Origin of the sequence: Sphingomonas sp. UBA978 (assembly GCF_002292295.1) — a bacterium.
Classification (GTDB): Bacteria; Pseudomonadota; Alphaproteobacteria; order Sphingomonadales; family Sphingomonadaceae; genus Sphingomonas.
The window spans coordinates 55,177-164,121 of the sequence record NZ_DBBS01000015.1 but is presented as its reverse complement, the minus strand read 5'-3'; the positions used below and the strand labels follow the sequence as shown (position 1 = coordinate 164,121).

At 65.8% G+C, this 108,945-nt stretch carries 132 protein-coding genes (1 of these 132 only partly in view); 55 read left to right on the top strand and 77 right to left on the bottom strand.

Translation table 11 applies throughout. The features are described from left to right. Positions 1-1,635: a CTP synthase gene (locus B2515_RS08505; RefSeq protein WP_293875743.1), complete on the top strand. Its 1,635-nt coding sequence runs from the start codon at positions 1-3 to the stop codon at positions 1,633-1,635. Positions 1,636-1,681: 46 nt separating this feature from the next. Here B2515_RS08505 and B2515_RS08500 read toward each other — a convergent pair whose 3' ends face one another. Further along, a complete protein-coding gene (locus B2515_RS08500) occupies positions 1,682-2,149 on the bottom strand; it encodes an Hsp20 family protein (RefSeq protein WP_293875741.1) in 468 nt (155 codons plus the stop codon). A gap of 240 nt (positions 2,150-2,389) precedes the next feature. Here B2515_RS08500 and B2515_RS08495 point away from each other — a divergent pair, with 240 nt between their 5' ends. The 5 genes from B2515_RS08495 (at position 2,390) to B2515_RS08475 (ending at position 8,353) form a co-directional block, all read left to right on the top strand. Next, positions 2,390-4,900, top strand: coding sequence for a TonB-dependent receptor (locus B2515_RS08495; RefSeq protein ID WP_293875739.1), 2,511 nt, complete (start codon positions 2,390-2,392; stop codon positions 4,898-4,900). Positions 4,901-5,366: 466 nt separating this feature from the next. Further along, positions 5,367-6,611 (top strand): lipoprotein-releasing ABC transporter permease subunit, encoded by a 1,245-nt coding sequence (locus B2515_RS08490; protein WP_293875737.1) that lies wholly within the window; start codon positions 5,367-5,369, stop codon positions 6,609-6,611. Then, entirely contained in the window at positions 6,604-7,296 is a 693-nt protein-coding gene (locus B2515_RS08485; RefSeq protein WP_293875735.1) for an ABC transporter ATP-binding protein, read from the top strand. Before B2515_RS08490 ends, B2515_RS08485 begins: the two co-directional genes overlap by 8 nt. Continuing rightward, the gene (locus B2515_RS08480; protein WP_293875733.1) at positions 7,293-7,883 is read left to right on the top strand and encodes a GNAT family N-acetyltransferase; all 591 of its coding nucleotides are present in this window, start codon (positions 7,293-7,295) and stop codon (positions 7,881-7,883) included. Before B2515_RS08485 ends, B2515_RS08480 begins: the two co-directional genes overlap by 4 nt. Then, positions 7,880-8,353: a glutathione peroxidase gene (locus B2515_RS08475; RefSeq protein WP_293875731.1), complete on the top strand. Its 474-nt coding sequence runs from the start codon at positions 7,880-7,882 to the stop codon at positions 8,351-8,353. The genes B2515_RS08480 and B2515_RS08475 overlap by 4 nt, the downstream gene beginning before the upstream one ends. Positions 8,354-8,362: 9 nt before the next feature. Here the strand turns inward: B2515_RS08475 and B2515_RS08470 are convergent, their stop codons facing one another. Further along, positions 8,363-8,941 carry an HdeD family acid-resistance protein gene (locus B2515_RS08470; RefSeq protein ID WP_293875729.1) on the bottom strand — a complete coding sequence of 193 codons (579 nt, stop codon included), beginning with the start codon at positions 8,939-8,941 and terminating at the stop codon, positions 8,363-8,365. 98 nt (positions 8,942-9,039) lie between these two features. On the opposite strand from B2515_RS08470, the gene dnaE reads away from it, so the two are divergent. Beyond that, the gene (gene dnaE / locus B2515_RS08465; protein ID WP_293875727.1) at positions 9,040-12,540 is read left to right on the top strand and encodes a DNA polymerase III subunit alpha; all 3,501 of its coding nucleotides are present in this window, start codon (positions 9,040-9,042) and stop codon (positions 12,538-12,540) included. 4 nt (positions 12,541-12,544) lie between these two features. Continuing rightward, positions 12,545-13,072, top strand: coding sequence for a molybdenum cofactor biosynthesis protein B (moaB, locus tag B2515_RS08460; RefSeq protein ID WP_293875725.1), 528 nt, complete (start codon positions 12,545-12,547; stop codon positions 13,070-13,072). A 15-nt stretch (positions 13,073-13,087) separates the two neighbouring features. On the opposite strand, the gene B2515_RS08455 is transcribed toward moaB, so the two are convergent. From B2515_RS08455 to B2515_RS08430, 6 genes are all read right to left on the bottom strand, one after another. Then, positions 13,088-13,840, bottom strand: a complete 753-nt coding sequence (locus B2515_RS08455) for a phosphoadenylyl-sulfate reductase (RefSeq protein WP_293875723.1) — start codon at positions 13,838-13,840, stop codon at positions 13,088-13,090. Continuing rightward, the gene (locus B2515_RS08450) at positions 13,833-14,261 is read right to left on the bottom strand and encodes a DUF934 domain-containing protein (RefSeq protein ID WP_293875721.1); all 429 of its coding nucleotides are present in this window, start codon (positions 14,259-14,261) and stop codon (positions 13,833-13,835) included. Before B2515_RS08450 ends, B2515_RS08455 begins: the two co-directional genes overlap by 8 nt. Beyond that, positions 14,254-15,885: a nitrite/sulfite reductase gene (locus tag B2515_RS08445; protein WP_293875719.1), complete on the bottom strand. Its 1,632-nt coding sequence runs from the start codon at positions 15,883-15,885 to the stop codon at positions 14,254-14,256. The genes B2515_RS08450 and B2515_RS08445 overlap by 8 nt, the downstream gene beginning before the upstream one ends. Positions 15,886-16,002: 117 nt before the next feature. Then, positions 16,003-16,299, bottom strand: coding sequence for a DUF2849 domain-containing protein (locus B2515_RS08440; RefSeq protein WP_293875717.1), 297 nt, complete (start codon positions 16,297-16,299; stop codon positions 16,003-16,005). After that, entirely contained in the window at positions 16,296-17,087 is a 792-nt protein-coding gene (gene cobA, locus B2515_RS08435; protein ID WP_293875715.1) for a uroporphyrinogen-III C-methyltransferase, read from the bottom strand. Before cobA ends, B2515_RS08440 begins: the two co-directional genes overlap by 4 nt. 79 nt (positions 17,088-17,166) lie before the next feature. After that, positions 17,167-17,577, bottom strand: a complete 411-nt coding sequence (locus B2515_RS08430; RefSeq protein ID WP_293875713.1) for a winged helix-turn-helix transcriptional regulator — start codon at positions 17,575-17,577, stop codon at positions 17,167-17,169. A 54-nt stretch (positions 17,578-17,631) separates the two neighbouring features. Here B2515_RS08430 and B2515_RS08425 point away from each other — a divergent pair, with 54 nt between their 5' ends. Then, on the top strand, positions 17,632-18,240 hold the full coding sequence (locus tag B2515_RS08425) for an NAD(P)-dependent oxidoreductase (RefSeq protein WP_293875711.1): 609 nt from the start codon (positions 17,632-17,634) through the stop codon (positions 18,238-18,240). A gap of 25 nt (positions 18,241-18,265) precedes the next feature. On the opposite strand, the gene astD is transcribed toward B2515_RS08425, so the two are convergent. Together astD and B2515_RS08415 are read right to left on the bottom strand one after the other, a co-directional pair. Then, positions 18,266-19,678 carry a succinylglutamate-semialdehyde dehydrogenase gene (gene astD, locus B2515_RS08420; RefSeq protein WP_293875709.1) on the bottom strand — a complete coding sequence of 471 codons (1,413 nt, stop codon included), beginning with the start codon at positions 19,676-19,678 and terminating at the stop codon, positions 18,266-18,268. A gap of 79 nt (positions 19,679-19,757) precedes the next feature. Further along, positions 19,758-21,116: a protein adenylyltransferase SelO family protein gene (locus B2515_RS08415; RefSeq protein ID WP_293875707.1), complete on the bottom strand. Its 1,359-nt coding sequence runs from the start codon at positions 21,114-21,116 to the stop codon at positions 19,758-19,760. A 52-nt stretch (positions 21,117-21,168) separates the two neighbouring features. Here B2515_RS08415 and B2515_RS08410 point away from each other — a divergent pair, with 52 nt between their 5' ends. From B2515_RS08410 to B2515_RS08400, 3 genes are read left to right on the top strand one after another with little or no spacing between them, the layout of a single operon-like run. Then, positions 21,169-22,026: an alpha/beta fold hydrolase gene (locus B2515_RS08410; protein WP_293875705.1), complete on the top strand. Its 858-nt coding sequence runs from the start codon at positions 21,169-21,171 to the stop codon at positions 22,024-22,026. Further along, complete coding sequence (locus B2515_RS08405) at positions 22,023-23,222, top strand: DUF418 domain-containing protein (RefSeq protein ID WP_293875703.1); 1,200 nt, start codon at positions 22,023-22,025, stop codon at positions 23,220-23,222. The genes B2515_RS08410 and B2515_RS08405 overlap by 4 nt, the downstream gene beginning before the upstream one ends. A gap of 43 nt (positions 23,223-23,265) precedes the next feature. After that, complete coding sequence (locus B2515_RS08400) at positions 23,266-24,399, top strand: glycosyltransferase (protein WP_293875701.1); 1,134 nt, start codon at positions 23,266-23,268, stop codon at positions 24,397-24,399. Between the two features lie 18 nt (positions 24,400-24,417). Here B2515_RS08400 and B2515_RS08395 read toward each other — a convergent pair whose 3' ends face one another. Continuing rightward, on the bottom strand, positions 24,418-24,750 hold the full coding sequence (locus tag B2515_RS08395) for a VOC family protein (RefSeq protein WP_293875699.1): 333 nt from the start codon (positions 24,748-24,750) through the stop codon (positions 24,418-24,420). Between the two features lie 56 nt (positions 24,751-24,806). Between B2515_RS08395 and B2515_RS08390 the strand changes: the two genes are divergently transcribed. From B2515_RS08390 to B2515_RS08380, 3 genes are all read left to right on the top strand, one after another. Beyond that, positions 24,807-25,886: a PA0069 family radical SAM protein gene (locus tag B2515_RS08390; RefSeq protein ID WP_293875697.1), complete on the top strand. Its 1,080-nt coding sequence runs from the start codon at positions 24,807-24,809 to the stop codon at positions 25,884-25,886. 58 nt (positions 25,887-25,944) lie between these two features. Next, positions 25,945-27,330 (top strand): ArnT family glycosyltransferase, encoded by a 1,386-nt coding sequence (locus B2515_RS08385; protein ID WP_293875695.1) that lies wholly within the window; start codon positions 25,945-25,947, stop codon positions 27,328-27,330. A 74-nt stretch (positions 27,331-27,404) separates the two neighbouring features. Continuing rightward, positions 27,405-27,701 (top strand): hypothetical protein, encoded by a 297-nt coding sequence (locus B2515_RS08380; RefSeq protein ID WP_293875693.1) that lies wholly within the window; start codon positions 27,405-27,407, stop codon positions 27,699-27,701. A gap of 77 nt (positions 27,702-27,778) precedes the next feature. Here the strand turns inward: B2515_RS08380 and rutA are convergent, their stop codons facing one another. The 5 genes from rutA to B2515_RS08355 form a co-directional block, all read right to left on the bottom strand. After that, positions 27,779-28,837, bottom strand: a complete 1,059-nt coding sequence (gene rutA, locus B2515_RS08375; RefSeq protein WP_293875691.1) for a pyrimidine utilization protein A — start codon at positions 28,835-28,837, stop codon at positions 27,779-27,781. 27 nt (positions 28,838-28,864) lie between these two features. Next, positions 28,865-29,650 carry a pyrimidine utilization protein D gene (gene rutD / locus B2515_RS08370; RefSeq protein WP_293875689.1) on the bottom strand — a complete coding sequence of 262 codons (786 nt, stop codon included), beginning with the start codon at positions 29,648-29,650 and terminating at the stop codon, positions 28,865-28,867. Continuing rightward, on the bottom strand, positions 29,650-30,033 hold the full coding sequence (locus tag B2515_RS08365; RefSeq protein WP_293875687.1) for a Rid family hydrolase: 384 nt from the start codon (positions 30,031-30,033) through the stop codon (positions 29,650-29,652). Before B2515_RS08365 ends, rutD begins: the two co-directional genes overlap by 1 nt. Positions 30,034-30,036: 3 nt before the next feature. Then, positions 30,037-30,768, bottom strand: a complete 732-nt coding sequence (rutB, locus tag B2515_RS08360) for a pyrimidine utilization protein B (protein WP_293875833.1) — start codon at positions 30,766-30,768, stop codon at positions 30,037-30,039. A gap of 159 nt (positions 30,769-30,927) precedes the next feature. Next, positions 30,928-32,148, bottom strand: coding sequence for an NADP-dependent isocitrate dehydrogenase (locus B2515_RS08355; protein ID WP_293875685.1), 1,221 nt, complete (start codon positions 32,146-32,148; stop codon positions 30,928-30,930). A 129-nt stretch (positions 32,149-32,277) separates the two neighbouring features. Between B2515_RS08355 and B2515_RS08350 the strand changes: the two genes are divergently transcribed. The 16 genes from B2515_RS08350 (at position 32,278) to B2515_RS08275 (ending at position 46,761) form a co-directional block, all read left to right on the top strand. Further along, positions 32,278-33,009 carry a phosphatidylserine decarboxylase gene (locus B2515_RS08350; protein WP_293875832.1) on the top strand — a complete coding sequence of 244 codons (732 nt, stop codon included), beginning with the start codon at positions 32,278-32,280 and terminating at the stop codon, positions 33,007-33,009. Next, positions 33,009-33,833 carry a CDP-alcohol phosphatidyltransferase family protein gene (locus tag B2515_RS08345; protein ID WP_293875683.1) on the top strand — a complete coding sequence of 275 codons (825 nt, stop codon included), beginning with the start codon at positions 33,009-33,011 and terminating at the stop codon, positions 33,831-33,833. The genes B2515_RS08350 and B2515_RS08345 overlap by 1 nt, the downstream gene beginning before the upstream one ends. A gap of 509 nt (positions 33,834-34,342) precedes the next feature. Further along, positions 34,343-35,182 carry a 30S ribosomal protein S2 gene (gene rpsB / locus B2515_RS08340; protein ID WP_293875681.1) on the top strand — a complete coding sequence of 280 codons (840 nt, stop codon included), beginning with the start codon at positions 34,343-34,345 and terminating at the stop codon, positions 35,180-35,182. An 88-nt stretch (positions 35,183-35,270) separates the two neighbouring features. Then, positions 35,271-36,203: a translation elongation factor Ts gene (gene tsf, locus B2515_RS08335; RefSeq protein WP_293875679.1), complete on the top strand. Its 933-nt coding sequence runs from the start codon at positions 35,271-35,273 to the stop codon at positions 36,201-36,203. A 185-nt stretch (positions 36,204-36,388) separates the two neighbouring features. After that, on the top strand, positions 36,389-37,117 hold the full coding sequence (gene pyrH, locus B2515_RS08330) for a UMP kinase (protein WP_293875677.1): 729 nt from the start codon (positions 36,389-36,391) through the stop codon (positions 37,115-37,117). A 3-nt stretch (positions 37,118-37,120) separates the two neighbouring features. Next, complete coding sequence (gene frr / locus B2515_RS08325; protein ID WP_293875675.1) at positions 37,121-37,678, top strand: ribosome recycling factor; 558 nt, start codon at positions 37,121-37,123, stop codon at positions 37,676-37,678. 73 nt (positions 37,679-37,751) lie between these two features. After that, the gene (locus B2515_RS08320) at positions 37,752-38,489 is read left to right on the top strand and encodes an isoprenyl transferase (RefSeq protein ID WP_293875673.1); all 738 of its coding nucleotides are present in this window, start codon (positions 37,752-37,754) and stop codon (positions 38,487-38,489) included. Further along, on the top strand, positions 38,486-39,277 hold the full coding sequence (locus tag B2515_RS08315; RefSeq protein WP_293875671.1) for a phosphatidate cytidylyltransferase: 792 nt from the start codon (positions 38,486-38,488) through the stop codon (positions 39,275-39,277). Before B2515_RS08320 ends, B2515_RS08315 begins: the two co-directional genes overlap by 4 nt. A gap of 1 nt (position 39,278) precedes the next feature. Then, complete coding sequence (dxr, locus tag B2515_RS08310) at positions 39,279-40,454, top strand: 1-deoxy-D-xylulose-5-phosphate reductoisomerase (RefSeq protein WP_293875669.1); 1,176 nt, start codon at positions 39,279-39,281, stop codon at positions 40,452-40,454. Positions 40,455-40,467: 13 nt separating this feature from the next. Continuing rightward, complete coding sequence (rseP, locus tag B2515_RS08305; protein ID WP_293875667.1) at positions 40,468-41,601, top strand: RIP metalloprotease RseP; 1,134 nt, start codon at positions 40,468-40,470, stop codon at positions 41,599-41,601. Positions 41,602-41,684: 83 nt separating this feature from the next. Continuing rightward, the gene (gene bamA, locus B2515_RS08300) at positions 41,685-44,408 is read left to right on the top strand and encodes an outer membrane protein assembly factor BamA (RefSeq protein WP_293875665.1); all 2,724 of its coding nucleotides are present in this window, start codon (positions 41,685-41,687) and stop codon (positions 44,406-44,408) included. Continuing rightward, positions 44,408-45,154 (top strand): OmpH family outer membrane protein, encoded by a 747-nt coding sequence (locus tag B2515_RS08295; protein ID WP_293875663.1) that lies wholly within the window; start codon positions 44,408-44,410, stop codon positions 45,152-45,154. The genes bamA and B2515_RS08295 overlap by 1 nt, the downstream gene beginning before the upstream one ends. 12 nt (positions 45,155-45,166) lie before the next feature. Next, positions 45,167-45,640, top strand: coding sequence for a 3-hydroxyacyl-ACP dehydratase FabZ (gene fabZ / locus B2515_RS08290; protein ID WP_293875661.1), 474 nt, complete (start codon positions 45,167-45,169; stop codon positions 45,638-45,640). A 94-nt stretch (positions 45,641-45,734) separates the two neighbouring features. Beyond that, positions 45,735-45,968 carry a 50S ribosomal protein L31 gene (rpmE, locus tag B2515_RS08285; protein WP_293875659.1) on the top strand — a complete coding sequence of 78 codons (234 nt, stop codon included), beginning with the start codon at positions 45,735-45,737 and terminating at the stop codon, positions 45,966-45,968. A 73-nt stretch (positions 45,969-46,041) separates the two neighbouring features. Beyond that, positions 46,042-46,353: a PilZ domain-containing protein gene (locus tag B2515_RS08280; RefSeq protein WP_293875657.1), complete on the top strand. Its 312-nt coding sequence runs from the start codon at positions 46,042-46,044 to the stop codon at positions 46,351-46,353. Between the two features lie 69 nt (positions 46,354-46,422). Next, positions 46,423-46,761 (top strand): hypothetical protein, encoded by a 339-nt coding sequence (locus B2515_RS08275; protein ID WP_293875655.1) that lies wholly within the window; start codon positions 46,423-46,425, stop codon positions 46,759-46,761. 21 nt (positions 46,762-46,782) lie between these two features. Here B2515_RS08275 and B2515_RS08270 read toward each other — a convergent pair whose 3' ends face one another. Then, a complete protein-coding gene (locus tag B2515_RS08270) occupies positions 46,783-47,328 on the bottom strand; it encodes a glycine zipper 2TM domain-containing protein (protein ID WP_293875653.1) in 546 nt (181 codons plus the stop codon). 241 nt (positions 47,329-47,569) lie between these two features. Here B2515_RS08270 and B2515_RS08265 point away from each other — a divergent pair, with 241 nt between their 5' ends. Then, complete coding sequence (locus tag B2515_RS08265; RefSeq protein WP_293875651.1) at positions 47,570-47,767, top strand: hypothetical protein; 198 nt, start codon at positions 47,570-47,572, stop codon at positions 47,765-47,767. A gap of 24 nt (positions 47,768-47,791) precedes the next feature. Here the strand turns inward: B2515_RS08265 and B2515_RS08260 are convergent, their stop codons facing one another. Then, positions 47,792-50,095 (bottom strand): ATP-dependent helicase, encoded by a 2,304-nt coding sequence (locus tag B2515_RS08260; RefSeq protein ID WP_293875649.1) that lies wholly within the window; start codon positions 50,093-50,095, stop codon positions 47,792-47,794. Between the two features lie 187 nt (positions 50,096-50,282). On the opposite strand from B2515_RS08260, the gene B2515_RS08255 reads away from it, so the two are divergent. Continuing rightward, the gene (locus tag B2515_RS08255) at positions 50,283-50,603 is read left to right on the top strand and encodes a UrcA family protein (RefSeq protein ID WP_293875647.1); all 321 of its coding nucleotides are present in this window, start codon (positions 50,283-50,285) and stop codon (positions 50,601-50,603) included. A gap of 260 nt (positions 50,604-50,863) precedes the next feature. Continuing rightward, positions 50,864-52,123 carry an MFS transporter gene (locus tag B2515_RS08250; RefSeq protein ID WP_293875645.1) on the top strand — a complete coding sequence of 420 codons (1,260 nt, stop codon included), beginning with the start codon at positions 50,864-50,866 and terminating at the stop codon, positions 52,121-52,123. On the opposite strand, the gene rsmD is transcribed toward B2515_RS08250, so the two are convergent. After that, complete coding sequence (gene rsmD, locus B2515_RS08245; protein ID WP_293875643.1) at positions 52,114-52,650, bottom strand: 16S rRNA (guanine(966)-N(2))-methyltransferase RsmD; 537 nt, start codon at positions 52,648-52,650, stop codon at positions 52,114-52,116. The genes B2515_RS08250 and rsmD overlap by 10 nt on opposite strands. After that, the gene (locus B2515_RS08240; RefSeq protein ID WP_293875641.1) at positions 52,647-53,999 is read right to left on the bottom strand and encodes a pseudouridine synthase; all 1,353 of its coding nucleotides are present in this window, start codon (positions 53,997-53,999) and stop codon (positions 52,647-52,649) included. Before B2515_RS08240 ends, rsmD begins: the two co-directional genes overlap by 4 nt. Before the next feature lie 115 nt (positions 54,000-54,114). On the opposite strand from B2515_RS08240, the gene B2515_RS08235 reads away from it, so the two are divergent. Then, the gene (locus B2515_RS08235) at positions 54,115-54,549 is read left to right on the top strand and encodes a response regulator (RefSeq protein ID WP_293875639.1); all 435 of its coding nucleotides are present in this window, start codon (positions 54,115-54,117) and stop codon (positions 54,547-54,549) included. Between the two features lie 116 nt (positions 54,550-54,665). Beyond that, a complete protein-coding gene (locus B2515_RS08230) occupies positions 54,666-56,009 on the top strand; it encodes an AmpG family muropeptide MFS transporter (RefSeq protein WP_293875831.1) in 1,344 nt (447 codons plus the stop codon). A 4-nt stretch (positions 56,010-56,013) separates the two neighbouring features. On the opposite strand, the gene B2515_RS08225 is transcribed toward B2515_RS08230, so the two are convergent. The 11 genes from B2515_RS08225 to B2515_RS08175 form a co-directional block, all read right to left on the bottom strand. Beyond that, complete coding sequence (locus tag B2515_RS08225; RefSeq protein ID WP_293875637.1) at positions 56,014-56,442, bottom strand: DUF6628 family protein; 429 nt, start codon at positions 56,440-56,442, stop codon at positions 56,014-56,016. A gap of 69 nt (positions 56,443-56,511) precedes the next feature. Then, a complete protein-coding gene (locus tag B2515_RS08220; RefSeq protein WP_293875635.1) occupies positions 56,512-57,825 on the bottom strand; it encodes a bifunctional folylpolyglutamate synthase/dihydrofolate synthase in 1,314 nt (437 codons plus the stop codon). A gap of 27 nt (positions 57,826-57,852) precedes the next feature. Continuing rightward, positions 57,853-58,707, bottom strand: coding sequence for an acetyl-CoA carboxylase, carboxyltransferase subunit beta (gene accD / locus B2515_RS08215; RefSeq protein ID WP_293875633.1), 855 nt, complete (start codon positions 58,705-58,707; stop codon positions 57,853-57,855). Next, positions 58,704-59,507, bottom strand: a complete 804-nt coding sequence (trpA, locus tag B2515_RS08210) for a tryptophan synthase subunit alpha (protein ID WP_293875631.1) — start codon at positions 59,505-59,507, stop codon at positions 58,704-58,706. The genes accD and trpA overlap by 4 nt, the downstream gene beginning before the upstream one ends. Further along, the gene (gene trpB / locus B2515_RS08205) at positions 59,504-60,736 is read right to left on the bottom strand and encodes a tryptophan synthase subunit beta (RefSeq protein WP_293875629.1); all 1,233 of its coding nucleotides are present in this window, start codon (positions 60,734-60,736) and stop codon (positions 59,504-59,506) included. The genes trpA and trpB overlap by 4 nt, the downstream gene beginning before the upstream one ends. Next, positions 60,733-61,368, bottom strand: coding sequence for a phosphoribosylanthranilate isomerase (locus B2515_RS08200; RefSeq protein WP_293875627.1), 636 nt, complete (start codon positions 61,366-61,368; stop codon positions 60,733-60,735). The genes trpB and B2515_RS08200 overlap by 4 nt, the downstream gene beginning before the upstream one ends. Positions 61,369-61,400: 32 nt before the next feature. Next, positions 61,401-61,757 carry a glyoxalase gene (locus B2515_RS08195; protein WP_293875625.1) on the bottom strand — a complete coding sequence of 119 codons (357 nt, stop codon included), beginning with the start codon at positions 61,755-61,757 and terminating at the stop codon, positions 61,401-61,403. 1 nt (position 61,758) lies between these two features. Then, positions 61,759-62,430 carry an orotidine-5'-phosphate decarboxylase gene (gene pyrF / locus B2515_RS08190; protein ID WP_293875624.1) on the bottom strand — a complete coding sequence of 224 codons (672 nt, stop codon included), beginning with the start codon at positions 62,428-62,430 and terminating at the stop codon, positions 61,759-61,761. Then, the gene (locus B2515_RS08185; RefSeq protein WP_293875623.1) at positions 62,427-62,762 is read right to left on the bottom strand and encodes a lipopolysaccharide assembly protein LapA domain-containing protein; all 336 of its coding nucleotides are present in this window, start codon (positions 62,760-62,762) and stop codon (positions 62,427-62,429) included. The genes pyrF and B2515_RS08185 overlap by 4 nt, the downstream gene beginning before the upstream one ends. Positions 62,763-62,826: 64 nt before the next feature. After that, the gene (locus B2515_RS08180) at positions 62,827-65,109 is read right to left on the bottom strand and encodes a patatin-like protein (protein WP_293875622.1); all 2,283 of its coding nucleotides are present in this window, start codon (positions 65,107-65,109) and stop codon (positions 62,827-62,829) included. Beyond that, positions 65,109-65,816, bottom strand: a complete 708-nt coding sequence (locus tag B2515_RS08175; RefSeq protein ID WP_293875621.1) for an endonuclease/exonuclease/phosphatase family protein — start codon at positions 65,814-65,816, stop codon at positions 65,109-65,111. Before B2515_RS08175 ends, B2515_RS08180 begins: the two co-directional genes overlap by 1 nt. A gap of 187 nt (positions 65,817-66,003) precedes the next feature. Here B2515_RS08175 and B2515_RS08170 point away from each other — a divergent pair, with 187 nt between their 5' ends. From B2515_RS08170 to B2515_RS08160, 3 genes are read left to right on the top strand one after another with little or no spacing between them, the layout of a single operon-like run. Then, positions 66,004-66,756 (top strand): hypothetical protein, encoded by a 753-nt coding sequence (locus B2515_RS08170; protein WP_293875620.1) that lies wholly within the window; start codon positions 66,004-66,006, stop codon positions 66,754-66,756. 1 nt (position 66,757) lies between these two features. After that, positions 66,758-67,918, top strand: coding sequence for a M48 family metallopeptidase (locus B2515_RS08165; protein WP_293875619.1), 1,161 nt, complete (start codon positions 66,758-66,760; stop codon positions 67,916-67,918). Positions 67,919-67,926: 8 nt separating this feature from the next. Beyond that, complete coding sequence (locus B2515_RS08160; protein WP_293875618.1) at positions 67,927-68,520, top strand: hypothetical protein; 594 nt, start codon at positions 67,927-67,929, stop codon at positions 68,518-68,520. A 57-nt stretch (positions 68,521-68,577) separates the two neighbouring features. Here the strand turns inward: B2515_RS08160 and B2515_RS08155 are convergent, their stop codons facing one another. Further along, positions 68,578-68,730 carry a hypothetical protein gene (locus B2515_RS08155; RefSeq protein WP_293875616.1) on the bottom strand — a complete coding sequence of 51 codons (153 nt, stop codon included), beginning with the start codon at positions 68,728-68,730 and terminating at the stop codon, positions 68,578-68,580. A gap of 571 nt (positions 68,731-69,301) precedes the next feature. Between B2515_RS08155 and B2515_RS08150 the strand changes: the two genes are divergently transcribed. The 6 genes from B2515_RS08150 (at position 69,302) to B2515_RS08125 (ending at position 71,794) form a co-directional block, all read left to right on the top strand. After that, entirely contained in the window at positions 69,302-69,448 is a 147-nt protein-coding gene (locus tag B2515_RS08150) for a hypothetical protein (RefSeq protein ID WP_293875614.1), read from the top strand. Beyond that, a complete protein-coding gene (locus tag B2515_RS08145) occupies positions 69,436-70,167 on the top strand; it encodes a hypothetical protein (RefSeq protein WP_293875612.1) in 732 nt (243 codons plus the stop codon). The genes B2515_RS08150 and B2515_RS08145 overlap by 13 nt, the downstream gene beginning before the upstream one ends. Beyond that, positions 70,164-70,424 carry a hypothetical protein gene (locus B2515_RS08140; RefSeq protein ID WP_293875611.1) on the top strand — a complete coding sequence of 87 codons (261 nt, stop codon included), beginning with the start codon at positions 70,164-70,166 and terminating at the stop codon, positions 70,422-70,424. Before B2515_RS08145 ends, B2515_RS08140 begins: the two co-directional genes overlap by 4 nt. Positions 70,425-70,685: 261 nt before the next feature. Next, positions 70,686-71,150, top strand: coding sequence for a hypothetical protein (locus B2515_RS08135; protein WP_293875609.1), 465 nt, complete (start codon positions 70,686-70,688; stop codon positions 71,148-71,150). A 134-nt stretch (positions 71,151-71,284) separates the two neighbouring features. Beyond that, a complete protein-coding gene (locus B2515_RS08130; RefSeq protein WP_293875607.1) occupies positions 71,285-71,506 on the top strand; it encodes a hypothetical protein in 222 nt (73 codons plus the stop codon). Between the two features lie 57 nt (positions 71,507-71,563). Then, the gene (locus B2515_RS08125; RefSeq protein WP_293875605.1) at positions 71,564-71,794 is read left to right on the top strand and encodes a hypothetical protein; all 231 of its coding nucleotides are present in this window, start codon (positions 71,564-71,566) and stop codon (positions 71,792-71,794) included. Between the two features lie 423 nt (positions 71,795-72,217). Here the strand turns inward: B2515_RS08125 and B2515_RS08120 are convergent, their stop codons facing one another. The 4 genes from B2515_RS08120 to B2515_RS08105 are packed head-to-tail and all read right to left on the bottom strand — an operon-like array spanning position 72,218 to position 73,462. Next, entirely contained in the window at positions 72,218-72,439 is a 222-nt protein-coding gene (locus B2515_RS08120; RefSeq protein WP_293875603.1) for a hypothetical protein, read from the bottom strand. Beyond that, a complete protein-coding gene (locus tag B2515_RS08115; protein WP_293875601.1) occupies positions 72,436-72,798 on the bottom strand; it encodes a hypothetical protein in 363 nt (120 codons plus the stop codon). The genes B2515_RS08120 and B2515_RS08115 overlap by 4 nt, the downstream gene beginning before the upstream one ends. Continuing rightward, positions 72,795-73,031, bottom strand: a complete 237-nt coding sequence (locus tag B2515_RS08110; protein WP_293875599.1) for a hypothetical protein — start codon at positions 73,029-73,031, stop codon at positions 72,795-72,797. Before B2515_RS08110 ends, B2515_RS08115 begins: the two co-directional genes overlap by 4 nt. After that, the gene (locus tag B2515_RS08105) at positions 73,028-73,462 is read right to left on the bottom strand and encodes a hypothetical protein (RefSeq protein WP_293875597.1); all 435 of its coding nucleotides are present in this window, start codon (positions 73,460-73,462) and stop codon (positions 73,028-73,030) included. Before B2515_RS08105 ends, B2515_RS08110 begins: the two co-directional genes overlap by 4 nt. Positions 73,463-73,752: 290 nt before the next feature. On the opposite strand from B2515_RS08105, the gene B2515_RS08100 reads away from it, so the two are divergent. Beyond that, positions 73,753-74,169 carry a hypothetical protein gene (locus B2515_RS08100; protein ID WP_293875595.1) on the top strand — a complete coding sequence of 139 codons (417 nt, stop codon included), beginning with the start codon at positions 73,753-73,755 and terminating at the stop codon, positions 74,167-74,169. Positions 74,170-74,185: 16 nt separating this feature from the next. On the opposite strand, the gene B2515_RS08095 is transcribed toward B2515_RS08100, so the two are convergent. The 41 genes from B2515_RS08095 to B2515_RS07895 all read right to left on the bottom strand — a co-directional run bounded on the left by B2515_RS08095 (position 74,186) and on the right by B2515_RS07895 (position 104,665). Then, the gene (locus tag B2515_RS08095) at positions 74,186-74,608 is read right to left on the bottom strand and encodes a hypothetical protein (RefSeq protein ID WP_293875593.1); all 423 of its coding nucleotides are present in this window, start codon (positions 74,606-74,608) and stop codon (positions 74,186-74,188) included. Further along, positions 74,598-74,918 (bottom strand): hypothetical protein, encoded by a 321-nt coding sequence (locus B2515_RS08090; protein ID WP_293875591.1) that lies wholly within the window; start codon positions 74,916-74,918, stop codon positions 74,598-74,600. Before B2515_RS08090 ends, B2515_RS08095 begins: the two co-directional genes overlap by 11 nt. A 40-nt stretch (positions 74,919-74,958) precedes the next feature. Next, a complete protein-coding gene (locus B2515_RS08085) occupies positions 74,959-76,740 on the bottom strand; it encodes a hypothetical protein (protein ID WP_293875589.1) in 1,782 nt (593 codons plus the stop codon). Positions 76,741-76,997: 257 nt separating this feature from the next. After that, positions 76,998-79,151, bottom strand: a complete 2,154-nt coding sequence (locus tag B2515_RS08080) for a hypothetical protein (RefSeq protein ID WP_414711376.1) — start codon at positions 79,149-79,151, stop codon at positions 76,998-77,000. A gap of 8 nt (positions 79,152-79,159) precedes the next feature. Next, on the bottom strand, positions 79,160-79,825 hold the full coding sequence (locus B2515_RS08075) for a hypothetical protein (protein ID WP_293875585.1): 666 nt from the start codon (positions 79,823-79,825) through the stop codon (positions 79,160-79,162). Positions 79,826-79,881: 56 nt separating this feature from the next. Then, positions 79,882-80,268 carry a hypothetical protein gene (locus B2515_RS08070; protein ID WP_293875583.1) on the bottom strand — a complete coding sequence of 129 codons (387 nt, stop codon included), beginning with the start codon at positions 80,266-80,268 and terminating at the stop codon, positions 79,882-79,884. Beyond that, positions 80,265-80,915 carry a hypothetical protein gene (locus B2515_RS08065; RefSeq protein ID WP_293875581.1) on the bottom strand — a complete coding sequence of 217 codons (651 nt, stop codon included), beginning with the start codon at positions 80,913-80,915 and terminating at the stop codon, positions 80,265-80,267. Before B2515_RS08065 ends, B2515_RS08070 begins: the two co-directional genes overlap by 4 nt. Positions 80,916-80,935: 20 nt before the next feature. Then, positions 80,936-81,595 (bottom strand): hypothetical protein, encoded by a 660-nt coding sequence (locus B2515_RS08060; RefSeq protein ID WP_293875579.1) that lies wholly within the window; start codon positions 81,593-81,595, stop codon positions 80,936-80,938. After that, positions 81,592-84,285, bottom strand: coding sequence for a phage tail length tape measure family protein (locus tag B2515_RS08055; RefSeq protein WP_293875577.1), 2,694 nt, complete (start codon positions 84,283-84,285; stop codon positions 81,592-81,594). The genes B2515_RS08060 and B2515_RS08055 overlap by 4 nt, the downstream gene beginning before the upstream one ends. Further along, positions 84,285-84,728 (bottom strand): phage tail assembly chaperone, encoded by a 444-nt coding sequence (locus B2515_RS08050; RefSeq protein WP_293875575.1) that lies wholly within the window; start codon positions 84,726-84,728, stop codon positions 84,285-84,287. Before B2515_RS08050 ends, B2515_RS08055 begins: the two co-directional genes overlap by 1 nt. After that, the gene (locus B2515_RS08045; protein ID WP_293875573.1) at positions 84,665-85,102 is read right to left on the bottom strand and encodes a hypothetical protein; all 438 of its coding nucleotides are present in this window, start codon (positions 85,100-85,102) and stop codon (positions 84,665-84,667) included. The genes B2515_RS08050 and B2515_RS08045 overlap by 64 nt, the downstream gene beginning before the upstream one ends. Before the next feature lie 69 nt (positions 85,103-85,171). After that, positions 85,172-85,903, bottom strand: a complete 732-nt coding sequence (locus tag B2515_RS08040) for a hypothetical protein (protein ID WP_293875571.1) — start codon at positions 85,901-85,903, stop codon at positions 85,172-85,174. A gap of 108 nt (positions 85,904-86,011) precedes the next feature. Beyond that, positions 86,012-86,425: a phage tail terminator-like protein gene (locus tag B2515_RS08035; protein WP_293875569.1), complete on the bottom strand. Its 414-nt coding sequence runs from the start codon at positions 86,423-86,425 to the stop codon at positions 86,012-86,014. After that, positions 86,425-86,856 (bottom strand): hypothetical protein, encoded by a 432-nt coding sequence (locus B2515_RS08030; RefSeq protein WP_293875567.1) that lies wholly within the window; start codon positions 86,854-86,856, stop codon positions 86,425-86,427. The genes B2515_RS08035 and B2515_RS08030 overlap by 1 nt, the downstream gene beginning before the upstream one ends. Then, on the bottom strand, positions 86,856-87,158 hold the full coding sequence (locus B2515_RS08025) for a hypothetical protein (protein WP_293875565.1): 303 nt from the start codon (positions 87,156-87,158) through the stop codon (positions 86,856-86,858). The genes B2515_RS08030 and B2515_RS08025 overlap by 1 nt, the downstream gene beginning before the upstream one ends. 7 nt (positions 87,159-87,165) lie before the next feature. After that, a complete protein-coding gene (locus tag B2515_RS08020) occupies positions 87,166-88,347 on the bottom strand; it encodes a hypothetical protein (RefSeq protein WP_293875563.1) in 1,182 nt (393 codons plus the stop codon). Further along, entirely contained in the window at positions 88,344-88,739 is a 396-nt protein-coding gene (locus tag B2515_RS08015) for a hypothetical protein (RefSeq protein WP_293875561.1), read from the bottom strand. Before B2515_RS08015 ends, B2515_RS08020 begins: the two co-directional genes overlap by 4 nt. After that, positions 88,739-89,512, bottom strand: a complete 774-nt coding sequence (locus B2515_RS08010; protein WP_293875559.1) for a DnaT-like ssDNA-binding protein — start codon at positions 89,510-89,512, stop codon at positions 88,739-88,741. Before B2515_RS08010 ends, B2515_RS08015 begins: the two co-directional genes overlap by 1 nt. Position 89,513: 1 nt before the next feature. Further along, a complete protein-coding gene (locus B2515_RS08005; protein WP_293875557.1) occupies positions 89,514-90,464 on the bottom strand; it encodes a hypothetical protein in 951 nt (316 codons plus the stop codon). 3 nt (positions 90,465-90,467) lie between these two features. After that, complete coding sequence (locus B2515_RS08000) at positions 90,468-91,166, bottom strand: hypothetical protein (protein WP_293875555.1); 699 nt, start codon at positions 91,164-91,166, stop codon at positions 90,468-90,470. A 115-nt stretch (positions 91,167-91,281) separates the two neighbouring features. Further along, entirely contained in the window at positions 91,282-91,653 is a 372-nt protein-coding gene (locus tag B2515_RS07995) for a hypothetical protein (protein ID WP_293875553.1), read from the bottom strand. 1 nt (position 91,654) lies between these two features. After that, positions 91,655-91,888 (bottom strand): hypothetical protein, encoded by a 234-nt coding sequence (locus tag B2515_RS07990; protein WP_293875551.1) that lies wholly within the window; start codon positions 91,886-91,888, stop codon positions 91,655-91,657. A 12-nt stretch (positions 91,889-91,900) separates the two neighbouring features. Further along, positions 91,901-92,398, bottom strand: a complete 498-nt coding sequence (locus B2515_RS07985) for a hypothetical protein (RefSeq protein ID WP_293875549.1) — start codon at positions 92,396-92,398, stop codon at positions 91,901-91,903. After that, entirely contained in the window at positions 92,395-92,844 is a 450-nt protein-coding gene (locus B2515_RS07980) for a hypothetical protein (RefSeq protein WP_293875547.1), read from the bottom strand. Before B2515_RS07980 ends, B2515_RS07985 begins: the two co-directional genes overlap by 4 nt. A gap of 1 nt (position 92,845) precedes the next feature. After that, on the bottom strand, positions 92,846-93,103 hold the full coding sequence (locus B2515_RS07975; RefSeq protein WP_293875545.1) for a hypothetical protein: 258 nt from the start codon (positions 93,101-93,103) through the stop codon (positions 92,846-92,848). A 73-nt stretch (positions 93,104-93,176) separates the two neighbouring features. Then, complete coding sequence (locus tag B2515_RS07970) at positions 93,177-94,214, bottom strand: major capsid protein (protein WP_293875543.1); 1,038 nt, start codon at positions 94,212-94,214, stop codon at positions 93,177-93,179. Positions 94,215-94,229: 15 nt separating this feature from the next. Then, a complete protein-coding gene (locus B2515_RS07965; protein ID WP_293875541.1) occupies positions 94,230-94,679 on the bottom strand; it encodes a hypothetical protein in 450 nt (149 codons plus the stop codon). Positions 94,680-94,685: 6 nt separating this feature from the next. Then, positions 94,686-96,002, bottom strand: a complete 1,317-nt coding sequence (locus B2515_RS07960) for a hypothetical protein (protein WP_293875539.1) — start codon at positions 96,000-96,002, stop codon at positions 94,686-94,688. Further along, a complete protein-coding gene (locus B2515_RS07955; protein WP_293875537.1) occupies positions 95,999-97,390 on the bottom strand; it encodes an anti-CBASS protein Acb1 family protein in 1,392 nt (463 codons plus the stop codon). Before B2515_RS07955 ends, B2515_RS07960 begins: the two co-directional genes overlap by 4 nt. A 111-nt stretch (positions 97,391-97,501) precedes the next feature. Next, positions 97,502-98,902 carry a phage terminase large subunit gene (gene terL / locus B2515_RS07950; RefSeq protein ID WP_293875536.1) on the bottom strand — a complete coding sequence of 467 codons (1,401 nt, stop codon included), beginning with the start codon at positions 98,900-98,902 and terminating at the stop codon, positions 97,502-97,504. Next, complete coding sequence (locus B2515_RS07945; RefSeq protein ID WP_293875535.1) at positions 98,889-99,359, bottom strand: DUF2280 domain-containing protein; 471 nt, start codon at positions 99,357-99,359, stop codon at positions 98,889-98,891. Before B2515_RS07945 ends, terL begins: the two co-directional genes overlap by 14 nt. A 14-nt stretch (positions 99,360-99,373) precedes the next feature. Beyond that, complete coding sequence (locus B2515_RS07940) at positions 99,374-99,985, bottom strand: putative metallopeptidase (RefSeq protein ID WP_293875534.1); 612 nt, start codon at positions 99,983-99,985, stop codon at positions 99,374-99,376. Then, positions 99,982-100,209, bottom strand: a complete 228-nt coding sequence (locus B2515_RS07935; RefSeq protein ID WP_293875533.1) for a hypothetical protein — start codon at positions 100,207-100,209, stop codon at positions 99,982-99,984. The genes B2515_RS07940 and B2515_RS07935 overlap by 4 nt, the downstream gene beginning before the upstream one ends. Next, positions 100,206-100,400: a hypothetical protein gene (locus B2515_RS07930; RefSeq protein WP_293875532.1), complete on the bottom strand. Its 195-nt coding sequence runs from the start codon at positions 100,398-100,400 to the stop codon at positions 100,206-100,208. The genes B2515_RS07935 and B2515_RS07930 overlap by 4 nt, the downstream gene beginning before the upstream one ends. Further along, positions 100,397-100,663, bottom strand: a complete 267-nt coding sequence (locus B2515_RS07925; protein ID WP_293875531.1) for a hypothetical protein — start codon at positions 100,661-100,663, stop codon at positions 100,397-100,399. Before B2515_RS07925 ends, B2515_RS07930 begins: the two co-directional genes overlap by 4 nt. 91 nt (positions 100,664-100,754) lie before the next feature. Continuing rightward, positions 100,755-101,312, bottom strand: coding sequence for a hypothetical protein (locus B2515_RS07920; RefSeq protein ID WP_293875530.1), 558 nt, complete (start codon positions 101,310-101,312; stop codon positions 100,755-100,757). Then, positions 101,309-101,530, bottom strand: coding sequence for a hypothetical protein (locus tag B2515_RS07915; protein WP_293875529.1), 222 nt, complete (start codon positions 101,528-101,530; stop codon positions 101,309-101,311). The genes B2515_RS07920 and B2515_RS07915 overlap by 4 nt, the downstream gene beginning before the upstream one ends. After that, the gene (locus B2515_RS07910; RefSeq protein ID WP_293875528.1) at positions 101,527-101,676 is read right to left on the bottom strand and encodes a hypothetical protein; all 150 of its coding nucleotides are present in this window, start codon (positions 101,674-101,676) and stop codon (positions 101,527-101,529) included. Before B2515_RS07910 ends, B2515_RS07915 begins: the two co-directional genes overlap by 4 nt. A gap of 127 nt (positions 101,677-101,803) precedes the next feature. Next, complete coding sequence (locus B2515_RS07905) at positions 101,804-104,074, bottom strand: AAA family ATPase (RefSeq protein WP_293875527.1); 2,271 nt, start codon at positions 104,072-104,074, stop codon at positions 101,804-101,806. Then, positions 104,071-104,370: a hypothetical protein gene (locus B2515_RS07900; RefSeq protein ID WP_293875526.1), complete on the bottom strand. Its 300-nt coding sequence runs from the start codon at positions 104,368-104,370 to the stop codon at positions 104,071-104,073. Before B2515_RS07900 ends, B2515_RS07905 begins: the two co-directional genes overlap by 4 nt. Positions 104,371-104,386: 16 nt before the next feature. Further along, complete coding sequence (locus B2515_RS07895; RefSeq protein ID WP_293875525.1) at positions 104,387-104,665, bottom strand: hypothetical protein; 279 nt, start codon at positions 104,663-104,665, stop codon at positions 104,387-104,389. Positions 104,666-104,962: 297 nt separating this feature from the next. Here B2515_RS07895 and B2515_RS07890 point away from each other — a divergent pair, with 297 nt between their 5' ends. From B2515_RS07890 to B2515_RS07850, 9 genes are all read left to right on the top strand, one after another. Further along, complete coding sequence (locus B2515_RS07890; protein ID WP_293875524.1) at positions 104,963-105,232, top strand: hypothetical protein; 270 nt, start codon at positions 104,963-104,965, stop codon at positions 105,230-105,232. Beyond that, the gene (locus tag B2515_RS07885; RefSeq protein ID WP_293875523.1) at positions 105,229-105,510 is read left to right on the top strand and encodes a hypothetical protein; all 282 of its coding nucleotides are present in this window, start codon (positions 105,229-105,231) and stop codon (positions 105,508-105,510) included. Before B2515_RS07890 ends, B2515_RS07885 begins: the two co-directional genes overlap by 4 nt. After that, positions 105,507-105,761, top strand: coding sequence for a hypothetical protein (locus B2515_RS07880; protein WP_293875522.1), 255 nt, complete (start codon positions 105,507-105,509; stop codon positions 105,759-105,761). Before B2515_RS07885 ends, B2515_RS07880 begins: the two co-directional genes overlap by 4 nt. Beyond that, positions 105,758-106,225, top strand: a complete 468-nt coding sequence (locus B2515_RS07875; protein WP_293875521.1) for a hypothetical protein — start codon at positions 105,758-105,760, stop codon at positions 106,223-106,225. The genes B2515_RS07880 and B2515_RS07875 overlap by 4 nt, the downstream gene beginning before the upstream one ends. Positions 106,226-106,747: 522 nt before the next feature. Further along, complete coding sequence (locus B2515_RS07870) at positions 106,748-107,260, top strand: hypothetical protein (protein ID WP_293875520.1); 513 nt, start codon at positions 106,748-106,750, stop codon at positions 107,258-107,260. Positions 107,261-107,424: 164 nt separating this feature from the next. Continuing rightward, positions 107,425-108,051, top strand: coding sequence for a hypothetical protein (locus B2515_RS07865; protein WP_293875519.1), 627 nt, complete (start codon positions 107,425-107,427; stop codon positions 108,049-108,051). Beyond that, positions 108,051-108,362 (top strand): hypothetical protein, encoded by a 312-nt coding sequence (locus B2515_RS07860; RefSeq protein WP_293875518.1) that lies wholly within the window; start codon positions 108,051-108,053, stop codon positions 108,360-108,362. Before B2515_RS07865 ends, B2515_RS07860 begins: the two co-directional genes overlap by 1 nt. A 142-nt stretch (positions 108,363-108,504) precedes the next feature. Beyond that, positions 108,505-108,726, top strand: coding sequence for a hypothetical protein (locus tag B2515_RS07855; RefSeq protein ID WP_293875517.1), 222 nt, complete (start codon positions 108,505-108,507; stop codon positions 108,724-108,726). Continuing rightward, positions 108,723-108,945, top strand: partial view of a hypothetical protein gene (locus B2515_RS07850; protein WP_293875516.1) — the 5' portion only. 110 nt of this gene lie beyond the right edge of the window; only the first 223 of its 333 coding nucleotides appear in the window; it begins with the start codon at positions 108,723-108,725; the stop codon falls past the right edge of the window. Before B2515_RS07855 ends, B2515_RS07850 begins: the two co-directional genes overlap by 4 nt.

Genomic DNA, 108,945 nt, shown 5'->3' with positions numbered 1-108,945 from the left:
ATGGCGCGGTACATCTTCATCACCGGCGGCGTGGTCTCGTCGCTCGGCAAAGGCCTCATGGCGGCCTCTCTCGCAGCTTTGCTTCAGGCACGCGGTTACCGCGTCCGGATTCGCAAGTTCGATCCCTATCTCAACGTCGATCCCGGCACGATGAGCCCGTATCAGCACGGCGAGGTCTACGTCACCGACGATGGCGCGGAGACGGACCTCGACCTCGGCCATTACGAGCGGTTCACCGGCGTCGCCTCGCGCCAGTCGGACAACGTCACCTCGGGCCGCATCTACAAGACGATCATCGAGCGCGAACGCCGCGGCGACTATCTCGGCGCGACGGTGCAGGTGATCCCGCACGTCACCGACGCGATCAAGGCCTTCGCCCGCGCCGAAACCGACGACCTCGATTTCGTGCTGTGCGAGATCGGCGGCACCGTCGGCGACATCGAATCGCTGCCGTTCATCGAGGCGATCCGCCAGCTCAAGAACGAGGTCGGTCGCGGCAATGCGATCAGCATCCACGTCACCCTGGTCCCCTATATCGCCGCCGCCGGCGAGCTGAAGACCAAGCCGACGCAGCATTCGGTGCGCGAACTCGCCGCATTGGGCGTGCAGCCCGACGTGCTCGTCTGCCGCTGCGAACATCCGCTGCCGCCGTCGGAGCGCGCCAAGATCGCCCTGTTCTGCAACGTGCCGGAAAGCGCGGTCATCCCGGCGCTCGATGCGAAGAGCATCTATGCGGTGCCGCTGCAATATCACGGCGAGGGCCTCGATTCGGAGGTGCTGCGCGCCTTCGGCATCACCCCGTCGTCGGCGCCAGACCTGTCGCGCTGGACCGACATCATGGACCGCCTGACCAATCCGGAGGGTGAGGTGACCGTCGGCGTCGTCGGCAAGTACGTCGGCCTGCAGGACGCCTACAAGTCGCTCAACGAGGCGCTGGTCCATGGCGGCATCGCCAACCGCGTGAAGGTCAACGTCCGCTGGATCGACGCCGAAATCTTCGAGAACGACGATTCGGAGATCGTCAGCCAGCTCGAACCCTGCGACGCGATCCTCGTCCCGGGCGCGTTCGGCGAGCGCGGCGCGGAGGGCAAGATCAAGTCGGTGAAATTCGCCCGCGAGCGCGAGATCCCCTATTTCGGCATCTGCTTCGGCATGCAGATGGCCTGCGTCGAGGGCGCACGCGACCTCGCCGGCATCGCCAACGCCTCCTCCACCGAATTCGGCCCGACCGATGAGCCGGTCGTCGGCCTCATCACCGAATGGATGGGCCGCGACGGGCTGGAGAAGCGCGAGGAACAGGGCGACATGGGCGGTACGATGCGCCTCGGTGCCTATGAAGCCGCGCTCGATGGCAACAGCGTCGTCGCCTCGATCTACGGCGGCACGACGATCCACGAGCGTCACCGCCACCGCTACGAGGTCAACACCGGCTATAAGGACGCGCTGGAACAGGGCGGTCTGGTGTTCAGCGGCATGTCGCCCGACGGCACCCTGCCCGAAATCGTCGAACGGCCCGATCACCCCTGGTTCGTGGGGGTGCAGTTCCATCCGGAACTCAAGAGCAAGCCTTTCGACCCGCACCCGCTGTTCGCCAGCTTCATTCAGGCCGCGCTGACGAAGAGCCGGCTGGTCTGACGATAAAAGCCCTCTCCCGGTGGGGGAGAGGGCTTCGGAAAAGGGGTTACGCGGCTTCGGCCACGTCCGCCTTGTCCTCGACCGCGGCCAGCGGCGCGCCGGTCTTAATCGCGATGCTCTTGGGCTTCATCGCCTCGGGCACCTCGCGGACCAAGTCGATCACCAGCAGGCCGTCGTTCATCCGTGCGTCCTGCACGAACACGAAATCGGCGAGCTCGAACCGGCGTTCGAAGCTGCGGTTGGCGATGCCGACGTGCAGGAACTGCGCGCCGGTCGCCTTGTCGTCCTTCCGCCCGGCGACGAGCAGCAAATTCTGCTGCGCGGTGATCTCGATCTCGTCGCGCGCGAAGCCGGCCACCGCCAGCGTGATGCGATAGCGATCCTCGGCGAGGCGTTCGAGGTTGAAGGGCGGGTAATTCTCCGCCGTCGCGGCGCGTGCGTTGCTTTCCAGCATGTCGAACAGACGGTCGAAACCGATGGTCGAGCGGCGATAGGGGGTCAGGTCGAGTCGCATGTCAAATCCTCCAAAGGAAGCGAGTTGAACGACGGCATCCACGTCTGTGCGATGCCGGTGCACGGCCCGTCATCGGCGCCGCGCTTTACCTATCTGGTTGGTGCCGATCCGGCTTCAAGAGGCATGGGCGCGGAATTTTACGGTGCCGAAGCCCCGCTTTGCCACGCCCAAGCTTGGGCCGCATTGAACATCCCCCGGAACAGTAGAGTTTAGCGGCAAAAGAACCTCAGGGAGCATTGCATGTCGTGGACTCTAGCCTTTCTACTCGCCGGTCAGGCATCGGCCGCCCAGTCCACGCCGCCGCCCTTGCCGTCGTCACCGGCCCAGGCCGTTCCCGCACAGGCGATCGAGGTGCAGGCCGACGAACCGGCACCCCTGCCGCCTGAAGCGGCGATCCAGCGCAGTTCGGTTGCCGGCGACATCGTCGTCACCGCTCGCCGCCGCGCAGAGTCGGTGCAGAACGTACCCATCCCGATCTCGGTCGTGGGGGTGAAGGAGCTCGACAGCACCGGCAGCTTCAACGTCGCGCGGCTCCAGCAATTGCAGCCGACGCTGCAATTCTATTCGACCAATCCGCGCAATTCCTCGGTCAACATCCGCGGCTTGGGCGCGCCGCTGGGCCTGACCAACGACGGGATCGACCAGGGTGTAGGCGTCTATATCGACCAGGTCTATCTCAGCCGGGTCGCGGTCGCGACGCTCGATTTCCTCGACGTCCAGCAGATCGAGACGCTGCGCGGGCCGCAGGGGACGCTGTACGGCAAAAACACGGTCGCCGGAGCGATCAACATCACCAGCAAGCCGCCCAGCTTCACCTTCGACGGCCGCGCCGAGGTCAGCCTCGGCAATCTCGAATTCAAGCAGGCGAAGGCGTCGGTGTCCGGTCCGCTGACCGACGATATTGCGATCCGGCTGGGGCTCACCACCACCGGCCGCCGCGGCACCGTCCGCAATGTCGCGACCAGCCAGTATGTCAACAGTCAGGACAATATCGGTCTGCGCACCGCGATCCTGTGGAATGCCTCGCCCGATCTCAGCTTCACGCTGTCGGGCGACTACAGCCGCCAGAACCCCGTGTGCTGCGCGCAGATCTTCGTCCGCGTCGGCGCGACGCAGCGGCCGCTCAACCGCCAGTTCGACGCGCTCGCGCGCGCGCTCAATTACGAACCGCCCAGCCGCGACGCCTTCGACCGGCTGACCGACCTCGACGCCTCGCTCAACGCGCGCAACATCCTCGGCGGGCTGTCGCTGCGCGGCGAATACAAGCTCGGCTCGGGCACGCTGACCTCGGTCAGCGCCTTCCGCTTCTGGGACTGGCTGCCCGCCAACGATCGCGACTTCACCGGCCTGCCGATCACGACGCTGTCGCAGAATCCGACGCACCAGAGCCAGTATACGCAGGAATTCCGCTATGCCGGCGGCGGGACCAAGCTCGACTATGTCATCGGCCTGTTCGGCTTCTATCAGGACATCCATACCACCGGCACGCAGCGGCAGGGCAGGGCGGCGAGCCGCTGGCTCATCAACCCGTCGACCCGCGACACGAGCGTTCCGGGATCGCCCCTGCTGGCGAACGATCCCTCGGTCCTCGACGGGCTGACCGCGGCGAACGACATCCGCCTCAAGAACTTTTCGGGCGCGGTGTTCGGCAAGCTCAACTGGAAGATCGACGACCGCTTCACCCTGTCGCCGGGCGTGCGGCTCAACTATGACGACAAGGTCGGCAGCTACGTCAGCATCGTCCGCGACGCGCAGGGCAATCTCGTCCCCTATAGCGGCGGCACCGCGCGGCAGGCGGCGCAGCGCGACGCGATCCAGCCGCAGGCGTTCAACGACGAGGCGTATCGCGCGTGGAACGTTACCTACGACATCACCGGTTCGTACAAGCCGGCCCGCGACGTGCTGGTCTACGCCACCTACGCGCACACGTTCAAATCGGGCGGTCTGAACCTCAACGGCGTGCCGGTCGTCAACGGCGTCGTGCAGACGCAGCTGGCGCAGATCGCGCCCGAAAAGGTCGACCATTTCGAACTCGGCGCCAAGTCGCAATTCTGGGATCGCAAGGCGACGCTCAACGTCACCGCCTATTGGACCGAGATCCGCGACTATCAGGCGGTGGTGAACAACAGCTCGACCTCGACGCTGCGCGGCTATCTCGCCAATGCGGGCAAGGTGCGGGTGCGGGGGATCGAGGCCGACTTCTCGATCCGGCCGAGCGAGCGGTTCACGCTCTACACCAACGGTGCGTTCAGCGACGCGCGCTACCTCGACTTCAAGAACGCGCCGTGCCCGCCGGAACTGTCGGGCGGCGGCACGCCGATCGCGGCCAATCCGACGATCGGCGCGCCGGGCCAGCCGGGCACCAACAGCCCGATCGTCTGCGACATCTCGGGCCAGTGGATGCCGGGCATCTCGAAATTCGCCTTCTCCTATGGCGGCGAATACAATCTGCCGACGAAGGTGTTCGGGCAGGATGGCGAGGTCTATCTCGGCATCGATGCCAGCTCGCGGACTAAGTTCTCGTCCAATGCCTCGCGCTCCATCTATACCGATATCGGCGGCTATACGCTGACCAACGCGCGGTTCGGGTTCCGCACCGACGCAGGGTTCAACGCCTTCGGCTGGGTCCGCAACGTCTTCGACACCGAATATTACGAAGTGCTGGCGACGACCCCCGGCAACACCGGCCTGATCGCCGGCAACGTCGGCGATCCGCGCACCTATGGCATCACGCTGTCGAAGAGCTTCTGACGCCGCGCCGCCGCCCCGTCATCCCTGCCGGTTGGGCAGGATGACCGGGAGGGGGCAACACGATCGCCACGTTATCGTGCCGTTCAGGATTGATCTGCGATAGACGGAATTGCCGGACAGCGGGCGCGAAATGGAAGCTCCCTCCCTCTGCCCGGCGCTTTTTGCGGGCAGTCTGCGGGCCGCCAGAACGGCAAACGCCCGGACCGTTTCCGATCCGGGCGCCTGCGTGACGAGAAACCCGTCAGCCCCCTTAGGTCGCATCCCGACACGCGCGTATTTCGCTGCATTGTCGTTCCGCTCTTCCCCGAACCACGGCCGTTGCCTGTGTCTCAGATGAGTGTTTGCTAGGCAGCCGCACCGGCTTTGTCACCGTCAATATGGGGTGCGGTTTTCGATTGGCGGAACCCTGTGTCGAATCCGCAACATTTGTTGCGTGTCGCCCCGGCCTCTCCTAGAGCCTCGGCCCATGATCCTCTCACGCTACGAACGGATGATCGCCCGGCGCTACCTGCTCCCGGGCAAGGGAGAGGCGTTCATCTTCCTGGTCGCGTCCATCAGCCTCGTCGCGGTGATGCTCGGCGTCGCCGCGCTCGTCATCGTGATGAGCGTGATGAACGGCTTCCGCGCCGAACTGTTCGACAAGATCGTCGGGCTGAACGGCCATGCCGTCATCCAGAGCGCGGGCGGCCGCCTGCCCGACTGGCGCGAGATCGTCGCGGAGGCGCGGCGCACGCCCGGCGTCACCTCGGCGGTGCCGATGGTGGAACAGCCGCTCGCCGCCACCTACAACGGCCGGGCCGAGGCGGTGCTGGTCCGCGGCCTCGCCGATGCCGACGTCCGCCGGATGATCGGCGGCAAGCTCATCATGGGATCGCTCTCCGGCATCCGCGCCGGCAACGGCCAGATCGCGCTCGGCTCGCGGCTGGCGGAGGCGCTCGGCGCGCAGGTCGGCAGCGACGTCTCGCTGTTCAGTCCGCAGGGGCAGACGACGCCGTTCGGCACCGTGCCGCGCATCGTCAGCTACAAGGTCGGCGCGATCTTCGAGATCGGGCTCTACGATTACGACAAGGCCTATGTGCTGATGCCGTTGCAGGACGCGCAGACGCTGCTGCTGCTCGGCGACAGCGTCGGCATGATCGAATTGCAGACGACCGATGCCGACCGGGTCGGGCCGATACTCGCGCCGCTCGCCGACACGCTCGGCGGCAATGCCGTGATCGCCGACTGGCGCAGCATGAACGCGCAGCTGTTCCAGGCGCTGGAGGTAGAGCGCGTCGCGATGTTCACCGTGCTGTCGATCATCATCCTCGTCGCGGTGTTCAACATCCTCTCCTCGCTCATCATGCTGGTCCGCGCCAAGACGCGCGACATCGCGATCCTGCGGACGATGGGCGCTACGCGCGGCGGGCTGATGCGCATCTTCATGGTCGTCGGCACGACGATCGGCGCACTTGGCACGCTCGCCGGCCTCGTGCTCGGCTTCATCTTCCTCTTCTACCGGCAGGCGGTCGTGAACCTCGTCCAGCTCATCACCGGGCAGAATCTGTGGGACCCGTCGATCCGCTATCTCACCGAATTGCCGTCGAAGACCGACCCGGTCGAGATCGTCATCATCGCGCTGATGGCGCTGGTGTTCAGCTTCCTCGCCACGCTCTACCCGGCGTGGAAGGCGGCGAGCACCGATCCGGTGCAGGTGCTGCGTTATGAATGACATCGCCGCCGCCCCGGTCGCGGTCCTCCAGACCACCAGCCTCACCCGCAGCTTCACCCAGGGCGGGGAGACGATCCACGTCCTGCGCGGCGTCGACCTCGCGGTCGCACCGGGCGAGATCGTCGCACTGGTCGGCCCGTCCGGGTCGGGCAAGTCGACGCTGCTCCAGGCGGTCGGCCTGCTCGAGGGCGGCTTTCAGGGCTCGATCCGCATCGCCGGCACCGAAGCGGCGAAGCTCGACGCGCATGGACGCACGATCATGCGCCGCGACCATCTCGGCTTCGTCTACCAGTTCCACCATCTGCTGCCGGACTTCAACGCGACCGAGAATGTCGTGCTGCCGCAGCTCGTCCATGGCGCCGAGCGCAAGCCCGCCGACGATCGCGCGGTGGCGCTGCTGACCGCGCTCGGCCTCGGCCATCGCCTGACCCACCGGCCGAGCCAGCTGTCGGGCGGCGAGCAGCAGCGCGTCGCCGTCGCCCGCGCGCTCGCCAACCGGCCCGCGCTGGTGCTGGCGGACGAACCGACCGGCAATCTCGACGAACATACCGCCGACATCGTGCTCGCCGAATTCCTCCGCCTCGTCCGCGGCGAGGGCTCGGCGGCGCTGATCGCCACCCATAACGAACGGCTGGCGCAGAAGATGGACCGCGTCATGCGCCTCCACGAAGGCGTGCTGTCGTGAGCGCCTGGGGCGAGACGCCGACCCTCACCGGTCGCCACGTCACGCTCCGCCCGCTGGCGCGCACCGACCGGGATGCGCTCGTCGCGGTCGCGTCGGCGGGCGACCTGTGGGACACCTTCTATGCCAACGTCTCTCAGCTGAAGGACGCGGACCACTGGTTCGACGCCGCCTTCCAGCAACAGGACTATGGCCGTGCCCGCCTGTTCGCGGTCTGCGATCCCGCCGGGCAGGTCGTCGGCACCACCCGCTACATGCGGATGAGCGAGGGCCATCGCCGGCTCGAACTGGGCGGCACCTTCTATGCGAAGGCGGTCCAGCGCACCGGGGTCAATACCGAAGCCAAGCTGCTGCTGCTCACCCATGCGTTCAACGTGCTCGGCTGCCAGTGCGTCCAGATCCGCACCGATGCGCTCAACCGGCGCAGCCAGGCCGCGATCGAACGCCTCGGCGCGAAGCGGGACGGCGTGCTGCGCGGCCATCAGATCGTCGACGGCCGGTTGCGCGACAGCGTCGTCTATTCGATCCTCGACCGCGAATGGCCGGGCGTCCGCCAGAATCTGCACTTCCTGCTCGCGAGGCACACATGATCGCCGATTTCACCGTCAGGGGCGCCGACGGCACCGCCGTGCCGCTCGATCGCTACGCGGGGCAGGTGGTGCTGATCGTCAACACCGCCTCGAAATGCGGCTTTACCCCGCAATATGAGGGGCTGGAGGGGCTGCACCGCCGCTATGCCGATCGTGGCTTCGCGGTGCTGGCCTTCCCCTGCAACCAGTTCGGCGCGCAGGAACCCGGCGACGCGGCGGAGATCGCGAATTTCTGTTCGCTGACCTATGACGTGACCTTCCCCGTCTTCGCCAAGGTCGACGTCAACGGGGCAGGGGCCGATCCGCTCTTCGAACGCCTGAAGAGCGACGCGCCGGGCGTGCTGGGGTCGAAGGCGATCAAGTGGAACTTTACCAAGTTCCTCGTCAACCGCGCCGGCAAGGTGGTCCACCGCTACGCCCCGACGACCAGACCCGAGCAATTGTCAGCGGACATCGAGGCGCTGCTATAGGCGAGCTGCCTACAGGGCCGGCGCGGCAAAGGCCGCTGCGCCCTTCCGGTGGTTCAGCGCCGCCGCCACCGACGTCACCCCGCCGAAGACGAAGCTGATCCCCAGAATGAACCCGGGCAGTGTCAGTGCCGACCCCGGCAGCGTCGCGAACACGTAGATCGCCAGCAGCAGGTTCACCACGCCCAGCGCGATCATCAGGCCGCGTCCGCGCTTGAAGCGCATGCCCAGTCCGATCTCCAGCGCGCCGCGCACACCCAGCCACACCGCGACCATCAGCGTTAGCGACAGCGCGCCCGATACCGGGTTGAACGCCATCAGCAGTCCGACCACCAGCGACAGCAGGCCGAAGCCGATCGCATAGCTGCGTCCCTCATGGCCCTTGCCCGCGAAACCGGCGGCGATCGACACCAGCCCCGCGGCGATGAAGAAGGCGCCGATCACCAGCGTCGCCGCATAGGTCGCCGCGAAGGGATTGAGGAAGGCGAGCACGCCCAGCACGACGGACAACACGCCATAGCCCAATATCCAGCCCCATCCGGCGCCCGCCGCCGGCGCGGCGCGGGGATCGATCGATGCGCGGTCGTCCATGAACATGCTCCTCCGTTGAGCGACCGTAACGGAGTTATCCACGACCGGTTCCTGCCCCCGCCCTGTTCGAATCATTGCATGTGCGGTAACACGCACGGATGGCTCATTCCGGTTTCGTGCCGCTCCGCATTTTCTCGTCCTACACGATGCTCGACGGGGCGATCGAGCCCAAGGCGATCGCCAAACAGGCCAGGGCGATGCGCTTTCCCGCCGCCGGGCTGACCGATCGCAACGGCCTCTATGCGGCGATGGCCTTCTCGGACGCGGCGAAGAAGGACGGCGTGCAGCCGGTGATCGGCACGATGCTCTGCGTCGCGCGGCCGGGGATGCCCGACGGCGTCGCCGCCCCGCTCGACTGGATCGCGCTCTATGCGCAGGATGCGACCGGCTACGACAATCTGTGCGCGCTGGTCAGCCGCGCGCATCTCGATCGCCCGATCGAGCTGGCCGCGCATGTCGATTTCGCTGCGCTCGAGGGTCGCACCGACGGCCTGATCGCCCTCACCGCAGGGGGGGAGGGCGCACTCGCGCGGCTGATTCACGAGGACCAGCCTGATCGTGCCGCGCACTATCTGGATCGGTTGCAGGCGCTCTTCCCCGACCGTCTCTACATCGAGCTCGCCCGGCGCAGCGACGCGATCGAGGAGGCCGCCGAACAGGCGCTGATCGACTTCGCCTATGCCCGCGATCTGCCGCTGGTCGCGACCAATCCCTGCTGCTTCTCCGACAGCGCCTTCCTCGACGCGCATGACGCCATGCTGTGCATCGCGCATTCGACCTATGTCGAAAGCGTCGATCGTATCCGCTCCTGCCCCGATGCGTGGCTCAAGCCCGCCGAGACGATGCGCGCGCTGTTCGCCGACCTGCCCGAAGCGATCGAGAATACGCTCGTCGTCGCGCAGCGCTGTGCGGTGATGGCGCCCTATCGCAAACCGATCCTGCCCAGCCTCGCCGGCGACCGCGAGGGCGAGGCGGCGATGCTGCGCGCCGAGGCGGCGGCCGGGCTGGAGGCACGGCTCGACCGGATCGAACAGCTCGGCACGCAGCCGGCGGACGATCCGGACTGGCGCGAGGTCTATCGCAAGCGCCTTGCGTTCGAGGTCGACGTCATCGTCCAGATGGGCTTCCCCGGCTATTTCCTGATCGTCGGCGACTTCATCAAATGGGCGAAGGATCACGACATTCCGGTGGGCCCGGGCCGCGGTTCGGGCGCCGGCTCGGTCGTCGCCTGGGCGCTCACGATCACCGATCTCGATCCGATCAAGCTCGGCCTGCTGTTCGAACGCTTCCTCAACCCGGAACGCGTGTCGATGCCCGACTTCGACATCGATTTCTGCGAAACCCGGCGTGGCGAGGTCATTCGCTACGTGCAGGAGAAATACGGCCGCGATCAGGTCGCGCAGATCATCACCTTCGGTAAGCTCAAGGCGCGCGCGGTGCTCAAGGACACCGGCCGCGTGCTGCAGATGAGCTACGGCCAGGTCGATCGCCTTGCGAAGCTGGTGCCCAATCACCCGACCGATCCCTGGGACCTCAAGCGCGCGCTGAACGGCGTGCCGGAGCTCGCCAAGGAATATTCCAACGACAATCAGGTCCGCCGCCTGCTCGACCTCGCGACCAAGCTCGAAGGGCTGCCGCGCCATTCGTCCACCCACGCTGCGGGCGTGGTGATCGGCGACCGCCCGCTCGCGCAGCTGGTGCCGCTCTATCGCGACCCGCGCTCGGACATGCCCGTCACCCAGTTCGACATGAAATATGTCGAGGGCGCCGGGCTGGTAAAGTTCGACTTCCTCGGCCTGAAGACGCTGTCCGTTCTCAAGAAGGCCGTGCAACTGCTTGCGAAGCGGGGGATTTCCGTCGACCTCGATGCGCTGCTGTGGGACGATGAGGCGGTCTACAAACTGCTCCAGAAGGGCGACACCGTCGGCGTCTTCCAGCTGGAATCGGAGGGGATGAGGCGCACGCTCAGCGCCGTCCGTCCGACCAATTTCGGCGACATCATCGCGCTCGTCTCGCTCTATCGCCCCGGCCCGATGGACAATATTCCGAGCTTCGGCCGCCGCAAGCAGGGGACGGAGCCGATCGTCTACCCGCATGCGGCGCTCGAACCGATCCTCGCCGAAACCTACGGCATCTTCGTTTACCAGGAACAGGTGATGCAGGCCGCGCAGATCCTGGCGGGCTTCTCGCTCGGCGGCGCCGACCTGCTGCGCCGCGCGATGGGCAAGAAGATCAAGGCGGAGATGGACGCGCAACGCGCGATCTTCGTCGAGGGCTGCGCGAAGGTGAACCAGATCCCCAAGGCGAAGGCCAACGAGCTGTTCGACTTGATCGACAAGTTCGCCGGCTACGGCTTCAACAAGAGCCACGCCGCCGCCTATGCGCTGCTGGCGTACCAGACTGCCTGGCTGAAGGCGCATCATCCGGAGGAATTCTACGCCGCGTCGATGTGCTACGATATGGCGCAGACCGACAAGCTCTGCATCTTCGTCGACGACATGCGGCGGCTGGGCGTCACCATCTGCGGCCCCGACATCAACAAGAGCGACGCCGAGTTCGACGTCGAGGAAACGCCGGACGGGCTCGCGGTCCGCTACGCGCTCGCGGCGCTGAAATCGGTCGGCGAGGGGGCGATGGAACGCCTCGTCGTCGAACGCAGCGCCAACGGTCCGTTCAAAAATATCGACGACCTCGCCACCCGCGTCGATCCGCGGCTCATCAACAAGCGCCAGCTCGAAACGCTTGCCGCCAGCGGCACCTTCGACTGTTTCGACGCCAACCGCGCCGGCATCCACGCCGTCGCCGAGACGATCCTCGCGGTCGCCGCCCGTACGCATGAGGGCAAGACCAGCGGCCAGCACGGCCTGTTCGGTGCCGAGGACGTCGCCGGCGACGCGATCAAGCTGCCGGCGTCGGCGCGCTGGTCGATGGCCGACGCGATGGAGCAGGAGAAGGAGGCGTTCGGCTTCTACTTCTCCGCGCACCCGGTCGATCGGCATGCCCATCTCGCCAAGATGCACGGCGCGCGGCAGTTCACCGCGCTGACCGAACTGCGCATCCCTGAGGACGGCACGCGCGCCGGTGCGACGATGGCGGTGCTGGTCGAGGATGCGCGCTGGCGCACCTCCGCGCGCGGCAAGCGCTACATGATGGCGACCGTCTCCGACGCCAGCGGCCAGTTCATCGCCACCTGCTTCGACGATTCGGTCGCGGCCGAGCTGGAGGATGCCGCGCGCTGCGGCGGCTGCGGTCTCATCACCGTCGAACTCGATCGCCGGCCGGGCGAGGAAACCCCGCGCGTCTCGATCAAGCGCATCCAGCCGTTCGAATCATTGGCCTCGATCGCCCGCTTCACGATCGAGGCGAAGGTCGCGCATGCCGCCGGCTTCGAGGCGCTGTCCGCGCTGCTCGCCCATCACCGCGGCGCCCGTGGCGAGGTGCGCGCGCGCATTCCCGTCGGCAACGACGGCGAGGCGACGGTATTGCTCGGCCGCGACTTCCTGCTCGACATGGAGCTGGTCGAGACGATCCAGGCGATCCCCGGCATCAGCGACGTCGCGCTCGACCGCGTCGCCTCGCAACTGCGCTCGGTGGGCTGACCCTATGCCGATCGACACCAATCTGTCGTTCCGCCCCGTCAACATCGCCGTTTTAACGGTGAGTGACACCCGCGGGTTTGCGGAGGACCGTTCCGGCGACACGCTGATCGCACGCCTGACCGAAGCGGGACACATGCTCGCTGATCGCGTCATCCTGCGCGACGACACCGACGCGATCGTCGCGCAGCTCCACCGCTGGATCGACGACGAGACGGTGGATTGCATCATCACCACCGGCGGCACCGGCGTCACCGGCCGCGACGTCACCCCCGAAGCGGTCGAGCGCGTCGCGACCAAGATGATCCCCGGCTTCGGCGAGCTGTTCCGCTATCTCAGCTATGCCAAGATCGGCACCTCGACCGTCCAGTCCCGCGCCTGCGCCTGCGTCGCGCGCGGCACCTATATCTTCGCGCTGCCCGGCTCGACCGGGGCGGTGAAGGACGGCTGGGACGGTATCCTCAAGGACCAGCTCGACAGCCGGCACCGTCCCTGCAACTTCGTCGAACTGATGCCGCGCCTGACCGAGCGCTAGGACAGCCGGTTGGCGTCAGAAGACCGGATCGTCCCCGGGCAGGGCCGAGACGTGGATGCCGCATTCCACCTTGTCCCAGCCGCGCCAGCGACCGGCGCGGGGGTCTTCCCCCGGTTTGACCTTGCTGGTGCAGGGCGCGCAGCCGATCGAGAGATAGCCCTGCGCCTCCAGCGGATGACGCGGCAGGTCGTGTTCCTCGAAATAGCCGTCGAGCTGCGTCTTCGACCAGTCCGCGAGCGGATTGATCTTCAGCCGGCCTTCGTCCTCCTCGAACCGCGGCAGCGCGGTGCGGGTGCCGGCCTGGAAGCCCTTGCGCCCCGAAATCCACGCGTCGAACGGCGCCAGCGCGCGGCGGAGCGGTTCGACCTTGCGCATCTCGCAGCAGCCGTCGGGATCGTAGGACCAGCGCATGCCGGTCGCATCCTTCATCGCCAGCAGGCGCGGGTCGGGGCGAAAGACGCGCAGGTCGGTCAGCCCCAGCCGCTCGGACAGCTCGTCCCGATAGGCAAGTGTTTCGCCGAACATCTTCTGGGTATTGGTGAAGATGACCGGAATATCCTTGTCGATCTGCGCCACCATGTGCAGCAGCACAGCCGATTCGGCGCCATAGGACGACACCGAGGCAATGCGTCCGGCGAGTTCGCCGGTGAGCAATTCGCGCAGCATGTCCGCCGCGGCGACGCCGGCGAAGCGGATCTGCATCGCCGCCGCATCGGCGGTGGTGAACGGAGGGGTGATGTCGATCGTGTCGAGCGCGCGGCTAGCCATGGCGTAATTTCCAGACGGGTACGGTCGCGTCCGCAGCGGCCTGATAACGATAATCGTAGCGATCGAGGCTGCGTTGCAGCGCCGCGCCGTCGATCGGGGCTTCGGGTGCGAAACTGTCGAAGCCGCAGCGGCGCATCAGCGGTAACTGGTCGACCAGCACATCGCCCGCCGCGCGCAATTCGCCGCTATAGCCCGCCTCGCGCAGCACGCGCGCGGCGCTGTAGCCGCGACCGTCGCGGAACGTCGGGAAACTGACCTCGACCAGCGCCAGCTGGCCGAGCTGCGGCAGCAGCGCACGCGCATCCTCTCCCGCCTCCAGACGGACGGCGGTGGCATTGCTCTGGCCCAGGAAGGCGTCGAGCGTCACCGCCGGTTCGTCATGCGGCTCGTCGTCGCGGAAGCGCAGCAGGGCATCAACCATAGATCGCCTCCTTGAACGGTTCGAAGCCGACCCGGCGATAGGTGTCGAGGAAGCGCTCGCCCTTGGTACGGACCGCGACATAGGTGTCGGTCACCCGCTCGATCGCGTCGACGACGCCGTCCTCGGAAAAGCCGGGGCCGGTGATCTTGGCGAGGCTGACGTCCTCCGCCCCCGAACCGCCGAGCGACAGCTGGTAGTTTTCGGTGCCCTTCTTGTCGACGCCGAGGATGCCGATGTGCCCGGCATGATGATGGCCGCAGGCGTTGATGCAGCCGCTGATCTTGAGCTTCAGCTCGCCGAGATCGCGCTGGCGGTCGCGATCGGCGAAGCGCGCCGCGATCTTCTGCGCCAGCGGGATCGAGCGGGCGTTGGCGAGGCTGCAATAATCGAGGCCGGGGCAGGCGATGATGTCGGTGATGAGGTCGAGGTTCGCCTCCGCCAGCCCCGCCTCCGCCAGCGCGCTCCACACCGCCTTGAGGTCGCGGATCGCGACGTGCGGCAGCACGATGTTCTGCGCGTGGGTGACGCGCAGTTCGTCGAACGAATAGCGTGCCCCGAGATCGGCCATCAGGTCGATCTGGTCGGCGCTCGCGTCGCCGGGGATGCCGCCCGCGGGTTTCAGGCTGATGTTGACGATCGCATAGCCGGCCTGCTTGTGCGCGACGACATTCTGGTCGAGCCAGACCGCGAAGTCGGGATCGCTGCGGTCGAGCTCGGCCGCCGCGTCCGGCGCGAAGGCCGGGGGCGCGAACATCGCGGTGATCCGCTCCAGCTCGGCGCGCGGCGGATCGAGCCCGAGCTGCTTCACCGCGAGGAATTCCTCCTCGACCTGCCGGCGATATTCGTCGGGGCCGATCTCGTGCAGCAGGATCTTGATCCGCGCCTTGTAGATGTTGTCGCGGCGGCCGTAGCGATTGTAGACGCGCAACGCGGCCTCGAGATAGCTCATCAGGTCGTCCGCAGTGACGAAGTCGCGGATCAGATGGCTTATCATCGGGGTGCGGCCCATGCCGCCGCCGACGTAGATCGCCCCGCCCAGCTCGCCGTCCCGCTCGAGCAGCTGGATGCCGATGTCGTGCAGGCGCATCGCGGCGCGGTCCTCGTCCGCGGCGATGACCGCGATCTTGAACTTGCGTGGCAGATAGCTGAATTCGGGGTGGAAGGTGCTCCACTGGCGGATCAGCTCGGCCCAGGGGCGCGGATCGGCGACCTCGTCCGCGGCGGCCCCGGCATATTGATCGGCGCTAATGTTGCGGATGCAATTGCCGCTGGTCTGGATCGCATGCATCTCGACCGTCGCCAGCTTGGCGAGGATGTCGGGCGTGTCGGCGAGCTTGATCCAGTTGAACTGCAGGTTCTGCCGCGTGGTGAAATGGCCGTAGCCGCGATCGTAGTCGCGCGCGATGCTGCCCAGCATCCGCATCTGCCGGCTGTCGAGCGTGCCGTATGGAATGGCGACGCGCAGCATATAGGCGTGTAGCTGGAGATACAGGCCGTTCATCAGGCGCAGCGGCTTGAACTGGTCCTCGGTCAGCTGCCCGGAGAGGCGGCGTTCGACCTGATCGCGGAATTCGTCGACGCGGGCATCGACGATCGCCTGGTCGTACTGGTCGTATTTATACATTCTGGCAGGCCTTGAGTGCGTGTCCACGAAGCCGCGACGACGCGAAGAAAAAAGCTCGGAAAGCATCCGCTGCGGCAGAGGTCGTAGGCGGCTTCGCCATATGCGCCTCCGCGCGCATCATATCACCCAGCTTCCCGCGGACGGGTCCGCCGGTTTCAGGGTCAGATCGGGCCGTACCGTCGGACCCAGCGCGCGGATCCGGTCCTTGATATGCGCCGGTCGTGGACCGTCCGCCGTCGGCACCGCATCGATCAGATAGGGCACGTTGACGCGGCGGGCGCCTTCCTCGCTGCGCAGGATGCCTTCGCCCTCGCTGCCGACGTCCACCGCATCCTCGACGTGGCGCGACCAGCTGGAACCGGTCCACCAGACGACGTCCCCGGTGGGGAGGTCGTTACCCGTCAACAGCCTCATGCCGCCGTCTCCTCGGCGATCCGCGCCCAGCGGGCGAGCTTGTCCTCCGCATCGGACAGTTCGACGACCTCGCCGACGACGATGATCGCCGGGCTCTGCACCGCCTCGCGCGTCACCATCGGGCCGAGGTCGGCGAGCAGCGTGCGGATCGCGCGGCTGCCCTGCAACGTGCCGCGCTCGAGCACGGCGACCGGCATGTCGGGGGCGACCCCGTCGGCCATCAATTTGTCGGCGATGTCGGTGGCGGTGGCGACGCCCATGTAGATGACCAGCGTGCGGCCCTGGCCAGCGAGCCCGGACCAGTCCTGCTCGCTCAGCCCCTTGCACTGGCCGGCGACGAAGCTGACCGCGCTCGAATGGTCGCGGTGCGTCAGCGGCAGCATCGCCTCCGCCGCACAGCCCAGGGCCGCGGACACGCCGGGGATCACCTCGACCGGCAGGCCGGCGGCGCGGACCGCCTCGACCTCCTCGCCGCCGCGCCCGAAGATGAACGGATCGCCGCCCTTCAGCCGCACGACGATCGCGCCTGTCTTCACATGCGCGACGATCAGCGCGTTGATCGCCTCCTGCGGCAGCGTGTGGCGAGCGCGCTGCTTGGCGACCGAAATGCGCTGCGCCGTCGCGGGCGCAATATCGAGCACGCGCGGATCGATCAGCCCGTCGTGGACGACGACGTCGGCGCTTTCCAGCGCGGCGACGGCGCGGACGGTGAGCAGGCCCGGGTCGCCGGGACCCGCCCCGACCAGGATGACGCGCCCGCGGGCGCTTGGATCGAGAAGCGTAGCCATGATCCGGGAGATGGCCCCCGGCTGGTCGCGGGACAAGCCAGCGATGCTTTGCCGCGGGTTAGACGAGCTTTTCCGGCGGTCAGGCGGCCTCGCGCATGTCGAACGCCTGCTGGCATTCCGCCACGCGCGCCATGCGCGTTTCCGCCCAGTCGATCATCGCGCGCAGCGAGGCGAGCAGCTCGTTACCCAGCGGCGTGATCGCATAGGTGACGGTTACCGGCATCGTCGCCTCCACCGTGCGGCTGACGAGGCCGTCGCGCTCCAGCGAGCGCAGCGTCTGGCTGAGCATCTTTTGCGAGATGCCGCCGATCCGTCGCCGCAACGCGTTGAAGCGCGTGTCGCCGTCCCCCAGCAGCAAGAGGATCAGCACGCTCCATTTGTCGGCGATGCGATCGAGCAGCTGCCGGGTCGGACAGTCCGTCGCGAAGGCGTCGCCGCGCAGGTCGGTTACGCATGAGTGACCAGGTGCCGTGAAAGTGCCGTCTTGCATGTCGGGTAGCCATAGACGACCTGGTCACCATTGGAAACCACCGGAGAATTGCAGATGCACGTCACCGTTCTGGGCGCCAGTGGCCGCGCCGGGTCAGAGATCACGCGCGAACTGGCGGCGCGCGGTCATCGCGTCCGCGGCGTCGCCCGCAAGCCCGAAGCGATACCGGTCGCCGACGGGGTCGAGTCGATCGCCGGCGATGCGTCCGATGCCGCGACGCTCGCGGATCTGGTCCGCGGCACCGAAGCGGTCGTCAGCGCGCTGCATTTCGACGTCACGGCGGACACGATCCTGACCGCCCTGCGGCAGGCGGGCGTCGGCCGGTTGCTGGTGACCGGCGGTGCGGGCAGTCTCGAGGTCGCACCGGGGCAGCGGGTGATCGATGCCCCCGATTTTCCGGCCGAGTGGAAAGGGTTCGCACAGGGCGGCATCACGTTCCTCGACGCCTTGCGCGACGAGCGCGAGATCGACTGGACGTTCTTCTCGCCGCCCGCGCTGATCGTCGAGGGGCCGCGGCTGGGACAGTATCGCCTCGGCAAGGACGCGCTGGTGACCGATGTGGCGGGGCAAAGCACGATCAGCTTCGCCGATTATGCCATCGCGATGGTCGACGAACTGGAGCAGCATCGCCACAGCCGCTCCCGCTTCACCGCGGCCTATTGACCGGGTGCCAGCCGCGCGTGCGCCGTCAGGCGTCGCGCAGGCCGATGCCGATATTGGCGCGCGCCGCCTCGGCTTCGTTGCTGACCACCGGATAGGCGCAATAATCCGCCGCATAATAGGCGCTGGGGCGGTGGTTGCCGCTCCAGCCGATGCCGCCGAACGGTGCGGAGGACGATGCGCCGTTGGTCGGCCGGTTCCAATTGACGATGCCGGCGCGGATGCCAGCCCAGAACCGGTCGTAGAGCGAGGGGGTCTGGCTGATGAGCGCCGCCGACAGACCGTAGCGGGTGTCGTTCGCGGTGGCGATCGCCGCGTCGAATTCCTGTTCGCGATAGACCTGCAGGATCGGGCCGAACAGTTCGATGTCCGGGCGCTCGGTCGCATTGGTCATGTCGATGATCGCGGGCATCAGGAACGGGCGGTCGTCCTGCAGCCGCTCGAGATGCCGGATCGGCCGGCCGCCACGCATCAGCAGCGCGAGGAAGCTTTCCGTCAGCTGGTCGGCGACCTGATTGTCGATCACCGGCCCCATGAACGGCTGCGGATCGTCGTGCGGACTGCCGACGATCAGTCGGCCGACCATCGTGTTGATCGTCTCGATCAACGGATCGTAGAGCCGGTCCTCGACGATCAGGCGGCGCGCGGCGGTGCAGCGCTGGCCGGCGGTGGTGAAGGCGGACTGAATCACCAGCACCGCCGCGGAATGCAGGTCGGGCGTGTCCCAGACGATGATCGGGTTGTTGCCGCCCATCTCGAGCGCAAGGATCTTCTCGGGCTTGCCGGCGAAGGCGCGGTTGAGCGCCAGCCCGGTACGCGCCGAGCCGGTGAACAGCAGGCCGTCGATCCCGGGATGCTCGGCGAGCGCCTTGCCCTCGGCCGGGCCGCCGATCAGTACGCGGATGCACGCCTCCGGCACGCCCGCGGCGCGGTAGCAATCGACCAGGAACGCACCCGTCGCGGGCGTCTTCTCGGACGGCTTGAACACCACGGCGTTGCCGGCCAGCAATGCGGGGACGATATGCCCGTTGGGCAGGTGCGCGGGAAAATTGTACGGCCCCAATACCGCCAGCACGCCATGCGGCTTGTGGCGCAGCGCCATCCGGCTGCCCATCGGCGCGTCGAGCCGGCGTTGCGCGGTGCGTTCCGCATAGGCGGTGATCGAGATGTCGACCTTGGCGATCACCGTATCGATCTCGGTCCGCGCTTCCCACAGTGGCTTGCCGGTTTCCCGCGCGAGCAGGTCGGCGAAGGGCTCGTGGCGCTGACGGACGACATTGCCGAAGCGGCGCATCGTCTCGATCCGCACGGTCAGCGGCAACGCTGCCCAGGCGGCCCAGCCCGACCGTGCGGCCGCCACCTCGGCATCGGCATCGCCCGCCTCGGCACGCCACAGTTCCGCACCCGTCGCGGGTTCGTAGGAGATGATCGCGTCCGTCATGCTTGCCCTGTCTGCCTCCGGGCGCGAGGGTTAGGGGAATGGCGCCATGGCGGCAAGACGGGGCGGCGGGGCAGGCGAACTACGCCAGCGCCTCGCCCATCGCGCGGATCGCATCGACCTTGGCGTGCAGCATCGACCAGTCGTCCGTCGCGGCGATCGGCGCCCAGATCTCCTCGACCTCGTCGATCAGCATGCTGCACGGCGCACCCTGCCAATAGGCGTCGCTGCGGTCCTTGCGGGGCGCATAGGGCGCCAGCGCGGCACGGAAAGCGTCCCATTCCGGGGCATAATCGGCCGGCAAATCGCCGCCGAACACGTCGAAGAAGAAATGGTCCATCGGCGCTTCGGTGGTCCGCAACGCGCGCTCCATCGTCTGGACGAGCGCCCGATCCTCCTCCGGCGCGCGCGGCAGCACGCCGATCCGCCAGAGCAACGCGTCGGTGATCCGCGGCTGATACCGCGGCCCGAACTGTTCGATCAGCGCCACCAGCGGGTCGCTGTCCGCGATCAGCCGCAGCGATGCCGCCAGCTGCATCACGTCCCAGTGGATCGCCTCGGGCTGGCGGCCGAATGCGTAGAGGCCGGCGTGATCGAAATAGGCGGCGGTGAAGGCGGGGTCCCAGGTCGGCGCGAACCGCCACGGCCCATAGTCGAAGCTTTCGCCGGTCACGTTGATATTGTCGCTGTTGAGCACGCCATGGACGAACCCCGCCGCCATATAGCGTGCCGCCAGCGTCGCGGTGCGGGTGACGACATGGTCGAGCAGCCGCACCGGATCGTCCGATTCCTCGCCGTAGAGGTTGTGGAGGACGTAGCGCACCGCGGCACGCATCCCCTCCTCGTCCTGCAGATAGGCGAGCCGCTGGAATGTGCCGATGCGGATATGGCCGTGGCTCAGCCGGACCATCACCGCCGACCGGGTGGGGGAGGGTTCGTCGCCGCGGGTCAGCGCCTCGCCCGTCTCGATCAGCGACAGGGTGCGGCTGGTGGGGACGTTGAGCGCCTCCAGCATCTCGGTCGCGAGGATCTCGCGCACGCCACCCTTCAGCGTCAGCCGGCCGTCGCCGAAGCGGCTGTACGGCGTCTGTCCCGACCCCTTGGTGCCGAGGTCCATCAGCCGGTCGCTGTCGTCGCGCATCTGCGCGAAGGTGAAGCCGCGGCCGTCGCCGATGTCGGGATTGTACTGGCGGAACTGGTGGCCGTGATAGCGCAGCGCCAGCGGTTGGGGCAGGGTGCCGGGCAGGGGCGCGAACCGGCCGAACGCCTGCGTCCATTCGGCATCGGTCAGCGCGTCGAGCCCGACCCCGGTCGCCGCCCGGTCGTTGCGGAAGCGCAGGATCGTCTGCGGAAAATCCGCCGCCGCGACCGGGTCCCAAAGGGTCGGGCCGAGATCGAGCAGGGCGGTGGCGGGGCGGTATGCTTGCGGGGCGATGGGCATGTGTGGATATGGAGGTCGCCCGCCACCGGGCGCAACCCCGAGGATCTGACCGATGGCCGCCTATGAGAATTGCTATTGGATGTCGGCCGACGGGCTGAAGCTGCATTATCGGCTGTACCCGGGCGACCCATCGCTGCCGCCGGTGCTGTGCTTGCCGGGACTGACCCGCAATGCGCGCGACTATGACGCGCTCGCCGCCCGGCTGGCGGGGCGGCGGCAGGTGATCGCGGTCGATTTCCGCGGCCGCGGCCGCAGCGAATATGCCAAGGACCCGATGACCTATGTGCCCGCGACCTACGTCGCCGACGTGCAGGCGTTGCTCGGCGAGCGCGCTATTACCCGGTTCGTCGCGATCGGCACCTCGCTGGGCGGGATCGTGACGATGCTGCTGGCGCAGGCCGGCGCGGGGATCGCGGCGGCGCTGCTCAACGACGTCGGGCCGGAGATCGACCCCGCCGGGATCAGCCGGATCAGGGGCTATGTCGGCAAGGGCAGCAGCTGCCCGACCTGGATGCACGCCGCGCGCAACCTCGCCGACGCGCATGGCGACGTCTATCCCGACTGGCAGATCGAGGAATGGCTGGCGATGGCCAAGCGGGTCTATCGCCTCAACAGCGGCGGCCGGATCGTGCTCGACTATGATCTCAAGATCGCCGAACCGTTCCGCACGCCCGGGAACGAGACGGGGCCCGACATGTGGGCCGCCCTGTCCGCCCTGCGCAGCACGCCGGTGCTGGTCGTGCGCGGCGGGCGATCGGATGTGCTGGCGCAGCCGGTCGCGGAGCGAATGGTGGCGGCGCTGGACGAGGCGGAGCTGATGACGCTGCCGGGCGTCGGCCATGCGCCGACGCTGGCGGAGCATGCGCTGCACGGGCCCATCGATCGCCTGCTGGAGCGCGCGCAGGCGTGAGCGGCACGGCGGCGGCCGAGCCCGACGGCGCGCCGCGGATCGCCTTGCTCGACATCCTGCGCGGGGTCGCGATCCTCGCCATCCTGCTGATGAACGTCAGCGAGATGGGCGCGTCGATGACCGCCAACTGGTCCGACATCCGCCACATCGGCTGGAGCGGCGCGGACCGGGTCGCGTGGTGGCTGCGGACCCTGCTGGTCGAGGGTACGGCAAGGGCACTGCTCGAGATGCTGTTCGGCGCGGGGATGGTGATCCTGACCGAACGGATCGCGGCGGCCTCCGACGCCGTGATCGCGGTGCCGCTTCGCTACGGCTGGCGCAACATCGTGCTATGGGCGTTCGGCATCGCGCATATGGTCCTGCTGCTGTGGCCCGGGGATATCCTCCACACCTATGCGCTTTCAGCATTGCTCGCCTGCGCGTTCCGCACGCTGCCGGCGCGGGCCTTGCTGGCGGTGGGCCTGTCCTATGCCGCCTTCACGTTGGTCACCGGCATGGTCGCGATCCACGCCCCGGCCCGGCCGCAAACCGCGCGCATTGCCGCCGATGCCGCCGCCGTCGCTCGCGAGGATGCGTTCGGCCATGGCGACCGCGCGGCGTGGGTCGCGGGGCAGCGGCGGGTCGGGCTGGAGCGGCTGGCGACCGACGAAATCGTCTTTGTCTGGGAGGCGGCGGCGACGATGCTGGTCGGCGCGGCGCTGTTCCGCTGGGGCGCGTTGCAGGGCGGCTGGTCGCGGCGGTGCTATCGCTGGCTGCTGGCGGGCGGATACGGCATCGGCCTGCCGCTCCGCATCTATGGCGCATGGGAGGCGACGCGGTTCGACGGCCGTGTCGAGGTCGCCTGGATCTGGGAGGATATCGCACGGCTGGCGATGACCTGCGGCCATGTCGCCGCCATCGCGCTGGCGGTGACGACGGTCGTCGGCGCGCGGCTGCTCGCCCCGTTCGTCGCGGCGGGGCGCACCGCGCTGACGCTCTATGTCGCGCAGACGCTCATCGTCTCGTGGCTGATCTTCTCGCCCTTCGGGCTCGGGCTGTACGGCGCGTTCGGCTGGGCGTGGCTGATGGCGCTGGCGCTGGCGGTCGACGCCTTGCTGCTATGGGGGGCGAACCTGTGGCTGCGTCACTACCGGATCGCGCCGGTCGAATGGGCGTGGCGTTCGCTGGTCGAGGTGCGCCGGCTGCCGTTCCGCTGATGCGTTCTTCCTTGCCCGCCGCGACGCCGCTAGACCCGCGCGCATGCCGCAACCGATCCACATCCTCCACCTCCATTCGAGCTTCAGCCTGGGCGGCAAGGAGGCGCGCGCCGTCCGGCTGATGAATGCCTTCGGCGATGCGGCGCGGCACACGATCGTCAGCGGCGTCGCCGACCAGCTCGGCGCCCGCGCATCGATCGCCAAGGGGATCCGGTACGAGATCGCACAGGACGCCCCGTCGCTGACCGGCCGCCCATCCGTCGCCCGCTATGAGGCCCTGGCGACGTTCATGCGCCGCTTCGATCTGGTGCTCACCTACAATTGGGGCGCGATTGACGGCGTGATGGCGCGGCGGGTGTTCCCCAGGGGCGCCCCCCCGCTGGTCCACCACGAGGACGGCTTCAACGCTGACGAGGCCGGGGGGCTGAAGGTCGAACGCAACGTCTATCGCCGCATCGCGCTGGGCGCGGCGCATGCGCTGGTCGTCCCGTCCGAGGTGCTGGAGGGGATCGCGCGCAAGACCTGGAAACAGCCGCCCGCCCGCGTCCATCGCATCGCCAACGGCATCGACACCGCGCTCTATGCGCAAAAGCCCGATCCGCGTGCGATCCCCGGCCTCGCCCGCGATCCGAAGGAGGTGGTGATCGGCGCGCTCGCCGGCCTGCGCGCGGTCAAGGACCTGCCGCTGCTCGTGCGCGCCTGTGGTGGCCTGTCGGGCAGGTTCCGGCTGGTGATCGTCGGCGAAGGGTCGGAGCGCGACGCGATCCTCGCCGCGGCCCGGGCGATGGGGATCGCCGACCGGCTGGTGCTGCCCGGCTTCCTCGACCGGCCGTATCGCTTCGTCGGCGCCTTCGACATCATCGCGCTGTCGTCGAAGAGCGAGCAATTCCCGATCAGCGTCGTCGAGGGCATGGCCGCGGGCCTGCCGGTCGTCAGCACCCCGGTCGGCGACGTCCCCCGGATGGTCGCCGCGGAGAACGCCCCGTTCGTCACCGGCGGCGACGAGGTGCTGCTTCGCGACGCCTTGCAGGCGCTGGTGCTCGACCCGGACCTGCGCGCCCGGGTCGGCGCGGCGAACCGGGGGAAGGCCCTCGCCGAATATGACGAGCGCGTGATGATCGCCCGCTATCGCGCCCTCTATGCGGAGGCGCTGCACCGCGCGGGCGCCTTGGGGTAGCCGGCCCCCCGAAGCGCGTCACCCCGCCTGCATCACCGCCAGCTCATGCCCGTCCGGATCGGCGAAGTGAAACCGCCGCCCGCCCGGAAAGGCGAAGATCGGCACCGTCACCCGGCCATCGGCCGCCTCGATCGCTGCCAGCGCCACCTCGAGGTCGTCGACCTGGATCACCGGCAGGGGCTTGGCGACCCGGTCCGGCGCGGCATCGAGGCCGATGTCGGTGTCTCCGGTCATCGTCGCCGCATAGTCGGGCCCGAAGTCGCTGAACGCCCAGCCGAACGCCGCCGCGTAGAACGCCTTCGCCCGGCCCGCGTCCGTCACCGGCAATTCGAGATAGTTCAACCGCGCCATCGTATCCATACCCCTTGGTTCTTGCTATGTTCTACATCGCGCCATAGCATGAGGCAATGGCCCAGCCTCACGCCAAACGCCCGGCCCGCGGCGCCACCGTCAACGCGGAGAGCCGTCGTTTCAACCTGCCCCAAACCGAGGCGGACGGCGACTGGCTGGACGCGCGCGACGCGATCGATGGCGCGCCATCGCCGCTGCGCACCAGCGTCACCGTCGAACAGCCACGCACGATCATCAGCCGCAACGCTTCGCCCGACATCGGCTTCGACCGCTCGATAAACCCGTATCGCGGCTGCGAACATGGCTGCATCTATTGCTTCGCCCGGCCGACCCATGCCTATCACGATTTGTCGCCCGGGCTCGATTTCGAATCGCGCCTGTTCGCCAAGCCCGATGCCGCGGCGCTGCTGCGCGCCGAATTGCGCAAGTCCGGCTATGCCGTCGCGCCGATCGCGCTCGGCACCAACACCGATCCCTATCAGCCTATCGAAAGCGACTGGCGGATCACCCGCAGCATCATCGAGGTGCTCGGCGAGACGCGCCACCCGCTTACCATCACCACCAAGTCCGACCGCGTGCTGCGCGACCTCGACCTGCTCGCGCCGATGGCGGCGCAGGGCCTCGCCGGGGTCGCATTGTCGATCACCTCGCTCGACCCGAAGATCGCCGCGACGCTCGAACCGCGCGCGCCGCATCCCGAACGCCGGCTGAAGGCGGTGCGCGCGCTCGCCGATGCGGGCGTGCCGGTCTATGTCTCGATCGCGCCGGTGATCCCCGCGATCACCGATCACGAGCTCGAACATCTCGTCGAGCGCGCTGCCGAAGCGGGTGCGCGTGCCTGTTTCTTCATCCCCGTCCGCCTGCCGCACGAGGTCGCGCCGCTGTTCCGCGCCTGGCTCGACACGCATTTTCCCGATCGTGCGGCCAAGGTGATGGCGACGATCCATTCGCTGCGCGGCGGCAGGGACAATGATCCGAATTTCTTCACCCGCATGCAGGGTGCCGGTCCCTGGGCCGATCTGATGCGCACCCGCTTCCGCATCGCCGTCCGCAAACACGGCCTCGAGCAGCGCAGTGCGCCGCTGCGCACCGACCTGTTCCGTCCACCCGCCGGGCCGCAGGGCGAATTGTTCTGATCGTATCGCCACGCTAACCAGATTGCGGCATGTACGGCGGCGAATGACCCGGCCCCCTATGACCCGGTACCACATCTGGCTGATCCTGCTGCTCGCCGCGGTGGCGTTGCGCCTGCCCGATATCGGCAACCCGCTCGTCGACCTCGACGAACAGATGTATCTGCTCGTCGGCCGGCGGATGTGGGACGGCGCGATCCCCTATGTCGATATCTGGGATCGCAAGCCGGTCGGCCTGTTCCTGATCTATGCGGCGACGCAGGCGCTGCCGGTCGATCCGGTCGTCGCCTATCACCTCGTCGCCGGGGCCGCGGCGGTCGCCACCGCCGGGCTGATCGCGGGGCTGGTCCGCCGCCTCGGCCCCCCCGCCGGCGCGCTGCCCGCCGGGCTGCTCTATCTCGTCTGGCTGGAGCTGATCGGCGGACGGGGCGGGCAGTCGCCGGTCTTCTACAATCTGCTGATCGTCGCTGCCGCCACGCTGGTCTGGCGTGCGATCGCGGAGCGGCGGCGCACCGGCGCCGTGGCGATGCTGCTCGTCGGGATCGCGTTGCAGATCAAGCCGACCGTTATGTTCGAGGGCGCCTTCCTCGGCGTTGCGCTGCTGCTGGCCCATTGGCGCCACACGCGCGCGCCGGTCCGGGTCGTTGCCGCCGCCGCGCTCTATGGCATTGCCGCGCTTATCCCCACGCTCCTCGCCTGGGCCATCTATGTCGCGATCGGCCATGGCGATGCATGGTGGTTCGCCAACGTGGATTCGATCTTCCTCCGGCAAGTGACGCCGCATGATCCGATCATAGGCCGCCTCGCCGGAGCATTGCTGGTGTTGGCGATCCCGCTCGCCGTCGCCATCCGCGGGCTGCTGGCGGCGCAGGGGCCGGCGCGCGGGTTCGTCGCGGCATGGCTGGGTTCGGCGCTGCTCGGCTGGGTGCTGGTCCCGCCCTATTTCAACCATTACGCCCTCCCGCTGCTCGTGCCGATCGCCGTCGCGGCGGGTCTCGCCTGCGATCGCGGCCCGATGCGCCTGCTGGCCGGAATCGGTGGAGCCGGGCTATTGCTCATGAGCGGCTATCCGCACCGCGGCGACACCGCCGCCGCGCGCCGCGACCTCGCCGCGCTGGCCGGCGTCATCGCCCGGCACGCCGGCACCCGTTGCCCCTTCGTCTTCGCAGGCCCGCCAGCGCTCTACACGACCGGCAATTTTTGCCTGCCGACCCGCTATCCCTTCCCCTCGCACCTTATCCAGTCGAGCGAAAACGGCGCGATCGGCGTCGATCCGGCACGTGAGGTCGCCCGTATCCTCACCGCCAGGCCGCCGGTGATCGTGACCGGTCATCCCGTGCGCGATGGCAACGACCGCACGATCCCGCTCGTCCGGCGCGCCATCGCCGATCACTACCGCCCCGTGGCAAGACGGCTCGGCGTCACGGTCTACGCGCGGCAAGATTGATCCGGGTCAATCACGCAAGTCATTGATTCCAGGAATTTCCGTGCCGGGCGAGGATATTCGACCGCGGTTCCGCGTTGATCCTGTACCTCGCGGACGACGGGGCTTCGGCAGAACGACAGGAGACGATGATGGCAGAGCAGGACACGCAAGACGGCATGGATCGGGACGGCGACCTGAATCGTCAGGATCAGGATCGCGATCAGGGCATCGATCGCCAGCAGAATCAGCAGAACCGCGACCAGGGCGCGGGACAGGATCCCAATCGCAGCCGCGACGGCGGCGAATCGGGGGCTGGCTACGGCAACCATGGCGAGGGCGGTCAGGACGCCGTCAACGATCGGGACGACACCAGCAATAGCGATCGCCGCTGACGCCCCCTCAGATCACTACGGACAGACGAAACGGGAGCCCTTGCGGCTCCCGTTTTGCGTCCGGCGGCGCGGCGCGATCACCGCCGGCTGGTCATCAGCGGCTGGATGCGCGTCCCGAAATCCTCCACCCCTTGCAGAAAATCGTCGAAGGTCAGCAGCACGCCGCCCGTGTTCGGCACCGCCGCCATCTCGTCGAGCATCCGGGCGACGCTCGCATAGCTGCCGACCAGCGTCCCCATGTTGATGTTGACCGCCCCCTCGGGCGCGGCGAGCTGGCGGACGTTGGTGCTGGCGTTGACCGTATCCTTCGCTCCCTGTTCGGCGAGCCAGGCGATCGCATCCAGATCGACGCCGTCATTGTAGAGCCGCCACTTCGCCATGGCTTCCTCGTCGGTTTCGGCGGCGATAATCATCACCAGCACGAACACCGACACGTCCCGCCCGGTCTTGGCGGTCGCCGCCGCAAGCCGGTCGTTGTTGCCCGCAAAGGCGGTCGGCGTGTTCACCCCCTTGCCGAGGCAGAAGGCATAATCCGCCCATTTCGCCGAGAAGGCGAGGCCCTCGTCCGACGATCCGGCACAGATGATCTTCATATCGCCGGTCGGCTGCGGCCGTACCCGGCAATCCTCCATCCGGTAGTAATCGCCCTTGAAGTCGGAGACGCCGTCCGCCCACAGTTCGCGCAGGATGTGCGCATATTCGTCCAGCATCTTGTAACGATTACGGAAATGCTCGTCGCCGGGCCACATTCCCATCTGCGTATATTCGGGCGGTTGCCAGCCGGTGATGAGGTTCAGGCCGAACCGCCCATGGCTGATCGAATCGATCGTGTTGCACATCCGCGCCGCGAAGGCTGGCGGGATGACCAGCGTCGGACAGGTCGCATAGATCTTGATCCGCTCGGTCACCGCGGCGAGGCCCGCCATCAGCGTGAAGCTCTCGAGGCCATATTCCCAGAATTCGGTCTTTCCGCCGAACCCGCGCAGCTTGATCATCGACAGTAGGAAATCGAGTCCGTGCTCCTCCGCCTTCAGCGCGATCGCCTTGTTGAGGTCGAAGCTCGGTTTGTATTGCGGCGCGGTGTCGCTGATGAGCCAGCCGTTGTTGTTGATGGGTACGAAAACGCCGACCTGCATGCCCCTGCTCCCCCGCGATACCGTTCGTCAGCTGTCGAGCCAGTCGAGCAGCCACATGTTGAAATGATCCGCCCGCGTGACGTTGCAGGCGTGGCCGCCGGTCGCCATCCGCGCGAGCTGCGCATCCGCGATCCCCGCCGCCAGCCGTTCGGATTGCGCGGGCGGCACCAGCATATCGTCCTCGCTGACGACGACCAGCGTCGGCACGCGGACCTCGCCCAGCCGTCCGGCGATATCGAACCGCCGCGCCGCCGCGATGCGCCGCTGCACCATTTCCGCCCCCGGGAAATGGGCGAGCAACCGCTCTTCCTCCTCCTGCAGCGCCTCATGGTGATCCGAAATCCACTGCGCCGGATAGAGGAACAGCGGCTGCGCATGCAGGAACGCGCGCGGCCCGCTGTCGCGCAGCAGGGCGAGGCGCGTGTCGAAACAGCGCGCGCTATGGGCATCGAGCTTCGCCCAGCCGTTGATGACGACCAGTCGCGCCAGCCGCTCGGGCTGCGCCAGCGCGAGCGCCAGCCCGGCCATCCCGCCGATCGCATGGCCGATCAGCGTCACCTGATCGATCCCCAGCGCGTCGAGCAGCACGACCATGTCCCGTGCGAGTCCCTCCAGCGTCAGGTCGCCCGGTACCTCGCGTGCCGATCGCCCGGTGCCGCGATGGTCGTAGGCGATGACCCGATGCCGCCTGGCGAGCGCGGCGAGGTTCGGCGCCCAGTAATGCCCCGATCCGCCCAGCCCCGGCGACAGCAACACCGGCGGCGCATCCTCCGGCCCGTGCAGTTCGTAATGAAGCCCCCCAGCCTCGGGCATCAGCCGATATGCGCCACGCTGGCGATTTCGACGAGGCAATCGGGTTTCACCAGATCCGCCCGGATGCAATAGCGCGCCGGCTTCGCACCCGGGAAATACTCGGCATAGACCGCGTTGAACGCGGCATAGTCGGCGAAGTCCTTGAGGAAGATGTGGTTCATCGCGACGTCGGTCAGTCGCGCGCCCGCCGCGGCAAGCGTCGTCGCGATCGTGTCGAGCACGACCCGCGTCTGCGCCGCCGCATCGCCGGGGTGCAGCACCACGCCGCCTTCACCGAGCGCGAGCACGCCCGACACATAGACGGTGTTGCCCGCCTTCGCTCCCGCCGAATAGGGCGCGATCGGCGTCGGAAACTCGGGCGGATTGATCGCGTCGAACGGCATTTGCTACTCCCGGGGCGTCTGGCCGAAGCTGCCGCAGAATGCCGCGACGTCGCTTACCCAGCCGAAGAACTTCTCGATATTGTAGACGCTGGCCTCCTGCATCATCGGCGGGCCGAGGTGATGCGTCGCATCCTCGAGCATGATGCCGAAATATTCGAGGTGGAAGCCGTCGCGCAGTGTGGATTCGACGCAGACGTTGGTGGCGATCCCGACGAAGACGATGTTGCGGATGCCGCGGGCGCGCAGGACGCTGTCGAGCTGCGAATTGAAGAAGGCGGAATAGCGGGTCTTGTGCACCCGGATGTCCCCGGGTTTCGGCGTCAGCGCGTCGACCAGTTCGTAATCCCAGCCGCCGCGCGCCAGCAATTGCCCGTGCAGTTCGGGCTGCGCGCGCATCGTCTTGAGCGCGTTGGATTTGTGCCAGTTGGGCGATCCCGGGCCGCCCGCCTCGACATAATCGGGGTCCCAGCCGTTCTGCAGGAACACGACCGGCATGCCCGCCCCGCGCGCGGTATCGAGCACCGTCGCGATTCGTCCGATCACTGCTGCCGATCCGCTGATGTCGAACCCGGCAACATCGACGTAACCGCCATGGCTCGCATAGGCATTCTGCATGTCGATGACGACCACCGCCGTTTCTGCAGGGTCGAGGCGCAGCGCTTCGGGACGCGCGGGTAGGGTGATGGCGCGGGCCTCGTCAGCCCCGGTACGCAGGATCGGTTCGCCATCGGCCATCCGCGCAAGCTGAACCGAACCCATGCCCTTGTGCAAGTGCGAAATGTTACGGGAGCGGGACGATCGGCGACAGCATGATGCGCCGCCCGCGCCGCAAGCATAAAAAAGGGGACCCGGAAGCCATGGCGCCCGGGTCCCCTTTCTAACGTGACGAAAGGCTTATGCCCAGTTCGCCATCTTGCCTTCGAGGTTGGCGCGGACCGCCTCGAAGAACTGCTCGGTGGTCATCCACGGCTGGTCCGGGCCGATCAGGATCGCGAGATCCTTGGTCATCTGGCCGTTCTCGACGCACTCGATGCAGCAGCGCTCCAGCGTCTCGGCGAACTTCACCACCTCGGGCGTCTCGTCGAACTTGCCGCGATACTTGAGGCCGCCGGTCCATGCGAAGATCGAGGCGATCGGATTGGTGCTGGTCGCCTTGCCCTGCTCGTGCTGGCGGAAGTGGCGGGTGACGGTGCCGTGCGCCGCCTCGGCCTCGACGGTCTTGCCGTCCGGCGTCAGCAGCACCGAGGTCATCAGGCCGAGCGACCCGAACCCTTGCGCGACCTGATCCGACTGGACGTCGCCATCGTAGTTCTTGCACGCCCACACGAACTCGCCGTTCCACTTCAGCGCCGATGCGACCATGTCGTCGATCAGGCGGTGTTCGTAGACGATGCCCGCTTCCTTGAACTTGTCCTTGAACTCGGCCTCGAACACCTCGGCGAACAGGTCCTTGAAGCGGCCGTCATAGGCCTTGAGGATCGTGTTCTTGGTGCTGAGATACACCGGCCACTTGAGGTTCAGGCCATAGTGCATCGAGGCGCGGGCGAAATCGCGGATCGAATCGTCGAGGTTGTACATGCCCATCGCGACGCCCGACGAGGGAAACTGGAACACCTCCTCGTCGATCAGCGTGCCGTCGTCGCCCTCGAACACGAGGCGCAGCTTGCCCGGGCCCGGGACGCGGAAATCGGTCGCCTTATACTGGTCGCCGAACGCGTGGCGGCCGACGACGATCGGGTGTGTCCAGCCCGGGATCAGGCGGGGGACGTTCTTGATGACGATCGGCTCGCGGAAGACGACGCCGCCCAGGATGTTGCGGATCGTGCCGTTCGGCGACTTCCACATCTTCTTCAGGCCGAATTCCTCGACGCGCTGCTCGTCGGGGGTGATCGTCGCGCACTTCACCGCGACGCCATGCTTCTGCGTCGCCTTGGCCGCCTCGACCGTCACGCGGTCCTCGGTCGCATCGCGATGCTCGATGCCCAGATCGTAATAGTCGAGTTCGATATCGAGATAGGGCTTGATGAGGCGCTCGCGGATCCATTCCCAGATGATCCGCGTCATTTCGTCGCCATCGATCTCGACGATCGGGTTCTTCACCTGAATCTTGGCCATTTTCTCGTCCTATGGGAGGGGAATTTGGCGACGCGTCTAGGGACAAGCGGGCAGGGGATCAACCACTGGCGACAGTCCGTGGCTTGCGAACGTTGTGTTGCATGAACGACACGGGTACACCCCGTGGTTATGCCATCGCTCGAAAAGCCCCCCCACACGCCGCTGCCGACGACGACGGTCAAGTGGCGTTTCCCTTCCGTCCACCCCGAAGGCCATAAATATGCGGCCATCGCGCTGGGCATCACCCTGATCGCGACGATCATTACGAAGGTGCTGTTCTGGCCGCTGCTCGCGGTCGTCGTCTGGGTGCTCACCTTCTTCCGCGATCCCGTGCGCACCACGCCGGTCGGCGATGGCCTCATCATCGCGCCCGCCGACGGCCTCGTCACGATGATCCAGAAGGTGCCGGTGCCGCGCGAGCTGGTCGGCGACCTCGGCGATACGCCGCTGACCCGCGTCTCGATCTTCATGTCGGTATTCGACGTCCATATCAACCGTACGCCGATCGCGGGCACGATCCGCCAGGTCGTCTACATCAGCGGCAAGTTCCTCAACGCCGATCTCGACAAGGCATCCGACGAGAACGAGCGCCAGCATATCGTCGTCGAGGGCCGCGACGGCCGCCGCATCGGCTTCACCCAGATCGCCGGCCTCGTCGCGCGCCGCATCGTGCCCTTCGTCAAGCCGGGCGACATGGTCGCGACCGGCCAGCGCATCGGCCTGATCCGCTTCGGCAGCCGGGTCGACGTGTTCCTGCCCGACGACATCATCCCACAGGTGACATTGGGCCAGCGCTCGATCGCCGGCGAGACGGTCATCGGCCGCGTCGGCGGCGTGCCCGTCACCGGTATCGCCCAGTAATGGATCAGCGCGACCTGAGCGTCTCCCCCCGCCGCCGCCTGCCACGCCGCCCCCGTGGTCTGCCGTTGCGCGCGGTCGCCCCCAACGCGGTCACCGCATTGGCTTTGTGCTCCGGCCTCAGCGGCGTCCGCTTCGCGATCGGTGGCGAATGGCAGAGTGCGGTGGCGATGATTATGGTCGCCGGCGTGCTCGACGGCCTCGACGGCCGCATCGCCCGCCTGCTGCATGGCGAGAGCCGTTTCGGGGCGGAACTCGATTCGCTGTCCGACGCCATCTCCTTCGGCGTCGCCCCGGCGCTCATCATGTATCTGTGGTCGCTCGCCGCGCTGCCGCGCCTCGGCTGGATCAGCAGCCTGATCCTCGCCGTCTTCTGCGCGCTGCGCCTCGCACGCTTCAACGCCAAGATCGACGAGACCGACCAGCCGCACAAATCCGCCGGCTTCCTGACCGGCGTGCCCGCGCCTGCAGGTGCCGGGCTTGCCATGCTGCCGATGTACTTCTGGTTCTGGACCGACCATCCGTTCTTCGCCTCGCCATGGCTGGTCGCGCCATGGGTCGCGTTCATCGCGCTGCTGATGGTGTCGAGCGTCGCCACCTTCTCATGGACGTCGCTGAAGCTGCGCCGCACGGTCCGGTTCGAGGCGATCGCCGGCGTCGTCCTGCTCGGCGCGGCGCTGGTATCGGCACCGTGGCATACGCTCAGCGCGATCTGCGTCGGTTACCTCGTCACCATTCCGTTCAGCATGGCCAGCTACGCACGGGTCAAGCGGCTGCGCGCAACCGGCGAACGGCCGCGGGGATCGGAGCCGACGCCCAGCGCCTGACGGCGATGCGGCGCTCGGCGGAAGCGAGCTGCGACAGAGGTGCGAAGGCGGGTTCGGGATTGCCGGATGCGAGGCTGACGATCCGCCGCCATTGCGGCGCGACCGTCGCGGCGATCACTCCTACGGCGGCAAGGAACGCACCGACGAACACCAGAACACTGAACGCTACAACCATCGAACCAACTCCCGGCCAGGTTAGCGAGCAACCTGTGGATAACTCACCAAACCAATGATTTGTCAGTGAGTTCCGCACCCGCGCCGGATTCTTCCGTTTTGGACACTTTACAGTGTCTTAACCAGAACCGGACCGTTCGCGTCCACTGTCTGGACGCTGTATGTTCCACCTGTGTTCTCATTGTCAAGCGCGATCCCGAGTCTTGCCTTTGCGCGTCCGTTCGGCTAATGGCGCGCCCCTCAACCCCGCATGGGAAGCATCATAGCCCGGTGCGACGCTCCGCAAGGTGCGACGTCATCCGCTTCCCAGAGGCTCAACCGGAAGGAATTATCCTATGGCGGCACCCGTCGTCACCATGCAGCAGCTCATCGAGACTGGTGCGCACTTCGGCCACCAGACGCACCGCTGGAACCCGAAGATGAAGCCTTACATCTTCGGCGATCGTAACGGCGTCCACATCCTCGACCTGTCGCAGACCGTTCCTCTCTTCGCCCGCGCGCTCGAGTTCGTCTCGTCGTCGGTCGCAGGTGGCGGCAAGGTGCTGTTCGTCGGCACCAAGCGCCAGGCGCAGGACGCCGTCGCCGATGCGGCGCGCCGTTCGGGCCAGCATTTCGTCAACCACCGCTGGCTGGGCGGCATGCTCACCAACTGGAAGACGATCAGCAACTCGATCAAGCGCCTCAAGAGCCTCGAGGAGCAGCTGTCGGGCGACACGCACGGCCTGACCAAGAAGGAAGTGCTGCAGCTGACCCGTGAAAAGGACAAGCTGGAACTCAGCCTCGGCGGCATCCGCGACATGGGCGGCGTGCCCGACGTCATGTTCGTGATCGACGCGAACAAGGAAGAGCTGGCGATCAAGGAAGCCAACACGCTCGGCATCCCCGTCGTCGCGATCCTCGATTCGAACGTGTCGCCGGACGGCATCGCCTTCCCGGTTCCCGCGAACGACGACGCCAGCCGCGCCATCCGCCTGTATTGCGAGGCGATCGCCATCGCGGCGACCCGCGGCAACCAGGAGCAGCAGTCGCGCCGTGGCGTCGATCTGGGTGCGCAGGACGTCGCGCCGGTCGAGGAGGCGCTGACCGTGCCGACCCCGGCCGCCGAGCCCGAAGCGCAGGCCGCGACCAACGTCGAGGGCGCTGGCGCCGAGACCGAGCGTCAGATCGACGCGTAACGCCCGTCGTTGAAACGTCATGCGGGCGGGGTAGGGCGGCTATGCCCTTCCTCGCCCGCAATCACATTCGAGTAAAAGGATTACGCACATGGCTGAAGTGACTGCAGCGATGGTCAAGGACCTGCGCGAAAAGAGCGGCGCGGGCATGATGGATTGCAAGAAGGCGCTGAACGAGGCCGCCGGCGACATGGACGCCGCGCTGGACTGGTTGCGCACCAAGGGTCTCGCCGCCGCGCAGAAGAAGTCCAGCCGCACCGCGGCCGAGGGCCTCGTCGGTGTCGCCACCGCGGGCACGAAGGGTGCGGCGGTCGAGGTGAACTCGGAAACCGATTTCGTCGCGAAGAACGACCAGTTCCAGCAGTTCGTCCGTGAAGTCACGCAGATCGCGCTCGCCACCGGTGGCGACGTCGAGGCGCTGAAGGCCGAGACGATGCCGTCGGGCACCAGCGTCGCCGACGTGCTGACCAACAACATCGCGACGATCGGCGAGAACCAGTCGCTGCGCCGTGCCAAGCGTCTCGAAGTGAGCAAGGGCGCGGTCGTGTCCTACGTCCACAACCAGGCGTCGCCCGGCCTCGGCAAGATCGGCGTGCTCGTCGCGCTCGAATCGGACGCGTCGGACGAGGTGCTGCAGGGTCTCGGCAAGCAGCTGGCGATGCACATCGCCGCCGCCTTCCCGAAGGCGCTGAACGAGGAAGACCTCGACGAGGCCGAGATCGAGCGCGAGCGCGCGATCGCGACCGAAAAGGCGTCCGAATCGGGCAAGCCTGCCGACATCATCGCCAAGATGGTCGAGGGCGGCATCGCCAAGTACCGCAAGGAGCACGCGCTGGTCAGCCAGCTGTTCGTGATGGACGGCAAGACCAAGATCAGCGACGTCGTCGCCAAGGCGGGCAAGGACGCCGGCACCACGATCAAGCTGGTGGACTATGTCCGCTTCCAGCTCGGCGAGGGCATCGAAAAGGAAGCGTCGGACTTCGCCGCCGAAGTCGCGGCCGCGTCGGGCGTCGCCCAGAAGTAAGGCGGGGGGCGTATCCGCTCCCCGGCCCTGCCGTCCCGGACCGGTTCCGGGGCGGCACCGGGTGCATGCGGGATGCATGCCCCGACAATTTCCCGTGCACCGCGCGTCGACGCGTCCAGTCGAGGTTGCTCCTGCGGTGCGCGCACCCTAAGGTCCGCGCCGCTTTCCCTTACCGTCAGGACCCCATGACCGCCGGCCCCCGCTTCAAACGTATCCTGCTCAAACTCTCTGGCGAAGTGCTGATGGGAGAGGGCGGCCTCGCCATCGATCCGGAGATCACCGCGCGCGTCGCGCAGGAGATTGCGGGCGTACGCGACCAGGGTTACGAGCTGTGCGTCGTCGTCGGTGGCGGCAACATCTTCCGTGGCCTCTCCGCCGCCGCCAAGGGCATCGAGCGCGCGACCGCCGATTACATGGGCATGCTCGCGACCGTGATGAACGCGCTCGCGGTGCAGAATGCGCTGGAGCAGATCGGCGTCGACACCCGCGTCCAGTCGGCGATCCCGATGCAGTCGGTCTGCGAACCCTTCATCCGCCGCCGCGCCGAGCGTCACCTCGAAAAGGGGCGCGTGGTGATCTTCGCCGCCGGCGTCGGCAGCCCGTTCTTCACTACCGATTCCGGTGCCGCGCTCCGCGCCGCCGAGATGAAGTGCGACGCTCTGTTCAAGGGCACCTCGGTCGACGGCGTCTACGATGCCGATCCCAAGAAGGTGCCGACCGCGACGCGTTACGATACCGTGAGCTATTCGACCGTGCTGTCCGACGACCTCAAGGTCATGGACGCCAGCGCGATCGCATTGTGCCGCGACAACAATATTCCGATCGTCGTCTTCAACATCCGCGAACACGGCAATTTTGCCGCGGTCCTCGGCGGTGATGGCGTCTCGACGATCGTCCAGAGCGAACAGGAGTAGATCATGGCAGCCTATGACAAGGCCGACCTCGAACGCCGCATGGCCGGCGCCGTCGAATCGCTGAAGCACGACCTCAACGGCCTGCGCACCGGCCGCGCCTCCACCGCCTTGCTCGATCCGGTGACGGTCGAGGTGTACGGCAGCCACATGCCGCTGGTGCAGGTCGCGACCGTCTCGGTGCCCGAACCGCGCATGCTGTCGGTGCAGGTCTGGGACAAGTCGAACGTCGGCCCCGTCGAAAAGGCGATCCGCTCGGCGGGGCTCGGCCTCAACCCGATCAACGACGGCCAGACGCTGCGCCTGCCGATCCCCGACCTGACCGAGGAGCGCCGCAAGGAGCTCGCCAAGCTCGCCGGCAAATATGCCGAGGCCTCGCGCATCGCGGTCCGCAACGTCCGTCGCGACGGAATGGACAGTCTGAAGACCGACGAGAAGAAGGGCGTCATCAGCGAGGACGAGCGCAAGCGCCACGAAACCGAGGTGCAGAAGCTGACCGACGCCACCGTCGCCGATCTCGATGCGGCGGCCGCGGCGAAGGAAAAGGAAATCCTGGGCAAGTGACGGGCAAACAGCCAGGGCTGTTTAGCGCATGCCGGGGGCATGGGCGGCCCGGCACTCCCGCGAGAGCGTCGCGGTGAGCAGCGCTCCGATTCTGTCCGCGGTCCCTGATACGGGGCCGGTGCCGCGTCATGTCGCCATCATCATGGACGGCAACGGGCGCTGGGCGAAGGCGCGGATGCTGCCGCGCGTCGCCGGTCACAAGGCCGGCGTCGAGGCCGTGCGCCGCGTCACCCGCGCTGCGCGCGCGCTGGGTGTCGAGGCGCTGACGCTCTACGCCTTCTCCTCGGAGAACTGGCGCCGGCCGGAGGATGAGGTCGGCGCGCTGATGGGGCTGCTCCGGCTCTTCATCCGCAGCGACCTTGCCGAACTGGTCGAGGAAAACGTCCGCCTGCGCGTGATCGGCGACTATCGCCGCTTCGCGCCCGATCTCGTCGCCCTCGTCGACGATGCGGTGGCGAAGACCGCGGGCAACACCGGGCCGATCCTGGTGATCGCGCTCAATTACGGTTCGCATGCCGAGCTGGTCGCCGCGACGCAGCGCCTCGCCGCCCGCGCGGCGGCGGGCGAGATCGACCCCGCCGCGATCACCGCGGGCAGCATCGAGGCGGAGCTCGACACCGCCGACCTGCCGCCGCTCGACCTCGTCATCCGTTCGTCGGGGGAACAGCGGCTGTCCAATTTCCTGCTTTGGCAGGCGGCCTATGCCGAATTGCTGTTCATCGACACGCTCTGGCCCGATTTCACCGGCGATACGCTCGCCGACGCGCTTGCCGCGTTCGGCCAGCGCCAGCGGCGCTACGGCGGCCTGTGAGCGACACGCCTCCGGCCAAACGGCCGTCGGAGCTTGCGACCCGCACGCTGACCGGCCTCGGCCTCATCGCGCTGGCGCTGGTCGCGCTCGCGTTCGGCGGCTTCCCCTTCTGGCTGCTCGCGGTCACCGCGGGCGTGTTCATGATGGCGGAATGGAGCGAACTCCACCTCGCCGAACCCAAGACCAAGCGGCTCGGCCAGTACGTGCTGTTCGTGCCGCTCGCGATCATGTGCCCGATCGCCGCGGGGCCCAATTTCTTCGCGCTCGGCCTGCTGGTCGGCGCCTTCTTCTTCCTCACCATCGTCACCCGCCGGCCGCAGCTCGGCCTCGGCGTGCTCTATTGCGGCCTGCCGATCTATGCGTTGCTGCTGATCCGGCATGAGCCCGATGGTATCCGCAACGCGCTCTGGGCGCTGGCGATCGTCTGGGCGACGGATATCGGCGCCTATTTCGCCGGCCGCGGCATCGGCGGCCCCAAGCTCGCACCGACGATCAGCCCCAACAAGACCTGGGCCGGCCTGATCGGCGGCATCGCGATGGCGACCGTCGTCGCGCTGCTGATGCAGGCCTTCTACCTCCTGCCGCTGCGCTTCGTCATCGCGACGCCGCTGCTCGCGATCGTCGCGCAGGGCGGCGACCTGTACGAGAGCTGGTTGAAGCGTCGCGCCGGCGTCAAGGATTCGGGCAGCGTCATTCCCGGCCATGGCGGCGTCCTCGACCGGCTCGACGGGCTCGTGCCGGTGCTGCCGCTCGCCGCGCTGCTCGTCGTCGTGCCGCTGGCATTCTGACATGAAGACCGTCACCATATTGGGCGCGACCGGATCGGTCGGCACCTCCACCCTCGACCTCGTCGAGCGCGAGCCCGACCGGTTCCGCGTCCGCGCGCTCACCGCCAATTGCGACGTCGCCAGCCTCGCCGCGGCGGCGATCCGCACCCGGGCGGAAATCGCCGTCGTCGCCGACGAATCCTGCCTGCCCGCGCTGCGCGAGGCGCTCGCCGGCACGTCGACCCAGGCGACGGGCGGCGCGCAGGCGATCTGCGATGCCGCCGCCGGCGCCGACTGGACGATGGGCGCGATCGTCGGATGCGCCGGGCTGAAGCCGGTGATGGCGGCGATCGAACATGGCGGCACCGTCGTCATCGCCAACAAGGAACCGCTCGTGTCGGCGGGCGAGGTCATTCTCGCCGCCGCCGCCCGCTCGGGCGCGACGCTGCTGCCCGCCGACAGCGAGCATAACGCGATCTACCAGTGTTTCGACTTCGCCCGGCCCGAGGGCGTCCGTCGCATCATCCTCACCGCCAGCGGCGGCCCGTTCCGCGACTGGTCGCTCGAACGCATGGCCGACGTCACCGTCGAACAGGCAGTCGCGCATCCCAATTGGTCGATGGGCGCGAAGATCAGCATCGACAGCGCGACGATGATGAACAAGGGGCTCGAACTGATCGAGGCCGCGCGCCTGTTCCCGGTCGCGCACGAGCGGATCGAGGTCGTGCTCCATCGCCAGTCGGTGATCCATTCGATGGTCGATTACGTCGACGGCTCGATGCTGGCGCAGCTCGGCCCGTCGGACATGCGCGTGCCGATCGCGCATACGCTCGCCTGGCCGGACCGGATGGCGACTCCGATGGCGCCGCTCGATCTCGTCGGGATCGGCCGGCTCGATTTCGAGGCCTGCGACCCCGTCCGCTTTCCCGCGCTGGCGCTCGCCCGCGCCGCGCTGGAGGCGGGCGGCGCGCGTCCGGCGATCCTCAACGCCGCCAACGAGGTCGCGGTCGCGGCCTTTCTCGCGCGGCGGATCGGCTTCCTCGAAATTGCCGCAATCGTCGCCGATACGCTTGAGCGTTACGATCCGCCGGCTCCGGACACGCTGGAGGCGGTCCTCCTCATCGACGGGGAGGCACGACGAATGGCGGACGAGCAGGTACAGGGACGTGCTCAGGGGCGTGTAAAGGTCCACGCGTGAAGGATTGCGTAGCTTGATCCAGTCCCCCGGCGTTCCGATGGCGATCCTCGCGTTCCTCTGCGCGATCGGCCCGCTCGTCTTCATCCATGAAATGGGCCATTATCTCGCCGGCCGGCTGTTCGGCGTGAAGGCCGAGGCCTTCTCGATCGGCTTCGGCCGCGAGATCGCGGGCTTCACCGACCGTCGCGGCACCCGCTGGAAGTTCGGCTGGCTACCGCTGGGCGGCTATGTCCGCTTCGCCGGCGACATGAACCCGGCGAGCCAGCCCGACGCGGCATGGCTGGCGCTGCCCGCCGCCGAGCGCGCGCAGACCTTCCAGGCCAAGCCGCTGTGGCAGCGCGCGATCATCGTCGGCGCCGGCCCGGCGATCAACCTGATCCTCGCCGTCCTCATCCTCGCCGGCTTCGCGCATACCTATGGCGTCGATCGCACGCCGGCGGTGGTCGGCACGGTGATCGCGGGCGGACCGGGCGAGAAGGCCGGCCTGCAACCGGGCGACCGCATCGTCGCCATCGACGGCCGTACGATCGACACCTTCTCCGATATCGCGCGCTATGCGCTGATCCGGCCGGGCCAGCAGGCGACGGTGCGCGTCGAGCGCGGCGGCGTCACCAGCGATCGCCCGCTCGCGATCGGCGTAATCCGCCAGCGCGATCGCTTCGGCAACGACTATCGCATCGGCCGTATCGGCATCGGCAGCGGCGATCCCGTGCTGGCGCCGGTCGGCCTCGCCGCCGCCCCTGCTGCCGGCGTGTGCATGACCGGCGAGATCATCGCCGGCACGCTGGAGACGCTCGGCCAGATCATCAGCGGCCGCCGCTCGATCGATGAACTCGGCGGTCCGATCCGCATCGCCAAGATCAGCGGCGAACAGATGGCGCTGGGCCTGTCCGCCTTCGTCTGGCTGGTCGCGATGCTGTCGATCAATCTGGGGTTCATCAACCTGCTGCCAGTACCCATGCTGGATGGCGGTCATTTGTTCTTCTATGCGATCGAGGCGATCCGCCGCCGCCCCCTCGAACCCAGGGTGCAGGAATGGGCGTTCCGCGGCGGACTGGCGCTCGTGCTGACGCTGATGCTGGTCGTGACCTTCAACGATTTGAGCGCCGTGGGCCTGTGGCAGCGGCTGGCCGGGTTGATCGGCTGACCGGGTTGGGGCAGGGCAGGTTTCTGCGTCTCCCGGTGCATATTGGGTATCCTGACGTATTTGGGGTGGGTTGAGTGACAGCGATGAAGAGTTCCATGTTCGTGGCGAAGGGCGCCGCGCTGCTCGCCGGCACCATGTTGTCGGGCGTGCCCGCTCTGGCCCAGACGGCGCCTGCACCCGCGCCCGCTGCGACTCCGACGCCCGCGGCGCCGGCCGCGACGCCCGCCCCGGCGCGCACGATCAAGACGCTCCGCGTCGAAGGGTCGCAGCGCATCGAACCGGAAACGGTTCTGTCCTACACAAAGTTGCGTGTCGGCATCCCTTATACCGCGGAAACGCTCGATCAGGCGCTGAAGGACCTGCAGGCGTCGGACCTGTTCGTCGATTTCTCGATCTCCGGCGTCGAAACCGGCGACATCGTGCTGCGCATCCGCGAGAACCCGATCATCAACCGCGTCATCCTCGAAGGGAACAAGGCGCTCAAGAGCGACAAGATCACCAAGGAGATCAAGCTCGCGCCGCGTCAGATCTTCACGCGCACCGCGGTCCGTCAGGACGTGTCGCGGATCATCGAACTCTACCGCCGCCAGGGCCGCTTCGCCGCGGTCATCAGCCCCAAGATGGTCAGCCTCGACCAGAACCGCGTCGACGTGGTGTTCGAGATCACCGAGGGGCCGAAGTCCAAGGTCCGTCAGATCAACATCATCGGCAACGAGGTGTTCAACGACGGCAAGCTGCGCGGCGAGATGGTCACCAAGGAATCACGCTGGTTCCGCCTGCTCTCGTCCAACACCTCCTACGATCAGGACCGCCTAAACTACGACCAGCAGAAGCTGCGCCAGTTCTACCTGACGCAGGGCTATGCTGATTTCCGCGTCACCAGCGCGGTCGCCGAGCTGACGCCGGACAAGCGCGACTTCATCATCACCTATGTCGTCGAGGAGGGTAAGCGCTACAAGTTCGGCGACGTCACCGTCGACAGCGAGATTCGCGACTTCGACAACAAGAAGCTGGCCTCGTCGCTGCCGATCAAGAAGGGCGAATGGTACAACGCCAAGCTGGTCGAGGATTCGGTCGACCAGCTGAGCGAATCGGCCGGCCTGTTCGGCTATGCCTTCACCGACGTATCGCCGGACTTCCAGCGCGATCCCGAGACGCTGACGATGGGGATGAATTTCCACATCGCGCAGGCGCAGCGCACCTATGTCGAGCGGATCGACATCAACGGCAACACCCAGACGCAGGACAAGGTCGTCCGCCGCGAGATCCGTCTCGCCGAGGGCGACGCGTTCAACAGCTTCCAGGTCAAGCGTTCGCAGGATCGCATCAACAGCCTCGGGTTCTTCCAGGACAAAATGGAGATCAAGCAGAACCCCGGTTCCGCTCCCGATCGCATCGTCCTCGAAACCAATCTCGAGGAAAAGAGCACCGGCGAATTGCAGCTGTCGGTCGGCTATTCCAGCCTCGAACGCTTCATCATCCAGGCGAACATCACGCAGAACAATTTCCGCGGCAAGGGCCAGGTCCTGCGTGCGGGTGTCAACTATTCGACCTATTCGAAGTCGATCGAGCTGGGTTTCACCGAGCCCTATCTGTTCGACAAGAACGTCGCGATCGGCGTCGACGTGTTCCGCCGCGACTTCAACTCCTTCAACTATATCGGCACCGACCGCCGCACCACCTATTCGCAGGTGTCGACCGGCTTCCAGGTCCGTACCGGCGTGCCGCTGACCGAATATTGGTCGCTCGCCGGCCGCTACGGCCTGTCCTATGACGAGGTCGGGCTCGACGAGGGCACCTATTACACCGGCGGTCAGTGCGACATCCTCAAGGCCGGCCGCTATCTCTGCGAGGCGATCGGCAATCGTTGGACGTCGTCGGCGGGCTATTCGCTGATCTACGACAGCCTCAACAGCCGTCTGCGTCCGACCGCGGGCCAGCGCCTGAGCTTCAGCCAGGACTTCGCCGGGCTCGGCGGCGACGTGAAGTACATCCGCACCCGTTTGGAGGGGTCGAAGTTCGTCAACGTCGGCTCGGGCTTCATCGGCTCGCTGGTCGGCGAGGCGGGCTATATCCACTCGCTCGAGGGCGCGCGGCCCGAAGGCGTCGACAAGATCCGCATCACCGACCGTTTCTACCTCGGCGAGCCGCAGTTCCGCGGCTTCGACATCCGCGGCATCGGTCCGCGCGTGCAGCGGCAATATTACCAGGCGGACCCGACGACCGGCAAGCAGGTGCTGGTCACCGATCGCGACCAGCTGGTCGACGATGCGCTCGGTGGCCGTGCCTATTACCTCGTCCGTGCCGAACTCGAGATTCCGCTGGGTGCCGGCGCGCGCGAGCTTGGCCTGCGTCCGTCGGTCTACCTCCAGGCGGGCAGCCTGTTCGCGCTGACGCGGCCGCGTCCGACCGCCAACTTCCCGACGATCACCGATGCGGCCGGCAACGTCACCGTGCTGCCGATCCAGCGCCTGCTGACCGATTCGTCCGGCCGTCAGATCTATTACGTGCCGACCAACGCCGCCACCAACGCAGGTGCGCCGACGACCTGCGCGATCGGCTATTCGGCGACGGCTGGCGGCGCCTGCGCCGGCGACACAACCAACGTCATCGGCTACGACACGCCGATCTCACCGTTCAAAGAAACCTATTACGGCTCCAGCGCCACGCCGCGCGTCAGCATCGGTGTCGGCGTCAACTGGAATTCGCCGTTCGGCCCGCTCCGCATCGATCTCGCCAAGGCGCTGGTCAAGCAGAAGGGCGACGACCCCAAGCTCATTACCTTCAACGTAGGGACGCAGTTCTAATGAAGACCATCACCAAGACTTGCGCGTCGGCGATCGCCGTCGCTTCCGTCGCTTTGCTCGCCGGCACGGCATCGGCACAGACCGCCGGGATCGCGACGGCACAGGCCGATGCGGCGATCTTCAGCGCAAAGGCGTTCGATGCCGCCAACCAGCAGATCTCGACCACCTACAAGGCGCAGCTGGATCAGGCCGCCGCCGCGCAGACCGCGCTGAACACGCAGTTGCGCACGCTGCTCGACACCAACAAGGACGGTCAGGTCAGCCAGGCCGAAGCCGCCGCCGCCGAAGCGCCGAACAGCGCGATCGGCAACCAGGTCCGCGCCGCGCAGCAGAAGGCGCAGCCCGGCATCGAGGCCGCACAGGGGCCGGCGATCAAGGCACAGGCCTATGCGCTCGAGCAGATCGTGAACAAGTACGATCCCGCGCTGCGCGCCGTCGTCGCCGCCAAGAAGATCAGCATCGTCCTCGCCCCGAACGCGATCCAGTTCGCGCCACCGGCGACCGACATCACCCGCGACATCATCGCCGAGATCGATCGCACCACGCCGAGCGTGCCGATCGCCCCGCCGGCGAACTGGCAGCCGCAGCAGCAAACCGTCGAACTGCTCCAGCAATATCGCCAGCTCGTGTACGCGAACGCCGCCCGCCGGCAGCAGGCCGGCGCGCCCGCACCTACTGCCGGTACGCCCGCTGCTCCGGCCGCGGCACCCGCCGCGACGCCGCGCGCGACGCCGCAGGGCCGCTAAGGCGCTATCCGGGTGAGCGACGACGCACCACGGACTCTCGGCCCGCTCGATATCGGGCGGGTCATGGCAGCCTTGCCGCATCGCTACCCGATGCTGCTGGTCGATCGCGTCGAGGAGTTGATCCTCGACCGGTCGATCGCGGCGATCAAGGCGGTGACGATCAACGAGCAGTTCTTCCAAGGCCATTTCCCCGGCCGGCCGATCATGCCGGGCGTGCTAATCGTCGAGGCGCTGGCGCAGGCGGCCGGTATCCTCGCGGTCGAGAGCCTCGGCCTCGCCGGGTCGGGCAAGCTCGTCTATTTCATGGCGATCGACGGCGCGAAGTTCCGCAAACCGGTCGAACCCGGCGTGCTGCTCCGGCTCGAGGCGACCTTCGTCCAGAAGCGCGCGAGCGTCTGCAAGTTCGCCGGCGTCGCGAAGATCGACGGCGTGGTGGTGGCCGAGGCGAATTTCACCGCGATGATCGCCGACCCGCCCAAGGCGTGACCGGCGGCCGACTTTGACAATCCGGCGGCGCTCCGTTAGGGGCGCCGCTTCTCTTCCAGGCTGGTCGGAACCAGCCGTTTCAGGAGCGTGTGACGTGAAGAAAGATACCCATCCCGACTACCACATGATCAAGATCCAGATGACCGACGGTACCGTGTTCGAGACTCGCTCCACGTGGGGCAAGGAAGGCGACACGATGACGCTCGACATCGATCCGCTGGCGCACCCTGCCTGGACCGGTGGTCGCGGTCAGCTGCTGGACGCCGGTGGCCAGGTCGCACGCTTCAACAAGCGTTTCGGCGGTGGTCTGACCCTGCGCAAGGGCTGATCCAGTCCGGAACTCCGGAACCGGAGCTGGTTCGTATACCAGGCCTTAACCATCGCTATTTAGGCTTTGGCTCATGTTCGCCGCGGAATTCGAACCAGCAGACACCAACGGCCGGCGCCGCTCCGCGCGTGCGCCGGTTTCGTTGGATGCGCATATCGGCAAGGGCGTCCGGACGCTTTGCAAGGTGGTCGACATCTCGATCCACGGCGCCCGGCTCCAGACCTATTGCGCCCTTGCCAAAGGCAGCACGATCTGGCTGACCCTGCCCGGCGCGGGCTCGGTCGTCGCCGACGTCAAATGGGCGGACGATTTTTCCGCCGGCTGTCAGTTCAAGCAACCGCTTGAAATGGATGTGTTCGAGCATCTGGTCGAGCTGAACCGCTGACCATGTGATACGCTTCCCGGACGAATCGGTGCTTGCTGCAACGCAGCACGGTTCGCTAAGGGGCACGCCATGACCGACACTCCAGCCGCGACCGTCGCGCCGACCGGACCGGTGCCGACGATGTTCGAAGCGATCGTCCGCCAGCTTGCCGTCACCGCCACCTACAACAAGGGCACGGTGACGATCGCCCCCCACATCCTCTACACGCGCCACGGCGAGATCTACGTCGACGCGATCACCGTCGAACGCGACGGCAAACCGCCGCGCGAGGAGAAACTCGGCACGTTCAAGCTGGACGGGCTGGGTGATCCCACGTTGACCGCGCGCGCCTTCAAGCCCAGCACCCTGTTCGAACCGGCCGCTGAAAAGTACGAGGGCGTGACGCTGATGGCGGTCGAGCAGGGCTGACCGTCACCAGCGCCGCGGCGTTCAGCGGCAGCGGACCTGCGACTGGTTCTGGTCGACCGCCTTGCCGGCGAGGGCGCCCGCCGCGCCGCCTAGCAGTGTGCCGACGATGCGGCTGCGCCCGCCGTCGATGACGTTACCCAGGATACCGCCGGCCGCGCCGCCGACGATCAGGCCGGTGGTGCCGTCGCCGCGTTTGCAATAATAGCGCCCGTCATTGCCGGCATAGACCCGCTCGTCGTTGCTCAGCACGCGTTCGCGATAATTCGCGCCGGAGCGATAGTAGCGCGACGCGTCATAGCCATTCTCGTCGCGCTCGTCGGCATAGCCGGCATCGCGCGGGTCGTCATAGGCGTTGGGCACCGGCGCTTGGCGATAGCCGCCCGGTCCGGCACTGCCACGGCCCGACCGGTAGCGGTCGAACTCCGCGCGATAGCGGGCGAGCTCGGCATCGAAGCGCTGCTGGGCGGCGGCAAAGCGCGCATCGTCGGCAGCGGATTGCGCCACCGCCGGCGCGCCGCCGCAGAGCAGCGCCGCGACGGCGACGGAAAGCGACAGGGACCTGAACATTGAAATGACCCTCGGAGCGGCCCGCTGAGTCGGGCCTGCGATGGTCATACACCGAAGGCAGGTTGGTGGTTCCTGAACGGTCCGCGGTGGCGTCGCACCGAAGGACGGGACGACCGGCCAGGGCAGGGGGACGGCCCGCAGGAAATCTGTTATGGTCGCCCCATCACCCGATCGTTCCGTAAGCATCTCGTGATGGTGGCCTGCATGGCCGGGCCCTCGCTTACATTCGGAGGAATCCGTGATGGACATCAACTATTTGCTGTCGCGCGAGCAGGTCTCGCTGGTCAAGGCGCGCGAGGCGAAATGCCCGGAGGCACGGGCCGCGCACGCCGGCCTTGCCAGAATATACGGCGAGGCGCTCGATCGCAGCGCCTTCCCCCACCGCGACGTCGCGGCGTCCGTACCGCATCGACCGGCAGGGCCACGCCGTCAGGGCTGACGCGGGAGGGAAAGGCCGCGGGCGTCAGCCGATGGTGACGAAGCTGTCCATCACCCGCTTGCGGCCGGCCGCCTCGAAATCGATCTCCAGCTTGTTGCCCTCGATCTCGGCGATCGCGCCATAGCCGAACTTCTGGTGGAAGACGCGCAGGCCCACGGACAGGTCGCTGCGCCCCTTGTTGCCGATGCTGACCGCGCTCGACCGGCTCTCGACGACCCGCGTCGGCGCGGTGCTGAAGCCCGATCCAGATCCGGCGGCACGCTGCCAGCCCGGGCCGCGGCCGGAACCGCGCGCGACATTGGCGAACGGGTCCGCCCGCTCGCTCCAGTTCGCCCGCCACAGGCTCTCGCCGCCCGACATGGTCGTGTCGCTGTCGATATGCTCGGGCGGCAGCTCGCCGACGAAGCGGCTGGGTATGCTCGACGTCCATTGCCCGTAGATGCGTCGATTCGCGGCGTGCAGGATCACCGCGCGCCGGCGCGCGCGGGTGATCGCGACATAGGCGAGCCGGCGCTCCTCCTCGAGGCTCTTGGTGCCGCCCTCGTCCAGCGACCGCTGTGACGGGAACAGTCCTTCCTCCCAGCCGACGAGGAACACCGTGTCGAACTCCAGCCCCTTGGCGGCGTGGATCGTCATGATCGTCACCTGCGGGTCCTGCGCCGCGCCCTCCTTGTCCATGACGAGGCTGACGTGTTCGAGGAATGCGCCAAGCGACTCATATTCCTCCATCGCGCGGACCAGCTCGGACAGATTCTCCAGCCGCCCCGCCGCCTCGACCGATTTCTCGGCCTGCCACATCGCGGTATAGCCACTCTCGTCGAGCATCTGGCGGGCGAATTCGGCATGCGGCAGGTCGCGCGCCATGTCGCGCCAGCGCGCGATATCGCCGACGAGATTGCCGAGCGCCCGGCGCGCCTGCGGCGTCAACTCGTCGGTGTCGAGGATGCGCGCCGATGCGATCGTCAGCGGCACGCCCTCGATCCGGGCGAGCTGGTGGATCTTGGCCAGCGCCTTGTCGCCGAGGCCGCGCTTCGGCACGTTGACGATCCGTTCGAAGGCGAGGTCGTCCGACGGCTGGTTGACGATGCGCAGATAGGCGAGCGCGTCGCGGATTTCGGCGCGCTCGTAGAAACGATAGCCGCCGACGATCCGGTACGGCATGCCGATGTTGATGAAGCGGTCCTCGAATTCGCGCGTCTGGTGCTGCGCGCGGACGAGGATGGCGACATCGTCGAGGCTGCGGCCGTTGCGCTGGTGCGCCTCGATCTCCTCGCCGACGCGGCGCGCTTCCTCCGGCCCGTCCCACACGCCGAGCACGCGCACCTTCTCGCCCGCATCCAGCTCGGTCCACAGCGTCTTGCCGAGCCGCCCGCCGTTGTTGGCGATCATCCCCGAGGCGGCGCCGAGGATATGCGGGGTGGAGCGGTAATTCTGTTCGAGCTTGATGACCGTGGCGCCGGGGAAGTCCTTTTCAAATTTCAGGATATTCTCGACCTGCGCACCGCGCCACGAATAGATCGACTGGTCGTCGTCGCCGACGCAGGCGATGTTCTTGCGCTGCTGCGCGAGCAGCCGCAGCCACAGATACTGGACGACGTTGGTGTCCTGATATTCGTCGACCATGATATATCGGAACCGCTCCTGATACACCCGCAGCACGTCGGGGTGAGTCTTCAGGATGGTCAGCATATGGAGCAGCAGGTCGCCGAAATCGCAGGCGTTGAGCGATTTCAGCCGCGCCTGATATTGCGCGTACAGCTCGCCGCCGCGGCCGTTGGCATAGCGTTCGCTTTCCCCCGCATCGATATCGGCGGGCACCAGCCCCTTGTTCTTCCAGTCGTCGATCAGACCGGCGAGGCTGCGCGCCGGAAAGCGCTTCTCGTCGAGATCCGCCGCCACGATCAACTGCTTGAGCAAGCGCAGCTGGTCGTCGGTGTCGAGGATGGTAAAATTGCTCTGCAGTCCGACCAGTTCGGCATGCCGGCGCAGCATCTTCGCGCCGATCGCATGGAAGGTGCCGAGCCACGGCATCCCCTCGACCGCATCGCCGACCAGCCGCCCGACGCGCTCGCGCATCTCGCGTGCGGCCTTGTTGGTGAAGGTGACGCTCAGGATCTCCGACGGCCACGCCTTGCGCGTCCACAACAGATGCGCGAGCCGCGCGGTCAGCGCCGCCGTCTTGCCGGTGCCGGCACCGGCCAGCATCAGCACCGGGCCTTCGGTGGTCAGCACGGCCTCGCGCTGCGGCGGGTTCAGCCCCTTGAGATAGGGCGGGTCTTGCAGATGGGTGGCGGTATCGGTCACCGGTGAACAGGTAGGGAACGGCATGCGCTCGGGCAAGCCCGATCCGCCCCGTCCCGCTGCCACATCACTGACTTGCCATCGTCGCGCCAGCGCAACGACAGGGGGCTAGGCGCGCTCCTGCCGGTGAGACACGGCACCCGTACAGCCCGTCCGGCAGAGGCGCGGCGGCGGGGCCCGGCTCGTCGGGCCATCATTCGCAGGAGTGTGCATCATGAAAACCTTTCATCGCGTCGCTGCGGCGGCGCTCGCCCTGTCGTGCCTGTCGGCCAACGCCGTTGCGGCCGAGCAGCGCGAGACCTTCACCATCCGCGTCTCGCATCAGGGCCTCGACCTCGACACCGAGGCCGGCCGTGCCGCTTTCGACGCGCGCGTGCGTCGCGCCGCACGCTGGGCCTGCACGATGCGTGGTGCGTCGCTCGAGGCGTATCAGCATGCGGCGCGCTGCACCGAGGAACTGCGTCAGGATGCCCGGCGCCAGCTCGCGAAGCGGACCGAAGGCGGCGCGTTGCGCCTGGCCAGCCTGTCGCGCTGATCCGATACGAGGGGAGGGGCGGCTTGCCATGCGGGTCGCCCCTGTTCTTCGCTCCGCAGAGCGTCCCGACGAAAAATCGGGGCAGCCGCGATGCGACCGCCCCGTAGTTCAGGGAGGACCGGTCGACAGGGGAGGCGACCGGCACGTCGCTACCCACAGGGGGAGAGGAGCAGCGACAACCCCCATGTAGGAAGGGTTTGTTGCGGACACATTTCACTGTTGTTGCCCAAGGCGATTATTTCGCGCTTAAGCGGGCGATCATGACTCAGCCCGTCGCAAAAGCCTCCCCGCGCCGCATCCTGACCGCCAGTCTGGTCGGCACTGCGGTCGAATTCTACGATTTCTACATCTACGCCACCGCCGCGGCGCTGGTGTTCGGCATGCTGTTCTTCCCGGCGGAAAGCGGCACCGCGCAACAGATGCTGAGCTACGCCAGCTTCGGCCTCGCCTTCGTCGCGCGGCCGATCGGTGCGATCGTCTTCGGCCATTTCGGCGACCGGGTCGGGCGCAAGTCGACGTTGGTCGCCAGCCTGATGCTGATGGGCGGATCGACCGTCGCCATCGCCTTCCTGCCGACCTACGATCAGGTCGGCTGGGTCGCACCGCTGCTGCTCTGCGTGATGCGGCTGGGGCAGGGGCTCGGCCTCGGCGGCGAATGGGGCGGTGCGGCGCTGCTCGCGGTGGAGAATGCGCCGCCGCACCGCCGCAACACCTGGGGCATGTTCCCGCCGCTCGGCGCGCCGGTCGGGTTCATCATGGCCAACGGCCTGTTCCTGATCCTCGGCCTCGCGCTGGACGAGCAGCAGTTCCGCGACTGGGGCTGGCGCCTGCCGTTCCTGGTCAGCGCGGTGCTGGTCGCGCTCGGCCTGTGGGTGCGGCTGAAGCTGACCGAGACGCCGGTGTTCCTCGAAGCGGCCGAGGCGGAGGCGCTGCCCAAGGTGCCGATCGCGACGCTGGTCCGCCATCACGGCCGCGCGCTGATCGCCGGCACCGGCGGGGTCGTCGCCTGTTTCGCGCTCTTCTACCTCGCGACCGCCTTCACGTTGGGTTACGGCACCAAGACGCTGGGTTATGGCCGGCAGGCGATGCTCGGCGTCGAACTGGCGGCGATCCTGTTCCTCGCCGCCGGAGTGATCGTCGCCAGCGTCATGGCGGACCGCACCGGCGCGCGGCGTATGCTGGTGATCGGCTTCCTCGGCTGTATCGTCGCCGGGCTGGCGATGGGGCCGATGCTCGGCGCGGGGTCGCTGGTCGTGATCTTCCTGTGGCTCGCCTTCGCGCTGTTCGTGATGGGCTTCGCCTACGGGCCGCTCGGCGGCTGGCTGCCGAGCCTGTTTCCCGCCGGGGTGCGCTACACCGGCGTCTCGATGACCTTCAACCTCGGCGGGATCATCGGCGGCGCGCTCGCCCCGCTCGCGGCGGAGGCGCTCGCGCCGCACGGATTGAGCTGGGTCGGGCTATATCTCGTCGGCGCCGGCCTGCTCAGCCTCGGCGGGCTGGCGCTGTTGCGTCAGAGCTGACGGAGCAACGTCAGCCGGGCCTTGCCGTGGACGCGGCTGACGTCGATGGTGAAGCCCGCCGGCGCGACCTCCTCCGCCTTCGCGGTCTCGATGCTCACCCAGGTTGCGGGCGAGGTCCAGCCGAGCCGTGCCAGTTTGTCGAGCGCGACCAGCCCCGCGCCGGTGCCGTAGGGCGGATCCATCATGATGAGGTCGAGCGGCTTGATCGCCGGCCCCAGCGCCATCACCGACCCTGCGCGCACATCGCCGCGCGTACCCAATTTGGCGAGGTTGCTCTTGAGCGCATCCAGCGCCGCGCCGTCCTGTTCGACGAACAGGCACGACCCCGCACCGCGTGACAATGCCTCGATTCCAAGCGCGCCCGATCCGGCGAACAGGTCGGCGACCGCGAGTCCTTCGAAACTGCCCAGCCGGCTGGTCAGCATCGAAAACAGCGCCTCGCGCGTCCGGTCCGCGGTCGGACGGGTGGCGTCGCCCTTGGGCGCGACGAGCGGCCGGCCGCGCCACTGGCCTGCGATTACCCTCATGGGCGGCGCCCCCGCGGCGGGCGGCCACCGGGCGTGGAGGGCCGTGGCGTGCCGCCGGACGGCGGTCCGTCGCGACGTGGCGGCCGCGCGCCGGGCTTGGGCGTGCGTGGACCTGCGGCACCGGCGCCACCGCTCCGCGGCGCATGGCGATCCGCCGGCGGTCCATCGCGGCGGGGTGCGCGCCCGCCTGGCGGGGCGGCGCGCTCGTCACGCCGGGCGGCACCGTCACGGTTCGATCGTCCGCCCTGACGCTCGGGCCGGGCGGAGACGTCGCCCCGCCCCGTATCGCTGCGTCCCGCATCCTTTCGTCCCATATCGCTGCGTCCGCGTGTTTCCCGCGTGTCGGGCGCCGCATCGGGGCGGGTGCGCGTCCGCGCCGCGCGATCGGTGGTGGCGGCGCTGCGGAAGCCGGCCCGCGGCGTCTGACTGCCGCTCCGCTCCGGTTCGCGGCGCGGCTTGAAGGCTTCCGGCGATCGCGCCGGGCGGGCGGGGGTGACCGGGCGGGGCGCCTGTTCGGCGCGGGTCCGCGCCCGCACTGTGCGATCCACCGTTGGCGCGCTGCGAAAGCCGTCGCGCGGCGCCTCGACGACGGGCTCGTCCGGCGCGCCGCCTTTCAGCGTGCGGCGGAACGCCACCACCTCATGCTGCTTGACCTCGCCGACCTCGCCCACCGGCAGGTCGCCGAGCACGAACGGGCCATAGCGGGTGCGGATCAGGCGGCTGACCTGCAGTCCGAGGTGTTCGAGGACGCGGCGCACCTCGCGGTTCTTGCCCTCGGTGATGGTGATCTCGATCCAGACGTTCGCGCCCGTCCGTCGCTCGATATTCGCATCGATCGAGCCGTAGCGGATGCCCTCGATCTCGACCCCCTCCGCCAGTTCCTCCAGCTGCTGCTGCGTGACGTTGCCATAGGCGCGGGCGCGATAGCTGCGCTCGACCCCGGTCGAGGGCAGCTCCAGCTGCCGCTTGAACCCGCCATCGGTGGTGAGCAGCAGCAACCCTTCGGTGTTGAGGTCGAGCCGGCCGACCGGCACCAGCCGCGGCAGGTCGCGCGGCAGGCGGTCGTAGATCGTCGTCCGCCCCTTCGGATCGCGCTCGGTCACCAGCAGCCCGGTCGGCTTGTGATACAGGAACAACCGCGTCGGTTCGGGCAATGCCACCGGCTGTCCGTCGACGGTGACGCCCTGCAGCGAGCGCAGCACCGTCGCCGGCGTATCGAGCACCGTGCCGTTCAGCGCGACGCGCCCTTCGGCGATCATCCGTTCGACTTCGCGGCGGCTGGCGACGCCGGCACGCGCGAGCAGTTTTGCGATCCGGTCGCCGGTGCGGGGTTCTGATATCTGGGCCATCCCCCGCCCATAACGCTCATTCGTCACGGGCGTGAAAATATTTGCGCCCGGAGCAGCCTGCGCGCGTTATGTAGCGGAGGCGTAACAATGACTGCGCGCCGATCGGAGCGGGCGAATGCTGTTCGGGAAGAAGAAGCGCCAGATCGTGCGTCTGCTCGTCGTCGAGGACGAACCGCTGATCGCGTTCGACACGGAACATGTGCTGATCGAGGCGAGCTATGAGGTCGTCGCCACGGTCGATCGCGTCGCCGATGCGGTCGACGTGCTCCGTTCCGACACCGGTGTCGATCTGGTGCTGGTCGACGTGCATCTGGCCGACGGATCGGGGCTGGACGTGGCGCGCGCCGCCGCGGACGTCGGCGTGCCGGTGCTGTTCGTCACCGGCAATTGCCCGGTGGAAGCAACGATGCTGGCGGCGGGTTGCCTCGCCAAGCCCTATCAGCAGCGCGACCTGATCGGCGCGATCGAGGCGATCGACGCGCAGATCGGCGGACGCAAGCAGAAGCGCCTGCCGAGCGGCCTGCGCCTGTTCGCGACGCCCGCCGCCTGATCGCCACGTAGCGGCTGGTCGCTGGCGAAATTGGCGCTAGTGTCCGGCCGATGTTGACCGGCAATAACCTCTATTTCCTGATCGTCGCGACGATCGCCGTGCTCGTCGTCGTCGCGATGCGCCGCTCGCCGGCGATCCGTGCCCGGCTCGCGCCATTGGCGCCTTATGCCGATCGTGGTCCGATCGCGGTGTTCTTCATGGGCATCTCCTCGGGCCTGGCCTTCACCATGATTGGCGCGACGCTGACCACCCGGCTGAAGCAGGACGGGCTCGACAAGGCGACGATCACCGCCTTCACGCTCGGCTTCCTCGTCTACAATCTGAAGCCGCTCTGGGCGTGGATGGTCGACGGCGTCCGCCTGCCGGTGATCGGTCGGCTGGGGCAGCGGGTGTCGTGGATCCTGCTGTCGGGTGTGCTGGTCGTGCTCGCCGTCACCAATCTTGCACTGGTCGATCCTGCCGCGAACCTGCAGGCGACGGTCGTCGCCGCGATCCTCGTCGGCTTCGCGGGCGCGACCTACGACATCGTCATCGACGCCTATCGCATCGAGACGCTGGAGCCCGCGCAGATGGGCGTCGGGTCCGGCATGACGCAATATGGGTGGAAGATCGGGTCGGTGCTGGCGGGGTCGCTGGCGCTGGTCATCGCCGCGCGGTCGAATTGGCACGTCGCCTATCTCGCCTGCGTGGCCTTCGCCTTCCCGGCGATGATCGTCGCCGTGCTGCGCGGCGAACCACAGCGGCGGCGCGAGCCGATCCGGCGGCGCGGCCTGTCCGAACTCGGCGCCTCGATCGTCGGGCCGTTCACCGAATTCTTCCGCCGCCATGGCGCGTGGATCATCCTTGCCTTCATCCTCGTCCACAAGATCGGCGATACCCTGGGTCAGCAGGCGCTGCGGCTGATGCTCGATGACCTCGGCTTCAGCAACGACGAGATCGCGATCTACGACGTCGTCATCGGCTTCTGGGCATTCTGGGTCGGCCTCGCGATCGGTGGCGTCCTTTACGCGAAACTCGGGCTGAAGCGGTCGGTGCTGCTCAGCCTCGTGCTGATGATGATCTCCAACGCCAGCTTCGCGCTGCTCGCCGCGGCGGGGCACAGCAATATCGGCCTCGCCGGCGCGATGGCGTTCGAGAACATGTCGAGCGGGATCGGCGGCGTCACCGTCATCGCCTATTTCTCGGCGCTGTGCGACCTGCGCTTCACCGCCGCGCAATATGCGCTGATCTCCGCAGCGGCGAGCATCGTCGGGCGGGTGCTGACTGCGACCACGACCGGGCGACTGGTCGACAGCTTCGGCTATGTCGCCTTTTACTGGGGGACGACAGCGGCGGCGCTGCCCGGCGTCCTCCTGTTCTGGTGGATGAGCCGGTCGGGGCTGATCGATCGGTCGATCGGCAGCGCGGGGATCGCGGGCGAAGGCGACGTCCGCGCCGACGAACCGCAGCCCCGCGGCTGACCGGTCAGACGCAGATCGGCCGGCCGTCGTCGGCGAAGGCGGTCGCGACGACGGCGACGCTCGCCAGCACCGCATCGACGCGGCGGACGCCAAGCAGGTCGCCGAGCAGATAGCGCGCGGTCTCGGGCGCGGTTTCGACGCGGGCGAGGACGGTGAGCATCGTCCGCTCCGCCGCGGTCATCCGCGCGCAGCAGCAGGGCGCGATCGCGATCGTTCCCGCCGCGGTGCCCGCGAGTTCCGCCATCAGCGCACGCATGAGCACCAGCGGCCGGCGAAAATCCTGCCCGAAGGCGGTGAACAGGGCGTGGCTCGCCCGCGCGTCGTGCAGGCCGTGCGCCCCCATCCGCCGCAACGCGAACAACGCGATCCGCGCATTCGGGCAGGCGGGCAGCGCATAGGGCAGCGCGGCAATGGTGGTGGTGAGTTCGGTCATGACGGCGACTCCAGTGTTCGTCCCCGACAGTCCCGAATCCGCTATTGCAAGTCAATCGCAATTATAACGTCAGTCCGGCGCCTCATCGTTCAGCGCGAGCGCTTCACCGGCAAGGTAGAGCGAACCGGCGATCAGCACGACTGCATCACCCTGTCCGGCAAGCCGGTCGCACGCCCCGGACAGGCTGTCCGCCACGTCTGCGGAAACACCGAATTCCTCTGCGATCGTGGCCAGCGCCGCCGGTGCATGATGGGCGTGACCGGGCACGGGGACCGTGATGACCCGCGATACCGCCGGGGCCAGCGCGCGCAGCACGCCGGTCGCGTCCTTGTTGGCGAGCATGCCGAGCACGAGCACCACCGGGCGCCCGTCGGCGACCGCCCGCAGCGCGCGCGCCACCGGCTGCGCGGCGGAGGGATTGTGCGCACCGTCGAGCCACAATTCACTGCCCTCGCCCAGCCGATCGCGGAGCGGACCGGCGCCCAGCCGCTGCATCCGCGCCGGCCATTGCGCCCAGTCGGCGGCGGCGCGCATCGCGGCTTCCGGCACGTGGACTGCGCCCTGATGCCGCAGCATGGCGATGGCGAGCGCGAGATTGCGCGACTGGTGCGGCCCGACCAGCCGCGGCCGATGCGTGACGACGGCGAAACCGGTGTCGCGATAGCGGATCGTGCCGCGTGCGGTTTCGCTCCACCAGGCCGCGTTGCGCGCGACGACCGGCGCGCCGGCGTCGGCCGCGACCTGCGCGATCCGGGCGCGGCTGGGTGCCGGATAGTTCATCGTCACCAGCGGTACGCCGGCCTTGGCGATCCCGGCCTTTTCCGCGGCGATGTCGACGATCCGGTCACCCAGGAACGCCTCGTGATCCATCCCCAGCGCGGCGATGCCGGTGACCGCCGGATTCGGGATGACGTTGGTCGCATCGAGCCGCCCGCCGAGCCCGACCTCGACGATCGTCGCCGCCGCGGGCGTGCGGGCGAAGGCGAGGAAGGCGACGGCGGTCGTCACCTCGAAGAAGCTGGCGCCGATACCGTCGCTGCGGTCGAGCACCTCGCGCAGCAGCGCGGCCAGCGTCGCATCGTCGATCAGCCGTCCGGCGATCCGGATGCGCTCGTTGAAGCGGACCAGGTGCGGGCTCGAAAAGACATGGACGTCATGCCCTGCCGCTTCGAGCGCGGCGCGCAGGAACGCGCAGGTCGATCCCTTGCCGTTGGTGCCGGCGACATGAAACACCGGCGGCAGCGACAGATGCGGATCGCCCAGCCGCGTGAGCAGCCGCGTGATCCGCTCCAGCCCGAGCACGTCGGCACCGGGCGACAGCGCCCACAGCCGGTCGAGCTGCGCCTGCACGGCGGCATCGGTAGAGGTGGCGTGGTCCGGCATGGCTCGGCCGCTCCCGGTCCGTGTCGATCAGGCGGCGCGCGCCGCCGTCAGATAGCCGATCACCGTCGCCAGCTGCTCGCGCAGCTGCTTGCGATGGACGACCATGTCGAGCATGCCGTGATCGAGCAGATATTCCGCGCGCTGGAAGCCCTCGGGCAGTTTCTCGCGGATCGTGCTCTCGATCACCCGCTGGCCGGCGAAGCCGATCAGGGCGCCGGGTTCGGAAATCTGCACGTCGCCGAGCATCGCATAGCTGGCGGTGACGCCGCCGGTCGTCGGATCGGTCAGCACCACGACATAGGGCAGGCCGGCGTCGTGGAGCATCTGGATCGCGACGGTGCTGCGCGGCATCTGCATCAGGCTGAGGATGCCTTCCTGCATGCGCGCGCCGCCCGCGGCGGTGAAGATCACATAGGGCGCCTTGTCCTTGATCGCCGTCTCGACGCCGCGGACGAACGCCTCGCCGACCGCGAGGCCCATCGATCCGCCCATGAAGCCGAAGTCCTGCACACCCATCACGACGCGATGGCCGAGGATCGTGCCGCGCGCATTGATGAGCGCGTCCTGTTCCTGTGCCGAGGTACGCGCCGCCTTCAGCCGGTCGGAATAGCGCTTCGAATCGCGAAACTTGAGCGGGTCCTCCGGCACCTTGGGCACCGGCAGCTCCTTGCAGCTGCCGTCATCGAGAATCTGGCGGAAGCGCTCCTTCGGCCCGATCCGTTCGTGATGGTCGCATTTGGGGCAGACGTAGAGATTTTCTTCCAGCTCACGGGTGAAGATCATCTGCCCGCAGCCCTTGCACTTGTGCCACAGATTCTCGTCCGACGATTCGCGCTTGGCGACGAAGGGAAGGGCGTTGCGGACGTTGCTGATCCAGCTCATGCGGTAACCTTTCGCGCGGAATCGAGTGCTCCGCTCAGCGACTGAACATAGGTGCGGACGGCAGCCGGCGCATCGGCGCCATGCTGCGCGACGAGTTCGACGATCGCCGACCCGACGACGACGCCATCGGCGACCGCGCCGATCGCGGCCGCCTGTTCGGGGGTGCGCACGCCGAAGCCGACCGCGATCGGCAGGTCGGTCGACGCCTTCAGCTGCGCCACCGCCTGATCGATCGATCCCTGCGCCGCCTGCTGCAGACCGGTGATCCCGGCGACCGAGACGTAATAGAGAAAGCCCGATGCGCCATCCAGCACGCGCGGCAGCCGCGCGGCATCGGTGGTCGGCGTCGCGAGGCGGATCGGGTCGATCCCGCGGGCGCGCAGTTCGGGACCGAGCGCGTCATCCTCCTCGGGCGGGATATCGACGCAGATCACCCCGTCGACGCCCGCATCGGCGGCCGCCGCGGCGAACCAGCCGGCACCGCGGCGCAGCATCGGATTGGCATAGCCCATCAGCACCAGCGGTACGTCCGGGTGACGCTGGCGAAAGGCGGTGGCGATCGACAGGATGTCGGCGGTGCGCGTACCCGCGGCGAGGCTGCGGATGTTCGCCGCCTGAATCGCCGGGCCGTCCGCCATCGGATCGGTGAACGGCATGCCGAGTTCGATCACGTTCGCGCCGCCAGCGACCAGTGCGTCGAGGATCGCGCCCGTGGCATCCGGGGTCGGATCGCCGGCGGTGACGAAGGTCACCAGCGCGGGGCGATGGTCGGCGAAGGCGCGGGCTAACCGCTCGCTCATATCGCCACCCCCAGCGCGTCGGCGACGGTGAAGATGTCCTTGTCGCCGCGCCCGCACAGGTTGGCGAGGATGATCTGGTCGTCGCGCATCGTCCGCGCGCGCTTCGCCACCGCAGCGATCGCATGCGCCGGTTCGAGCGCGGGGATGATCCCCTCGGTCCGGCACAGCAGCTGGAAGGCGTCGAGCGCCTCCTTGTCGGTCGCGTTGGTATATTCGACGCGACCGATGTCGCGCAGCCATGCATGCTCCGGGCCGATGCCGGGATAGTCGAGCCCGGCGGAGATCGAATGACCCTCGGCGATCTGCCCGTCCTCGTCCTGCAACAGATAGGTCTTGTTGCCGTGGAGCACGCCGGGGAAGCCACCGGCGAGGCTGGCGGCATGCTCGCTGCCTTCCAGCCCGTGGCCCGCCGCCTCGACGCCGAGCATCGCGACGTCGGCATCGTCGAGGAACGGGTGGAACAGTCCGATCGCATTCGATCCGCCGCCGATCGCCGCGACCAGCACGTCGGGCAGCCTGCCGGTACGGGCGAGCATCTGCGCCCGCGCCTCACGCCCGATGATGCTCTGGAAATCGCGGACCAGCTCCGGATAGGGATGCGGACCGGCGGCGGTGCCGATGATGTAGAAGGTGTCGTGGACGTTCGCGACCCAGTCGCGCAGGCCCTCGTTCATCGCGTCCGACAGCGTCTGCGCGCCGCTGGTCACCGGGCGGACCTCGGCGCCGAGCAGCTTCATGCGAAAGACGTTGGGCTGCTGCCGCGCGACGTCCTTGGCGCCCATGTAGATGACGCAGGGCAGGCCAAAGCGTGCGCAGACCGCGGCGGTGGCGACGCCGTGCTGGCCCGCGCCCGTCTCCGCGATGATCCGCGTCTTGCCCATGCGGATCGCCAGCAGGATCTGGCCGATGCAATTGTTGATCTTGTGCGCGCCCGTATGGTTCAGCTCGTCGCGCTTGAACCAGACCTGCGCGCCCATGCCCGGCTCGGCGCCCTCGCGCACCGCGGCGCTCAGCCGTTCGGCGTGGTAGAGCGGGCTCGGCCGGCCGACATAATGCTCCATCAGATCGTCGAACTGCGCGGCGAAGGCGGGATCGGCCTTGGCAGCGCGATATTCGCGCTCGAGGTCGAGGATCAGCGGCATCAGCGTCTCGGCGACGTAGCGGCCACCGAACTGGCCGAAATGGCCGCGCTCGTCAGGCTGCGCGCGGAAGGTGTTGGGGGCGTTCATAGCCGCGTCGCTTTAAGGAAGGCGGCGATCTTGTCCACATCCTTGCTTCCCGGCGCGCGTTCGACGCCCGAGGAAACATCGACCAGCGTCGCGCCGGTGCGCGCGATCGCGTCGGCGACATTGTCCGCATCCAGCCCGCCCGACAGCGCCCAGGGCAGGGGATGGCGGAATCCGTCGAGCAGCGACCAGTCGAACCGCACGCCCATGCCGCCGGGCAGCGTCGCATCGTCCGGCGTCTTGGCGTCGTAGAGGATGCGATCCGCTGCGCCCGCAAAGCGGTGGGCGACGTCGAGATCGGCACGGGTCTTCACCGCCACCGCCGCCCACACGTCCAGTCCGGTCCGCGCGCGGATGGCGGCGGCGCGATCAGGCGCCACCTTGTGCAATTGCAGCGCGGTCAGCCGGCCGCTGGCGACCGCGCGTTCGACCGTCTCGTCGTCGGGATCGACGAACACGCCGACGCGGCCGACATGGTCCGGCACGCGCGCGGCCAGTTGCTCGGCCAATGCGAACGCGAGGTGGCGCGGCGAGGCCGGGAAGAAGACGAAACCGACGTGGCTCGCGCCATGACGCAGCGCGGCGTCGAGCGTGTCGGGGGTGGACAGGCCGCAGATCTTGGCATGGATTGTCATCGTCACGCACATCGGCGCTAGTCGCGGTGAACTCAAGCCTTCGCAGGCGGCTCCGACACGTGCCACAGCACGCCGCAGGGATCGAAGAGAAAGCCGACGCGCATCCCGTGTGGCTGCATCGTCGGCGCACGGGGCGGCTGGACGGCGAAGCGTTCCACCAGCCCCGCTGTGCGCCGCCACCAGTCGTCGAGATCGGCGACGAACAGCTGGCACATGCAATTTTCCGCCCAGCTCTCGACGTAATAATTCTGCAGCAGGATGCCGGCGCCGTCATGATCGAGGATCGCGAGCTCGTCGTCCCGATACAGTGTCGCAAAGCCGATCGCCGCGTAGAATGCCTGTGACAGTGCGAAATCGCGTGCCGGGACGAAGGGGCGGATCAGCGCCAATTTACAGCGTCGCGCCGATCGCGCGGGCGGCGGCGTCGGGATCGTCGGCCTGCGTGATCGGGCGGCCGATGACGAGGATCGACGCGCCCGCATCCAGCGCGGCGCGGGGCGTGACGACGCGCTTCTGGTCGCCGACCGGGCCGTTCGCCGGCCGCACGCCGGGAACGACGAAGAAGCCTTTGGGCCACGCCGCCTTGGCCGCGGCAACCTCCGCCCCCGAACAGACGATGCCGTCGATGCCCGCTTCATGCGCCAGCGCGGTCAGGCGCAGCACCTGGTCGTGCGCGCTGCCGCCGACGCCGGTCGCGGCGAGGTCCGCGGCGTCGAGGCTGGTGAGCATCGTCACCGCGACGACCTTCGTATGGATCGGCGCCGCCGCCTTGGCATCCTCCAGCATCGCACGGCCGCCGCTGGCATGGACGGTCAGGATCGCCGGCTCGATCGGGCTGAGCGCCTGCACGGCCTTGGCGACGGTGTTGGGAATGTCGTGCAGCTTGAGGTCGAGGAAGATCGGCAGGCCGAGTTCCGCCATCTCGCGCACGCCGTGCTGGCCGTGCGCGCAGAAGAATTCGAGGCCGAGCTTGATCCCGCCGACATGTGCGCGGGTGCGGGTGGCGATCGTCCTGGCGCGCGCCATATCGGGCGTGTCGATCGCGACATAGATCGGGCTCATATCAGCCGGCCCTCGGGCGCCCGGTCGCCGGCCGGATCGCCGACGGGCGGCGTCGCGATCGGCGTCGCGGGTGCCGCGGCAAGCGCCCGGCTGTCGGCCAGCATCCGCTCGCAGGTCGCGAGCCGCTGGCGCAGCCGCCAGCGCACCGTGCCGAGGTAGAGATAGGTCGGGAGGAAACCGATCAGGAAGGTCACCAGCAGCAGCAGCGGCAGGTTCACGTCGGCGATCAGCCCGCTCCACATGTTGATCTGGATACTGGTCCAATTGCTATAGGTGAACAGCGCCGCGACGAAGGCGAGCAGGAACCAGAACAGGATCTTGAGGAACTGCATGCGATACTCCCGAGGGCGACGAGGGTAGCGGCCGGCGGCCGGAATGGCCAGCCTCTGGCGCGGGTCAGCCTACTTCGGTCCGCAACGTCGCGATCAGTGCGGCAATCGTGGTCAGCCGCGGTTCCTCCTCGTCGAGGATCGCGCGAAAGGCGGCGCGCTTGATCGCGGCGACGCGCCCCGCCTTCATCCGCACCGTCGCGGGCAGCGTCGAGACGCAGATGTCGATCATCCGCTCGGCGCCGTGCAGCCGGCCCCACAGATAGTCGTTTTCGCGATAGGCGCGACTGAAGAAGGCGCCGAAGCTGTTGAACTGGATGCCCTTCAGCGTCGCCTCCGCGCCCCCGGAACGGATCGCGGTGGCGTCGTCCGGGGCGATGCGGTCGACCTTGATCGGGTCAAACTCGTCCAGCCCCTCGCCCTGCAGCAGCGGCAGCGTCGCGGTGTCGAAATAGGGGAAGCCCAGATAGGCGAGCAGCAGCGCCCGCCGCGTCGGCCGGTCGAGCGTCGCAAACGCCTCCGCCAGCCGGACGTCGGTGTCCGCGTCCAGCGCGGTGAGATCGAGCGTCTGCGCCAGCGCATCGAGCAGCGGTCCCGCATCCGCCTTGCGCAGCCGCCGGACCTGCAACCCCAGATGCGGATGGTCGTCCGCCCGCTGCCGGTCGAGATAGGCGGCGAGCGAGGCATAGATCGCCTCGCGCATCACGCCCGCATCGGTGCCGTCCGCCTCGATCTCGCTCAGCCGTCGCGCCATCAGCCGCAGGCGGCGGATGCGGAAGCCGGTGTCGAAAGTGCGCAGGAAGTCGATCGTCGCCGCGCTCTCCTTGCCCGAGAAGGAGGGCGCGACCCCGCCGAAGCCGCGTTCCGCGATCGCCGCCTCGATCGCCCCGCGGATGCGGCGCCAGCGCTGCTGGCCGGGTTCGCCGCCGACGCGATAGAGCAATGCGGTAATCGCCTCAACGACGCCGCTCAGCTTCAGATGGCCATAGGCGGCATAGCTGTAGCCGGCGCGTGTGGCGGCTGCGCTCTGCGCGCGGCGCCGCCATGCGACCAGCCGCGCCGGCGTCGGCCGGTCGAGGAACAGGGTGTGGCCGAACAATTGCTCGATCTCTTCCTCGACCGCGGGGCGCAGCGCGGTGACGATCCCCTGCATCCGGTCGATCCGAGCCGACCGGTCCGCGATCGCGTCGAGATTGTCGCGGATCGGCTGCTGGCGCGGCAGGTCGCTGAGCGCGCCGAGGATGGTCTGGAAGAAGCCGGGCTTCTCCACGCCCGAGCCGAGGCGGATCTTGATGCCGGGCGAGGGGTCGATGTAGACGAAGCGCCGGTCGATCTCGCGCCGCGCCGGGCGTTCCTTGAGCGCGTCGATCGCCGGGCGGAACGGCGCGTTGGCGAGCACCGACCCGTCGATCAGGACCGCCCGGTCGACCTGGTTCGCGGCGAACTGGCGGGGCAGGGCGCGCTTGAGGAAGTCGGCGCGTTCGGGCCAGGCGATGCCGCGATCCGCCAGCACCTTGTCCAGTTCGCCGACCGTGAACGGTGGAAAGGCGCCCGGAAAGCTCGACGTCGCCCGCGCGGCGAAGGCGAGGTCGGGGATCGCGCCGATCGGGCCGCCGGAGGCATGGTCGGTGAAGCTCAGCACGACGCGATGTTCGGTCTCCATCACCTCGGGCGGCGAATTGAGGCGCAGGCGTTCGGGATGGCCGGTGAAGTCGGTGCAGGTGACGAACAGGTCGAGCGGCTGGCCGTCGGGGAGCAGACGCGGACCCGCCGCGCTCTTCGCCATCGCATCGAATGCGTCGAGCAGCAGGCCGGTGAAGGTCGCACCGCCGAACGGCGGTTCGAACCAGCGCGAGCGGACGAAATGAGACAGCTTGGTGCGGACCTCGTCGCGGGTCGCCTCGTCCAGCGCCTCGACCTTGTCGGCGCTGCGCCCCGCCGCGACCCAGGCGAGCGGCAAGGCCCACATCTTGGAAAAGCGCGACGCGGGCGCCGCCTCCGGATCGATCAGCGCCTCGACGTCGGCGGAGGTCAGCCACAGGTCGGTGAGCGGTTCGAGGCTCTGCCCGGTGGCGATCGCCTGCGCCAGGAAGATGCCGTTGATGCCGCCCGCCGACGCGCCCGCGATGATGTCGGCGAGCACCCGCACCTTGAGGTCGGCCAGCGCCTCTATCTCCTCGATCAGCGCGCGATAGACGCCCTGGCTGCCCCCGGCGGCGGGCTCGCCGGCGTGATACGCCCGGCTGGCGCGGACCATGCGCCACACCTCCTTGGTGATGCCGTGCATATAGACCGCAAGGCTGATGCCGCCATAGCAGACGAGGGCAAGGCGCAGCTCCTTCTCGCGCATCAGGCGGGGGACACCGTCGCCCAGATCGGCAGATGGTCCGACGTCTTGCGCGCCGCGGCGCTGGCGTGCACGCCGCAGTCCGTCACCGTCAGCTCCCGCGATACCATGATGCGGTCGAGCCTACCCACCGGACGGCGCGCATGGAAGCTGGGACCGGTCGTCGCCATCGCATAATCGCGACAGAAGTCGCGCAGGCAGCCGGCGGCGGCGGTCCATTCGTTGAGGTCGCCCATCAGCACCGTCGGATGCCGGTGCGTCGAGGCATCGACATGCGCCATGATCGCCGCCGCCTGCCGCCGCCGCCACAGCCCCGACAGGTCGAGGTGCATGCCGACGACGCGGACGATGCCGGCATCGGTGCGTACGTCCGCCATCACCGCGCCGCGCGGTTCGAGCGAGGGCAGGTGGATCGCCTCCCGATCGACGACCTGCGCCGATTTGCGCACGAGGATGACGTTGCCGTGCCAGCCCATCGATAGCGCCCGCATGCCGAATTCGACCGGTTTCCAGTCGCTGTGTTCGTCGAGCAGATGCGTCGGCAGCACCGATTCGCGCGTGCCGAAGCGCCGATCCGCCTCCTGCAGCGCGACGATATCGGCATCGATCTCGCGCAACACCTCGATCACGCGTTCGGGATTGCGACGACGATCGAGGCCGATGCCCTTGTGGATGTTGTAGCTGGCGACCTTCAGGGAGCGTGAAACCATTGCGGAGGCGTAACGCCGGTCGACGCGATTGGTGCCGACCGAACTGCACGCGGCTGCGGCGAAACCGCGCAGAGTTGCCGACAAGTCGAGCGGCATCATGCGGATAGATGAGCCGGCTTGGCTATCGTCGCGAACGTGATACCGTGACGACCAATCGCATGGGGGCATGTGATTCGGGGGAGGGATCATGAGACGGTTGGTATGCGCGGTCATCGCGGCGGTGGTTTCGGCCATGCTGGTTGCTGTCCCCGTACAGGCGCAGGAGAAGACGGGGGTAAAGCCGGGCTTCGAACTCCGGCCGGGGACTGCGCGGATCGTGTTGTTGCGCCCGTCGATCAAGGTCGGCGCACAATCGACCGCGGGGATGTTCGAACCGAATGCCGACTGGACGGCGCAGGCGCGCGAGAACATCGATGCCGCACTGGCGCAGGCACAGAACAGTCTCGGCAACACGGTCACCGATTACGTCGAACCGGTAAATGCCGACCCTGCGATACTGTCGGAATATCAGGCGTTGTTCGATGCGGTCGCCCAGTCCGTCATCGAATATCAGTTCTTTCCGGGCAACCGCCTGCCCACCAAGAAGCGCGACGGCCAGTTCGAATGGGGCCTCGGCGGGGATGTCGCCAAGCTGCCCGGTCTGGCCGGTGCGGATTATGCGCTGTTTGTGACGACCGAGGATCATTTCGGCTCGACCGGGCGCAAGGTGCTGCAGATCTTCGCGGCGCTTGCCCGGGTGCCGGTGACTGCGGGCGTCCACAAGGGCTTCGCCGGGCTGGTCGACCTGCGGACCGGCGAACTGGTCTGGCTGAATGCCGACATGCAGATGGGCGGCGACGTCCGCGAGTCGGATGGCGCGCAGAAACGCGTCCGCCAGCTGCTGGAGGGTTTCCCCGGCAAGCCGGCCGCGGCGCCGGTGACGGTCGCGTCGGCGCACTGACATGCGGCGGTGGGGGATCGCGGCGGCGCTCGCCTGCGTCGCGGTGCCGGCGCAGGGGTGGGCGGCGGACAAGGTGCCGCCGCTGCCGCCCTATGTCGCCGCCTATCAGCCGACCAACGTCGACGAGCGCGGCGCGTGGATGATGGCGGACGAGGAGGAACGGCATCTGCGCGACGCCGCCGACGTGATCCGCGACCCCGCGCTCAACGCCTATGTGCGCGGCGTGCTGTGCCGGACGGTGGGCGAGGACCGCTGTAACGCCGTGCGGCTCTACATCCTGCGCGTCCCCGCGTTCAACGCAACGATGAGCGCCAACGGCACCATGACGATCTGGTCGGGCGCGCTGCTGCGGCTACGCAGCGAGGCGGAGCTGGGCGCGGTGCTTGGCCATGAATTTGGCCATTTCGAGTTGCGCCATACCCTCAGCGGCTTCCGCAACCGGCGCAGCGGGACCGACCTGATGGCCTGGGCGTCGATCCTGATCGCGAACAGCAGCGCCCTGCAGATGAGCACGATCGGCGGCTTCTACGCCTTCGACCGCGCGCAGGAAACGTCGGCGGACATGATCGGCGTGCGCTATCTGGCGACGTCGCGCTATCCCTCCGCCGCCGCCGCCGACGTGTGGGAGCGGATCATGGGGGAGGCGGACGCGACCGCGATCGGGCGGCACCGCAAGGCGAACCAGCGCTATGCCGCGGGCTTCTTCGCCACCCATCCCACCAGTCTGGCGCGCGCGACCTATCTGCGCGACGCGGCGCAGGCGATCGCCGACGGCGGCTCGGCGGAGGGCAATGCCTATCGCGCCGCGCTGGCGCCTTGGCTCCCGACCTTTCTCGCCGATCAGGTGAAGCTCAACGATTTCGGCGGCAGCGAATTTGTCCTCGCCCAGCTGGCGGCGGACGGCTGGACGACGCCGCTGCTGTTCGCCCGCGGCGAATTGTATCGCGAGCGCGGCAATCCGCGCGATCTGGTCGCGGCGGCGGGCTTCTATCAGCAGGCGATCGATCGCGGCGACGCCCCGGCGGAGGCGTATCGCGGGCTCGGCCTGGCGCTCCTGCGCGGCCAGCAGGCCGGGCCCGCGGGGATCGCGCTGCGCGAATATCTGCGGCGCAAGCCCGACGCCGCCGACGCTCCGCTCATTACCACGCTGGTTGCTTCATGAGGTTCGTGATGTCCGTTCGCCGCTTCGTCCTGTCCGTCGCCGCCGCTGCGCTGCTGGTCGCTCCTGCCGTTGCCGGCAACAAACTGATCCTGCCCGGCGCGCGGATCGCGGTGGCGAAGTCGACGCTGACCGTGCAACCCGCGTCGGAATGGAACCGGCTCGGCGCGCGGCCCGGCCGCAACGCCGAGACCTGGACGCTGGACGGCGACGCGCTCAACGACCTCACCTTCTACGGCGGGATCGAAAGCGGCAAGACGCTGTTCCGCGACACCGACAGGAAGAACCAGCCGCTGCCGCAGGTGTCGGCGACGATGCTGGTCACCGACATTCCGGCGCTGGTCGAGAACAGCTATCGTATCGCGCTGGGGACGGCATCGATGAGCATCGGCACGGTCGAGCCGGTCGCGTTCGCCGGCGGCAAGGGCGTGCGCTTCACCTATGCCTTCACCCGACAGGGCGAAACGCTCCGCCGTCGCGGCGAGGGGCGCGGGGCGATGATCGGCGGGCGCCTCTACCTCATCACCTACGAGGCGCCGGCGCTGCATTATTACGACCGCAGCCTCGCCGCGGCGCGGCAGGTCGCCGACAGCGCACGATTGTAGGGGAGGCTGTTCCGGAAAACGACGCCCTCGCCTAGCATGCGATAAAGGCGTGTCGGGTCAGAGGTTCCGGCACGTCTGGCATAGCGGCAAACCGCCCGTGCCGCCGATGCGATTGCGCGTTTCGATATTGTTGCCCACCGTGCACTGGTTGTTGTCGTGATGGACGCCTGTTCCCGGCAGCTTCGACCGGAATGCGCTTACCTTTGCCATGTAAATTATCCCTCTTGCGGAGATGCCGCGATAATTAACAGGCTGGCCGACCACCACGTAAGATTGATCCAAAACCGTTGGTTTTCAGCGAGATGATATCATGTTGCACGCCGATGCTCACAGAGCCTTTGGCGCGCGGGCCTGGGAAATCTGCCAAGAATGGTGCCGGTTGCAGGAATCGAACCCGCGACCTTCGGTTTACAAAACCCGTGGTAGTATGCCGGACAGGAGGGAAGGGCGCCGATAACGGCTGAAACCCTTCCGGTTTGTTCGGTTTACGTTTCGCCATTGCGAGCTTCATGGGTGCGCGGTGCACCTAGGAGCAAAGGTTGCCCGCCCCGCGGCAAACGGGACGGGCGATCACAACGCAATGGAGGTGCGTGTGACCGAGGATTTATATAGCCCGCCGCTCCCCGAAGGACAGGGCCGCGTACTAGCTGGCGTCCGTGCTCATTTTTGCGCAGCACACCGAAAGCCCGGTGGCTCATGGCATGGCCACACTTGGACGGTGATAGCATGGTGGCCGGCTGGTCCTTCTGCAGAGCAGCTTCAGGATCGTCTCCGTAATTGCTTGGCCAAATACGACGACGATACGCTTCCGCCCGAGTTATTCAGCGGCGAGGCAATCGCAGCCGACATCGCGCAGCGCCTTGCTAATGTGGTGCAGATCGATGTCATCCGGGAGGCGGAAGGCATCTACGCTCGGTGGGTAGCCTGATGGCGCATCCTGACATCTACCATGTGACGCCGATCACCCGGAACGAGGCCTTGGTGGCGGTGTGCAAGCCTCGCCCTCGCAATCTGCTCGTCAGCATGTATCGACCAGACCAGCTACAACTTGCGCAAATCAACGGCGCGAAGCTGCTAGCAGATCATGGTCGCTTCTCAACATGGATAGCGGCGATGCGAGCCGGGAAGGACTGGTCCGACAGCGATGTGCCGCGCGACGTCTATTATCGCTGGCTAGAGCCGTGGATTTGGGGCGACCGTGCGACGGCGATCATGCCCGACATTCCTGGTGCGCCTTCCCAGCTCAACGATAGCGAGTTGTTGGATTGGCCCTTTCCGATCGAGAAGGGTTTGCCGGTCTATCATATGGACGGACCGATCGCCCGCTTCGGTCGACTGCTAGCTATATATCCGCGGGTGGCGATGGGTTGGATCGGCGACCCAAAGCGGGAGCCGGTCGGCTGTGAGGCATATCTGCGGCGGATTGATGAGATCGAGGCGGAGCTTGGGCCTGACATCTGGCCGCACGTGCACATGCTGCGAGGTGTCGCCGTAGCAGGCGTCCGCCCCTTTCGCCGCAGCCGACAGCAGCAGCCTCGGTCAAAACGGACACCGGCACGACTGGCTCGATACGCATCCACACTACGGCAAGCCGGAAAAGTGGCGGGGGCGGCGGATTTACGCAGATCATTTGGAGGGCAACGATGAGTGATGGAAATGCCGACCGCCCCAAGGGCTTCACGGTCAACGGGTTCGAGGACAGATTTTGCGTCACCCGACGCGACGGCCATCCGATCAGCGCCAAGGCTCGCTATTTAGTTTTGGACTATAGCGGGCGCGATCCTCACGCGCAGAAGGCCATCGCTGCCTATGCGGAAAGCATTGAGGGCGAGAACCCGCAGATGGCGGCCGACCTACGCGACGCGCTAGTCAACCCCGAACGCTATCCGGCGCAACACCTGTGAAGCGCGATTGGACATCCGAGGAAACGAACGCGGCCCGCAGCCTGCGGGATAGCGGGCTGGCCTATGCCATCATCGGTGCGCGGGTCGGCCGGTCGGGGCAGGGGGTGAAGCGTCACCTCCAGTACCGCGACGAGTACCCGGATGCGATCGGCCGTGGTCGTCGCTCAAGGTCCGCAGCATGACCGACCCCCGCCTCCTATCCGAACTCGCCGCAGCAATGGGCCTCCCAGCACCGGTGAGCCTGCCGAAGGATGAACGAGTATGACAAGAGATGAAGCGGCCGCGCTGTTGAACGGCTTCGAATATCCTGCCCGCGAGATCGAGCAGCATCACAAGACACTAGCAGCGGCCGGACTAGTCGCGGCGTTCGGCATGTCGGACGATCTGCTGGAGTTCCGCGGCGCGATCTATGATGAGGTCGGCGCATACGACGGCACCGCGGCGTTGATCGATACCGAGGGCCTTATCCCGTCGTTTAATGCCGTCAGTGATGAGGGCGACGAAACGCAGATGGCAGCCTACTTCCGCCGCAAGCCCAACGGCGTCGGCATCGAGGCGCTGTGGTCACCTGACGAGATCGACGCCTCGTGGCTGATCAAGACGCCGATCCCTCACGCGACGTTCGACATTCTAGAGGATGGCGATCTGTTCTGCCGGGGCGTCGTGTTCGCTCTCGTCGATGCCACGCCTGCAAAGGCTGGTGGACAACCGGGTGCCGCCAGCTAGAATCACCGTCTCGCCATCGTCAGTGTCCTTTGCTGTTGCAGTCGGGCCGCGATCTCTGAAGGGGCGTCAGCTACGGTTGGCGCCCCGATTGCGTTTCGCGCTGGCGAGCATAAGCTAGCGGCAAGGAGACACCTATGCCTTTCCAGAAGCCGCTAGAGAACGAAGGCCAGTACGATCCGCGGCAGGAGCCGGTCAGTCTCCACACCGCGCTAGACCACCTGCGCCGCTTCCGCGCGACCTTCAACGCTGGCGAGCCGGTGGACGAGGAAAGCGAACTGACCGCAGACGATCTAACGGCAATCATCAACGCGGTGGAGGCGTTCGGGGATGATGTCGTCGCAGGTGATCCATCCTAGCGACTCACCGATCGTTCCTGTTACGTTCTGCCGATGTACGCAATCCACCCCGCCACCATGAAGCACGCCGACGACATGGTGCATCCACTGCTCGACCAGTTCGCTTACGACTACCACCTCAATCTGCCGCGGAACCTCTGCGCGTCAGTCGGGGTAACGGTTGACCTAACTGTCCAGCGCGTGCCGTGGGAGCAAGATACCCCGGAGATGCGCGAGCAGTTTCGCGATCTGGCGCGGCGGTTCATCGATGGTGATGAGCGGCTGGCTATCTGGCGACTGGTGGGGTGATCGTCGTTTGCTCGCGCGGGGTCATGGGGCGCGGATAGCATGGTGAGGCGGCGGTGTGGGACTCGAACCCTACGGCGCGACATCAGCGCTATCACCAACCCGTCGTGTCCTTCGGGACACCACCACCTCAACATGCCGCGCTGCCGTATACATGCGGAGTTTCACCGCCCCGGAGTCTCAGTCACCTCGTCCGTGCTTCTCGGCTCACGAACAGCGCAGCTTGCTGCGGACTGGTCAGCCACTCGCTTCCCATCCCGGCTTCCAAAATTGGCCTTGGTCCAAACGGTCCCTGCGGTTTTGCAGACACCTCCCAACACTTCATCTCGGTCACGGGCCATAGCCTTGTCCGCTGTGTCCGCAGCCCCACCCATATAGCATCACCGGAACGCAAGGTGAATCCCTGCCGTTCGTGCTTTCGAGTAGCTAAGCCATGCCTTCGGGATACTCAAACGACGGCACCACCCCCGTCACCCAATCCAGATAATCGTACGCCACCACCTGCCGCGTGAACGACGGGCTGACCTTGCGATGCGCGCCGTCAGCCTCGACCCACACGGACCACTGGCCATCGTGCAGCTTCGTGTATGCGCGTCCGCCTGCCGGAATCTCAGGGGGCGATCGACCCAGCAGGCGGGAGAGGTTCACTTGAGCCCCAGAACCTTCAGGATCAGCGAGCCGACCGTCTCGGCCTTCTTGCTGGCGACCTGATTGAAGATGCTCTGCACCAGCTCACGCGCGATGTCGGCGACCTCCGTCTCGGCCTTCTTCAGCCCGCCTTCCGCGAGCAGGCCGACGACCAGCGGCAGCGTCGTGGTGACGACCGTCTCGAACTTCTGTGCGCCGGTCATGGTGCTGCTCGACAGGGCCTTGATGTCCGCGGCGACGGTCGCCCCGATCGCGGTCTGCTTCAGCGCGGCGACGGCCTTCTGCGCGTCGGTCAGTTCGATGATCGTGGCGACGTTCTTCTTGCTGAAGATGGCGCCGATTTTCTTGAAGATGCTCATGGTTGTTCCTTCGTTGCGATGGGGTCAGTAGGGGTGCCGGTCGGCTCGATCGGCCGGCTGGTCGGGATGCGTAGGATGCCGATCAGGCCGCCGGTGATGGTGCCGAGGCCGAAGACCTCCGCCTTGCCGAGCAATTCCGGCACGCGCGCCGCGGCGACGATCGCGATGGCGAACACCAGCGCGAGGGTCGCCAGCGTGGCAAGGTAGGCGATCAGCTGTTCGCGGGCGGTCATCGCGCCCAATCTCCGGTCTTCTTGTTAAGCCAAGCCAGGAACTGCCCGACGGTTTTTCCCTGAAGGATCGACGGGTTCGCCTTGGTCGCGTTCGGTCCGGCGATCAGATCCGCGCGGGCGTTGACGTCGGCCTTGATGACCTTGGCTGCCATGCCGGCGCCGAAGAAGTGCGCGGCATACAGCGACGCCTTGTTGATCGGAATGCCGGCCTTCACCAACACCGCGGCGTTCTTGGCGGTGAACGTCTTGGCTCGCTGTGTCTGCTCATCGCGGGTTGGCTTCAGGCCGCCGAACGGCAGTTTGGCATCGGCGCCCCACTTGCCGCCCTCGCCGATCCACGTCGCCTTCAGGAACTGGTACAGACCCGATCCGGTCGACGTCGGCGCCTTGGCCAGCGGGTTGTTGCCGGACTCGATTTTGGCGAGCATCATCCAGTAATCGTCTGGTATTTGCGTCATGCGGACAACTCCTTCATTGACCACTGGCTCGCGATTCGGCAGACAGGGTCATGGTTTTCAAGAAAGCTCCGCGCCAAAACTTGGTAGGTCTTAAGTTTGGAAAATGGACGGTGCTTGAGCAGCATCCGGCTGGAGCGGACAGAAAGTATCGAGCGACAGCACGATGCGAATGCGGCGCCATAGGAACGCCGCGTGAGCACTCGCTTGTTTCTGGTGGGTCGAAAGCCTGCGGCGGCTGCATCGATAGACCCAAGCGACATCCAATGAACGGTACGAGGCTGCATCGGATTTGGGGCGGGATGGTCGCGCGCTGTCAGCGGGACAGCCACACAAGCTTCGAACGTTATGGCGGCAAGGGGATTACCGTTTGCGAAAACTGGAAGAGCTTCGACGTATTTTTGAAGTGGGCTGCCGAGAGTGGTTATCGCGACGACCTGACGCTTGATCGCGTCGACAACGCTCAGGGCTATCAGCCAAGCAACTGCCGCTGGGCTACGCGAAAAGAGCAATCCGCTAATCGTGCCACTGTGTTGAAGCGCAGCGACGGCACGCCGTGGTTTCAAATTGCGGAGATGAATGGGATCGACAAGCATCTTTACAGCGGCCGGGTCCGGCATGGCTGGCCGCCAGAAAAGGCGGCGACACAACCTAAGCGCATCTTGGCCAGCAGGGGCCAGTAGTCGTCGGGTATCTGCGTCATGCTGTCGGCTCCTTCGCCGTCGTGATTTCTGCTGCGTGGATCGTGGCCTTCTCGACCGCCTCCGCTTCCATCTGGGTTGCCCGCATCGCCTTGATCTTCGCCGCGGCAGCCGCCGCCTTGCTCGGGTCCATCTCGATCATCAGCAGCAGGGCATCGAGGCATTGCGACAGGTTGTTGATGCGATGGCGGTCCGACGCGCGTTCGGCTTCCAGCTTCGCAATCGCACGCCGCATCCCGTCCATTTCTTTGGCGCGCTCCGTCAGCAGATTGGCTTCCCGCTCGTTCGCGATCTTCTTCAGCGTCGGGCGTGTGCGGATGATGGCGACGAACACACCGCCGATGAGGAGGTTAGCCAACCCCATAAGAGCGGCGGTCCATGTCCAGCCGTGGACGGCTACCGGGATCGCGCTATTCGCCATCGTTATGAACCCGCTGCGCCATAGGGATTCCGCGGCCATAGGTTCGGCCAAGCTTCAGAATGAACAGCGCGAGCGCAGCACTGAGCGTCAGCAACGAGTTCATGAGCGGATCTGACGGCGAGGAATGCGCGCGCGGCCCGAACACCCAGTACAGGTTGAACCCGATAAAAACGAAAGCGGTCGCGGCGCAGGCGAGGCGCATCGGGTCGCCGTACCGCGCCTGTGCTGTCGTTGCGCTCCAGGCACCCGGCAGCATGTAGACGAGCATAATGCCCCAAGTGATCAGGTTGAGGATGCGCAGGGCGGTCATCTCAACTGTCTACGAAAAGTGCGGGCGAAGCGGACGAGGATCATGCCGCAATCACCGACTGCCGCACAGCCGCGCCCGTGAACGTCAGACCGATGTTGCCGTAGCCGGTGACCAGCCAGTTGTTCTCGGTCCCGCGCTGGCGGGTCATCTCGACGTTGCCGATGACTTTGCAGCCGATCAGTTCGAGAACGTCGGTCTGCCCCGTGCCGAACGATTGCAGGTTGACCGCCGTAGCCGACGCGCCGGCCGTGCTTTCGAGCAGGCACCCAATGAGCGTGACACGCGCCGCGTCCGGCTGCGGAGTTGGCAGCGTGGGGGGTGTGGTGCCTTCGTCGTTCGTGTTGTGCGCGAGATATGCGGTCGGCCCGCGGAAAATCGAGAAGTTGTGGATGCGCCGCTCGCCCGGCCACGTGCCTGACCCAAACGGGACGATCGAGGCCCAGATGACGTTCGGGTCATTGCCCTGGCTGGTCTGATAGTCACGCGCTTCCTGGTTGCCGAAATGCTCCCATTCGCAGTTGTAATCGACCAGCTTGTTGTAGGATTCGTTCGGGTTGTCCGTGTGCGTCGCATAGCGCATGTTCTGCGCGGTGACCCGTAGGTTGGTCAGCACTGATCGCGAATGCCACCGCAGCGTTGAGTTCTGCGTGATGAGGGCAGGCGACGTGCTGGGAGCCTGATAACCCTTCAGCCACACGCGGGCAGGACCGACACCCTCCAGATCGATGTAATCCTTCGGCGTCAGCTCAATGCACGGCCAGCTGCCATCACCCGTGTTCGGGTAGATTTTGACGACATACGGCTTCGTCGCGCTGGCGTCCGTAATCCCGGCCATAGCCGCCGCGGGGCTGTTGAAGTCGCCGCCAGATGGCTTCACGGTTTTGATCGTCGGCGTGACGCTCTGCGCACCCTTGATCGCGCGGGCAATGTCGCGTTGCCGGGTAACGTTCGATGCCAGATCGGTTGCCGTCAGCAGGCCCGGCGCGTTCAGCACACGCAAGGCGATACCGCTGACCATCATCCACTGTTGCGCGCTCGTGGCGTTGGTATTCGCCAGCTGCACGAAGGCGAGGAACACCGCCTCATCGCCGCGCATGGTATAGCGGACACCGACAGTCGATCGGGATGCCGTCGCATCAAGCGGCAACGGGGTGGTTTCGCGGGCTTCGGACGCCCCCCCGATCGTCTGCACGATGAGCGTCATCGACAGCCCACGGTCATAGTTCGCTGACGTGTCGACCTGATAATAGAGGGCGACATCCGAGCCGGTCAGCGACGGACCCTCGACCTTGACGTTCACCAGCACCAGCGAATCGCGGCCCGATTGCCCGGACGGTATCGTAATGCCCAGCGGCCGGTTCAGCGTGTCCAGACGGGCGACGGCACCATTGGAATACTGCGGCTGGACGCCAGACGCCGATACGCCGGTGAGGAGGTCTCCGTCGATGGAGGTGACGAGGTTGGAGACGTTAGAGACGAGGCCGTTTACGGCATCTTGAACTTCAGAAATTTGCGGCTGCACCACGGAGGCCACACCCTGATACACCGTGTTATCGACCACCCAGCCAGAGCCGTCACGGCGGTAATAATCAGCCTCGTCGGCGGCCTTGCCTAGGGTTCCGATCGGCCGGGTGGTGTCGGCCGCACGCTCCGCACCAGTCGCGTAGTAAATGATACCAGCAATCGCGCCTGCTATGGCCGTGGTCGCACGCGCCTCCAAATTACCGAATGCCGCCAACACGCCCTCGCGCGAAGGCTCTTTCGCCGATGTCGGGGGGTTACCAAACAGGGCGTCCCGCAGAATATCGGTTGCTTCAGCCACGCCATCACCTTTGAAAGTATGCTGCTATGCCATACCTTCTTGCGCAACATTCTACAAGTCTGACGTAATAAATGGAAAGTCTCAGGTCGGTCGTGCAGCTGAAATCTGACTTCCATTTGTCATAGCAACGGCGACTGGTGCATCAACCATGTCAGGGGGTAGCCGTGTATCGTTGGCGTTCGCATCCACTGTGCCCATCGGAGCAAGTGAACCGTCAGCGAGGATGACGGCGCCGTCGATCATGTTCGGCTTAGCGCTCATGTCACTGTAGCGCTTGCAGGACCGGTGGGCGTGGCTTCCAGCATCCCGCCGTCAGTGGCAACGACCCAATAGTATTTTACCCCGGCAGCGACGGTGTCGGTGATTGACTGCACCTGCCCGACGCCACCGCCATAGCTGTCGATGATCTTGGTCGCGGCGCTGAACACGTTGGTCGTGCCGCGGTAAACGTCGGTCGAGAAGAACCTCAGATCGTTCGGGTTCTTCCACGTTACCGTGGCCTGTCCGGCGCCGCCCGTTGCGGTCAGGTTGGTCGATGGCGGCAGGACAGCGGTCGTGGACAAGACGTCGTACTCGAACGCTGGGCCGCGCCCTGCGGTGGTGACGTACCGATAGCGTACCGTATAGTCCTCGCCCTCCAGCAGCAGCCCGCTAGTCGCCGTCGTCTGATTGACCGACATGGACTGCCAAGGATCATCCTCGTTGCCGGTGATGGCCGATGTGAGAATATATTCGCCGACATAGGTTGCATCCGCACGGGGCAGGGCGGGGAAGTCAATGCGGATCGCACCGTCCGAGAGGTAGACGCTTTCGCCCGTGATGGCGGGGTAAGCGTCGGTAGTGCCCGAACCATCCACGATGGGGGCGGGCTGCTCTTCGCCGGGCAGAAGGGTCCAGCGGCTGGGATTGATGGGGACCGCACCGAACCCAGTGAAGATGCCCGCCGCATCCAGCTCGGCCGGCGTGGCAATCTCATAGATGCCGTCGAACGTGTTGTCGTAGCGGATCTCAACGATGCGCTCATGGCGGGCCTGTAGACCACGCAGATTGACGGTCGGACCAAGCTTGTGGCGCGGCTGCGAGCGCATGCCGATACCCTTTGCCAGCCGCATCGCCTGATTATGGTTCTGACATGCCTGAATCTCGACCGGCAGAAACTTGGGCGTTGTCAGCGGGTCATAATATAGCGGATTGAGCCACGCCGCGGAGGGCTGGACTGCGTAGTTTGCGGACGGCTCAGTGTATTTGACGATGACGCCCTGCGTCTCAGACTCGCCATCCTGAGCCTCGACCGATGACATAGCCATGATATCGCGGTTGCGGGAAAACGACAGGGTAGGGGCGTAGTAGTGCCCGACGAGGATGAACGATTTGCCTGTCTCGTCGAAAAAGATCATCGCGTCAGACGCCAGCAGGATCTCCTTTTCGGCATCCACCCGGCGCTTGCTGTCGACGATTGAAACCCCGGCCTCATACCGCGGCTGGTCGCCTTCGATCCCGGTGACAACCTGATCGCAGATATCAGCCTGCTCTGCGATGCGATCCCAGTTGATGTCGCTCTCTGGTTTTCCACGGCCGAACGGGTGAGTACGGAACCACGCCCATATAAGGGCGGCATTGCGGGTCGGCTTGTAGGTCGACCGATTGCCGAGAATCTGCGCTTCGTCGCGCGGGTCGTAGACGTTGGCCCAATCGCCGACCACGCTGACCGCGGGCTCACCCATGCCGAAGGGGCCGCGCCACCGGTAGATTTTGTACCGGTGTTCAACGTCGAGAGCATCCATGCAGATGACAGAATATGTCGTGCCAGCGAGCAGGTGCTCCGTCTGCGTCCACTGTGGGAGAGCCGCGGACAATTCGGCGATGCCAGGCGGGATTGGATTCGTCTCGCTATAGGTCGTCGTCCAGATGCGGACGTAGCCTTTACCCTGACCATCCGCGTCGGCCGGGTCTTTCGCCTTGTTGGTCTTGAGGCGAAATTCCTTGTTCAGGACATAGTGATCGGAGCCCAGTGTCACCGTCTCATCATCAAGGAAGTAGCTGTACGGCGAATGTAGAATCTCATCGCTGTGCACGACGATGTACCAAAATCGGCCTTGGGCGTCATACTCGCCGAACAACGCGCCGCCACCTGATCTAGAACGACCGGCGTGTAGCCAGCGTGGCGGGTCAGTGATCCGTACGTTGGTCTTGCCAGCCTCCATGTCGGGCGCTCGCTTCCCGCCAATCAACACAGCGGTCACGAGATACGTCCCAGCCGCGACAATGACCGTACCGATAAGGCTGGCGAGGAAAGTACCCGATGCCGCCGCGGCGCCCGAACCCGCCAGAGCGCCGGCGATCGTTGCCCCCCATCCGCCGCTGAAATAGACCAGCGCAGCTACCGCGACCAATGCGACGAGCTTCTTCAAAAAGCCCATTATGGCACCTGATATGTTCGGTTGGCGAGAAGGGCGAGGAACTCAGATCCTCGGTCAATGGGAACCCCCAGTTGCGCCGCTCTGCGCTTCTGCATCGTATCGGCGTAGGTTCGGTCCGGCGTTTCGCTGCGACCGTGATTGTTATCCTTCGCAGTGATGGACAGCGTATAGGTCTTCACGACGGCGCCTGACCCACTGCGAGCGATGGTTTCCGAAAACTTCGGGGAGAACATCGTCAACTCCTTATAAAAGGAGAGCGGCGTGCCGGGCCTCAAGCCCTCGCCTTCGATAAAAACGGCGAGAAAGCAGGTCAGCTTGCGGCCGAACACGTTTGCCTGCTCGCTCTTCAGCCCCTCGTACAGGTCAAGGATCTCAGCCTCTTGGCCGGGTATCGTCGGTATGTTGAAAGAGAACGTGTAGGACGCACTAGTGCCATCCCGTCCGTCTTGCAGCGAAGGCGTCCTATGTAAATTGCCGCCGTTCGCGTCGATCGTGCCGAGCCATTCGCGGCCCTCGCTGTCGATGAATGTGCCTTGGCCATCCCACAAAAAGACTGGTTCGTTCTTGAAGTCGTACAGCCAACATTTGCGTACGGTCAGGACGATGTCACCAACTTCGCTGGCGTCGCCTAGTGCGCTATCAATCTGGTCGTAGAAGGCACTCATGCCTTACCATAGCACGCAACAATGTTGCGCAAAACCGCATTAAAGTGAGAAGTGAGCTAGGCGGGGTCGACCCTGCTGACCCTAAGACACTGCTTTTTCAGCCTCTCGACGTCCTTCCCCGCGCCCTTCTGGCTTACCGGATGTCGGTAGAACAGCCGTAGGGTGGTCGTCGCGCCGTCGTTGCGCAGCTTGAACCTCTCCCAGGCATCGGGCCGTTTGCCCCAAGGCACGTCCACCGAATAATCGATGTCGTTTCCGCCATCGACCGGCAGCACCAGAACGGATCCGCCTTTATCGAGCGCTCGCGCTATGCAGGCAGTCGCTTCCGCAACGCTCATATCCAGCGTCGCCACATGCCCCCAGTCGCGATGCGGATAATCGGTGTCCTTATCCGCCGACGCGGTGGCAGCGAATCCGGCGAGGATGAGGATGGGCCATTTCATAGGGATAGGTTGGCACCGCGAGTGCCACGCTGCAACTTCTTACGTAGTCGAGCGATATCACGATCCCAATCGTCAGCCCAACCGCCTGCCTTGGCTTCCTCACAGAGTGCCAAGGCGCGTTCAAAGTTGCCGCGCTTCTCTTCGATTATCCGAAGCTGACGGAAGCAGTGATGTGAAGGAATGAACCCGAAAAACTTCTTGGCCTTCTCGGCAGCCTGTTCCTGTATCGCTATACAGGCCTCGCAAGCTGCAATCGCCCCTTCTAGGGCTCCTACCTCAGTGTCTCGCCAGCGGTACAAAGATATACACTGGTTCATCCACGCAAAGTGCTGGTCAAGGACCGGCATATCGTTGTGTAGAAGTTCTAAACCCTTTCGCGCGAAGGCTATAGCGCAATGCTGGTAGCCGGGCTTACTAAACCAGGGTGCGAGCAAAGACAGATGCCTAGCTGCTGTCGTAGATTCCAGATGGGTAAGCAGCTGCACTAGCGGCTGACGCTCTACGGCCGAGGCGCTAACATCGCCTATCTCCATGCTCAACGGAGAGTAGGTGGCTATCATCCATTCCCGATCGGCGTCAGAAAAGGTGTCCTGCCACCAAGCCAGTACGTCTTTGGTTATCGATTCCATGAAGGCCAGTTTGCGCAACGCTGACGGTCTTGGCGAGTCTAAACCACCGACTCCTGCAACACGATGTTTCCCGGCTTCACATGACCCATATTGTCGTATGCTGACCGGATATCCCCGCCATTGCTGATACGGCCAGTGAACCACGGGCGCAGGTAGCAGTTGTCACCAGCTACGATATCGCGGCGCAGGGGAGGGGTGACGACTGCGGTGCCGATGTCGCCGACATAGCTGATCTCGTCGACCAGATAGGTCTCCGAGCCGTGGCCGACGACATGGCCGGGGCTGACGATCGGGCCGACGCCGGTCAGATCGAAGGACATGGTGACGGAGCCCTTCAGTGATGCTGTGGCGAACCGTCCGGTGAAGTCGCCATCCCACTCCTGCTGGTTCGACCACGCCTGTCCGTTCGACCACGGCACCGCAACCATCCCGCGCTGCCGGCTGAAGGCGATCTGGGGCGAGGGAGCGAGGCGGACGCGGAACACCTGCCCGCTGATCTTCGACATGATCCACGACGCGAGCGGCGCGTCCCATTCCGTGTCAATCAGCGCCGGGGCGATCTCCAGCACCGAGAAGCCACCCGGTTCGGGCGTGATGAACTGCGCACCACCCGATGTCAGGCCACCGTCGTAGCCCGCGCCCGGGCAGTGGAACAGCTGCGTCTCAACGCGGAAGGTGGGGAACGCGTAGATCTTCACGAGGCGAATGCTCCATCGGTGTCCAGCTGCTGGAGCAGCGACTGAAGATCGCGCTTCACTTGATCGTAGGTCGCGGTGCCGCCCTGGCGGATGAGGCCGACGACCTGATCGCGGTCGAACGCCCCGGTCACCTGATAGGTGTTGTGGATGTCGCCCATGCGGACGTCCGGTCGCCCACCCCCATGCATCTGCACCCCAAGCGAGCCGTTCGGCCCGCGCTTCAGCGGCACGATCGCCTCGGGACCAGCCTCGCCCATCTCACCAAGAGCGCCGCCATTCGCAAATCGGAACAGCGTCGGCGTGTTGACGACCGTGTTCGTGAAGACGCCGCCCTGCGCGAACCGTGTCGTGCCGCCGGACGGCGCCTGTGAACCGTTAGGCAACACGCCGGTCAGGCTGGAGATGCTTCCGCTTCCAGAGAAGGGGCTGGTGTAGTTGGGCGTGGCCTTGCCGCCGAACAGACCACCGAGAAGCCCCCCGCTTGAGCCGCCTTGAAACATGCTGTCTAGGAAGCTGTCGAGAGTCCGATCCAGCAGCTTGTCGATGATGCGGTTGAGGCTGCCGATCACGCTGTCGGCGAACGATTTGAACAGGTTCTGGCCTTCACGGACACCGTTGATCCAGTCGGCAAAGAACGAGCGCGTCACCTCGCGGCTTTCCGCCAGCGCCTGCGTCTGCTGGTCGAGCTGGTAGCGTTGCGCTGCATAGGCATCGCCCTTGCGGCGGATCGTGGCGATATCGACGTCCGCCGCGGCCACGCCATCTTGCACGGCTTTGTTGATGAGGTCCTGCTGGTATTGATACGAGATGAGCGCCTGACCGGTCAGTCCAAGGGCACCGCGCTCGGCCTCCAGCTGGCGCATGCGCTCGTTGTGGGTCTTCGACGTGCTGTCAGCGGATGATTCGACCGTATTACGGTACGTCGCTGCACCGATCGTTGCGGCGTCTTGCGCGAACGCCTGCTTCATCGGCTCTGTCAATTCGATATGGTCGGCAACCGCCTTGTTCACCTGCTCCTGATAGTACGCATACTCAGCCAGCGCGGCCCCGGTCAGACCGATCGCGCCCCTAGTCTGCTCCAATGACGCGAGCTGCTGCGCCGTCTGCTGGTTGAAGTCCTCCATGAACTTCGCAACGCGGTTCGCCTCGGAGAGCTTGGCCAACTCTGCCGCGATGCCTGCGATTGCCGTTTTCTGAGCCGGCGACAGCTTCAGTCCACGCTCCGACGCCTTGTTGAGCAAATCCTGTTCGTAGGTGACACGCGCCAGCGCCTCGCCATAAACGCCGATTTGCGCGGCCTGCGTGTTCAGGTCGTTACGGATCTTTTCCGCGTCCTTCATCAGGTCGTCGTAGGTGAATGGCTTGGGCCCCTTGGGGGTGCTCGGCTTATCATAGAAGCCCTTGGCCATCTCGTTCTGGCGAGCCAAGGCATTCTTCCGCGCCTGCGCCACGATGCCGTCGAGCGCTTTCTGACCGTCCGCATAGGCCTTGCCGTAGGTCTTCTTGAGCAGGTCAGGATCGCCCTGACCGATCAGCATCTTGCCGATGCCGGTCACACCACCCTTCTCAAGCTCGCCTAGATACGCTTTTGTGCCAGCGATGCCGGCGTAGATGCCTGCCAGCGTCGCGCGCGTGCCGGTGGCGAGGTGGTCCAGAAAGCTGTCCCACGTCTTGGCCATATCCTTCGTGTTCAAGCCCAACGAGCTTGCAGCGCCAGCCAGCGCGCCCTGGAACACCGCCTTCGTGGTGTCGCCCCAGGTCACTGTCACCGCGTTGAGCTTTTTCACCTCTTCCTTGGTGTAGCCCATCTCGGTCGTGTACTTCTTGAGCCCGCTCGTATCGTTCGCCTGCGCAGTAAGGGCGGCGATGCCTGCTCCCACTAGGGCAAGAGCAGCGACAACCGGCAGCAGCGGCGCCAGCATGGCTAGCACCGACGCCGCAGCCGCTCGGAACACGGTGCCGATGCTCGTGCCGGTGCTGATCGCCTTTTCTTGGATGATGTCGAACAGCTGCGGCCCCTGCTGGAGCGCGATTAGGAACGGCGACATCCCCGACGCCGCAGTGACACCGATATCCGCCAGCTGACGGGAGGCGTTCAGGCCTTCGCGAGCCGTGAACTTGATCGACGTCGTGGCGGCGTTCGCGCCCTCCGACACCTTGTTGAGGCTGTCGCGGTACGCCAGCACATGCGCATTGGCGTCGCTCTGGATACCGCCCTGGGCCCGCATCGCGTTCTGCCACGCCACGACATGAGCATTCGCGTCCTGCTGCTGCGCGGACAGGCGGGCGAGATGCTGGGTATAGGCGACCACATGCGCGTCAGCCGCCACCGTCGCAGCCGATGCCTTCTGTTGGGACGCCGCCAGCGCCGCCAGATGCTGCGTGTAGGCGATGACGTGGCTGTCAGCGACACCGATGGATCGCGAGACGTTGTCGTTCGCGGCTGCCGCGCCCTGACCGGCCTTGGCCATCGTCGCAAGCTGGCCGTTCACCTTGTCGAGCCCGCTGACGATCGCGCCAAGCTTGTTGTTCATGGACGCGACGCTGGCAACGAGGCGGGCGATCGAACCCGTACCCAGGCCGGATGCCGCCCCTGCCTTCGTGGCGGATGCGGCAAACCGGTCGAGGTCGTTCGCGGCCTGTACGACCGAGTCCGATTTGACGGATAGATTGAGGGCTGCTGCGTCCATTATCGCCGCCCGCGCCGTGTCGAGGTGGCAGAACGGAAGGCATCACGCGGCGACACGGACGGATCGGGCTGCTCGGTCTTGTTCTGATGCATCAGATAGGCCTCATCCATTCGCCGAATGCAGAACTCGAAAACCTCCGCGTCCTCACAATCCCAACCGGCGACGTGCCGGTCTATTTCGCTCGCAGGGATCGGGCCTATCCCCATGCCGATCTGGCGTTCGGTAGAGAGCCGCCAGAAATCCTCGTACCAGCCGCCGTAACCGTCCATGATCTCAGGCGGTTCAAGTTCTGTTGGCACCTCGCCATCTGTCTTGTCCGCCTCATCTTTCGCCGCGCGCCACTGGTCATACTTGTCGAGCGACCAGCGTAGCGCCTCGATCAGTTTCCCGACGCTTCCTTCGCTCGCTCGCGGACCTTGCTGGCCACCTGATCGCCGGCCCACTCGATCCCGTTGCGGAATGCCTGCCCGACGCCGTGCTGGTCATCGGAGCCGAGCACTGTTTGCGCCCATTCACGAGTGAAGCCGAGCGGCTGACCATCGGCGGTCAGCGCGGCCTCGTCCTCAGCCCCGGTCAGATCCCAGTCGAGCAGGATATGCTCAGCGAGCACTTTGCCGGTTGCGATGTTGAACGCCCGCACGCCCTCCTTGGTGTTCAGCTTCTTGCCGAACCGGCGCGCGAGGCCCTGGATCTCAATCTGGTAGGGCTTGTAGTTGGTCGAGCGAACCTTGACCTTGGCGCCCATCAGGGCCGGGATGTCATCGATCCACTCGCCGGGCGCGAGATCGACGGGTTCGTTGATTTTGCCGATGTCCATAATGTGTCTCGCCGGGCCCTCTCGGGTCTAAGGGCGGCAAAGGGACCCGAACCCCGCCGCCCTTAGCTGTTAAACTTCGACGATGTTGGTGTTGGGCTTCACGGTGATCGACCGCATCAGCGCCGTGTTCGCCTCGCCGCCATTTCGGTTCTTCGACATGGCGAGGCCATAGAAGAGGTCAGTCTGGCCGGCAGGCTGAGCCGTTGCCGTGATGGATGTTGCCGTGCCGGCCGCGGTGGTCGCGATTGCCGCGCCGCCCGGCGTCGCCGACACACTGAACTTGGTCGGCGTCAGCCCGGCTGCAAGGACGTAGTAGACGGTTCCGGCAGTGAGCCCGGTCGGCAGCGTGCCACCGGTGCCGGTGAACATGACTGGCGAGCCAGCTTCGAGCGCATGGCCACCAGCCCAGGTTACGACGCCAGGCGATGCGACGGTGATCGTCACCAGCCCTTCGGTCGCGCAGCCCGCGCCCCATTCGATTTTGAACGCGTGGTTAGCGCAGCCTTCCATCGCGGCAACCAGACGCTGCTGGCCCGGATCATTCGGCAGCGGGGAAAAGGTGTTCTCCATGGCTGCGCTATCGGCGGTCCCTGAAATGGTCACCGTTCGACCGGAGCCGATGAAGTTCTGGCTGATGGCCGTACGCGTGTCCCCCAGCGAACCGGCATTGGTCCAGCCGTTGACCTCGATCCATTCGGCTTCCTGAGGGGCGAAATCCGCCAGCTCGACGATGAGATCGTTCGGGAGCGCGACGCGCGTACCGATATAGAACTTCGACCCTGCTACAGCCTGCAATGCCATGTGCGGCGCTCCCATTGCCCCAGCCGGGCGGTTCTTGAGTGCCGCAACATTACATGGAATGGCGTATCAACGCAACAATAGTGCGTGATCGAGCATCATTAGTTCAGGCTATATTGACGACCATGGCACTCGCACGACCGCCACACGATAGGCGCCATCGACATAGGCGGGCAGGGCGGCAGCATCCGTCGTCACCCGAAGGCGAGACGCGCCGTAGGACATGCAGGTGTCCGCCGGGAAGTGAGCCGCGATCTGCCCCGCAATCTCGCGCAGCTGTACATGCGTGATGTCGCGAGCGATCGGCCACTGCACGGTCAGCATCAGCGTTCCGCTCCGAACGTGGAGCCTACGGTCAATGCCGAGACGAACGGGATCGTTGTTAACGTCGGACAGCAGAATATGCGGTTCGGCCGGCAGCTGCACGATTGCGCCGGGCTCAATGACCTGCATCACAGGGGATGGCGCCAGCGTTTCGACGCGACCTTTCAGCGCCATCCAGTCGGTCGTCTCGATCGCCGGCATTATCGTTTTCCCATCTTCGCAGCCTGACGGGCGACGATCGCCGGCCATTGCGCCGCGGCGGCTTCAGCAAAGCCATAGCCGGATTGGTTGTATGTGCGACCGAGGCTATCAGTGCCGACGAAGCCGTAGTTCAGTCGGCGCGAGTATTTCGCCTGGTAGCCGATATAGACGGTGTCGCCGGGTTTGATGTTGGCCACGCCTAGCGAAAAGCTCTGCTGTGTGGCCAGCACGTTGATCGTCTGCGGAGGCTTAGTGTCGACGACGACAGAGCGCGCAAGGTTGCCCGTCTTCACAGGGACACGCCCGCCGTTCGGGATCGTGGCCGAAGCCACCTCGGCAAGCTCCTGCACCGAATTGCGCAGCAGGGCCGTCAGCCCTTGGGAGGACATGGCAGCCCACTTCGCCGGATCTATGCCCTCCCAGCCGGCCATTAGGCCAGCCCGCGCCGCTTGCTCTCGACCAGCTCAATGATCTCCGCGTTGGTCGAGCCTTCGGGGACAATGACGTCCTCATCGGCCGCGATCTCCAGCAGCTCGGCCTTCGTCTTGCCGGACAGGTTAGGCAGAGAGGGTGCCACCACCGGCACTTTGCGATGATCGGCGTCGCTGTCGATCCGGATCATGGCCCGCAGACCTTCAACAGTGATATCCAGTGCGTCGGCCATCTTGCCGCGCATGATCGCGTCCCGGAGGTTCTTGCGGCGTTCCGCGCAGTCCTTGCAACCCATGGTCATTCTCCCGTTATAGCCCGTGGGCCCAGTCGATGGTGAAATCTGTCGAGCAGCGGCAGGCGACGTTGTTGCGCGCGCCACCCTCGGGGTCGTGGCTGTGCTTCATCAGCGAGCCGTCCGGCATGAAAAACACAGCGTCGATGCCGATCACGGTCTTGCCGTTCATGGCGAGGTGCCAATCGCGGGCATGATGCAGCCCGCCCAGATGCCGCCACGTCTTGGTCAGCGCGTCATCTGGCAGTCCGTTCTTGTCCATCGCTTGCTTGGTCGCCTCAGCGCGGGCGGACATGACACTCTGTGCCGTTTCGGTACGGGCGATGTCGTCGGCGCGCTTGGCGAGCAGGCGATCCGAATATTTCCCCGCCATCTCTTCGATCTTGTCGGCGGTCAGTGGGTTCGGCTTGCCCGCCGCAACATCGCGGATCGCTTTCTTGATCGACCGGTCAAAGCGGCGGTCGCGCAGTGTCTGCCCCGTGCCCTCCTTCCACTTGCCATCCTTGTCGAAGCTGCCGAGCACCTTCATCATCTCGTCAGGATCGCCGGACAGCAGACGACGGCGCATGCTTTCAACGTAGCCCGTCTGAGGTGCGGACAGCCCGACGATGCCGCCGCGCCTGCCGCTGATCGGATTGACTCGGCCGGCGATGGTCGTAGCGATGGTTTGCGGCCCTTCGCCCCGCTGGAACCCATCGGCAATGACCCTGCGGGCTGTCTCGGCCTGCTCTTCGACATAGCCGGCGACTCGCGATGCCGCTTCGGTCCTGATCTTGGCCTCGGCACGCGGGTTCGTCATGTCAAAACGGAACACGATGTTGGTCGGCTCAGGACCGTCAAACGACAACGCGGGCGGGGGAGGGCGCACAGGACCGGATGGCCCCGCGGGCGCTAGCTCTGGCATACGCAGGCTCGGCCCGCGAGGGGCACGAAACTCCGCCGCGCGCTGCTTGGTCAGTGTCTCCGATGCGACCGCCCCCGCCTTAGCAAAGCCGGACTGACGCTCCAGCATGTACCCGCTGAAAGCTGCCGGTTCGATGTTGAGCGCATCCACAGCCGCGTCAATGTCGCCCTCGCGCAGCGCGATGACGAGCAGCTGGTAGTTAATGCCGGACCGCAGCAACGCGATTGCCGCAAGGAACGCCAGCGCAAGGGCCGGCGCCAGTCCGTCGATCAGGTCTTCCAGCTCGTCGTTCATCGGCGCACCACGAAACGGATGGCGCAAACCATTCCCGCAGCCGGGATATTCTCGACCTTCAGGATGGTGACCGGGCTGTCGTCAATCTCCAGCACATCGGTGGGCTCGTATGCCCCGCCCCAAGGGGCAACGATCACCTGGAGATCGGTAGCGACGATCTGCCCGCCGTTTTCGACAGGCGCGCCGACCAAATCCTTGCCGACACCGCGGGCAGCCCCGTCTAGGACCGTGACCTCCCTCTCCTGTGGGGCAGGCGGGTCCCAAGGATTTGCCGGTGTGGCGCTGTCGAGATAGCGGACAAGCTCAATCGTGCCTTGCCCGAGCCCGCCTTCGCTGGTGGGGGCGAGAAGGTCGATCGCAGTCTGGCGCATGGAGGCATAGAAGTCGTCCATCAGCTGCCGAGGCTCCACATGAATGCGCCGCCCGTGCTGTCGCAGACGAACTGTCGCAGCGCGCCGTCGATCATGCTGTCGACGAATGCAGGCCCGCCCCCCATTTTCGCTGCGCCATCGTCGAAGAACTCGCGCTCGATCACGTCGACCTTCTGCCGCTTCACCCGGCTGCCCGGCGTAGAAACGGGACCAGCGAGGATGCCCGGCGTTGACGCTTCCAGCCATGCGGCACGGTAGGCCGCGTTGACCACGGGCGGCGGGATCACGTCATCAGCGACGGCGATCGTGCAATTGAGCGTCGAGCCGGTCCGCGGCCAGCCCAGCTCCTGCATGACGCCACCAGACCGTGAGCCGGTCCAGAACGTCTCGTAGCCATCGACGTAGGCGGTGCCGCGGGTGCGGAGGACGGCTGGGACCGGCGCGTCAGCAGGGAGGGAAAGGCCGTGATCTTCAAGCCATGCTAGGAAGCCAGTGTCCGTTCCATAAGCGGCAACTACCCGGTCGCTCTCGGTCTGCCTGACCGTCAACGCAATAAATTTGTCGTCGCCTTGGCCGCTGACTCCAAGCCAGACGCCCCGCAGCAGATTTGGCCCCACCGACCCACCGGTCAGAACGACGGTCAGCCCGGCATCGTCCTTGTCTTGCGACTGGATTGATACATCTCCGGACACGACGGATACCGAAGCGGAGGCGAGCTTATCGCCAGCGTCGAGCGGCGGATTCCACCTATAACGGTAAGTAGCTTCGGGATCTTTGTCGGGCCAGTTCAGCATATCATGCAGCCAAGCGAGAGGGGCGCGGCGAATAGACGACGCGGGAGACGCGAGCCGATCGAACGGTGCGTCTGGACGGTGGAACCGGGCGCGTGCCGACGAACAGCGAGGGCGAGGTCACGAAATTGCCGCGGAAGGTGCTGGCAACCGCTACGGCAGAGCGAGCCGACAACGACGGGCTGGACGCAATCTGCGACTGGAATGCGCTCGCCGGGGCCACCGCGTACCTGACGACGATCGTCGGCGAGGTCGCGACATTCGCGTGCGATGCGCTGTCCACCGCCAGCGTCGATCGCGACGACAGCGAAGGGCTGGTGGCGACGTTCTGCTGCACCGCGCTGGCGATACTGATCGTACCGGCCGCGGCGATTGTCGGCTGCGTCGTTTCGTTCGCCTGATAGGCCGACGCGGGCGACACCGACGCCTTGCTGGACAGGCTCGGCGACGTCGCTTGATTGATCTGGGACGCACTATCCGGGGCGACTGACGAGCGGGCCGCAAGCGTCGGGGAGGTTGCCGCATTCGTCTGGCTCGCGGAGTCAATCGCCAGCATGCCCGCTACCGATAGGGTCGGGGAGGTCGCGCTATTGATTTGCTGAGCGCTGTCGACGGCGACCGCGGAACGTCCGGCCAGCGTTGGGCTGGTTGAGACGTTGGTCTGCTGGCTGTTGTCGGGCGCGACCGCGCTCTTCGCTGCCAGCGTGGGCGAAGTTGCGGTGTTGTCCTGATAGGCGCTGTTCGGTGCGACCTGGCTTTTGGACGACAGGGACGGCGAGGTGGATACATTTGCCTGATAGGCGGATGCAGGCTGGACCGAGGTCGGCGCCGTCAGGGCAGGGGATGACGCGATGTTCGTTTGCGCGGCGTTATTAGGCGCGACAGCCGGCTGCGCGGGCGCTGCAATATTGCGCCCGCCGACCGGTGCGCCGCCTACAGGATAACCGCCGACCATCGCCTACATCTGCCGGAAGATAACAAGATCAAGGGCCTTGATGTTCGGCGGGGTTCCGCTGCCGATGTAGTAAAATGCCTCCAGCGTTTCGTTTTTCTGGAAATAAGCCACCCGCCGATAGGTCGTGCCTTGGCGTTGCAAATTGCCGCCCCACCAAGAGAATGCGGGCGTGTCACCGCGCGTCGTGCCGACGCCAGTGCCGAACGAAAGCGTGCGGATGTCGCCGTCGATCAGGCGGAACTTGAACAGGATGTCATAGATCCCGTCCTGGGGCACCGTATAAACGGAGGTCGACAGGTTGAACCCTGCGTGCGTGTCGGTGACCAGCGTGTTGAGCATGGCGCGGGCGAAGGAGTTGCCCGTCGCCGCGACCTCGCCATCGAAGGTAGCCTCAAAGAACGGCCAGTCCGCGACGTTATCCCGCGAGAGGAAGGCGATGGCGACGGTGGCCGAACCGGACAAGCTGAGCGTAGAACCGGTGCTGCTGGCGTCCATGGTGCGCGTCAGCGTGTTGCCCGACACCGAATAGGTGCCAACGCCGGTTTCCCATGCCGCGCCGTCCTCTATGACGTACGACACGAGCCTGTCCGTCGTATAGGCGCTGGCGAACGTCCGATAGCCCGACGACGCTGCGCCCAGCGTGATGGTGCCGGTCCCCGTGGTCGCCGTCGCGACCTTCACCCGATCGCGAAGGTTTGCCATTACCGCGCCTCTTCACCATCCCAGATCGAGACGGTCAGCACGATAGCCAGAACGGCCAGCCACTGCGTTGCGCGGTGGTTGAGCAGCGCGTTACCGAGGCGATGAGCGATGGTCATCATGCCGGTGCCTGGATCTCGTCTTTCCACGTGCCAATATCCACCGTGCCACCCGAGGCGACGGCGGTGCTGGCGGTCGTGGTGACGAAGATCGTCGTGCCGTTATCGATCACCACGTAAGTGGCCGTGCCCGAAGCGGTAACGGGCACCGCCGACTTCGCGGCGATCGTCATCTTCCGGCCAGAAGTATCGCCGTTAGCCAGCGTGATGTCGTTCGTCTTGTCGAGCGTCACCGATGCGAGCTTCACCGCAGCAATACCTGCGAAGTTGGCAGGCTGAGCCGATGTCAGGGTCTGGGTAACCGTGCCGGCTGCGGTCTTGAAGGTGTTGAACGCCGCATCGTAGAACGCGGGATCTGCATATTTACCCATGTCACTCGCCCCCCATCACGAGTTTGCCCTTGTTCGGCCCGTCGCCGAACACCGTCTCGGGATCGATATCGACCTCGCCCACCGGATAGGTCATGACCGGCTCGTCATCGGTCGCCTCCGCGAACCCGGCCGCGATGAAATACGGCTCAGCGTCCTTGTCCTCGAACGCCAGCGCGACGCTCGGCACGAAGGTGGTTGCGCCGTGCTTGGTGGGGGAGGTAAATTTGATGGCCATGGGCGGGGCGTCCTACTGAGTGACCGGGATAGCCAAAACCTGCACCTGAATGCCGGTCGCGGCGCCCCCGAAGAGGTCGAAATTGATCAGGTTCGTCAGCAGCGTGAGGGTCGCTGGCAGGGTGCGCGCAAGCCAGCAACGGCCAGTCGCGGCCGTTGTGGTGCGGGTGGCAACGTTGCATACGATGGGCTGCGTTGAGGTGTTGACCGGCACGGGCAGGACCACCGGCGGTGTCGTCACCGGTGTCGACCATGTCACCGTCCAGGCACCGGCGCTATCCGTCGTCACCACCGCTGCGCGGGTGATGCGCGGATGCGTGTGGTCCTCACGCGCATAGCGTGTCTGAGAGCCGGTCTGCCCGCCCACCATCTCGCTAGGCGGCGTGGAGGCGGCCGGCTGTGGCTGTGAGGCCTGAATCGCCTGCACCTCAGCCTTAGTCGCGAGGGTGGAGGTGTCCACCTGCCCGGCGGGTGCAGTGACGACCTGAAGGACTAGCGCCAGGGCGATCATTGCGACACCACCACGAAGGTCGACGCGACCGTTGCCGACGTGATGCTGATCTGATCCGTCAGGACGATGCCTTGGAAGGACCCGCAGTTGAACGCGCCGCCAGCGGGCAGGGGGATCGCGTTCGCCGCGGTCGCACTACCTGGCGCGCCAAGGAAGATCAGTTCCGCATTGGCGCTGTTGTTGTAGATCGCGCAACCCTTGCGGGTGGCGTTCGCAGCAAGCGCGCTCTGGAACGTGTTGGCAGTCGCCACGCTGCCGTTCGTCGTGGTCGACGTCGCGCGCTGGGGCAGGCTGCCATTGGTGCCGTCGCTGTTGAGGACCATGACGCCTTGGGCGTTGAGCGTGTTGCCGGTGGCAGACTGATACGTCGGCGCCGTCACCTGCGCGGCGACCGGCGAGGCGACGAGCGCCGATACCAGCGCTACGAAGGTGACGATCGCCCGCATATCAGTTGCTCGCCGGACGCGGACGGCGGGGCTGGTCCGACTGGTCCTTGCTTTCGGTGCCACGCTCGGCAGCGGTGCCGGTGACGAACTCCGAGTGCTCGGGCGGCTTGCCGCTGATGATCTCATAGCGGCCCGACCACCCCGCCGGGGCGTCGTGTTTGCCGAGGTCGATCTCGTGGCCGATCGGATATTCGCCGTGCGGGTTCTCTGCCGAAGCTTCGAGGCCGTAGATGCCTGCGCTGATAATGCGGATCTTCATGTCGTCTCTCCTGAAATAGAAAGGGCGGGCGTTTCGACGGCCCGCCCTCCCCAAGTTCCGTGATGGTCAGGCGTCAGACGCTGACGCTGTAGAACACACCGCCACGACCGTTATAATCGGTGCGGATTTCCAGACCGAGCGCGCCGGCCAACTCGAACTGATAGTTCGACCGGGGGTGTGTGCGCGGGATGGCGATCGTGTTCACGGCCATGCCAACCAGCGGGCGGATGTATTCGGCGTTCGGGACGAAGCCGAAGAACTCGTTGCCGGTCAGCTCGAACGACACCTCGATTTTGTTGATCCGGCGGTTGGTGCGCAGGAACTCCATGATCGAACCGTTCTTGAAGCCGGCGCTGCCCGAATAGACCTTGTCCCATGCCCGCGCGATGTCGGGCGAGATGTAGATGTTCACCTTGCCGGCGATATAGTTCGCGTCGAGCATCGCGCCGAAGGGGCCGGTGAAGAACGCGTCGAGCGCGTCCGGGGTCGCCGTCGTCAGGTTGATGTTCGCACCGCCTGCGCCGATGTTGATCGACTTCGACAGGGGGTGGTTGCGGATGCCCCAGCCGGTGTAGCCCTGAAAAACGATCGTCGTGTCGCCGTTCAGGACGTAAAGCGCTTGGTCGCGCTTGATCTTCGCGGTGTGCGCTTCCTGATCGTCGGCGAGCGCGTCGAAGTTCTCGGACTGCTGGCTGTTCCATTCGCGCCATTCCCGACCATAGCCAGTGTGGAACATCGGCACGACGGTGCCGCGGTAGTCATAGACTACCTTGTCGAGCGGAACCGGCACCTGACCGGACATGCTACGGATCACCGTGCCGGCATCGGACGACACGCGGTTCAGGTGGACGAGCTTTCCGATGTTCACCGGCTTGGCGAGCGGCATCAGGTCGGCCATCCAGGTCGAGCCCTCATCAGCTCGCATCACGCGGCGGGTGATGTTGTCCATGTCGAGCCACGCATCGCGCGGCAAGACTGAGGCGGCGTTGCCGACCGATGCGAGATGATCTTCCGTCTGGTGGAAGAACTCACGCTCGATAGTGACTTCATCCCACCACACGCCGTGCTCGCGAGGGTGGTTGGCGATAAGCTGCTGATCGAAGTAACGCATTTCGCTCCCTCCCCCTTATGCCACGACCATGCCGGGCTGCGCCTTGCGCGCGCGGACCAACTGGTCTGCCCCGGTGGTGTTGTTGAAAGCCTCTTCGGCGATCATGATGACGCGCTGACCGGTCGTAGCGACGGCGAACTTGCCCGCGGCAGTGGTCGTCAGGTTGGCGCCACGAGCGACGTTTGTGCCGGTTGGTACGCGGACGTTGAAGAACAGCTCGTCGAGCGGCTCCATGCCGATGACACGATCGCCAGCGGGCCACGCGGTGTCGGTGTCCTTCAGCGCCAGATAGTTGTCCTGCGCGATGTAGACTTTCGTCGGGGCCGATGCGCCAGCCTGCGCGAACGCCGTGCCATTCTCGATCAGAGCCGTGCCGGGGAGAACCGCAGTCGGGCAGATGCGCTCCTGAACCTGCGGTAGATTGTTCTGCGCGGGACCGGCGAAGATCTTGTTGAAGCGTGCCATGACTGGTTACTCTCCCTTCGGCGCGGTGAAGCCGGGCTTTTCGCCGGCGGGCTTGAACGCGCCGTTGATGCGGAAGGCGGTCTTCGGCGTGCTCGACAGCAGCGCGTTCAGCACCGGTGCGGGCGATGCCTTGGCCAGCTCCTCGGTCAGCAGCCCGCCTTCGACGACCTTGTTAACCAGAGCAGCATGCTCTTCGTCGGCCTTCGCCTTATCGGCTGCGTCGCGCGCAGCCTGCGCGTCGATCATGGGCTTCAGGGCATTGCCGACCGCCGTGGCGATGGTCGCGTCCAAACCGGAAAGGGTGCCGGCCATGGCCTCGACCTTCCCCGATAGCTCGTCGAATTGCGCCTTATCCATGGTGTCCCCATTCGCGGTGAGAGGCGGGCTCTCGGTTTCAGCGGGGTTCGGGTCCCCCTTCACAAGGCGAAGCATATAACTTTTGATCTGTTCGATCAATGGTTGTTGTTCTTTTCTTTCAACAGCACGCACGATGCTTTCAGCGGCCCAGGTGATCTCGCGCTCGATATCGTCGTCGAAGGTCGAGTTGATGACCTCGATCTCGTCGCCCGCCGCGTTCACGAAGATACCGACGCCCTGGTCTGGGGTGGCCGCACCGGGCTCGTCCAGCAACCAGCAGTCGTGGTCGAACAGCATCGTGTCCGCTTCGAACTTGGCTCCGTCCGTGGCGTTCTCGACAGGCGTCAGCGTGGCGAGCAGCCCCGTGCTGCTATGGATCGGCTCACCCTTGTCGACTGCTTCCAGGACGCGCTTGCCGCCCTCGGACTGGTTGGCGAATGCGACATCGATCACCTTGTCGAGCAGCACCTTGCCGTTCTCGCGGCGCACGTTCTCGTTGTGCGCACCGATGTAGGAGCGCGCCAGCCCCTCCGCGCTCTTGGCTGACACGTACTTGCCATTAACGGTTGGGTGGCCAAGCGGCGCGAGAGTGCCCTCCAGCGTGTGGTAGCTCTCAGCGATCACCGGGGCGGGGTAGCGGATACCGTTCATCACCACGTTGTCGGGCAGCGTGGCGCTGGGCACGATCACCACGTCACGGCCATGACGCTTCTCGCGGCGGATCTTGCTGGCGTTGACCAACGTGCTGACGTTGACGCGGACTTGCTTTCCGTCGGAACGATTCATCGCAGGCATTTTCTTTTCCGGCTCTTTTTCAAGGAAGGACAGCGCTTCCTCCATCTGTGTCATCATTAGCATCTGACTTTTCTCGCCGGCTGCCCCAGTTGTCGGAGCTGTGCCGTTCATGTGCTTTTTGTGAAGCGCGATGGCCTTTTTCAGCGCTTCAATGGCCTTCGTTACGTTCATGGTTGCTGATCTCCGGGAATTGTCTGCGTCGCCGCATCTTCGGCCATCTGCCGCGCGCGGTCCGCGCGTTCGGCCAGAAACTCGTCGAACCCCTCAACCTCATCCGCCGCCTTGAACCCGGCCTCGTCGCGGATCTCGTCAGGCAGGAACACGGGCTCGCTGCCGGCCTGTTGGTTGATGGTCGACATCTTGGCGGCTCGATCTAGCTTCGCATCGGGAGACGCCTCGGTCAGATCCTGCCAGCCGATCGTCCAGTCCTTGGCGTCGAGGATGCCCCAGATCACCAGCCTGTCGATCAGGTCGTAGAGGATCGGCAGCACGCGGTTCTCGCGGCGGGACATGTTCGTCTGCGCCCACTCGTTCGCGTCCTCGGTGCTGGCGCGCTCCCCGGTGACGTTGCCGATTAGGACCTTTACGGGGATGCTGATCGACGCGGCAAATCCCTGCGCCGCCAGCTCCCAGAACTCCTTCGGCTGGGGCAGGGTGATCGTCAGCGGCGACACGCTGAAGCTGCCGAGCATCAGAGCCTTGTCGAAGCCGGACTGGAAATCGTCGACTGTGGCGTTGAGCTTATCGATCACGTCGGCCGGCGTGGCGGCGTTCATGCCTCGCTGCACGTCCTGCGGCGACACGCCCTTCGGCGCTTCGATGATGGGGGCGCCGCGGGCAGACTTCCAGAATCCCTCGCCGCCAGCGCCCTTGATCTTGGCCGCGTCGGTCAGGTCGTTGAACCCCGGCTCCAGCGCTGAAGAGCCGTTGACCGTGCCATCGTCCGACCAGATCAGCACCCGATCGCGGTGGATACGAACTTGGCTCTTACCGACCGTGCTCGGCTCGCCGACCGCCTGCTCATCGAACTGATAGAACAGCGGATCGCCGTAGGTGTCGCTGGTGGGCGACGTATCCCACTCGACGACGCTAAGCTGGCCTTCCCATGCCGGTATGATGCCGACGAAGTTCTCAATGCCCTTGGAAACCCGCTCGACCGGCTCTTCCAGCTTCTTGCCATCCCGAACAAGGATGATCGCCCCGGCATAGCAGCCCACCATAGAGCGCCGGTCGCAATCCATCAGCGCGCGCCAGATCTTCTTGCGGGTGAAGTGCTTGCGGATGTCACCCTCGGCCGTGCTCTCCGCGGGCTTCTCACTCTCCCACAGCGTCGGCATGGTCTGCCACGTCTTGGCGATCGTCTTGTCGACGCCAGCGGCTGCCAAGCCCGACCGACTATACATGCGGTAGAAGTGTTCGAACGTCAGCTGATCAGGCCAGCCGTAGTCCTTGCCGAAGTCGTGCTTCAGGCTGAAGCCAAATGCGGACGGGAAGGCGCGGGCCAACCGCTCGCGGATCAGCGAGGTCGTGTTGCCGATGAACGAGCCGCTTGTACCCATTGCGCATAGTTACGTGATATTGCGCAAATGAGCAACAATGTTGCGTGTGGTTACGGTGGCTTTTGGCGGGCTATGTCCGATAAACACGATTCTCGGACATAACTTTTGCCGTCAGCGGGTCATGAACCAGCCGCCCGATTGGGCCAGCGAAACGATCTCGAATGCCCGCGAGGTGGCGTCCGCTTCGTCGTCGTGCTTGGCGACGGGGAAGCCCTCCAAGTTAGCGAACCACCCCTCGTTCCATGGTCCACGCAACACGTCGACATTCCCTGCCTCAGCCTGCGCAGAGAAGGGGCCGAAGCGAGTGACCTTGTCGCCTGTCTCAGTTGATGACCTGACGATATACCCACTTAGCATCTTGGCGAGCGTCGCCACCTGTGTCTTGCCAGCTGACCCCGGATCTTGAGGGAGGGATATCTCAACCTGGTATCCGTCATAGCTCGCCGTGTTGAGAATGAACCTCTCCATACCGGCCGGGCTGGTGCGATCGGTTCGGCTATCGGTCACAATGTACCGGTCATCTGGCGTTCGCCCAATAAGCACCCCAGCCAGATAATCGGGGTCGGGGTTTTCGGGGCTGGGCGTCGTAGCTGCCAAGTCCCATCCGCGGCCCCATACGGTCCCGGCCGGCACGGCATCGACCACACGGCACCATGACCGTTGAAAGTACAGGCCTGCCGCTGGCCTGATCTTCCAGTTGCCGCCAAGCAGGCGCTCGCGCTCTACCATCGGCAGGGCCAACAGCGACGCCATGTAGCCGGGGTCGGCGGCCATCAGCGCTTTGTTATCCGTCAGCTTGGCGGGGATGAATGTAAGCGACTTGGCCGGGATCGGCACCTGCTCGCCGTTCTCGTTGAGCATGGTGTACTGCTCAAGCTCGGCAGGAGCATCAGCCCAGCGCAGGTCTTCGCCAACGCGGACGAACCAGCGCAGCTTCCCAGCGCGCTCGGGTATTGCCTGCCCAGTGTCCTGATCGATCCACCAACTGATGAGGTCGGCGACCCAGCTATCTGCGTCAGGGTTGCAGGTGGCGCGTATATAGGGCCGGACGCCGCACATCGAACGATTGCGGCTGACCATGTACCAAAACTGCGTCGGGGTGAAATGCGTCAGCTCGTCGAAGTTGATGAGAGGTATCTGTGAACCCTGCCAGTTGAAGCGCGTCTTGTCGTGTTCGAGGTGGGCGAAGCTGCACGACGCCCCGGAGGGGAAGGACCACGACAGCACATGCTCTTTCGGGTCGGCGCCCATCTGCGGATAGAGGACCGCGCTCTCATCCCATAAACCGCCCTCGTTACGGATCTGCACCGTCGATCGACGGAAGGTGACCGCCCCGAAGCCAGGGTTATGCACGTGGCGCAACGGCTCCATGAGCAGCGCCCACGTCTTGCCGCCGCCAGCCGCACCGCCATAGATCGCAATATCGGCCGGCGATGAAAGGAAGGTGGTCTGCGGTCCGGCCTGCGGAATGATCGTCTGGCCAGCGACGATCCGCGGATCAGCTTCTGCCATTGTCAGGCAGCGCGAACACGGCGACCGCGGGCGCGGCGGTCGGCAGATCCTTGCCGTCCTTACCCGTCAGCTCGCGACGGTTGGTGTAGGCGTTCCCCATTTCTTCCGCCGCCTGCTTATGTAGCTGCGCCGCCAAGACGAAGTTCCCCTTGCGCTCCGCCCCCTGCGCCATGCGGTAGAGCGCCCGCAGCCGTGTTGAGCGGTGCGCGATGGGGACCTGTGTCGCGTCGGTGATGAACCCAGCTCGCGCCGCCTCAAACATCTCTCGCCATTTGGGCGCAAGACTCTTGCCGGCATGCTTGGTCGGGTCGTGGCCCTCTACTGCCTGCCGGGAGACGTCGACGCCAAACTCCTCCTTGACGGCCGCAGAGACTTGGCTGGGGGTGTCGAACATCGCCAACCCGTTGACGATGAAGCGCTTTACCTCTTCGGGGATGCTGGGTTGCTTAGCTGCCATCGGTCAATCTTCCGTCAAGCCACGGCGCGCAGGCAGGTGCCGCACGTTCCAGAGATAGTTGCTCGCATCAAGGTGGGGCGGGCGTTCGCGGCTTCCACCATGTCTTCGACGCCGGCAGCCGCTGCACCATACCGCGCGACGACCCCGACGAACTCTTCTACGTCGTGCCCGCGGATGGCGAACTGCGGTCGCCCATCCTGTCCGAACTTCGGCATGCCGTGGACGTCGCGCTTCTGTCCACAGTGGTACAACTCATGCTCGACCAGAGCGCAGAAGCTGGCATCATCCATCATGCTTGCCGCCGGAGCGTAGAACGTCAGAAGGAAGTCAGGGACCGCGCCGAACCACTCTTCGATCTGCTGCGTCGCTCGGGCCTTCTGCCACTTACCCATTGCCATAGGCGGCATAAGCTCAGCCTGGCCAATGACGCTGCGCATGTTCCGGCTGTTGTCGACGTTGGTCCATAGAACGCCGATCTCCGCGTCCAGTAGATGGCGGTGATCCTCATTCGTCAGGCGCCCGTCTTCGGCGATGAACGTGTCGATGATCCACTCGCGCAGATCCTCCGCTGGCTCGAACCGTTCTTCGATATCCGAAATGCTGTCAGGTGGTGATGGGCGCGTCATGTCCTGATCGTCTTCCCTACATATCGCCCCTTGGCGATGACCGTCACAACAATGCCGTCCCGGATCACCAGCCGCTCGCCGTGCCTGCCGATAAGACACCTAGCCCCGAACTCCACCGCGCTTGCCAATGCCGGCGTGTTCATCTCGGCACGGACCTTCTCGATATCCACCCCGTAGACGCGCTCGATGAAGCGTAACACGGCGTGATCGGAGATGCCCGTCACAGGACCGGCCCTTCCGCATCGGCCCACTGGGTCACCCCATGCACCTCGCGCCCGACAGCATCACGCCAGCCATCGCACCATGAACCCAGGATGACGCGCCCGGCCCACAATAGCACATCCCGCCCGTCTTTGCGGTCTTCGGGGATACCGGCGATCGGGAACCACTCGATCTTGATCGCGAGCCCGTTCATTCCGCCACCTTTCGGCTGTGCGCTAGCATGTCTGCGATTTGGCCGCGGATCGCATTCACAAACACCGCAGCGGCCTCCGATGCGTCCTCAATCTCCCCTGAAACCGTGCCGTCCATGCCAATTTTCAAAAGACATCGGCCGCCCGTTCCCATAAGCTGGAAGGAGCCAGCTGGTTCTTGCGCTGTCAGCCGTATGATTGCTTGCGGTCTTGGGCTCGAAATGAATTCCATATCATCGTCCTCAGCGGTGGTGAGCAGGGTCATCGCGGCAGGCACCCGACAAGGTACAGCAGGCCGACGATCGCCAAGATGAAGGTAATGCAGCCACAACAGCCGCCGCTTTCGGTTCGCTGGCTCACCGCCCCGCCTCCTTTTCGAGAGCGCGCCCGCGTTTGATGGCGTCTTTGAGCAGACGGACAATGCGATCATGCGACACGCTGTCGTCGTTGCCATAGATCATCCCTTTGGCGATCTTTGCAGCTTCCACACCATCCACATCAACCGGCTCGGGCAGCAGGGCGACGATGGCGCGGGCTTCGTCGTAATGCGCGGCAGCGTGCGTTATGGCCTCAAATTCGTAAAACGGCTGTCCAATTGAACTATTGCCGCCCATACGCCTCACAAGCGCAATCATCCGCTCCACCACCTCCGGACCCACCTCAGCCCCGTTTGGGGCTGTGGCACGGCTTAGCGTGGCATAGTGGGGGTGATCGGCGGGGAGGCGGATCAGATCGACGTTCGGCCTGCCGGTGTTGAAGGACCAAGCAACCAACGCGGGATCGACCTGACACGAACGCCACGTATGCCAGCCGACAGCGTTGTGAACCATCATCGGTTGCGGACCATCCCCCAACCACTCCGGCCGCTTGCCATCGACCCGGATTTCCGGACCCCAGTTGATCTCCCCGTTCATGCGGAGGGGGCCGAGGTGGGGGTGGCGGACCAGCATGTGCCGTCGTTGCACTGGTAGCGATCCGAACACGTCGCCTTAGCACCAGACGCGAACATGTGGCCGCCGATGGACCGATCATGCCCGCATTCCAACTTCAGCAGCGTCGAGCGCTCGCGACGCACAAATTCAACAACCTTACGCCATTTCATCTCACTCTCTCCTGCGAAGTCGTTGGTCACCGGGCGAGCTCCATCCGGATGTAAGCCGCGGCGTGTATCGGACTGATCCCGTACTTCCGTGCAGCAGCGTCGGTGCTGGTGCGGGCGAGGTCTGCCCGGGATGCCTTGCCGATCGCGATCAGGAAGTCGGTGAGGGGGAAGGTCATGGTTCCATCCCCGTGATCATCCGGCCCGGACACCCGGACAGGGTATATATACCCCTGTCCGGGGTGTCCGACCTGTCCGGATTATGGCGGACAGGTTGTCCGGACAGGGTGTCCGCAGGGTATCCGCTCACTTTATCCTCCAAGCAAAATCGCCATAAACCCCAACAATTCCAAGGGCTTGGAGCCGGTCACGGTAGCGGCGTATTGTGCGAGCTATGGTGTCCGGTGACTTATCCGGGTCAGACAGTGCAGAGGTTGTCCGCGACACCCATTCGGACAGGCGGCAAACTCGGGTTTCAAAGCCGAATGTCAGGGCCTTTTCAGGCACATCGTGACCACGCGTTGACCCAGTGTCCGCGAGTGTCCGGCACAGAGTTTCAAAGGTGATGCGCTGCCCATCGGACAGGGTATCCGCCTTCTTGTCCTGGAGGATCTTGCTGTCGCTCCCAACGACGACGCACGAGGTGACCGGCCGGCCTTTCTCGTCTTCACCCAGCTCAACAACGCGCAGTTCGAACACCACTGGTGGAGCTGGTTCAGCGTCCTTCTGCTTCGTCACCTTGGCTTGCTTGGGGCCGCCCTTGTCCTCAACAAGGATGATGGTGTCGCAGGCGCCCCACAGCGATCCGTGTCCGCGCGGCGTCTCGTTCGTGCTGTCCTTTGGACGGTGGTGGATGACCATCGTCGTGCAGGCGAACATGGCTTGAAGGCGGCCAACGTTGTTGATGTACGCGACCATGTCGGAGCCGATCTCGTCACCGCCACCGAATGTGCGCGCCAACGTGTCCACGACGATCATCGCGATCGGCAGGTTATACCGCTTCGCAGCCTCCTTGATCGTATCGATCAGAGCATTCAGATCGCCGTCGTCCGCGAGCAAGTTGATTTCAACCGGGATCAGGGCAAACGGCAGATCCTTGACGTCGTGATGCTTACGGAAGGCCGCGACACGCTGCCGGAGGCCCCGCTGCCCCTCTGCACCGATGTAGATGACCAAGCCCTGCTCAACGTCGCGATCACGCCACGCCTGACCACCAGCAACGTGCATGGCCATGTCGAGCGCGAAGAAGCTCTTACCGCAGCCAGGGTGGCCGTAGACGAGACACAGGCCCTGCGAGGGGATCAGATCATCGACGAGCCAATTCGCATCAAGCTGTGCGTCAATCTGGTCGAACCATTCCAGCGGCAATAGCTTGCCAGAACTGGCCTTCTCAGCGGCCACTTCCTCAACGATGTCGAGGTCATAATCAGGCTCGGCGTCGCCAGACTGAACCCAATCCGGCATCTCCTGATAGCCTGGGTCCTGTTCATGGCCACGGAAATTGCCCTGCACGACGTTAGCGCCGCGCTGCTCACGTCCAAGGGTGCGGTAAGCCTCCTTGTGATCGCCACCGTGCTTGTAATGGACATAGAGATCATAGGCGTCGCCGAAACAGCCGCTCTTGCACTTGGACCCAAGGCCGGACGCGGCGTCGCTGGCCGACAAGCTGATCCATTTGCCGTCGATGACGCGGGTGGCATAGGTATCGCCAGCCTGCTGCGGAGAACGCCAGTCGTCGCCATTGCGCGGGCTTTGCTGGTAGTCGCATAGAGCGAGCATTGTCTCGACGCTGGTCGACGCATTGAACGTCTCGATGATGTTGGCGCCGTCCTGCCGCGGCTTGGCAGCATAACGCTTCGCCGCTTCTGCCTTAAGCGCTTCGCGTTCGCGGTCATCTGCCGCTCGCTTTTGACGAAGCGATGCGATGCCCCCCGCAACGATGCCACGACGAAGATCGAGCCCAACCGCGTCCAAGCCGCTGTGCGCAGACTGGTAGTAGATCGGCTCGCCCGCCTCATCGCGAAGTGGCGTGCCGTCCTTATATGCCGCCGGCACGTTCGGGAGGTAGATGGGCTGCCCGGCGCGCGAAAGCGCATGGTCCATCGGAATGCCCGAGGCTTCCATGAAGGTAAACAAGGCAGTCTGCGCATCAAACCACTGTTCGAACTGGCAAGGCTCGTCCAGTGGGAAGACGATGCGCCAGCGCTGGTCGCCGTCACGAGAATGTGCGCTGGAATAAACCAGCCACGCCGAACCGTCCGAAAAAGCCTCTGCCGCCGATTGGATAGCAGCTAAGGCGAGGTTGCCCTTGTCGATGTCGCCAACGAGCGCGACAAAGGAGCCATGCGCGCGCTGCGCTTCATGCGAGCGCGCGTCATAGTTGTGGTAGCTGGACGCAAGGAAGGCGTTGCCGGCCATCTTGGGCTTAGCCTGGGGCTTGCTCTCAAAAATCGAGGCAAGCGTGATGGTGCGATAGTCTTCGCCGGTGTCGATGTGGGAGTCGTGCTGACCTGCGAAGGTCGTCACTCGAAAACCGTTCCAAGACGGCGCGGCGTTGCTATGCACTGTCGCCATCATTTGTCCTGCTCGTGCCAGCGGTCGTGGCAATCACGGCAGAGTCCAACCAGCTCGAACAGGAACTCAGCGCGGATATGGCGGTAGGACAGGTGGTGAACGTCGCGGGCGGGCTGCTTGCGGCAACCCTCACAAAGCCCACCGCAGCGCTCCAAGACCGCCGTGCGCCGCTCAAGCCAAGCGGGGCTGGTCAGGTAGCTGTCGTATTCGGCGCGTGCGACCGGCTGCGCTCGATTGGCGGCGCGGTTAGCGATGTCTTCCAACTGATCGCGACGATCGTTGATGTAACCGTCGACCAACGCCTCGCGCTTCTCATTATCGATCAGCGTAATAGTCAGGTGTTCGACAGTGCGATAGGCGAGGGACTGCGTCGTCGCGATACCGCAGCCCCTGCAATAGCGCTTGCGCGCGCTGATCGGCGAGCAGCTTCGCCGCCATCGCAGGCGACACCCGATAGCTGCCGGCCAACTCTTCCGCGGTCATCGCGGCGAGGCGCTTGTCGGTGCAGCCGACCAGCAGCAGCGTCAGGTTGGTGACCGACTGCGCGACCGTCATCGGCTGCTTGGGTTGAGGGCGTTGTTGGAAGCGGCTCATGCGACACCCCGCCGCGCACGCTCAGCGCGCTCCCAATTATCTTTACGCTTCGTCAGCCGCCAAATCGGGTCATTGGCGTAGAGCCATCGACGACGAGCAGCCCGCTGCTCGTTCTGCCAGTCGGCATAGAGGCGGTCTGTTTGGCTCACAGCGCCACCCCGCGCTTCGGATAGGCGTAAACGGGCAGGCCGCCAGTGACTGGCGTGCTGACACGGTGAAAGGTGAAGCGCGCATTGCCGTTACGACAACCGCGCTGGCACCGCTGCCACCGTCGACGAAGCCAAAGCCGAGATCGACATGATCGAGGATATGGACCGTGATCTGTCGGCTGACGAGGAAGCGGTCATCGACAAGCTGGTCGAGCGCGCCTCACTGGAGTTCGACCGCGACGTTCTGAAGCGGCTACGCACACACGTCGGCCACCTGATTTACGCCATCGACCGGGGCTACTTCGGCGACGCCGCGCAACTTTCGACCAGCGCCTTTATCACGCCGCTCCGTGAGTTCGTGGACCCCGCCGCCCTCCGCTCTGCCGCCGAAGCCGCCCGCGCACAGGTGCAGGGGTGAGTGCCGGTCAGCGCCGAGAGGGCGAAAGCAAGGCCGCGTACCGCCTGCGCATCTGGCACGCCATGACGCCTGCTGATCGTGATTACGATCGGTTCGTAGCCCGCAGCATCCCACAAGGTGCGCACTGGTCGGCGGAGACTGAGGGTGGTCGGCAGATGCAAGCCGAGCGCGATCGTCTGATCGACGAGGCCACCGATAATGATGGCTGCTCCTGCCACATCAACCCGCCGTGCGGCTTTTGCATGCGCCAGTCCGACGAAGAGGACGCCGAGGCATGAACGCCTACAGCACAATCGCCGCTGATCGTTCGACCAGCATCATCCCCAGCCTGAAGCGCACGATCAAGTCGCTTCCGGTGACGCAGCAGATCGCGATCGTGCAGTTCGTGGTCGAGGCCGCGGACTTCGCCGACTTCGATCAGCACGCTCTCGACAATCTGGACGATGCCCTGACCGATTGCATGAAGCAGTCGATCTACGCCGACCATGCTGAGGACCGTGCGCTGCATGGTGTCGAGGTGGTGGCATGATGCACGACACCATCACCTATAGCCATCTCGATATCATCCGGTCGGCTCGGGACGCGGCGCAGCGCCTTGGCCTTGCCCCGGAAAACAATTTCGACACGCTGGAATCCTACTGGCGCGATCCGGCGCCGTTTGATGCCGCCGATGCTCTGTCCGACACCACCCCCGATAGCGCTGTAAGCGGTTCCGCGGAGGTCGGGGAATGGCGGTCGGTCGAGCAGGAAGCCTTGCGAAAGGGCCTGCGTCGCTCGCCAAAGTACTATCCCACAATCGGGGAATGGTGCCGCATGTCCGGCCCGAACTGCGACGACGCCGACGGCTTCACATGGGCCGACGTTGAGGTTCTGTGGTGCGACGACCTGTTCGTCGTGACCCGTGTGCCGGGCTGTTGGCCGACAGTCACCAAGCTGGAACTGGCGCTGTTCGAACCTGCCCGCAAGGCTCTGACGGAAGGGCAGCAATCGTGAGCGGGGATTGCTTCGAGGCATTGCATGAAGCCGTCCGGTTGATTGCGGAACCAGCCAACGATCTTTTCAGTCGCGACCAGTTCTCCGTCTTTGTCGGCCATCATGGCGCGTGGGATATCTACGCTAGCGAGGCCGATGTGTGCGTCGCTCTCCCGGTTGATCCAGCTAGCGGTCACAAGGCGTCGATGTTCGGAACGCTAGGCCAAGCCCGTCGCATCCTCGCTAGGAGCAATCAAAATGAAGGGTGATCTTCGTTGCGTCGAAGGGCGCTTGTGCCGGCATGACCCGCAGTTTGACGACCCGGAATTGGAGACGGACATTGGCGAATGCCCGGATTGCTCCGGCGACGGATGCGGGGACGATGGCGAACCAGTCAGTAAGGCCGGGCGATCGGCAAGGTGGCTAGCATGAGCAGCGAACCGGAAAACCATCTAGAACAGTACGATTACGACGAACCCGAGGAAACCTGTTGGAATTGCAGCGGTGAAGGGTTTGTCAGTAGCTGCTTCGAGGAATGGGCCTGTGTCGATCCCGAAAGTGGATGCGACCTTTGCATCAGTCGCTGCGATGTTTGCCGCGCCCGCGCTCACCAGGAGACAAGCAATGACGGATGACGCGATCCCGGCGCACGGCTGGAAGTGCAATAATTGCCAGACGGTGTTCACCTCAACGCAAACCGAACGCAAAGAGGGCGATGACAATGGTGGTCCAAACTGCCCGTATTGCAAGGCGCACGGACAATACACCTACCCCTATCGCCTGCACCAAGGTGATCCATGCACCGGTTGCGGCATCGCGCATGACGATGTGCCGCCCGGACCATGCGTCCCCGCCCCATCAATCGTGAGCGGCTCGGATGAACGAGCGCGGGAGGCAATCGAAGCTGCGGCACGCGCCATGTGTGACCGGGTAAACGGTGCAGGCGATTACGATGAGAACATAGAGCAACGCCGCTCTGGATGGGTGGCGCAAGCACGGGCCTGTCTCGACGCTTACTTCTCCTCCTTCGCCCAAAAGGACACGAAAAATGGCTGAATTACTATGCGCGATCTGTGGCGTTCCGCTCACCCGCTTTGCCGCCATGTGCGAGCGCAATGACGCGGCATACTGTGATCGTCATTGGACTGGTGTCGGATGCGATAAGCTGCACGGCGAAAGCTGCGCCAGCTTCGTGTGGAACGACGATAAGGACACGCAAGATGGATGATAAACAGGAGGCACCCCCGGCGCACGCGATTGAAGCAGCTGCTCGCGCCATGTGCGACCGCGTCAACGGCATCGGTGACTATTGCGAGAACATTGAACAGCGCCGCGCCGGTTGGGTCGCGCAGGCACGAGCTGGCATCAACGCTTATCTCGCCGCAGCCGCCCAGCCCGCGCTCGATGCCGCGGTTCCGGCGCGGAGGGATCAGGTGTTCGATGGCTGGTCCCGTGACGATTACGAAGCGATGGCGCATTTTGAAAATGGCACTGCCGCAGCCCCCAAGGTCGCGAGCGACACCGGGGCGGGGTTGGCCGAGCTGGTGAAGCCGTTCGCCGACTATCACGGCGATCTACCGGACTATAACCATCCGCTTCGCCCGACCTTCGAGAGCGGCATTCAATACGCTGTCGAATTGCTGGCGAAGGAGCTTGGTGTAAAGGAATGGGTGCCATGCGACGGCACTGAAGAGTTCGACGGCGACCTTGGTGGCACGCTGATGAACATCGTTCTGGAAGCCATGCCGAAGGACGAGGACGGCGACCCGATCCACCCGCGCGATTTGGTCGCAGCCCTAGCCACCGATGCGACGGACGGGGCGACGGGCGGCGGGGAGGTGCGGTGATGGGGAGGGTTTCAGCACCAAGCGCTATCGGCCGTAAGCGGACAAAGTATTTACTGGCGCAGCATGCTGCGGGCGCAACTAGCGTCCGCGATTTGCTGGCTAGGGCATACGACACGGGCGTCAAAGATGTCGGCCAAGTTCTGGCTGCTCAATCGGCCACCACCACTGGCGCGGACTTGCTGGAACAGGCGGCACTTGTGGAGGAATGGAAGCGCGAGAAACGCGATTGGCACGGCAATACGTCGCTGATCGACCGGACCATCCGCGCTCTGTCCGCCCGCAACCTGACCGATGACGGAGGGGGTGTATGAGCCGCTGGTGGGGAATCCGGCACGCGCGTTGGCTGTATCTCACGGTAAGGTTCGCGATCTGGTGGGATCAGATGCGTCACATATTCATCGCGCCCAACGAGGCCGATATTCGATACCTCAACGCCGTCTGGAAGGGGGAAGCATGAGCACGTTTGCTGAACTGAACAGCGACAAGGCCCTTGTCTGCCGGCGGGAAATCAACTGCGAACAGGGAGGCGCAACCGTCCATATGGTGCTGCTGTCTGACGGCCACCTTGTGGATTGCGGGTCTGGCGGCGTGGCAGAGAAACGCGCCCTAGTATTGGCTCAGATAATCAACGAGGCTGGTCCTGAGCGGCTGTCTAAGAAAGCTTTGCGCCCATGACCGACCATTCACCGGATCATGCCGAGCGGGCGGGGATCGTGGCTGCGGGGCTGACGAAGGCGCAGCGGGACGACCTGACCAGCAATTGGGACGCATTTTGCGATGGTGATCGTGGCGACGTACGAAGCGACGATCCGCAGTATCCATGGGCTTTAGAAGAGGCCGGGTTTGTCAGTTGGGACTCGGTGGAAGCCGACGACCTTGATGACCCGTTCGCTT

Coding starts and splice junctions, on each gene's coding strand:
- B2515_RS08135 (WP_293875609.1), top strand. CDS start 70,686: ATGACAAGAGATGAAGCGGCCGCGCTGTTGAACGGCTTCGAATATCCT.
- B2515_RS07965 (WP_293875541.1), bottom strand. CDS start 94,679: ATGGCACGCTTCAACAAGATCTTCGCCGGTCCCGCGCAGAACAATCTA.
- rsmD (WP_293875643.1), bottom strand. CDS start 52,650: ATGAGGGTAATCGCAGGCCAGTGGCGCGGCCGGCCGCTCGTCGCGCCC.
- frr (WP_293875675.1), top strand. CDS start 37,121: ATGGCAGCCTATGACAAGGCCGACCTCGAACGCCGCATGGCCGGCGCC.
- B2515_RS07995 (WP_293875553.1), bottom strand. CDS start 91,653: ATGGGTAAATATGCAGATCCCGCGTTCTACGATGCGGCGTTCAACACC.
- B2515_RS07980 (WP_293875547.1), bottom strand. CDS start 92,844: ATGCGGGCGATCGTCACCTTCGTAGCGCTGGTATCGGCGCTCGTCGCC.
- trpA (WP_293875631.1), bottom strand. CDS start 59,507: ATGAGCGAGCGGTTAGCCCGCGCCTTCGCCGACCATCGCCCCGCGCTG.
- pyrH (WP_293875677.1), top strand. CDS start 36,389: ATGACCGCCGGCCCCCGCTTCAAACGTATCCTGCTCAAACTCTCTGGC.
- B2515_RS08445 (WP_293875719.1), bottom strand. CDS start 15,885: ATGTATAAATACGACCAGTACGACCAGGCGATCGTCGATGCCCGCGTC.
- B2515_RS08070 (WP_293875583.1), bottom strand. CDS start 80,268: ATGAAATGGCCCATCCTCATCCTCGCCGGATTCGCTGCCACCGCGTCG.
- B2515_RS08010 (WP_293875559.1), bottom strand. CDS start 89,512: ATGCTGAACTGGCCCGACAAAGATCCCGAAGCTACTTACCGTTATAGG.
- B2515_RS08115 (WP_293875601.1), bottom strand. CDS start 72,798: ATGAGCATCTTCAAGAAAATCGGCGCCATCTTCAGCAAGAAGAACGTC.
- B2515_RS07955 (WP_293875537.1), bottom strand. CDS start 97,390: ATGGGTACAAGCGGCTCGTTCATCGGCAACACGACCTCGCTGATCCGC.
- B2515_RS08475 (WP_293875731.1), top strand. CDS start 7,880: ATGATCGCCGATTTCACCGTCAGGGGCGCCGACGGCACCGCCGTGCCG.
- B2515_RS08170 (WP_293875620.1), top strand. CDS start 66,004: ATGAGACGGTTGGTATGCGCGGTCATCGCGGCGGTGGTTTCGGCCATG.
- B2515_RS08495 (WP_293875739.1), top strand. CDS start 2,390: ATGTCGTGGACTCTAGCCTTTCTACTCGCCGGTCAGGCATCGGCCGCC.
- B2515_RS07875 (WP_293875521.1), top strand. CDS start 105,758: ATGATGCACGACACCATCACCTATAGCCATCTCGATATCATCCGGTCG.
- B2515_RS08410 (WP_293875705.1), top strand. CDS start 21,169: ATGGCCGCCTATGAGAATTGCTATTGGATGTCGGCCGACGGGCTGAAG.
- B2515_RS08255 (WP_293875647.1), top strand. CDS start 50,283: ATGAAAACCTTTCATCGCGTCGCTGCGGCGGCGCTCGCCCTGTCGTGC.
- B2515_RS08400 (WP_293875701.1), top strand. CDS start 23,266: ATGCCGCAACCGATCCACATCCTCCACCTCCATTCGAGCTTCAGCCTG.
- B2515_RS08265 (WP_293875651.1), top strand. CDS start 47,570: ATGGACATCAACTATTTGCTGTCGCGCGAGCAGGTCTCGCTGGTCAAG.
- B2515_RS08030 (WP_293875567.1), bottom strand. CDS start 86,856: ATGGCCGGCTGGGAGGGCATAGATCCGGCGAAGTGGGCTGCCATGTCC.
- B2515_RS08200 (WP_293875627.1), bottom strand. CDS start 61,368: ATGACAATCCATGCCAAGATCTGCGGCCTGTCCACCCCCGACACGCTC.
- B2515_RS07895 (WP_293875525.1), bottom strand. CDS start 104,665: ATGAGCCGCTTCCAACAACGCCCTCAACCCAAGCAGCCGATGACGGTC.
- B2515_RS08230 (WP_293875831.1), top strand. CDS start 54,666: ATGCGCCGCTCGCCGGCGATCCGTGCCCGGCTCGCGCCATTGGCGCCT.
- B2515_RS08240 (WP_293875641.1), bottom strand. CDS start 53,999: ATGGCCCAGATATCAGAACCCCGCACCGGCGACCGGATCGCAAAACTG.
- B2515_RS08385 (WP_293875695.1), top strand. CDS start 25,945: ATGACCCGGTACCACATCTGGCTGATCCTGCTGCTCGCCGCGGTGGCG.
- B2515_RS08280 (WP_293875657.1), top strand. CDS start 46,042: ATGTTCGCCGCGGAATTCGAACCAGCAGACACCAACGGCCGGCGCCGC.
- B2515_RS08395 (WP_293875699.1), bottom strand. CDS start 24,750: ATGGCGCGGTTGAACTATCTCGAATTGCCGGTGACGGACGCGGGCCGG.
- B2515_RS08450 (WP_293875721.1), bottom strand. CDS start 14,261: ATGGTTGATGCCCTGCTGCGCTTCCGCGACGACGAGCCGCATGACGAA.
- B2515_RS08075 (WP_293875585.1), bottom strand. CDS start 79,825: ATGAGTGCCTTCTACGACCAGATTGATAGCGCACTAGGCGACGCCAGC.
- pyrF (WP_293875624.1), bottom strand. CDS start 62,430: ATGAGCCCGATCTATGTCGCGATCGACACGCCCGATATGGCGCGCGCC.
- B2515_RS07975 (WP_293875545.1), bottom strand. CDS start 93,103: ATGAAGATCCGCATTATCAGCGCAGGCATCTACGGCCTCGAAGCTTCG.
- B2515_RS08160 (WP_293875618.1), top strand. CDS start 67,927: ATGTCCGTTCGCCGCTTCGTCCTGTCCGTCGCCGCCGCTGCGCTGCTG.
- dxr (WP_293875669.1), top strand. CDS start 39,279: ATGAAGACCGTCACCATATTGGGCGCGACCGGATCGGTCGGCACCTCC.
- B2515_RS08100 (WP_293875595.1), top strand. CDS start 73,753: ATGAACGGTACGAGGCTGCATCGGATTTGGGGCGGGATGGTCGCGCGC.
- B2515_RS07865 (WP_293875519.1), top strand. CDS start 107,425: ATGGATGATAAACAGGAGGCACCCCCGGCGCACGCGATTGAAGCAGCT.
- B2515_RS08470 (WP_293875729.1), bottom strand. CDS start 8,941: ATGGACGACCGCGCATCGATCGATCCCCGCGCCGCGCCGGCGGCGGGC.
- B2515_RS08270 (WP_293875653.1), bottom strand. CDS start 47,328: ATGTTCAGGTCCCTGTCGCTTTCCGTCGCCGTCGCGGCGCTGCTCTGC.
- B2515_RS07860 (WP_293875518.1), top strand. CDS start 108,051: ATGGGGAGGGTTTCAGCACCAAGCGCTATCGGCCGTAAGCGGACAAAG.
- cobA (WP_293875715.1), bottom strand. CDS start 17,087: ATGGCTACGCTTCTCGATCCAAGCGCCCGCGGGCGCGTCATCCTGGTC.
- B2515_RS08350 (WP_293875832.1), top strand. CDS start 32,278: ATGCCATCGCTCGAAAAGCCCCCCCACACGCCGCTGCCGACGACGACG.
- B2515_RS07985 (WP_293875549.1), bottom strand. CDS start 92,398: ATGATCGCCCTGGCGCTAGTCCTTCAGGTCGTCACTGCACCCGCCGGG.
- B2515_RS07940 (WP_293875534.1), bottom strand. CDS start 99,985: ATGACGCGCCCATCACCACCTGACAGCATTTCGGATATCGAAGAACGG.
- B2515_RS08090 (WP_293875591.1), bottom strand. CDS start 74,918: ATGACCGCCCTGCGCATCCTCAACCTGATCACTTGGGGCATTATGCTC.
- B2515_RS08225 (WP_293875637.1), bottom strand. CDS start 56,442: ATGACCGAACTCACCACCACCATTGCCGCGCTGCCCTATGCGCTGCCC.
- B2515_RS08185 (WP_293875623.1), bottom strand. CDS start 62,762: ATGCAGTTCCTCAAGATCCTGTTCTGGTTCCTGCTCGCCTTCGTCGCG.
- moaB (WP_293875725.1), top strand. CDS start 12,545: ATGCCGATCGACACCAATCTGTCGTTCCGCCCCGTCAACATCGCCGTT.
- B2515_RS07930 (WP_293875532.1), bottom strand. CDS start 100,400: ATGAACGGGCTCGCGATCAAGATCGAGTGGTTCCCGATCGCCGGTATC.
- B2515_RS08025 (WP_293875565.1), bottom strand. CDS start 87,158: ATGACCATGGGTTGCAAGGACTGCGCGGAACGCCGCAAGAACCTCCGG.
- B2515_RS08440 (WP_293875717.1), bottom strand. CDS start 16,299: ATGAGGCTGTTGACGGGTAACGACCTCCCCACCGGGGACGTCGTCTGG.
- B2515_RS08485 (WP_293875735.1), top strand. CDS start 6,604: ATGAATGACATCGCCGCCGCCCCGGTCGCGGTCCTCCAGACCACCAGC.
- B2515_RS08005 (WP_293875557.1), bottom strand. CDS start 90,464: ATGGTCGGCGGTTATCCTGTAGGCGGCGCACCGGTCGGCGGGCGCAAT.
- B2515_RS08425 (WP_293875711.1), top strand. CDS start 17,632: ATGCACGTCACCGTTCTGGGCGCCAGTGGCCGCGCCGGGTCAGAGATC.
- B2515_RS08125 (WP_293875605.1), top strand. CDS start 71,564: ATGAAGCACGCCGACGACATGGTGCATCCACTGCTCGACCAGTTCGCT.
- B2515_RS07970 (WP_293875543.1), bottom strand. CDS start 94,214: ATGCGTTACTTCGATCAGCAGCTTATCGCCAACCACCCTCGCGAGCAC.
- B2515_RS07890 (WP_293875524.1), top strand. CDS start 104,963: ATGATCGAGGATATGGACCGTGATCTGTCGGCTGACGAGGAAGCGGTC.
- B2515_RS08295 (WP_293875663.1), top strand. CDS start 44,408: ATGAAGACCATCACCAAGACTTGCGCGTCGGCGATCGCCGTCGCTTCC.
- B2515_RS08110 (WP_293875599.1), bottom strand. CDS start 73,031: ATGACCGCCCGCGAACAGCTGATCGCCTACCTTGCCACGCTGGCGACC.
- tsf (WP_293875679.1), top strand. CDS start 35,271: ATGGCTGAAGTGACTGCAGCGATGGTCAAGGACCTGCGCGAAAAGAGC.
- B2515_RS08045 (WP_293875573.1), bottom strand. CDS start 85,102: ATGGACATCGGCAAAATCAACGAACCCGTCGATCTCGCGCCCGGCGAG.
- B2515_RS08015 (WP_293875561.1), bottom strand. CDS start 88,739: ATGGACGACTTCTATGCCTCCATGCGCCAGACTGCGATCGACCTTCTC.
- trpB (WP_293875629.1), bottom strand. CDS start 60,736: ATGAACGCCCCCAACACCTTCCGCGCGCAGCCTGACGAGCGCGGCCAT.
- B2515_RS08055 (WP_293875577.1), bottom strand. CDS start 84,285: ATGGACGCAGCAGCCCTCAATCTATCCGTCAAATCGGACTCGGTCGTA.
- B2515_RS08275 (WP_293875655.1), top strand. CDS start 46,423: ATGACCGACACTCCAGCCGCGACCGTCGCGCCGACCGGACCGGTGCCG.
- B2515_RS08180 (WP_293875622.1), bottom strand. CDS start 65,109: ATGCGCGAGAAGGAGCTGCGCCTTGCCCTCGTCTGCTATGGCGGCATC.
- B2515_RS08040 (WP_293875571.1), bottom strand. CDS start 85,903: ATGGCATTGCAGGCTGTAGCAGGGTCGAAGTTCTATATCGGTACGCGC.
- B2515_RS08165 (WP_293875619.1), top strand. CDS start 66,758: ATGCGGCGGTGGGGGATCGCGGCGGCGCTCGCCTGCGTCGCGGTGCCG.
- B2515_RS08095 (WP_293875593.1), bottom strand. CDS start 74,608: ATGGCGAATAGCGCGATCCCGGTAGCCGTCCACGGCTGGACATGGACC.
- B2515_RS07905 (WP_293875527.1), bottom strand. CDS start 104,074: ATGATGGCGACAGTGCATAGCAACGCCGCGCCGTCTTGGAACGGTTTT.
- astD (WP_293875709.1), bottom strand. CDS start 19,678: ATGACGGACGCGATCATCTCCTACGAACCCGCGACGGGTGCGGAACTG.
- B2515_RS08355 (WP_293875685.1), bottom strand. CDS start 32,148: ATGGCCAAGATTCAGGTGAAGAACCCGATCGTCGAGATCGATGGCGAC.
- B2515_RS08455 (WP_293875723.1), bottom strand. CDS start 13,840: ATGGCTAGCCGCGCGCTCGACACGATCGACATCACCCCTCCGTTCACC.
- B2515_RS08155 (WP_293875616.1), bottom strand. CDS start 68,730: ATGGCAAAGGTAAGCGCATTCCGGTCGAAGCTGCCGGGAACAGGCGTC.
- B2515_RS07855 (WP_293875517.1), top strand. CDS start 108,505: ATGAGCACGTTTGCTGAACTGAACAGCGACAAGGCCCTTGTCTGCCGG.
- B2515_RS08250 (WP_293875645.1), top strand. CDS start 50,864: ATGACTCAGCCCGTCGCAAAAGCCTCCCCGCGCCGCATCCTGACCGCC.
- rutB (WP_293875833.1), bottom strand. CDS start 30,768: ATGGCCGATGGCGAACCGATCCTGCGTACCGGGGCTGACGAGGCCCGC.
- B2515_RS08235 (WP_293875639.1), top strand. CDS start 54,115: ATGCTGTTCGGGAAGAAGAAGCGCCAGATCGTGCGTCTGCTCGTCGTC.
- B2515_RS07960 (WP_293875539.1), bottom strand. CDS start 96,002: ATGAACGTAACGAAGGCCATTGAAGCGCTGAAAAAGGCCATCGCGCTT.
- B2515_RS07910 (WP_293875528.1), bottom strand. CDS start 101,676: ATGACCTTCCCCCTCACCGACTTCCTGATCGCGATCGGCAAGGCATCC.
- B2515_RS08365 (WP_293875687.1), bottom strand. CDS start 30,033: ATGCCGTTCGACGCGATCAATCCGCCCGAGTTTCCGACGCCGATCGCG.
- rpsB (WP_293875681.1), top strand. CDS start 34,343: ATGGCGGCACCCGTCGTCACCATGCAGCAGCTCATCGAGACTGGTGCG.
- B2515_RS08000 (WP_293875555.1), bottom strand. CDS start 91,166: ATGGCAAACCTTCGCGATCGGGTGAAGGTCGCGACGGCGACCACGGGG.
- B2515_RS08500 (WP_293875741.1), bottom strand. CDS start 2,149: ATGCGACTCGACCTGACCCCCTATCGCCGCTCGACCATCGGTTTCGAC.
- B2515_RS08490 (WP_293875737.1), top strand. CDS start 5,367: ATGATCCTCTCACGCTACGAACGGATGATCGCCCGGCGCTACCTGCTC.
- B2515_RS07990 (WP_293875551.1), bottom strand. CDS start 91,888: ATGGCCATCAAATTTACCTCCCCCACCAAGCACGGCGCAACCACCTTC.
- B2515_RS07920 (WP_293875530.1), bottom strand. CDS start 101,312: ATGAACGGGGAGATCAACTGGGGTCCGGAAATCCGGGTCGATGGCAAG.
- B2515_RS08390 (WP_293875697.1), top strand. CDS start 24,807: ATGGCCCAGCCTCACGCCAAACGCCCGGCCCGCGGCGCCACCGTCAAC.
- B2515_RS07880 (WP_293875522.1), top strand. CDS start 105,507: ATGAACGCCTACAGCACAATCGCCGCTGATCGTTCGACCAGCATCATC.
- B2515_RS08035 (WP_293875569.1), bottom strand. CDS start 86,425: ATGCCGGCGATCGAGACGACCGACTGGATGGCGCTGAAAGGTCGCGTC.
- accD (WP_293875633.1), bottom strand. CDS start 58,707: ATGAGCTGGATCAGCAACGTCCGCAACGCCCTTCCCTTCGTCGCCAAG.
- B2515_RS08105 (WP_293875597.1), bottom strand. CDS start 73,462: ATGATGCTCGCCAAAATCGAGTCCGGCAACAACCCGCTGGCCAAGGCG.
- B2515_RS07925 (WP_293875531.1), bottom strand. CDS start 100,663: ATGACCCTGCTCACCACCGCTGAGGACGATGATATGGAATTCATTTCG.
- B2515_RS08020 (WP_293875563.1), bottom strand. CDS start 88,347: ATGAACGACGAGCTGGAAGACCTGATCGACGGACTGGCGCCGGCCCTT.
- rutD (WP_293875689.1), bottom strand. CDS start 29,650: ATGCCCGAGGCTGGGGGGCTTCATTACGAACTGCACGGGCCGGAGGAT.
- bamA (WP_293875665.1), top strand. CDS start 41,685: ATGAAGAGTTCCATGTTCGTGGCGAAGGGCGCCGCGCTGCTCGCCGGC.
- B2515_RS08130 (WP_293875607.1), top strand. CDS start 71,285: ATGCCTTTCCAGAAGCCGCTAGAGAACGAAGGCCAGTACGATCCGCGG.
- B2515_RS08505 (WP_293875743.1), top strand. CDS start 1: ATGGCGCGGTACATCTTCATCACCGGCGGCGTGGTCTCGTCGCTCGGC.
- B2515_RS08260 (WP_293875649.1), bottom strand. CDS start 50,095: ATGCCGTTCCCTACCTGTTCACCGGTGACCGATACCGCCACCCATCTG.
- terL (WP_293875536.1), bottom strand. CDS start 98,902: ATGGCAGAAGCTGATCCGCGGATCGTCGCTGGCCAGACGATCATTCCG.
- B2515_RS07945 (WP_293875535.1), bottom strand. CDS start 99,359: ATGGCAGCTAAGCAACCCAGCATCCCCGAAGAGGTAAAGCGCTTCATC.
- B2515_RS08345 (WP_293875683.1), top strand. CDS start 33,009: ATGGATCAGCGCGACCTGAGCGTCTCCCCCCGCCGCCGCCTGCCACGC.
- dnaE (WP_293875727.1), top strand. CDS start 9,040: ATGGCTCATTCCGGTTTCGTGCCGCTCCGCATTTTCTCGTCCTACACG.
- B2515_RS08220 (WP_293875635.1), bottom strand. CDS start 57,825: ATGCCGGACCACGCCACCTCTACCGATGCCGCCGTGCAGGCGCAGCTC.
- B2515_RS08430 (WP_293875713.1), bottom strand. CDS start 17,577: ATGCAAGACGGCACTTTCACGGCACCTGGTCACTCATGCGTAACCGAC.
- rutA (WP_293875691.1), bottom strand. CDS start 28,837: ATGCAGGTCGGCGTTTTCGTACCCATCAACAACAACGGCTGGCTCATC.
- B2515_RS08140 (WP_293875611.1), top strand. CDS start 70,164: ATGAGTGATGGAAATGCCGACCGCCCCAAGGGCTTCACGGTCAACGGG.
- B2515_RS08415 (WP_293875707.1), bottom strand. CDS start 21,116: ATGCCCATCGCCCCGCAAGCATACCGCCCCGCCACCGCCCTGCTCGAT.
- B2515_RS08175 (WP_293875621.1), bottom strand. CDS start 65,816: ATGGTTTCACGCTCCCTGAAGGTCGCCAGCTACAACATCCACAAGGGC.